87 protein-coding genes, 1 tRNA gene, 3 rRNA genes and 2 pseudogenes (1 of these 93 only partly in view) are annotated in these 115,343 nt (G+C 71.1%); 32 read left to right on the top strand and 61 right to left on the bottom strand.

The window, feature by feature from the left end:
- The first annotated feature begins 3 nt into the window (after positions 1 to 3).
- Together N8I86_RS27925 and N8I86_RS27920 are read left to right on the top strand one after the other, a co-directional pair.
- Positions 4 to 447 (top strand): MarR family winged helix-turn-helix transcriptional regulator, encoded by a 444-nt coding sequence (locus N8I86_RS27925; RefSeq protein ID WP_073897759.1) that lies wholly within the window; start codon positions 4 to 6, stop codon positions 445 to 447.
- A gap of 302 nt (positions 448 to 749) precedes the next feature.
- Positions 750 to 2,183 carry a hypothetical protein gene (locus N8I86_RS27920; RefSeq protein WP_263278964.1) on the top strand — a complete coding sequence of 478 codons (1,434 nt, stop codon included), beginning with the start codon at positions 750 to 752 and terminating at the stop codon, positions 2,181 to 2,183.
- A 168-nt stretch (positions 2,184 to 2,351) separates the two neighbouring features.
- Here N8I86_RS27920 and N8I86_RS27915 read toward each other — a convergent pair whose 3' ends face one another.
- Positions 2,352 to 2,750: a pyrophosphohydrolase domain-containing protein gene (locus N8I86_RS27915; protein ID WP_123439944.1), complete on the bottom strand. Its 399-nt coding sequence runs from the start codon at positions 2,748 to 2,750 to the stop codon at positions 2,352 to 2,354.
- Positions 2,751 to 2,868: 118 nt separating this feature from the next.
- Between N8I86_RS27915 and N8I86_RS27910 the strand changes: the two genes are divergently transcribed.
- The gene (locus N8I86_RS27910; protein WP_073897765.1) at positions 2,869 to 3,867 is read left to right on the top strand and encodes a TAXI family TRAP transporter solute-binding subunit; all 999 of its coding nucleotides are present in this window, start codon (positions 2,869 to 2,871) and stop codon (positions 3,865 to 3,867) included.
- A 104-nt stretch (positions 3,868 to 3,971) separates the two neighbouring features.
- On the opposite strand, the gene N8I86_RS27905 is transcribed toward N8I86_RS27910, so the two are convergent.
- On the bottom strand, positions 3,972 to 5,387 hold the full coding sequence (locus N8I86_RS27905; RefSeq protein WP_123439942.1) for a sensor histidine kinase: 1,416 nt from the start codon (positions 5,385 to 5,387) through the stop codon (positions 3,972 to 3,974).
- Positions 5,388 to 5,396: 9 nt separating this feature from the next.
- Positions 5,397 to 6,083 carry a response regulator transcription factor gene (locus N8I86_RS27900; protein ID WP_073897769.1) on the bottom strand — a complete coding sequence of 229 codons (687 nt, stop codon included), beginning with the start codon at positions 6,081 to 6,083 and terminating at the stop codon, positions 5,397 to 5,399.
- Between the two features lie 293 nt (positions 6,084 to 6,376).
- Between N8I86_RS27900 and N8I86_RS27895 the strand changes: the two genes are divergently transcribed.
- The 8 genes from N8I86_RS27895 (at position 6,377) to N8I86_RS27865 (ending at position 12,695) form a co-directional block, all read left to right on the top strand.
- Positions 6,377 to 7,153 carry an amino acid ABC transporter ATP-binding protein gene (locus tag N8I86_RS27895; protein WP_073897771.1) on the top strand — a complete coding sequence of 259 codons (777 nt, stop codon included), beginning with the start codon at positions 6,377 to 6,379 and terminating at the stop codon, positions 7,151 to 7,153.
- Positions 7,154 to 7,221: 68 nt separating this feature from the next.
- Complete coding sequence (locus N8I86_RS27890; protein WP_073897773.1) at positions 7,222 to 8,058, top strand: glutamate ABC transporter substrate-binding protein; 837 nt, start codon at positions 7,222 to 7,224, stop codon at positions 8,056 to 8,058.
- Positions 8,059 to 8,137: 79 nt separating this feature from the next.
- Entirely contained in the window at positions 8,138 to 8,803 is a 666-nt protein-coding gene (locus N8I86_RS27885) for an amino acid ABC transporter permease (RefSeq protein ID WP_263278963.1), read from the top strand.
- Complete coding sequence (locus N8I86_RS27880; RefSeq protein WP_073897777.1) at positions 8,800 to 9,690, top strand: amino acid ABC transporter permease; 891 nt, start codon at positions 8,800 to 8,802, stop codon at positions 9,688 to 9,690. Before N8I86_RS27885 ends, N8I86_RS27880 begins: the two co-directional genes overlap by 4 nt.
- A 177-nt stretch (positions 9,691 to 9,867) precedes the next feature.
- A complete protein-coding gene (locus N8I86_RS27875) occupies positions 9,868 to 11,475 on the top strand; it encodes an FAD-dependent monooxygenase (protein WP_263278962.1) in 1,608 nt (535 codons plus the stop codon).
- A 2-nt stretch (positions 11,476 to 11,477) separates the two neighbouring features.
- A complete protein-coding gene (locus tag N8I86_RS39440) occupies positions 11,478 to 11,639 on the top strand; it encodes a putative leader peptide (RefSeq protein ID WP_385326882.1) in 162 nt (53 codons plus the stop codon).
- A 67-nt stretch (positions 11,640 to 11,706) separates the two neighbouring features.
- Positions 11,707 to 12,240 (top strand): cupin domain-containing protein, encoded by a 534-nt coding sequence (locus N8I86_RS27870; protein WP_260148841.1) that lies wholly within the window; start codon positions 11,707 to 11,709, stop codon positions 12,238 to 12,240.
- Between the two features lie 74 nt (positions 12,241 to 12,314).
- Positions 12,315 to 12,695: a rhodanese-like domain-containing protein gene (locus N8I86_RS27865; RefSeq protein ID WP_073897925.1), complete on the top strand. Its 381-nt coding sequence runs from the start codon at positions 12,315 to 12,317 to the stop codon at positions 12,693 to 12,695.
- Positions 12,696 to 12,762: 67 nt separating this feature from the next.
- On the opposite strand, the gene N8I86_RS27860 is transcribed toward N8I86_RS27865, so the two are convergent.
- The 3 genes from N8I86_RS27860 to recA all read right to left on the bottom strand — a co-directional run bounded on the left by N8I86_RS27860 (position 12,763) and on the right by recA (position 17,537).
- The gene (locus N8I86_RS27860) at positions 12,763 to 15,291 is read right to left on the bottom strand and encodes an FtsX-like permease family protein (RefSeq protein WP_263280161.1); all 2,529 of its coding nucleotides are present in this window, start codon (positions 15,289 to 15,291) and stop codon (positions 12,763 to 12,765) included.
- Positions 15,292 to 15,569: 278 nt separating this feature from the next.
- Complete coding sequence (gene recX, locus N8I86_RS27855; RefSeq protein ID WP_263278961.1) at positions 15,570 to 16,406, bottom strand: recombination regulator RecX; 837 nt, start codon at positions 16,404 to 16,406, stop codon at positions 15,570 to 15,572.
- Positions 16,407 to 16,409: 3 nt separating this feature from the next.
- The gene (recA, locus tag N8I86_RS27850; RefSeq protein WP_263278960.1) at positions 16,410 to 17,537 is read right to left on the bottom strand and encodes a recombinase RecA; all 1,128 of its coding nucleotides are present in this window, start codon (positions 17,535 to 17,537) and stop codon (positions 16,410 to 16,412) included.
- A 324-nt stretch (positions 17,538 to 17,861) separates the two neighbouring features.
- Between recA and N8I86_RS27845 the strand changes: the two genes are divergently transcribed.
- Entirely contained in the window at positions 17,862 to 18,614 is a 753-nt protein-coding gene (locus N8I86_RS27845) for a hypothetical protein (protein WP_263278959.1), read from the top strand.
- A gap of 95 nt (positions 18,615 to 18,709) precedes the next feature.
- Here the strand turns inward: N8I86_RS27845 and N8I86_RS27840 are convergent, their stop codons facing one another.
- Both N8I86_RS27840 and N8I86_RS27835 read right to left on the bottom strand, forming a co-directional pair.
- Complete coding sequence (locus N8I86_RS27840) at positions 18,710 to 19,957, bottom strand: AI-2E family transporter (RefSeq protein WP_198960483.1); 1,248 nt, start codon at positions 19,955 to 19,957, stop codon at positions 18,710 to 18,712.
- A gap of 130 nt (positions 19,958 to 20,087) precedes the next feature.
- Positions 20,088 to 20,282, bottom strand: a complete 195-nt coding sequence (locus tag N8I86_RS27835) for a DUF3046 domain-containing protein (RefSeq protein WP_263278958.1) — start codon at positions 20,280 to 20,282, stop codon at positions 20,088 to 20,090.
- Positions 20,283 to 20,362: 80 nt separating this feature from the next.
- Here N8I86_RS27835 and N8I86_RS27830 point away from each other — a divergent pair, with 80 nt between their 5' ends.
- Positions 20,363 to 21,307 carry a hypothetical protein gene (locus N8I86_RS27830; RefSeq protein WP_185091619.1) on the top strand — a complete coding sequence of 315 codons (945 nt, stop codon included), beginning with the start codon at positions 20,363 to 20,365 and terminating at the stop codon, positions 21,305 to 21,307.
- 236 nt (positions 21,308 to 21,543) lie between these two features.
- Here the strand turns inward: N8I86_RS27830 and N8I86_RS27825 are convergent, their stop codons facing one another.
- The 3 genes from N8I86_RS27825 to N8I86_RS27815 are packed head-to-tail and all read right to left on the bottom strand — an operon-like array spanning position 21,544 to position 23,662.
- Positions 21,544 to 21,852, bottom strand: a complete 309-nt coding sequence (locus N8I86_RS27825; RefSeq protein ID WP_073897794.1) for an AzlD domain-containing protein — start codon at positions 21,850 to 21,852, stop codon at positions 21,544 to 21,546.
- Positions 21,849 to 22,712: an AzlC family ABC transporter permease gene (locus N8I86_RS27820; RefSeq protein WP_263278957.1), complete on the bottom strand. Its 864-nt coding sequence runs from the start codon at positions 22,710 to 22,712 to the stop codon at positions 21,849 to 21,851. The genes N8I86_RS27825 and N8I86_RS27820 overlap by 4 nt, the downstream gene beginning before the upstream one ends.
- Before the next feature lie 23 nt (positions 22,713 to 22,735).
- A complete protein-coding gene (locus N8I86_RS27815) occupies positions 22,736 to 23,662 on the bottom strand; it encodes an AraC family transcriptional regulator (RefSeq protein WP_317633621.1) in 927 nt (308 codons plus the stop codon).
- A gap of 109 nt (positions 23,663 to 23,771) precedes the next feature.
- Between N8I86_RS27815 and N8I86_RS27810 the strand changes: the two genes are divergently transcribed.
- The 3 genes from N8I86_RS27810 to N8I86_RS27800 all read left to right on the top strand — a co-directional run bounded on the left by N8I86_RS27810 (position 23,772) and on the right by N8I86_RS27800 (position 30,628).
- Positions 23,772 to 28,787 (top strand): ATP-dependent helicase, encoded by a 5,016-nt coding sequence (locus N8I86_RS27810; RefSeq protein ID WP_404830837.1) that lies wholly within the window; start codon positions 23,772 to 23,774, stop codon positions 28,785 to 28,787.
- Between the two features lie 59 nt (positions 28,788 to 28,846).
- A complete protein-coding gene (locus tag N8I86_RS27805; protein ID WP_073897798.1) occupies positions 28,847 to 29,692 on the top strand; it encodes an Fpg/Nei family DNA glycosylase in 846 nt (281 codons plus the stop codon).
- Between the two features lie 171 nt (positions 29,693 to 29,863).
- On the top strand, positions 29,864 to 30,628 hold the full coding sequence (locus N8I86_RS27800; RefSeq protein ID WP_263278956.1) for an SDR family NAD(P)-dependent oxidoreductase: 765 nt from the start codon (positions 29,864 to 29,866) through the stop codon (positions 30,626 to 30,628).
- Here N8I86_RS27800 and N8I86_RS27795 read toward each other — a convergent pair.
- The 10 genes from N8I86_RS27795 to N8I86_RS27750 all read right to left on the bottom strand — a co-directional run bounded on the left by N8I86_RS27795 (position 30,576) and on the right by N8I86_RS27750 (position 45,531).
- On the bottom strand, positions 30,576 to 30,860 hold the full coding sequence (locus N8I86_RS27795) for a hypothetical protein (protein WP_263278955.1): 285 nt from the start codon (positions 30,858 to 30,860) through the stop codon (positions 30,576 to 30,578). The two genes, N8I86_RS27800 and N8I86_RS27795, sit on opposite strands and share 53 nt — an antisense overlap.
- A gap of 146 nt (positions 30,861 to 31,006) precedes the next feature.
- On the bottom strand, positions 31,007 to 31,477 hold the full coding sequence (locus N8I86_RS27790; protein ID WP_263278954.1) for a Dps family protein: 471 nt from the start codon (positions 31,475 to 31,477) through the stop codon (positions 31,007 to 31,009).
- Positions 31,478 to 31,635: 158 nt separating this feature from the next.
- Positions 31,636 to 32,010 (bottom strand): helix-turn-helix domain-containing protein, encoded by a 375-nt coding sequence (locus tag N8I86_RS27785; RefSeq protein ID WP_073897804.1) that lies wholly within the window; start codon positions 32,008 to 32,010, stop codon positions 31,636 to 31,638.
- 109 nt (positions 32,011 to 32,119) lie between these two features.
- Positions 32,120 to 32,665, bottom strand: coding sequence for a CinA family protein (locus N8I86_RS27780; protein WP_263278953.1), 546 nt, complete (start codon positions 32,663 to 32,665; stop codon positions 32,120 to 32,122).
- Entirely contained in the window at positions 32,662 to 33,501 is an 840-nt protein-coding gene (pgsA, locus tag N8I86_RS27775) for a CDP-diacylglycerol--glycerol-3-phosphate 3-phosphatidyltransferase (RefSeq protein ID WP_073897808.1), read from the bottom strand. Before pgsA ends, N8I86_RS27780 begins: the two co-directional genes overlap by 4 nt.
- Entirely contained in the window at positions 33,498 to 34,970 is a 1,473-nt protein-coding gene (rimO, locus tag N8I86_RS27770) for a 30S ribosomal protein S12 methylthiotransferase RimO (RefSeq protein ID WP_073897810.1), read from the bottom strand. The genes pgsA and rimO overlap by 4 nt, the downstream gene beginning before the upstream one ends.
- A 90-nt stretch (positions 34,971 to 35,060) precedes the next feature.
- Entirely contained in the window at positions 35,061 to 35,903 is an 843-nt protein-coding gene (locus N8I86_RS27765) for a helix-turn-helix domain-containing protein (RefSeq protein ID WP_073897812.1), read from the bottom strand.
- 302 nt (positions 35,904 to 36,205) lie between these two features.
- On the bottom strand, positions 36,206 to 38,977 hold the full coding sequence (locus N8I86_RS27760) for a DNA translocase FtsK (RefSeq protein ID WP_263278952.1): 2,772 nt from the start codon (positions 38,975 to 38,977) through the stop codon (positions 36,206 to 36,208).
- 124 nt (positions 38,978 to 39,101) lie between these two features.
- Entirely contained in the window at positions 39,102 to 39,782 is a 681-nt protein-coding gene (locus N8I86_RS27755) for a response regulator (protein WP_073897814.1), read from the bottom strand.
- Positions 39,783 to 40,074: 292 nt separating this feature from the next.
- Positions 40,075 to 45,531, bottom strand: a complete 5,457-nt coding sequence (locus N8I86_RS27750) for a HAMP domain-containing protein (RefSeq protein WP_107423784.1) — start codon at positions 45,529 to 45,531, stop codon at positions 40,075 to 40,077.
- Positions 45,532 to 45,940: 409 nt separating this feature from the next.
- On the opposite strand from N8I86_RS27750, the gene N8I86_RS27745 reads away from it, so the two are divergent.
- Entirely contained in the window at positions 45,941 to 48,700 is a 2,760-nt protein-coding gene (locus N8I86_RS27745; RefSeq protein WP_263278951.1) for a SpoIIE family protein phosphatase, read from the top strand.
- A gap of 36 nt (positions 48,701 to 48,736) precedes the next feature.
- Here N8I86_RS27745 and N8I86_RS27740 read toward each other — a convergent pair.
- From N8I86_RS27740 to N8I86_RS27720, 5 genes are all read right to left on the bottom strand, one after another.
- Positions 48,737 to 48,812 (bottom strand) — tRNA-Thr (locus N8I86_RS27740).
- A gap of 82 nt (positions 48,813 to 48,894) precedes the next feature.
- Positions 48,895 to 49,557 (bottom strand): DegT/DnrJ/EryC1/StrS family aminotransferase, encoded by a 663-nt coding sequence (locus N8I86_RS27735; protein WP_073897820.1) that lies wholly within the window; start codon positions 49,555 to 49,557, stop codon positions 48,895 to 48,897.
- 114 nt (positions 49,558 to 49,671) lie between these two features.
- Positions 49,672 to 49,788 (bottom strand): 5S ribosomal RNA (rrf, locus tag N8I86_RS27730).
- 86 nt (positions 49,789 to 49,874) lie between these two features.
- Positions 49,875 to 52,991: ribosomal RNA gene (locus N8I86_RS27725) — 23S ribosomal RNA — on the bottom strand.
- Between the two features lie 305 nt (positions 52,992 to 53,296).
- Positions 53,297 to 54,821, bottom strand: a 16S ribosomal RNA gene (locus tag N8I86_RS27720).
- Together the 16S, 23S and 5S rRNA genes form the textbook arrangement of a ribosomal RNA operon.
- A gap of 59 nt (positions 54,822 to 54,880) precedes the next feature.
- Between N8I86_RS27720 and N8I86_RS27715 the strand changes: the two genes are divergently transcribed.
- Positions 54,881 to 55,162 (top strand): hypothetical protein, encoded by a 282-nt coding sequence (locus tag N8I86_RS27715; protein ID WP_263278950.1) that lies wholly within the window; start codon positions 54,881 to 54,883, stop codon positions 55,160 to 55,162.
- A 155-nt stretch (positions 55,163 to 55,317) separates the two neighbouring features.
- On the opposite strand, the gene N8I86_RS27710 is transcribed toward N8I86_RS27715, so the two are convergent.
- The 3 genes from N8I86_RS27710 to thyX form a co-directional block, all read right to left on the bottom strand.
- Positions 55,318 to 57,003 carry a ribonuclease J gene (locus N8I86_RS27710; RefSeq protein ID WP_073890187.1) on the bottom strand — a complete coding sequence of 562 codons (1,686 nt, stop codon included), beginning with the start codon at positions 57,001 to 57,003 and terminating at the stop codon, positions 55,318 to 55,320.
- A gap of 163 nt (positions 57,004 to 57,166) precedes the next feature.
- A complete protein-coding gene (gene dapA / locus N8I86_RS27705; protein WP_073890185.1) occupies positions 57,167 to 58,066 on the bottom strand; it encodes a 4-hydroxy-tetrahydrodipicolinate synthase in 900 nt (299 codons plus the stop codon).
- Between the two features lie 210 nt (positions 58,067 to 58,276).
- On the bottom strand, positions 58,277 to 59,023 hold the full coding sequence (gene thyX / locus N8I86_RS27700) for an FAD-dependent thymidylate synthase (protein WP_073890183.1): 747 nt from the start codon (positions 59,021 to 59,023) through the stop codon (positions 58,277 to 58,279).
- Positions 59,024 to 59,200: 177 nt separating this feature from the next.
- On the opposite strand from thyX, the gene N8I86_RS27695 reads away from it, so the two are divergent.
- Both N8I86_RS27695 and N8I86_RS27690 read left to right on the top strand, forming a co-directional pair.
- Complete coding sequence (locus N8I86_RS27695; protein ID WP_073890181.1) at positions 59,201 to 59,437, top strand: hypothetical protein; 237 nt, start codon at positions 59,201 to 59,203, stop codon at positions 59,435 to 59,437.
- Positions 59,438 to 59,527: 90 nt separating this feature from the next.
- Entirely contained in the window at positions 59,528 to 60,097 is a 570-nt protein-coding gene (locus N8I86_RS27690; RefSeq protein WP_073890179.1) for a hypothetical protein, read from the top strand.
- Between the two features lie 71 nt (positions 60,098 to 60,168).
- Here N8I86_RS27690 and N8I86_RS27685 read toward each other — a convergent pair whose 3' ends face one another.
- From N8I86_RS27685 to rpsO, 5 genes are all read right to left on the bottom strand, one after another.
- Positions 60,169 to 60,621: a tetratricopeptide repeat protein gene (locus N8I86_RS27685; protein WP_263278949.1), complete on the bottom strand. Its 453-nt coding sequence runs from the start codon at positions 60,619 to 60,621 to the stop codon at positions 60,169 to 60,171.
- A gap of 11 nt (positions 60,622 to 60,632) precedes the next feature.
- Positions 60,633 to 61,385 (bottom strand): 4-hydroxy-tetrahydrodipicolinate reductase, encoded by a 753-nt coding sequence (dapB, locus tag N8I86_RS27680; RefSeq protein WP_073890175.1) that lies wholly within the window; start codon positions 61,383 to 61,385, stop codon positions 60,633 to 60,635.
- 26 nt (positions 61,386 to 61,411) lie between these two features.
- Positions 61,412 to 62,791 carry a M16 family metallopeptidase gene (locus N8I86_RS27675; RefSeq protein ID WP_073890173.1) on the bottom strand — a complete coding sequence of 460 codons (1,380 nt, stop codon included), beginning with the start codon at positions 62,789 to 62,791 and terminating at the stop codon, positions 61,412 to 61,414.
- Positions 62,788 to 65,007 carry a polyribonucleotide nucleotidyltransferase gene (locus N8I86_RS27670; RefSeq protein WP_123436489.1) on the bottom strand — a complete coding sequence of 740 codons (2,220 nt, stop codon included), beginning with the start codon at positions 65,005 to 65,007 and terminating at the stop codon, positions 62,788 to 62,790. Before N8I86_RS27670 ends, N8I86_RS27675 begins: the two co-directional genes overlap by 4 nt.
- 342 nt (positions 65,008 to 65,349) lie before the next feature.
- Positions 65,350 to 65,637 carry a 30S ribosomal protein S15 gene (gene rpsO / locus N8I86_RS27665; RefSeq protein ID WP_030041128.1) on the bottom strand — a complete coding sequence of 96 codons (288 nt, stop codon included), beginning with the start codon at positions 65,635 to 65,637 and terminating at the stop codon, positions 65,350 to 65,352.
- Positions 65,638 to 65,901: 264 nt separating this feature from the next.
- Between rpsO and N8I86_RS27660 the strand changes: the two genes are divergently transcribed.
- On the top strand, positions 65,902 to 66,195 hold the full coding sequence (locus N8I86_RS27660) for a DUF397 domain-containing protein (protein WP_263278948.1): 294 nt from the start codon (positions 65,902 to 65,904) through the stop codon (positions 66,193 to 66,195).
- Positions 66,196 to 66,260: 65 nt separating this feature from the next.
- Here N8I86_RS27660 and eccD read toward each other — a convergent pair whose 3' ends face one another.
- Positions 66,261 to 67,769 carry a type VII secretion integral membrane protein EccD gene (gene eccD / locus N8I86_RS27655; RefSeq protein ID WP_073890462.1) on the bottom strand — a complete coding sequence of 503 codons (1,509 nt, stop codon included), beginning with the start codon at positions 67,767 to 67,769 and terminating at the stop codon, positions 66,261 to 66,263.
- Positions 67,770 to 68,104: 335 nt separating this feature from the next.
- Here eccD and eccCa point away from each other — a divergent pair, with 335 nt between their 5' ends.
- A complete protein-coding gene (gene eccCa / locus N8I86_RS27650; protein ID WP_263278947.1) occupies positions 68,105 to 72,079 on the top strand; it encodes a type VII secretion protein EccCa in 3,975 nt (1,324 codons plus the stop codon).
- A 268-nt stretch (positions 72,080 to 72,347) separates the two neighbouring features.
- Here the strand turns inward: eccCa and N8I86_RS27645 are convergent, their stop codons facing one another.
- The 8 genes from N8I86_RS27645 to N8I86_RS27610 form a co-directional block, all read right to left on the bottom strand.
- A complete protein-coding gene (locus tag N8I86_RS27645; RefSeq protein WP_263278946.1) occupies positions 72,348 to 74,432 on the bottom strand; it encodes a protein kinase domain-containing protein in 2,085 nt (694 codons plus the stop codon).
- 34 nt (positions 74,433 to 74,466) lie between these two features.
- The gene (locus N8I86_RS27640; protein ID WP_263278945.1) at positions 74,467 to 76,677 is read right to left on the bottom strand and encodes a serine/threonine-protein kinase; all 2,211 of its coding nucleotides are present in this window, start codon (positions 76,675 to 76,677) and stop codon (positions 74,467 to 74,469) included.
- A gap of 11 nt (positions 76,678 to 76,688) precedes the next feature.
- Positions 76,689 to 77,660, bottom strand: coding sequence for a serine/threonine protein kinase (locus N8I86_RS27635; protein WP_263278944.1), 972 nt, complete (start codon positions 77,658 to 77,660; stop codon positions 76,689 to 76,691).
- 116 nt (positions 77,661 to 77,776) lie between these two features.
- On the bottom strand, positions 77,777 to 78,076 hold the full coding sequence (locus N8I86_RS27630; RefSeq protein WP_073890159.1) for a WXG100 family type VII secretion target: 300 nt from the start codon (positions 78,074 to 78,076) through the stop codon (positions 77,777 to 77,779).
- Positions 78,077 to 78,150: 74 nt separating this feature from the next.
- A complete protein-coding gene (locus N8I86_RS27625) occupies positions 78,151 to 78,501 on the bottom strand; it encodes a WXG100 family type VII secretion target (RefSeq protein WP_073890157.1) in 351 nt (116 codons plus the stop codon).
- 131 nt (positions 78,502 to 78,632) lie between these two features.
- Positions 78,633 to 79,853: a S8 family serine peptidase gene (locus N8I86_RS27620; protein ID WP_260147726.1), complete on the bottom strand. Its 1,221-nt coding sequence runs from the start codon at positions 79,851 to 79,853 to the stop codon at positions 78,633 to 78,635.
- Between the two features lie 99 nt (positions 79,854 to 79,952).
- The gene (locus tag N8I86_RS27615; RefSeq protein WP_317633620.1) at positions 79,953 to 81,593 is read right to left on the bottom strand and encodes a serine-rich family protein; all 1,641 of its coding nucleotides are present in this window, start codon (positions 81,591 to 81,593) and stop codon (positions 79,953 to 79,955) included.
- Positions 81,594 to 81,760: 167 nt separating this feature from the next.
- Positions 81,761 to 82,186, bottom strand: a complete 426-nt coding sequence (locus N8I86_RS27610; RefSeq protein WP_073890154.1) for a hypothetical protein — start codon at positions 82,184 to 82,186, stop codon at positions 81,761 to 81,763.
- A 619-nt stretch (positions 82,187 to 82,805) separates the two neighbouring features.
- On the opposite strand from N8I86_RS27610, the gene N8I86_RS27605 reads away from it, so the two are divergent.
- Genes N8I86_RS27605 through N8I86_RS27595 form a run of 3 tightly spaced genes read left to right on the top strand, consistent with a single transcriptional unit; the run spans position 82,806 to position 86,202 of the window.
- Positions 82,806 to 83,315, top strand: a complete 510-nt coding sequence (locus tag N8I86_RS27605; protein ID WP_263278942.1) for a hypothetical protein — start codon at positions 82,806 to 82,808, stop codon at positions 83,313 to 83,315.
- Between the two features lie 59 nt (positions 83,316 to 83,374).
- Positions 83,375 to 85,642: a DUF6571 family protein gene (locus N8I86_RS27600; RefSeq protein ID WP_263278941.1), complete on the top strand. Its 2,268-nt coding sequence runs from the start codon at positions 83,375 to 83,377 to the stop codon at positions 85,640 to 85,642.
- 23 nt (positions 85,643 to 85,665) lie between these two features.
- A complete protein-coding gene (locus N8I86_RS27595; RefSeq protein WP_263278940.1) occupies positions 85,666 to 86,202 on the top strand; it encodes a hypothetical protein in 537 nt (178 codons plus the stop codon).
- A 12-nt stretch (positions 86,203 to 86,214) separates the two neighbouring features.
- Here N8I86_RS27595 and N8I86_RS27590 read toward each other — a convergent pair whose 3' ends face one another.
- The 5 genes from N8I86_RS27590 to eccB are packed head-to-tail and all read right to left on the bottom strand — an operon-like array spanning position 86,215 to position 91,877.
- Positions 86,215 to 87,306 (bottom strand): hypothetical protein, encoded by a 1,092-nt coding sequence (locus N8I86_RS27590; protein ID WP_263278939.1) that lies wholly within the window; start codon positions 87,304 to 87,306, stop codon positions 86,215 to 86,217.
- Positions 87,303 to 88,562, bottom strand: a complete 1,260-nt coding sequence (locus N8I86_RS27585) for a hypothetical protein (protein ID WP_263278938.1) — start codon at positions 88,560 to 88,562, stop codon at positions 87,303 to 87,305. Before N8I86_RS27585 ends, N8I86_RS27590 begins: the two co-directional genes overlap by 4 nt.
- Positions 88,556 to 89,047, bottom strand: coding sequence for a hypothetical protein (locus N8I86_RS27580; protein ID WP_263278937.1), 492 nt, complete (start codon positions 89,045 to 89,047; stop codon positions 88,556 to 88,558). Before N8I86_RS27580 ends, N8I86_RS27585 begins: the two co-directional genes overlap by 7 nt.
- Positions 89,035 to 90,330: a type VII secretion-associated serine protease mycosin gene (mycP, locus tag N8I86_RS27575; RefSeq protein ID WP_404830836.1), complete on the bottom strand. Its 1,296-nt coding sequence runs from the start codon at positions 90,328 to 90,330 to the stop codon at positions 89,035 to 89,037. The genes N8I86_RS27580 and mycP overlap by 13 nt, the downstream gene beginning before the upstream one ends.
- A 23-nt stretch (positions 90,331 to 90,353) precedes the next feature.
- Positions 90,354 to 91,877 carry a type VII secretion protein EccB gene (eccB, locus tag N8I86_RS27570; protein WP_263278936.1) on the bottom strand — a complete coding sequence of 508 codons (1,524 nt, stop codon included), beginning with the start codon at positions 91,875 to 91,877 and terminating at the stop codon, positions 90,354 to 90,356.
- A gap of 205 nt (positions 91,878 to 92,082) precedes the next feature.
- Between eccB and eccE the strand changes: the two genes are divergently transcribed.
- The 3 genes and pseudogenes from eccE to N8I86_RS39610 form a co-directional block, all read left to right on the top strand.
- Complete coding sequence (eccE, locus tag N8I86_RS27565) at positions 92,083 to 93,453, top strand: type VII secretion protein EccE (RefSeq protein ID WP_073890146.1); 1,371 nt, start codon at positions 92,083 to 92,085, stop codon at positions 93,451 to 93,453.
- Complete coding sequence (locus N8I86_RS27560) at positions 93,453 to 94,217, top strand: hypothetical protein (RefSeq protein WP_073890144.1); 765 nt, start codon at positions 93,453 to 93,455, stop codon at positions 94,215 to 94,217. The genes eccE and N8I86_RS27560 overlap by 1 nt, the downstream gene beginning before the upstream one ends.
- A gap of 372 nt (positions 94,218 to 94,589) precedes the next feature.
- Positions 94,590 to 94,670, top strand: a pseudogene (locus N8I86_RS39610) (SCO5717 family growth-regulating ATPase); the annotation flags it as partial.
- Positions 94,671 to 94,693: 23 nt separating this feature from the next.
- On the opposite strand, the gene N8I86_RS39605 reads toward N8I86_RS39610, so the two are convergent.
- Positions 94,694 to 95,254: a hypothetical protein gene (locus tag N8I86_RS39605; protein ID WP_450169122.1), complete on the bottom strand. Its 561-nt coding sequence runs from the start codon at positions 95,252 to 95,254 to the stop codon at positions 94,694 to 94,696.
- A gap of 549 nt (positions 95,255 to 95,803) precedes the next feature.
- Here N8I86_RS39605 and N8I86_RS27555 point away from each other — a divergent pair.
- A complete protein-coding gene (locus tag N8I86_RS27555; RefSeq protein WP_450169120.1) occupies positions 95,804 to 98,086 on the top strand; it encodes a MinD/ParA family ATP-binding protein in 2,283 nt (760 codons plus the stop codon).
- Positions 98,087 to 98,187: 101 nt separating this feature from the next.
- On the opposite strand, the gene N8I86_RS27550 is transcribed toward N8I86_RS27555, so the two are convergent.
- The 9 genes and pseudogenes from N8I86_RS27550 to rimP all read right to left on the bottom strand — a co-directional run bounded on the left by N8I86_RS27550 (position 98,188) and on the right by rimP (position 110,343).
- On the bottom strand, positions 98,188 to 99,135 hold the full coding sequence (locus tag N8I86_RS27550; RefSeq protein ID WP_073890140.1) for a bifunctional riboflavin kinase/FAD synthetase: 948 nt from the start codon (positions 99,133 to 99,135) through the stop codon (positions 98,188 to 98,190).
- A gap of 130 nt (positions 99,136 to 99,265) precedes the next feature.
- Positions 99,266 to 102,898: pseudogene (locus N8I86_RS27545) on the bottom strand (trypsin-like peptidase domain-containing protein).
- A 364-nt stretch (positions 102,899 to 103,262) separates the two neighbouring features.
- Positions 103,263 to 104,168, bottom strand: coding sequence for a tRNA pseudouridine(55) synthase TruB (gene truB / locus N8I86_RS27540; protein WP_263278935.1), 906 nt, complete (start codon positions 104,166 to 104,168; stop codon positions 103,263 to 103,265).
- Positions 104,165 to 104,632, bottom strand: coding sequence for a 30S ribosome-binding factor RbfA (gene rbfA, locus N8I86_RS27535; RefSeq protein ID WP_073890134.1), 468 nt, complete (start codon positions 104,630 to 104,632; stop codon positions 104,165 to 104,167). Before rbfA ends, truB begins: the two co-directional genes overlap by 4 nt.
- A gap of 41 nt (positions 104,633 to 104,673) precedes the next feature.
- Complete coding sequence (locus N8I86_RS27530; protein ID WP_073890132.1) at positions 104,674 to 104,967, bottom strand: DUF503 domain-containing protein; 294 nt, start codon at positions 104,965 to 104,967, stop codon at positions 104,674 to 104,676.
- Positions 104,968 to 105,158: 191 nt separating this feature from the next.
- On the bottom strand, positions 105,159 to 108,263 hold the full coding sequence (gene infB / locus N8I86_RS27525) for a translation initiation factor IF-2 (RefSeq protein ID WP_073890130.1): 3,105 nt from the start codon (positions 108,261 to 108,263) through the stop codon (positions 105,159 to 105,161).
- 147 nt (positions 108,264 to 108,410) lie between these two features.
- Positions 108,411 to 108,707 (bottom strand): YlxR family protein, encoded by a 297-nt coding sequence (locus tag N8I86_RS27520; RefSeq protein WP_093474258.1) that lies wholly within the window; start codon positions 108,705 to 108,707, stop codon positions 108,411 to 108,413.
- A 110-nt stretch (positions 108,708 to 108,817) separates the two neighbouring features.
- Entirely contained in the window at positions 108,818 to 109,831 is a 1,014-nt protein-coding gene (gene nusA, locus N8I86_RS27515) for a transcription termination factor NusA (RefSeq protein WP_073890126.1), read from the bottom strand.
- A gap of 2 nt (positions 109,832 to 109,833) precedes the next feature.
- Positions 109,834 to 110,343 (bottom strand): ribosome maturation factor RimP, encoded by a 510-nt coding sequence (gene rimP, locus N8I86_RS27510; RefSeq protein ID WP_073890125.1) that lies wholly within the window; start codon positions 110,341 to 110,343, stop codon positions 109,834 to 109,836.
- A gap of 205 nt (positions 110,344 to 110,548) precedes the next feature.
- Here rimP and N8I86_RS27505 point away from each other — a divergent pair, with 205 nt between their 5' ends.
- The 3 genes from N8I86_RS27505 (at position 110,549) to N8I86_RS27495 (ending at position 112,545) form a co-directional block, all read left to right on the top strand.
- Positions 110,549 to 111,046 carry a hypothetical protein gene (locus N8I86_RS27505; RefSeq protein WP_263278934.1) on the top strand — a complete coding sequence of 166 codons (498 nt, stop codon included), beginning with the start codon at positions 110,549 to 110,551 and terminating at the stop codon, positions 111,044 to 111,046.
- Entirely contained in the window at positions 111,043 to 111,564 is a 522-nt protein-coding gene (locus tag N8I86_RS27500; RefSeq protein WP_185091221.1) for a ferritin-like domain-containing protein, read from the top strand. The genes N8I86_RS27505 and N8I86_RS27500 overlap by 4 nt, the downstream gene beginning before the upstream one ends.
- A 63-nt stretch (positions 111,565 to 111,627) precedes the next feature.
- Entirely contained in the window at positions 111,628 to 112,545 is a 918-nt protein-coding gene (locus tag N8I86_RS27495; protein WP_073890118.1) for an aminoglycoside phosphotransferase family protein, read from the top strand.
- 79 nt (positions 112,546 to 112,624) lie between these two features.
- Here N8I86_RS27495 and N8I86_RS27490 read toward each other — a convergent pair whose 3' ends face one another.
- From N8I86_RS27490 to N8I86_RS27480, 3 genes are all read right to left on the bottom strand, one after another.
- Positions 112,625 to 114,328, bottom strand: coding sequence for a proline--tRNA ligase (locus tag N8I86_RS27490; RefSeq protein ID WP_073890117.1), 1,704 nt, complete (start codon positions 114,326 to 114,328; stop codon positions 112,625 to 112,627).
- A gap of 75 nt (positions 114,329 to 114,403) precedes the next feature.
- On the bottom strand, positions 114,404 to 114,934 hold the full coding sequence (locus N8I86_RS27485; protein WP_073890115.1) for a GNAT family N-acetyltransferase: 531 nt from the start codon (positions 114,932 to 114,934) through the stop codon (positions 114,404 to 114,406).
- 115 nt (positions 114,935 to 115,049) lie between these two features.
- A protein-coding gene (locus N8I86_RS27480; RefSeq protein WP_073890113.1) for a GNAT family N-acetyltransferase crosses the window boundary here: on the bottom strand, positions 115,050 to 115,343 show its end. The gene runs 555 nt beyond the window's last position; only the last 294 of its 849 coding nucleotides appear in the window; the start codon falls outside the window, past its right edge; the stop codon is at positions 115,050 to 115,052.

Genomic DNA, 115,343 nt, shown 5'->3' with positions numbered 1-115,343 from the left:
GCCATGAGTGACGCCCTGGACGCCGCGCTGCGGCTGGTACGGGCGCAGGCGACGCTCGTACGACGGTTCGATGCCCGGCTGAGCGGCCTGCACGGGGTCAGCCTCGCCGACTTCACCCTGCTGCTACGGCTGGGCGAGGCGCCCGGCGGCCGGATGCGCCGGGTCGATCTGGCCGAGGCGCTGGGACTGACGGCTTCCGGGGTCACCCGGGGACTGGCTCCTCTGGAGCGGATCGGCCTCGTGACCCGCGAACCGGACGCCCGGGACGCGCGGGTCGCCTACGCCTCACTGACCGGGACGGGCCGGCAACGGCTCCGGGAGATGGCGGCCACGGCCGAGGAGACCGCCGGGGAGTTGTTCGCCGGTCCGGCGTGGGGTGGGGACGACCTCGCGCTGCTGTCGGGCCTGCTGACCCGACTCGGCGGAACCGGGCTTGCCGGACGCTGAGTTCGGCCCGCCCACCCGAGCGGCCGTCCGGTCGCCGGCAAGGGAGACGGGAACGGGTCGCCCTGTCCCGCAGATGGCGACCCGCTCACGGTTTCGGTCATCTCTGACGCGAACTCGCCGTGTGGCAGGTCACGTTGCGATGTGGCCGGTTTGTGAGGGGCCGGTGAGGGCGGCCATGGCATGCTCATGGCCCATCACCGAGTTACCGATTGGTTCTACCTGTGAGTAGGCCGTTCCTCGGTGCATGTCGAGTACCTCTTCGCCACCCCCCACCTCCTCCAGGAACAACCTTGCGCAGACGCATGAGGCACAGGCGTGTCCTGTTGCCCGCCTTCGCCGTGACCACCCTCTTCCTCGCCTCCGCCTGCTCCTCGCAGGCACCGCACGCCGAGCGGTCGGCGGCCGCCGAGCACGGGCAGCGGATCGAGGCCGACACCGCCCCCGCCGACGACCACGCGGACCACTCGCTCACCGTCGCCGCCGCTCCCACCGCCACCGCGACCGCCACGGCCGGTCCGGGCACCGCCGGCCGGCAGGCGCAGGCGCACCGGACCACCCTCAAGGTCAGCTCGTACGACAGCCGCACCCGGCGCGCCGTCATCTCCGACAAGGCCAAGGGGAAGGGGAGTTCACCGAGCGCGACACCCACCCCCTCCGCCGGCTCGTCCGCCCCTGCCCGCACGGCCGCCGTCGGCGACGTCATAGCCAGCGCGCCCGCGCCGGGCGCGCCGCACGGGCTGCTCGCCAAGGTCACCGAGGTGATCGGCGAGACCGATCACGGCACGGAGGTGCAGACGGAACCCGCCACACTGAACGCGCTGCTCGGCGACGACACCGCGAAGGGCGACGTGCCGGTCGACCCGTCCGCGTTCACCGTCGACAAGCTGCTGCCCGATGTGAAGGTGTCCTGGTCCAAGACCGGTGACGTGCACGTCGGCCCCAAGGGCGCGAAGGTGCCGCTCGGCAGCCTGCGGCTCGACGTGAACGCCGGGATCCCCACCGCCAAGGACGCGCCGGTCTCCGCCACCGCCTCCCTGCACGGCTTCGTCCAGGTCGCACCGCAGGTCGACTTCGCCTACGGCGGCGCCGGGACCGACACCGCGCCCGGGTCGGCGTACCTGGGTGTGTCCGGCGACTGGACCTCCGGCTGGGCGGTCAAGGGCCGGGCCGCCGCGGCCACCGGAACACCGCTGCGCATCCCGTTCGCCAAGCTGCACGCCGACCCCGTCCTCCAAGTGGGTCCCGTCCCGGTCGTCGTCAACCTGGACCTCACCTGCTACCTGCAGATCAGCGGCGACGGGCACGTCACCGTCGACGTCGAGCAGAGCCTCAAGGGCGACTTCAAGGCGGGCGGCACCTTCGGCCCGGCTCGGGGATGGACGCCGGTCAGCTCCTCGGACATGACGAGCACCCCGGTACGCGCGTCGCTCAGCTCGGCCGGAAGCGTGAAGACGGCGCTCGGCGCCGAGGCGTCCGTCGGTCTCTACGGCACCGTCGGCGTCACCGCGGACCTGGCCCCCTACCTGCGCGGGGAAGCCGCCGGGACGGTCACCGCCGCCTCCGACGGCAGCCCGCCGAAGGCCGAGGGCACCTGGGCCGCGTACGGCGGCGTCGATCTGTCCGGCACCCTGCGTCTTCCGCTGTCCATCTTCGGCACGCCGGTCATCCAGCGGAGCATCCCGCTGGGCGCCCTGCACCGCGAGTGGAAACTGGCGGGCGGCTCGCTGGGGGCGTAGCGGTCACTCCGGCACCGTGAGCGGGGCTGTCGCGCCTGACCGGGTCCTCGCGCCTGACCGGGTTCTCGCGCCTCGGTCGGCTCCGGCACGCGAGCCCGGTCCGGGCCCGTGCGCGGCGCGTGGGCCCCGCTCCGGCGCCGTGCGCGGCGCGTGGACGTACCGGGCGGCTCAGCCCGGTATCCAGCCCTGGCCGCGCAGCACGGCCGACACGTCCGGCGCGCGGTAGTGCTCGCCCTTGAGGACCTTGCCGTCGGCCCGGCGGGCGACCTGCCCGTCCGGGCCGAGCTTGCTCATGTTGGCGCGGTGGATCTCGGCGATCACCTCGTCGAGGTCGATGCCGTGGACCAGAGCCGTGCCGTACGCGACGTAGACCACGTCCGCCAGCTCGTGGGCGAGCCGGTCCAGCGGGCCCTCGACGGCGACCTCGGCGACCTCCGCGGCTTCCTCGGCGAGCAGTTCCCCGCGGTGCGCGGCCAGTTCGGGGGCCACCTCGGCGGGCGTGCTGCGGGTGTCGAGGCCGAAGGCGCGGTGGAACTCACGGACGAGGTCGGCGGGCGAAGTGGTCATACGCCGACTCTAACGGCGGCCACTGACACAGCCGCCGGGCCGTCCCGGCTGGGCGTGTCCGGCCCCGGAGTGACCTCGGCCCTGGCCAGCCGCGCGCGTCGCCTGGCAGGATCGCCGCATGTCCAAGGTGTTCCCCCGTATCAGCAGGCGCCGGGCGCTGCAGAGCGCGACCGCCGGTGCCGTGGCCCTCGGGCTGCTGCTGTGGTGGCTGCTGCCCCTGGGCGAGAAGCCGCCGAGCGGGACGATCGTCTTCAGCACCGGGACGTCCCGGGGCGTCTACCAGGAGTACGGCGAGCGGCTGCGCAACGAGATGGCCAAGGACATGCCCGGCCTGGAGGTGAAGCTCCTCACGAGCGCGGGCTCGCAGGAGAACGTCCAGCGGGTGGCCACCGGGAAGGCGGACTTCACCATCGCGGCGGCCGACGCCGTGGAGACGTACGAGCTGCGCCACGGCGAGGGCGCCGGGCGGCTGCGCGGCGTCGCCAGGCTCTACGACGACTACGTGCAGCTCGTCGTGCGCCGCGGCTCCGCCATCAAGAGCGTCGCCGACCTGCGGCACAAGAGGGTGGCGACCGGGCTGCCCGACTCGGGCGTCCGGTTGATCGCCGACCGGGTGCTGCGGGCGTCGGGGATCGATCCGCGCAAGGACATCACGCCGGTCTCCGACGGCATCGACATCGGGCCGGGACGGCTTCAGCAGGGGAAGATCGACGCCTTCTTCTGGTCGGGCGGCCTGCCCACCAAGGGGCTTGTCGCGCTGGCGAAGAAGTCCGCGTTCTCCTTCGTGCCGATCGACGACGAGCTGATCGCGAGGCTGCACGACGAAGGCCAGGAGGCCCGCTACTACCGGGCCGCCAACATCCCCGAATCCGCTTATCCCGCCGTGCAGCAGGGTCTTCAGGTGCCGACGATCGCGGTGTCCAACGTGCTGATCACGCGCGCGGACGTCGATCCGCGGCTGACCGAGTGGGTGACCCGTACGGTGATCGACAGCCGTGACGGCATCGGCGCCCACGTCCACTCGGCGCAGCTGGTGGACCTGCGCACCGCGATCTACACCGACCCGCTGCCCCTCCAGGAGGGCGCCCGGCGCTACTACCGGTCGATGAAGCCTTAGCCATCCGGTGTACCGCTGCGGACGTCCGCCGCGGGCGTCCGCAGCGGGGCTTCGCCCACCTCGCGCCGGCGCGCACGGCCCGGCCGGCCAGGTCCTCGAACCGGTCAGACCCGCTGTCCGCTGTCCGCGTTCCGCGGTACCGAGACCGTCACCCGCAGCCCGCGCGGCTCGTGGTGGCTGTAGTCGATCGAGCCGCCGCCCGCCGCGAGCAGCGCACGCGTGATCGACAGGCCGAGGCCCGAGCCCTTGACGTTCTGGTGCCGGCCGCTGCGCCAGAAGCGGTCGCCCACGCGCTCGAGTTCCTCGCCGGTGAGTCCGGGGCCGGTGTCGGTGACGACGACCGTGGAGGTGTCGCCGTCCGCGGACACGGTCACCTCGACGGTGCCGCCCTCGGGTGTGAACTTCACGGCGTTGTCGATCACCGCGTCCAGCGCGCTGGACAGGGCGATCGGGTCGGCCCAGGCGGTGAGGGGCGGGCGGTCGCCGGTGAGCCGGACGTCCTTGGCGTAGGCGGCCGGTGACCAGGCGGCCACCCGCTCCTCGGCCAGGGCTCCGATGTCGGTCAGCCGGAGGTCCGCCTCGGCGTGCTCGGCCAGCGCCAGGTCGAGCAGGTCGTCCAGGACCTGCGCGAGGCGCTTGCCCTCGGTGCGGACCGAGGCGATCTCCTCGTTGCCCTCGGGGAGCTCCAGGGCGAGCAGTTCGATGCGCAGCAGCAGCGCCGAGAGCGGGTTGCGCAACTGGTGCGAGGCGTCGGCGACGAAGGCGCGCTGCTGCTCCAGCACGTCCTCGACGTTGTCCGCCATCTCGTTGAACGAGCGGGCCAGCCGTCGGAGTTCCGGCGGCCCGCCGCCGACCGCCACGCGGGACTTCAGGCGTCCGGTGGCGATGTCGTGGGTGGTGGCGTCCAGGATCCGCACGGGGCGCAGTACCCAGCCGGTCAGGCGCAGCGCGGCGCCGACGGCGAGCAGCATGGCCGCGATCTCACCGGCTCCGATGAACAGCCAGCCGCGCAGGATCTGCGACCGCATCTGCCCGGTCGGCGAGTCGGTCACCACCACCGCGACGACGTCCCCGTCCCGGATCACCGGGGAGGCGACGACCAGCCGGCTGCGCTGCCAGGGCCACACCTGCTTCGGGTCGTGGCTGCGGCGGCTGAGCAGCGCCTCGTCGAACGCCTCGCGCACCTCCCCCGCGGGCGGTACGAACCAGTCGCCGGGTGCGTTGGCCATCGCCGAACCGTTGCGGTAGAAAACACCCGCGCGTATGCCGTAGACGCCGTAGTAGCTCTCCATCTCGCTGCGGAGGGTCTCCCACCGCCCGTCGGTGGTGGTGCGGCGGGAACCGCTGGGCCCGTCGCTGACGAACTGGGCGAGCGCGGCGAAGCGTGCCGTGTCGTCGATCCGGTCCACGACGACCCGCTGCTGCTGGCCGGCGGCCCAGCTGACGGCCAGCGGGACGCCGAGGGCGAGCAGGACGGCCGCCAGCAGGACGATGAGCAGTGGGAGGAGGCGTGTACGCACCCGTCCTCGCTAGGCGGCCGGGGCGACGAGCCGGTAGCCGACGCCGCGCACGGTCTCGATCAGCGCGGGCATGCGCAGCTTGGCGCGCAGGGAGGCGACGTGCACCTCCAGGGTGCGGCCGGTGCCCTCCCAACTGGTGCGCCAGACCTCGCTGATGATCTGCTCCCGCCGGAAGACCACCCCGGGCCGCTGGGCGAGCAGCGCGAGGAGGTCGAACTCCTTGCGGGTCAGCTGGACGACCGAACCGTCCACGCTGACCTGGCGGGTGGGCAGTTCAATACGGACGGAACCGAGGAGCAGGGCGTTCTCGGCCGCGGCGGCCACGTCCTCGTGGACGGTGCGCCGGCTGACGGCGTGGATACGGGCGAGCAACTCGCCGGTGTCGTACGGCTTCACGACGTAGTCGTCGGCGCCCAGGTTGAGCCCGTGGATGCGGGAGCGGACGTCGGACCGCGCGGTCACCATGATCACCGGGGTGCTGGTGCGCTTGCGGATCTTGCCGCAGACCTCGTAGCCGTCCTGGTCGGGCAGGCCGAGGTCGAGCAGGACCACGCCGAAACCCGCGCCCTCGGGGACGAGCGCCTGGAGGGCCTCCTCGCCGCTGCGCGCGTGGGTGACGTCGAAGCCGTGCCGCGCGAGAACAGCCGACAGCGCCGCGGCGACGTGGTTGTCGTCCTCGACGAGGAGCAGTCTCACTCCGTCCCCCTCCGGTTCAGCGGTCGTACGGTCTCGGTTCTCCCGCGCCGTGTACTCGTCGTACGCGCGCGTGCACCATGGCAGTGACGCCGATTGGTAAGGACGGCGTCAAGAGGGTTCGGGTTGCCCGCCGCTTCCGTTATCCGGCCGATACGCACGCAGGTCACAAGTGCTACGACATGTGTCCGCTTGCTATCGGATCGTGATGCTCAGATCTCCCTCAGATGTGATGACGCAGGTCACAGCCGCTCACTACTGTCCTCGGAAACCGAGGAGGACGGAGCCCGAGAGCGATGACCAATGTATCGGTGGCCAAGGAGGACGCGGCCGCATCCGACGAACTGGTCGTCCTGAAGAGCGTCAACAAGCACTTCGGCGCGTTGCACGTGCTCCAGGACATCGACCTGACGATCGCCCGCGGCGAGGTCGTCGTGGTCATCGGGCCCTCCGGGTCCGGAAAGTCGACCCTGTGCCGCACCATCAACCGCCTGGAGACGATCGATTCGGGCGCCATCACGATCGACGGCAAGCCGCTGCCGCACGAGGGCCGCGAACTGGCCCGGCTGCGGGCGGACGTCGGCATGGTCTTCCAGTCCTTCAACCTTTTCGCGCACAAGACCGTGCTCGAGAACGTGATGCTGGGCCAGCTCAAGGTCCGCAAGACGGACAAGAAGCAGGCCGAGGAGAAGGCGCGGGCCCTGCTCGACCGGGTCGGCGTGGGCACCCAGGCCGACAAGTACCCCGCCCAGCTGTCCGGCGGCCAGCAGCAGCGTGTGGCCATCGCGCGGGCGCTGGCCATGGGCCCGAAGGTCATGCTCTTCGACGAGCCGACCTCCGCCCTCGACCCCGAGATGATCAACGAGGTCCTCGAGGTCATGCAGCAGCTCGCCCGTGAGGGGATGACCATGGTCGTCGTCACCCACGAGATGGGCTTCGCACGATCGGCTGCAAATCGTGTCGTCTTCATGGCGGACGGCCGGATCGTCGAACAGGCTGCGCCCGACCAGTTCTTCAGCAACCCGCGCAGCGACCGGGCCAAGGACTTCCTGTCCAAGATCCTGCACCACTGACGGCACACCCCGGTCGCGTCATCCGCGCCGCAGGGACCTCGTTCCTCACCACTCAAAGGATGTTCACCATGAAGCTCCGCAAGGTCACCGCCGCCTCGGCCGTCCTGCTCTCCCTGTCCGTGGCAGCCACCGCGTGCGGCGGCGACAAGAAGGACGACAACAGCTCCTCCGGCGGCGGCAAGAAGATCACCATCGGCATCAAGTTCGACCAGCCGGGCATCGGCCAGAAGACCCCGCAGGGCTACGCGGGCTTCGACGTCGACGTGGCGACCTACGTGGCCAAGAAGCTCGGTTACGGCGCGGACAAGATCGAGTGGAAGGAGTCGAAGAGCGCCGACCGCGAGACGATGCTGAAGCGCGGGGACGTCGACTTCATCGCCGCCTCCTACTCGATCACCCCGGAGCGCGAGAAGCTCGTCGACTTCGCCGGCCCCTACCTGCTGGCCCACCAGGACGTGCTGATCCGTGCCGACGACAAGACGATCAAGTCGCCGTCGGACCTGAACAGCAAGAGGCTGTGCTCGGTGACCGGCTCGACGTCGGCGCAGAACGTCAAGGACAAGCTGGCCCCGAAGGCGCAGCTGCAGGAGTACCCGACCTACTCCGCCTGCCTGACCGGCCTCCAGAACAAGGCGATCGACGCCCTGACCACGGACGACTCGATCCTCGCCGGTTACGCCTCGCAGTCGCAGTTCAAGGGCAAGTTCAAGCTCGGCGGCTTCAAGATGACCAACGAGAACTACGGCATCGGTGTCAAGAAGGGCAGCGACCTCAAGGCCAAGATCAACAAGGCCCTGGAGTCGATGGTCTCCGACGGCTCGTGGGACGCGGCCGTGAAGAAGAACTTCGGCCCGGCCAACTACAAGAACGAGCAGGCCCCGAAGATCGGCGACGTCAAGAGCTGAGGCAATGCCCCCGGCGCGCCGCCGTTCCTGACGGAGGCGGCGCGCCCGGGCATCCCTACACGCGGAAGCGCGGGAGATCGTGTTCGACTTTCTTGAAGGTTACGACGTACTGGGCGCCTTCTGGACAACAGTGCAGCTGGCGCTGCTGTCCGCCGTGGGCTCCCTCGTCTGGGGCACCTTGCTGGCCGCCATGCGGGTCGGCCCGGTGCCGCTGATGCGTGGTTTCGGCACCGCGTACGTGAACATCGTGCGGAACATCCCGCTCACGGTGATCATCCTGTTCGCCTCGCTCGGCCTCAACCAGACACTGAACATCAGCCTCGGTGCCCACGACGTCGTCGCGGTCAACTTCCGGCTGGCCGTGCTGGGCCTGATCCTCTACACGTCGGCCTTCGTCTGCGAGGCGATTCGATCCGGCATCAACACGGTGCCGGTCGGTCAGGCCGAGGCGGCCCGGGCCCTCGGCCTGAGCTTCACCCAGGTGTTGTTCGCGGTCGTACTCCCGCAGGCTTTCCGCGCGGCCGTCGGCCCCCTGACCAACGTACTGATCGCGTTGACGAAGAACACAACTGTGGCCGCGGCGATCGGTGTGGCGGAGGCGGCGTACCTGATGAAGGAGATGCTGGACAAGGAGGCGCTGCTGCTGCAGATCTCCACGGTCATCGCCTTCGGGTTCATCTGCCTCACCCTGCCGACCGGTCTGATCTTCGGCTGGGTGGGCAAGAAGGTGGCGGTGAAGCGGTGAGTTCGGTCCTGTACGACGCCCAGGGTCCCCGCGCCAAGCGGCGCAACATCCTCTACACGGTGTCTTTCATAGTCGCGGCCGCGGCCGTCGTCTGGTGGGTGTACGCGGCCCTCGACGAGAAGCACCAGCTCGACTGGGTGCTGTGGAAACCGTTCTTCAGCTCCGAGGCGTACACGGCGTACCTCTGGCCGGGCCTCCGGAACACCCTGAAGGCCGCCGCCCTGGCAATGATCATCGCCTTGCCGTTGGGTGCCGTCCTCGGCATCGCGAGGCTCTCGGACCATGTGTGGGTGCGGGTCCCGGCCACGGTCGTGGTCGAGTTCTTCCGCGCGATCCCGGTGCTGGTCCTGATGATCTTCGGGAACGAGCTGTACAGCCAGTACACGGACGTCAGTTCCGACGACCGCCCGCTGTACGCGGTCGTCACCGGCCTGGTGCTGTACAACGCGTCGGTGCTCGCCGAGATCGTCCGCGCGGGCATCCTCGCCCTGCCGAAGGGCCAGTCCGAGGCGGCCATGGCGATCGGCCTGCGCAAGAACCAGGTGATGCGGCTCATCCTGCTGCCGCAGGCGGTCACCGCGATGCTCCCGGCGATCGTCAGCCAGCTGGTCGTCATCGTGAAGGACACCGCGCTCGGCGGCGCCGTCCTCACCTACCCGGAACTGCTCGCCTCGGCGAACCCGATGACCGGCTACTACGGCGCCAACACCATCGCCTCCTTCACCGTCATCGCACTGATCTACGTGATCATCAACTTCTCGCTGACCTCCTTCGCGAGCTGGCTGGAGCGCCGGCTGCGGCGGCGCAAGAAGTCGAGCGGTGCGGTGCTCGGAGCCCAGGACGTGGCGGACATCGCGGGCACGGCCTCGACCGGAACCGCGGCCTGACACCCGTTCAGACCCGAATGCACCACCCGGAGGCAGTGGCATGATCGCCACTGCCTCCGTTCGCTTGACGCAAACTCTGCCAATGGGTTGCATACGTTCTGTGATCGTGCACCCCGCTCCACCTTCCTGTTCACTTGTGACCGTCAGGGCATCGTCACGGGCAGGGGGCGCCGCGTCATGGACCCGGTGATCATCGTCGGAGCGGGGCCCGTCGGGCTCACGCTCGCCCTCGCGCTGGCGCGTCAGGAGGTGCCGACCGTCGTCCTGGACGAGGGGCCCGGCAAGGACGAACCCCGTCCGGCGCGCACCGTCGTACTGCGTGAGGACACGGCCGCCCTGCTGGAGCGGCTGACCGGGGTGCCGTTCGGGGAGCACGGCGTGCGCTGGACCGGATGGCGGTCCCTGCGGCGCAAGCAGGTGGTGACCGAGGTGGAGTTCGGCGAGGACGACCCCGCCGCCCCGCTGCACATCGCCCAGCACGTCCTCACCCAGGCCCTGCGCGCCGCCGCCGCCGCCGAGGAACCGCTGGTCAAGGTGGCGGTGGACAGCCGCCTCGACGCCATCGAGCAGGAACGCTCCGGCGTCAGCGCGCACACCCGCGGTACCCACGGCACCTGGTGGCGCGGCAGCTACCTGGTCGGCTGCGACGGCACCCGTTCGACCGTCCGCAAACTCCAGGACATCCGCTTTCCGGGCCGTACGGCGGTGGAACGACACGCCGTCGCCACGCTGCGTGCGGAACTTCCCTGGGAGGGTCGGGCGTTGTTCCATCGGACACCGCCGTGGCGGCAGTCCGGGCCCTCGGCCGGGGAGGTGACCGCCCGCCCCGTCCCGGACGGCGCGTGGCGCCTGGACTGGCTGCTGCCGCCGGGCAAGGACCTGGTGACGCCCGAGACCCTGGTGGCCCTGGTCCGCGAGACCCTCGCGGGCTGGTCCGGCGGTGCCACGCCGGTCTACGAGCTGCTGGACACCGGGGTCCACACCGTGCACCACCGGCTGGCCCGCCGGTGGCGGGTCGGCCGGGTCTTCCTCGCCGGGGACGCGGCGCACCTGCTGGGCGCGTTCGGCACCCAGGGCCTCGACGAGGGCCTGCGCGACGCCGACAATCTGGCCTGGAAGCTGGCCGTCGCCTGGCACCGCGGCCCGCGCGAGGCCTTGCTGGACAGTTACCAGACCGAGCGGCGCGCGGCGGTGGCCGCCCGGCTGCGCGCAGCCGACCAGACGCTTCCGATACTGCGCGGCGGAGGCGGGCTGCGTCACATCGTGCCGGGGACGTCCCGGGGCCAGGACGCCCTGCTCGCCGACGGTCATCTGGGGCGCGGGCCGCTGGGTGCGCCGGGGGCGTACGCCGACTCTCCGCTCGCTCCCCGGCACTTGGAGGCGGACATCGCGGTGGACACCCCGGCCGGCGCGCAGGTCACGGACGTACGGGTGACCGCGGAGGACGGTTCCTTCGTCCAACTGCGCGACCGGCTCGGCCGGGGCGCGCTGCTCGTCGTCCTGATCGCTCCCGGGACGGGCGTGTGGGAGCGCAAGCACTGGGTCTCCGCCGGTGTCATGCCGCGGCTGGCGGCGGCCGTGACCGCTTTGCCGCACCCGGCGGAGCTGCTGGTGGCGGAGAGCTACCCGGGTGCGCCGGCGCACAGCGTGCTGCTCGTACGCCCCGACGGCCACCTGGTCACCGCGCTGAGCGGGGTCCGGCCGGCCGACCTGTACGCGGCGGCCGAGGCCGCGGTGGGCGGCGAGGTGAAGGAACCGGCGGAGGCCCCCTCCGGCGCGCGCTGACCGTGGGCGCCGTCACCCTCTGTCCACATGGTGACGGTGAGTTGACCGGGCTACGGCGGCGTGCTGTACTCCGGATCGTGACCGACACCTGTGTGCGCCTGTGGCGGAGGGTCCATATGGACCTCGTCCGCTACGCGGGCTGCGTGTGTCGTCCGTCCTGCTGAATTCGCATCCCCCTCTTCCGGGCGCCTTCGCGCGCCCGTTCCGCGAACCTTCCTCAGGACGGTGTACGTGTCTGTCTCCTCTCCTTCCGCGTCCCCTGCCGTAGGCGCCGCGCCCAGTCAGGCGGACCTCCTCGACTTCGTACGGCGCACGGCGGCCGACGCCGAGCTGATCGCCTCCCTCCCGCTCGACCCCGAGGGCCGCACCTGGGTGCGGCTGGAGGGGCCCGGTGGCAGTGAGGCCTGGCTGATCGGCTGGCCGCCCGGCACCGGCACCGGCTGGCACGACCACGCCGACTCGATCGGCGCCTTCCTCACCGCGTCGGGCGAGCTCACGGAGTACTCGCTCGCCGCCCGGCTGCCCACCGACGGCTGGAAGACCCTGGAACTCGACGAGGGCGTCGACCGCGAGCGCCGGCTGTCCGCCGGGAACGGCCGTGCCTTCGGCCACCACCATGTGCACGAGGTGCTCAACGAGTCCACGGACCGGCACGCCGTCTCGGTGCACGCCTACTACCCGCCGCTGCCGCGCATCCGCCGCTACAGCCGCACCGGCCAGGTACTGCGCCTGGAGCAGGTCGAACGCCCGGAGGACTGGCAGTGAACGACGCCACGCACGCACGACCGACGGGCACGGCCGGAACGGAAGCGGGTACGAGCGGTCAACGGCCGGTCGGCATCGACGCGTTGCTGGATCGTGTCCGCGCCGGATACCAGCGCGTCGAGGCGCGAGAGGCGCACGAGGCGGCGCGCACCGGTGACGCCTTGCTGGTCGACATCCGGTACGCGGCACTGCGTGACCGGGACGGGCTGATCCCGGGCGCGCTCGTCGTCGAACGCAACGAACTGGAGTGGCGTCTCGATCCGCAGGGCAGCCACCGCGTGCCCGAGGCCACCGGGCACGATCTGCGTGTCGTGGTGATCTGCAACGAGGGATACGCCTCCAGCCTGGCCGTGGACTCCCTCCGGCAGTTGGGCCTGCACCGGGCCACGGACCTGGTGGGCGGCTTCCAGGCGTGGCGGTCGGCAGGCCTGCCGGTGGAGCCGGCATCCCGTTGAAGGCGGCCCGAGGCATACGGAGCCCCCGTGCGCGGCACGGGGGTTCCGCATTTCTCCGGCCTCGGGCCTACTCCTGCGCGGTGGCCACCGTGACCGCCCGCACCCGCAGGGCCGCCCGTCCCGGCACCGCGCTCGCCACGAGGGCCAGGAGGCCGGCGATCCCGACGACGGTGACGTAGAGCAGGGGCGTGACCGAGGGGGCGGCCAGGCCTGTCATGCCGAGACTGAACGCGGTGAGCACCGCCAGGGCGATTCCGCTGCCGAGCGAGGTGGCGAGGAGCAGGACCGACAGCACTTCGGTGCGCAGCATGCGCAGCACCTGGCGACGGGTGGCTCCGGCGAGGCGCAGCAGGGCGAACTCGCGGACACGTTCCGCGACGGACATCGCGAGGGTGTTGACGACGGCGATGGCGGTGAAGGCGAGGACGAGCCCCATGGCCAGGTAGTTGACCTCGGCGTTCGTCTGCTGCCGTTCGGCCTGGAGGCCGTCGGCCGCGGCCGGGGAAAGAATCTGCAGCCCCGGGAACTCACGGAGGGTAGTCGCGAGTTCCCTCTGTGTACGGGTCGTGGTGACGAGGACGGAGGAGGCGAGCGGGTTGTCGACGTGGCGGGCGACGAGGTCGTGGGCGAAGGTGAGGTCGCCGAAGCCGAGACCGCGGGCGTAGACGGCGGCGACGGTGAGCGTGGCGGGCGTGCCGTCGCCGAGGGTGAGTCTCAGGGTGCTGCCCGGCTTCAGGTGGTGCTGATCGGCGGCCAGTTCGCTGACGGCGACGGTGTCGGGGGCGAGCCGGCCGAGGGAGCCGGCGGTGACGTCGGGGTCCCAGGTGCGGGTCAGGCCGGCCGGGGTGACGCCCTGTGCGGAGTACTTGTCGAGGCCGATGCGGACGGTCGTGCGGACCACCTCGGTGACGGTGTCGTGCCGCGCGCGCAGTCGCCGTGCGGCCTCGCCGGGGACGCCGGGGCCCTGTGCGGCGACGACCCAGTCGGCTCGCACGCCTTCGCGGGCCTGGGTGCGGGCGGCATCGCCGAGCGTGGACTGGACGAACAGGACGGTGCAGGTCATGCCGATGAGCAGGGTGAGGGGGGTGACGACGGAGGCCATCCGGGCGGCGTTGCCACGCAGGTTGGCGGTGGCCAGGCGGCCCCCGTGCCCGGTGAGCCGGAGCGGGCCGGCGAGCAGCAGGGCGGCGGCCCGGACCAGGAGGGGACCGAGGAGGGCGACGGAGGTGGACAGGACGACGACGGCGAGGAAGGTCACGGGCGTCGAGGCGGGTTCGGTGCGCAGGGAGGTGAGGAGGACGACGAGGACGACTCCGCCGGCGAGGAGCAGCAGTCCGGCGGCGATGCGGCCCCAGGCGGGGCGGGTGCGCTCGGCCCTGGCTTCGGCGAGGGCTTCGGCGGGGCGGATTCTGGCGACCCTGCGGGAGGCGATCCGGGCCGCGGCCCAGGCGCCGAGCAGGGTGACGGCGAGCGCGGCGAGCGGCGGGAAGACGCTGACGGTGTGTTCGAGGGTGGCGGGTACGGCTCCGAGGGCGACGAACCGGGAGTGCAGCCAGGCGCCCAGCGGGAGCCCGAGCAGTGCGCCGGTGGTGCCCGCCGCCGCGCCGACGATCAGCGCCTCCCGGCCGAGGAGCTTGCGGATCTGTCCGGGTGTGGCGGCGATGGCGCGGAGCAGGGCGAGTTCGCGCCGGCGCTGCTGGACGGTGAGGGCGAAGGTGCCGACCACCACGAGCACGGCCACGAGCAGTGAGGTGCCGCCCATGGCACCGCCCATGCTGACCAGACGGGTGCGGGCGGCCGCCGCGTCCAGGAACTCGACGGGGCCCCGGGCGTCTCCGGTGCTGACCCGGGCGGTGGTGCCGTGCAGCGTCTTGTCCACGGCCTGCCGTACGCGCTCGGGGTCCGCGCCCTTCTCCGGCAGCACGCCGAACGCGCTGACCCGGCCGGGGTGTGCGGCCAGCCGACGGGCCTCGGTGGCGGTGAAGAAGAGGGACGTCTGGTGGCGTACGGCGGTGGCCGGCGTGGCGATACCGGTGATCCGGTAGCTGCGCGGGGCCCGCGTGGACTGCACGGTGAGACGGTCGCCGGGCCGCAGATGGGCGCGGGCGGCGAGGTCGTCGTCGACGACCAGGTCACCGGCGGTCCGGGGCGCGCTGCCCTTCGTCAGCCGGTACGGCGTGAGCGCGGCGGATTCCCAGGCGTGCCCGTAGGCGGTGCGGCCGTCGGCGTGGTTCTTCGTCAACGGCTCGGCGAGGAAGGTGAGTTCGGGGACGACCCGCTCCACGCCCGGGGTGTGCGCGAGTCTGCCGCGCAGTCGCTCGGGGATCCAGGCCCGCTCGGCGATGGGCTTCGCCTTGTGTTTGACCTTGGTCTTCCCGTGCTTGTGTTTGACGGTGGTCCGGTGGACGTACTGGTCGCCGGAGACGACGACGGGAGCCGCGGCGTAGCGCTCGGTGCGGATGGTGCCGCGCAGGCCGGTGTCGAGGAGGGTGCCGCAGGCGGTGATGAGGGCTGCGGCGCACATCAGGGCGAGGAAGGCGCCGAGGAACCCCGCCTTGCGGGCACGGACGGTCTTGAGGGCATAGCGCAGCATCATCGGGCGGGCTCTCTTCTGTTCTGTTGTGCGCATCGGTTGTGTCGTACGCGGTCGGCCTCGGCGGTGCGTGCCGTGGTCGGGGCGTGCGTACAGACTCGCTCGTGCGGTGGTGTGAGAGCACTGCGGTGGCCCGGCGTCTCGGGAGGGGGGTAACCCCACCATCCTCCGTCGGGGCCGGTGATGCCGGCTGACGCGGACGCGAAGGTGTCAGGGGGTGGCCGTGCGTTCAGCGCTGGGGGGGGCGTCGGCCGGCCGGCTCCGGCGGACGCCCTATGCCGTCAGAAGTCCCCGTCTCCGAGGAAGTCCGTGTCCTCGCCCTCTTCCTCCAGGGCCTGGCGGACGACACGGAGGGCCATGCCCTCGGGGTAGCCCTTGCGGGCGAGCATGCCGGCGAGGCGGCGGAGTCGCTTGTCGCGGTCGAGGCCGCGGGTGGCGCTCAGCTTTCGGGCGACCAGTTCCCGGGCGGTCGTCTCCTCCTGCTCGGAGTCGAGCTGGGAGACGGCCTCGTCGATGAGTGCCGAGTCGACGCCCTTGGTGCGCAGTTCCCGGGCGAGTGCGCGGCGGGCGAGCCCCCGTCCGTGGTGCCGGGACTCCACCCAGGCGCCGGCGAAGGCGCCGTCGTCGATCAGGCCGACCTCTTCGAACCGCGACAGCACCTCGTCGGCCACCTCATCGGGGATCTCCCGCTTGCGCAGGGCGTCAGCGAGCTGCTTGCGGGTGCGCGGGGTCCCGGTGAGCAGGCGCAGGCAGATCGCCCGTGCCCGCTCAGCCGGGTCCCCTGAAGACTCCCCCCGCTCGGCCCTCGACGAGGAAGGGGCGCCTTCGTCCTCACCGGGCGCGTCCCCGAAGCCGCGTCGGCGCCGTCCGCGTGCCCGGCCGCCGCGCGTTCCGGCGGTGCCGCGGCCGGGCGCGCCGCCCCCGTGCGGCTCGTCGCCCGCGCCGGCCCGGTACCCGCTGCCGTCGTCCTCATGGCTGTCCTGGCCGCGGTGTCCGTCGTACGGGTGACCGTCGTCGTCCCCCGTCGGGGCGGAGTCCGGGTGGCCCCCGGTGCCCCTCCCCCGTGGGGCACCGGGGGTGGCGTACTCGTACTCGGCCCAGTCGGTTCGTCGTGTCACGGGTCAGCTCTTGGCTGCGGCGGCCTTGGGCTTGGTGGCCTTGGCGGCAGCGGGGGCGGGCACCGTCTTGGCGTCGTCGGCGGCAGCGGCGGTCCCCGCGGCGTCGGCAGCCGACTCGGCGGCGGGCTCCTCCGGCCGGACCCCCACGCCCAGCTTCTCCTTGATCTTCTTCTCGATCTCGTTGGCCAGGTCGGGGTTGTCCTTGAGGAAGTTGCGCGCGTTCTCCTTGCCCTGGCCGAGCTGGTCGCCCTCGTACGTGTACCAGGCGCCGGCCTTGCGGACGAAGCCGTGCTCCACGCCCATGTCGATCAGGCCGCCCTCGCGGCTGATGCCCTGGCCGTAGAGGATGTCGAACTCGGCCTGCTTGAAGGGCGGGGCGACCTTGTTCTTCACGACCTTGCAGCGGGTGCGGTTGCCGACCGCCTCCGTGCCGTCCTTCAAGGTCTCGATGCGGCGGATGTCGATGCGCACGGAGGCGTAGAACTTCAGCGCCCGGCCACCGGTCGTGGTCTCCGGGGAGCCGAACATCACGCCGATCTTCTCGCGGAGCTGGTTGATGAAGATGGCGGTGGTCTTGGACTGGTTGAGCGCGCTGGTGATCTTCCGCAGCGCCTGGCTCATCAGACGGGCCTGCAGACCGACGTGGCTGTCGCCCATCTCGCCCTCGATCTCCGCACGCGGGACGAGCGCGGCGACGGAGTCGATGACGATGAGGTCGAGGGCGCCGGAGCGGACCAGCATGTCCACGATCTCCAGGGCCTGCTCGCCGTTGTCCGGCTGGGAGAGGATCAGGTTGTCGATGTCGACACCGAGCTTGCGCGCGTACTCGGGGTCGAGGGCGTGCTCGGCGTCCACGAAGGCGACCTGGCCGCCGGCCTTCTGGGCGTTCGCCACGGCGTGCAGGGTCAGGGTCGTCTTACCGGAGGACTCCGGTCCGTAGATCTCCACGACACGGCCGCGCGGCAGGCCGCCGACGCCCAGGGCGACGTCGAGTGCGGTCGACCCGGTCGGGATGACCTCGATGGGCTCCTTCGACCGCTCGCCCATGCGCATGACCGCGCCCTTGCCGAATTGCCGTTCAATCTGTGCGAGCGCGGCGTCGAGCGCCTTCTCGCGGTCGGTTCCTGCCATGGGTTCCACCCGGTTTGCTTGAGTCGATCGCTTCACGTCAAAGACGCTAACGCCTGCCACTGACAATGCGCCCCGACGCCGGCCCAGCCTGTGGACAACCGCGGGACCTTTCCCGACATACCGGGTCGAAATCCCCTACCGGAAGCCTTGCCTGAGCTCCTATAAGAATGGATGTTCGATTTTGGTGTCAAGCGCGCCACGCGGCCACCGGGACTGCTCCCCCACCGCCTCCCGGGCAGCCGGGTGCCGCTACTCCCGGTGGCGTACCGAGGGTGTCTTCGACCGGACGACGACGGTGCGGACCGCCCCCGGGAGCCTTGGCCCATGAGGATTCCGAGGGTTCCGCGCACGGTGGACCGCGTATGTCACGTCACCGGATCGCTGCTGGTCCTGGCCGGTCTGGTGCACCTGGTGGTGTTCGCCGTCGACGGCGGCCCCTGGGACGGTCCCGTCTCCTGGCGCAAGCCCGTCACCTTCGGGCTCTCCTTCGGGGTGACGCTGATCGCGATCACCTGGGTCACGTCGTACCTGCGGACCGGTGAGCGGCTGCGGACGGTCCTGCTGCTCGTCCTCGCCGCGGACTGCGTGGTGGAGGTGGGCGGCATCACGCTCCAGGCCTGGCGCCGGGTGCCCTCGCACCTGAACATGGAGTCGCCCCTGAACACGGCCGTGTCCATGACGCTCGCGGTGGGCGGCGGTGTCCTGGTGGCCGTGCTCACGGTCTTCGCCGTCGCGTCCTTCCGGCACCGGCCGGCGGGCCCCGCGGGTATGCCGCTCGCGGTGCGCTCCGGGTTCGCGCTGCTGCTGGTGGCGCTGGCCTCGGGCGCGGCGATGATCGCGCGCGGTGTCGTCCTGACCCGGACCGGACACCAGGAGGCCGCCTACCACTCGACGGCTCCGCTCAAGCCGCTGCACGGCGTGAGCCTGCACGCCGTCCTCGTCCTCCCCCTGCTCGCCCGGCTGCTGGCCCGCACGCCGAGGGGCGAGCGCACGCGCGAGCGGATCGTGGCCGCCGCGACGGGCTGCTACGCGACGGCCGTCGCGGCGGCGGGCGTGTGGGCGGCTCTCACCTACTGACGCCGCCGCGCGCGCACCCGTGCGGGCATCTGCCGGGCCGCACCCCGGGAGGGGGGCCGGGCCCCCGCCGGGCCGCACCCCGGAAGAGGCGGCCGCTACGACGGCTCCTCCGTCCCGGGCCGGCCCGCCCACAGCCGGCGTACGCGCACGAGCACACCGGGGCTGCTCGACCTGCTGCCGCGGTGACCGAGGACCCGGGGGTCGTCCGTGACGTCGTACCGCTTCACGTACGCCCCGAGGAACGCCTGCAGGGTGGCCACCGCGGGGATGGCGATCAGGGCGCCGACGGCACCGAGCAGGGCGGTGCCCGCGATGACGGAGCCGAAGGCGACCGCCGGGTGGATGTCGACCGTCTTCGCGGTCAGCTTGGGCTGCAGCATGTAGTTCTCGAACTGCTGGTAGACCACGACGAAGACCAGCACCCACACCGCGTACCAGGGATTGACGGTGAACGCGATCAGCATGGGCAGCGCGCCCGCCAGGTACGTCCCGATGGTCGGGATGAACTGCGAGACCAGGCCGACCCACACGCCGAGCACGGGCGCGTACGGCACGCCCAGCGCCTCCAGCAGGATGTAGTGCGCGACCCCGGAGATGAGCGCCATGAGGCCGCGCGAGTAGAGGTAGCCGCCGGTCTTGTCGACGGCGATCTCCCAGGCGCGCAGCACCTCCGCCTGGCGTGCCGGCGGCAGGACGGAGCACAGGGCGCGGCGCAGCCGGGGCCCGTCGGCCGCGAAGTAGAACGAGAACAGCGCGACCGTCAGCAGCCGGAAGAGCCCGCCGAGCACCTGCGCGGAGACGTCGAGCACGCCCGCCGCGCTGTTCTGGGCGTACTTGCGCAGCCAGTCGGAGTGGAGCAGACCCTCCTGGACGTCCACCCGCCGGAGCTCGGTGTGGAAGGACTGGTTGATCCAGTTGATCAACGAGTCCAGGTAGTCCGGGAATCCCTCGACCATCTTGATGATCTGCCCGGCGAGCATGGAGCCGAGCAGGGTGATGAACCCGGCGGTGACGACCGCCAGCCCGAAGAAGACCAGGAAGGTGGCGAGCCCCCGGCGCATGCCGCGGGCGGCCATCCGGCTCACCGCGGGCTCTATCGCCAGGGCCAGGAAGAACGCGATCAGGATGTTGATCAGCAGCGCGGTCAACTGGTGGAAGGCCCAGCTGCCCAGCTGGAACGCCGCGATCAGCGCGAGCGCGAGCACCATGGCGCGGGGCAGCCAGCGTGGCATGCGCGCGGCCGGGGCGACGGTGCCGGCGGCCAGGGGCCGTTCGGGCGGCGTCGCGCCGGTCGGATCTGCTGGCCGGGCGGGCGGCTGGTTTTCCTCGTCAGTGGGTGCCACGCGCCCAGTCTCGCCGACTCCACCGACAACCGGCGCCCACCTGCGCCTTTCGTGACCGAGAAGTTCCGTTCGGCCGCCGCCGCCACGGCCCGGACCAGGACATTTCAGTCAGCTGTCGGCCGGGCGGCCGTCAGCGCCTCTCCCCTGGCACGTTCATGACCGTACAGACCACGCGCCATACCTCCTTGGCGTCCCAGCCGGCGTCGAGCGCCTGGTTCACGGTGCGTCCACCCAGGTCCGACATGACGTGATCGCGCGCGAACGTGTCGGCGTACCCCGGACCGAAGTGCTCCGCCATCCGCTGCCAGAAGACCGTCAACCGCATGACACCAGTATCCCGCCCCTGAGAGTGGGCCCCGCCCGGGACCGCTTGCCGAGACCGCTTTCCGCCCTACGGTCTGACGCATGGCCGAATCAGGACCTACCCGATCCCCCGCCGCACCCCTGACGCGTTCCCCGCTCTTCCGCGCCGAGCAGTTCGTGTGGCTCACCGCGCGCGTGCTGGAGCAGCGTCTCTTCGCGTACCACTTCCTGCACGGCGCCCCGGACGCGGTGGAAGCGGCGCTGGACGCCTACCGCGACGAGGACGGCGGCTACGGGCACGCGCTGGAGCCCGATCTGCGCGGACCGGTGAGCCAGCCCCTGCACACCGCCCACGCGCTGCGGGTGCTCGACGCCATCGGGCGCTGCGCCGGACAGCGGGTCGAGCGGGTGTGCCGCTATCTGACCGCCGTCTCCACACCGGACGGCGCGCTGCCGGCGGTCCGTCCCGGCCAGCGCGGGTATCCGACGGCACCGTTCGTCCCGGTCGTGGACGATCCGCCCAGCGAGCTGCTGGCCACCGGCCCCGTCGTCGGTCTGCTGCACCGCAACGAGGTGTGGCACGCCTGGCTGTTCCGGGCCACCGACTTCTGCTGGCGGGCCGTCGAGTCCCTGGAGAAGTCCCACCCCTACGAGGTGGAGGCCGCCGTGGCCTTCCTGGACTCCGCGCCCGACCGCCCACGCGCGGAGGCGGCCGCCGACCGGCTGGGCCGCCTGGTGCGGGAGCAGCGGCTCGCTGCGCTGGACCCGGACGATCTCGGCGCGTATCCGGTGGCGCCCGGCTACGCCCCGGGCGAGCACCACTTCCCGCACGACTTCGCGAGGAGCCCGGCGTCGCTCGCGCGCGCGTGGTTCACCGACGGCGAGATGGCCCGCTCGCTGGACCACCTGGCCGCCGAGCAGCAGGAGGACGGCGGCTGGCCCGTCCGCTGGCGCCAGTGGGCGGCCGCGCCCACGCTCGAGGCGCGCCCCATGGTGACGATCGAGGCGCTGCGCACGCTCAGGGCGTACGGCCGCTTCGTGGGCTGAGCGGACCCCGCGGCGGTCGGCCCGGAGCCCGTTCGTCGGCCGAGGCGGTCCGCCCGGACCCAGGGCCTGTCGTTTGGATCATGCCGGCGTCGCGGGGCGTGGTGCGTGCAGCACGCCCCGCTCGGGTCGGCAGACAAGGCACCGTGAGCCAGGCCGGCCTGATCCAAACGACAGACCCTAGCCCGTGCGCCGACTGCGTCCTGCCCCGTGCGCCGACCGCGTGACCGCGCCCCGCCTCACCCGCCGAGGGCTCGCACAGCCGCCGTCACCAGCACGGCCGCCGCCACGACCAGCAGGAACGGCGCACGCAGCACCAGTGCCACGGCGGCCGCGCCGAGACCCGCCGCCCGCGCGTCCAGGACGAGCGCGTGCCCGTCGGCGAACGTCTGCTGGGCCGTGAGCGCGGCGAGGAGGGCCACCGGCAGCAGGGCGGCGAGCCGGCGCACGAAGGGGCGTTCCATGGCGCCCGCGGGCACGAGCAGCCCCGCGAGCTTGACGGCGTAGCAGCCGAGAACGGTCACGCCGATCGCCATCCAGACGTTCACCGGTCCTCCTCCACATCGCCCCGTCCGCCGTTGCCGTGCTGTCCGTCCCGACCGTCCTGTCTTTCCGGTCGACCCGCTCCTGCGAGACCGGCGGGATCCGCGGGTCCCCCGGGTCCCCGGGACACGGCGGCCGCGGCCCGTCGCCCCGGTCCGCCGCGGCGGCCCTCGACGAACAGCGCGACCGGCGCCGCCAGCGCCGCCACCAGGACCGGCACGCCGGCCGGCAGGACGGGCAGCAGGACGAGGCCCAGCAGGACCGCGAGGCCCGCGACCGCCCGTTCGGTGGTGGTCTTGAGCATCGGCGCGAGCAGGGCCAGGAACACCGCGGGTCCGGCCGCGTCCAGGCCCCACGCGCGCGTGTCGCCGATGGCCTTGGCACCGAGAGCGCCGAGCAGCGTGGTGAGGTTCCACAGCACGTACAGGCTGAGCCCGGTGACGGTGAAGCCGATCCGGGCCGCCCGCCGGGTCGGCTGGGCGAGGGTGACCGCGGTGGTCTCGTCGATCACCCACTGGGCGGCGAACGGCCGTACCGCGCGCGGAAGGGCGAGCACCTGCGACAGGCGCAGCCCGTAGAACGCGTTGCGCACCCCCAGGAAGAAGGCGCCCGCTGCGGCCGTGAACGGGTTCCCGCCGGCGGCGAGTGCTCCGACCAGCGCGAACTGCGAGGCGCCGGTGAACACCAGGAGGCTGAGCGCGCAGGTCTGGAGGAGACCGAGTCCGCTTCCCGCCGAGGTCACCCCGAAGGCGAATCCCGACAGGCCGACGGCCACGCCGACCCCGAGCGCGTCCCGGACGACGGACGCGTCCGGTTTCTCCGTGCTGTCGGCGGTCGTGTCCGCCGGTGCTGTCTGCTGTGCCACGCCCCGCACGCTACGGGCGGACGTCAGCGCGGGTCTTGTACGTTCTTGCGCTCACGCTGGTAGGCGCCCGGGGGCACGCCGACGATCCGTGCGAAGTGCCGGTTGAGGTGGGGCTGGTCGGTGAAGCCGACGGCGACGGCGGCCTCGGCCGGGACCGTCCCCGCGTCCAGCAGGAGCCGCGCGCGGCGCACCCGCGCGTCGGTCAGCCAGGTGTGCGGTGGCATGCCGTAGGCGTCGCGGAACGCCCGCAGCAGCGCGAACGGGCTCGTGCCGAAGTCGGCGGCGAGCTGTTCCAGGGTCGGCGGCTCGGCCATCCGCTCCTCCAGCACGGCACGCGCGCGTGCGGCGATGCGGGCTCCGGAGCTCCGTGTCCGCCGCTGGGGCAGCGGGCCGCCGTTCAGCCGCAGCAGCCGCGTCACGGCGACCCGCAGCAGGGTGTCGGCTGCCAGTGCGTTGCCCTCGTCGGCGGCGCGGAGCACCTGGTGGACCAGGCGGACGGTGTACGGGTCGTCGAGGACGGGGCTGACGAAACCCGGGGTGCCCCTGAGTGTGCTGGTCTCGGCGGCTATCGCGGAGACGACCTCGGGCGACGGGTAGAGGGCGCCGTACCGCCAGCCCTCCGGGACGCCGGCCCGGCCGGTGTGCGGGGTGTCGGGGTTGACCAGCGCGAGGGCGCCGGCGCCGGCGGACACGTCGGAGCCGCCGTGGTGGAAGACCTCCACCCCGTCGGCGATGGCCGCGATCACGAAGTGCTCGTGGGTGTGGCGGACGAAGGTCTTGCTGACGTACCGGGCCCGGAGCAGATCGACACCGGGCAGCTCCTCGTACCGCCAGTGCCGCGCCCGTTCCAGCGACCGCCGCTGCGCAGCGGACCTCTCGGACCCGGGCCGCGGCGCACCGAGCCGGCCCCCGGTCGGCCGGTCCTCGCCCCGTCCAGCTGTGCCCTCCATACCCTCATTCTCCGCCCCACCGCCCCCGACCGGCCTCCGCCCCCGCCTCGGCGTACGGCATCCGCCCAGGTCAGCGCGATTGTCAGTGACCGGGTGCAGGATGGAAGGCATGGTCAGCTCCGCACACCGAGCCCTCGACGGCTTCTCGCCCGCGACCCGCGGCTGGTTCACGGGGGCGTTCTCCGCGCCCACCGCGGCCCAGGCCGGCGCGTGGCAGGCCATCGGGGCGGGCTCGGACGTGCTGGTGGTCGCCCCGACGGGGTCCGGCAAGACGCTGGCCGCGTTCCTCGCCGCGCTGGACCAGCTGGCCTCCAGTCCGCCGCCGGCCGACCCGAAGAAGCGCTGCCGGGTGCTGTACGTGTCTCCGCTGAAGGCCCTGGCGGTCGACGTCGAGCGCAACCTGCGCAGCCCGCTGACCGGCATTCGCCAGGAGTCCGTGCGCCTGGGGCGGCCCGAGCCCGAGATCAGGGTCGGCATCCGCTCCGGCGACACCCCGGCCGCGGAGCGGCGCGCCCTGTCCACGCGCCCGCCGGACATCCTCATCACCACTCCCGAGTCGCTGTTCCTGATGCTGACCTCGGCGGCGAGGGACGCGCTGACCGGCGTGGAGACGGTGATCCTGGACGAGGTGCACGCGGTCGCGGGCACCAAGCGCGGCGCGCACCTCGCGCTCTCCCTGGAGCGGCTGGACGAGCTGCTGCCGAAGCCCGCCCGCCGGATCGGCCTGTCCGCGACGGTCCGCCCGGTGGACGAGATCGCCCGGTTCCTGTCGCCGCGCCGCAGGGTGGAGATCGTCCAGCCTGAGTCGGGCAAGGAGTTCGACCTCTCCGTGGTCGTCCCGGTCGAGGACATGGGCGAGCTGGGGGGCGCCCCGGCGGCGGACGCGTCCGAGGGCGGGGAGCGGCCGTCGATCTGGCCGCACGTGGAGGAGCGGATCGCCGACCTGGTGCAGTCCCACCGCTCCACGATCGTCTTCGCCAACTCGCGGCGGCTGGCGGAGCGGCTGTGCAACCGGCTGAACGAGATCGCGTACGAGCGGGCGACCGGCGAGACCCTGGACGAGCACCACTCCCCCGCCGAGCTGATGGGCGGCTCCGGTGCCGCGGCGGGCGCGCCCCCGGTGATCGCCCGGGCGCACCACGGCTCGGTGTCCAAGGAGCAGCGTGCCCTGGTGGAGGAGGACCTGAAGGCGGGCCGGCTGCCCGCAGTGGTCGCCACGTCCAGCCTGGAGCTGGGCATCGACATGGGCGCCGTGGACCTCGTCGTCCAGGTGGAGTCCCCGCCCTCCGTCGCGTCCGGTCTGCAGCGCGTCGGCCGCGCGGGGCACCAGGTCGGCGCCGTCTCCACGGGTGTCGTCTTCCCCAAGTACCGGGGTGACCTCGTGCAGTCCGCCGTCGTCACCGAGCGGATGCGCACCGGTTCCATCGAGTCCCTGCGGGTGCCCGCGAACCCGCTGGACGTGCTCGCGCAGCAGCTGGTCGCGATGACGGCGCTGGACACCTGGCAGTTCGACGACCTGCTGGCCATGGTCCGCCGTGCGGCGCCCTTCGCCTCGCTGCCCGAGTCGGCGTTCACGGCGACCCTCGACATGCTCGCGGGCCGCTATCCGTCCGACGCGTTCGCGGAGCTGCGCCCGCGCGTGGTGTGGGACCGCGTGACCGGCGAGATCAACGGCCGTCCGGGCGCCCAGCGGCTGGCCGTCACCTCCGGCGGCACGATTCCCGACCGCGGCCTGTTCGGGGTCTTCCTCGCCGGTTCCGACCCGAAGAAGGGCGGCGGCCGGGTCGGCGAACTCGACGAGGAGATGGTCTACGAGTCCCGGGTGGGGGACGTCTTCACGCTGGGCACGAGTTCCTGGCGGATCGAGGACATCACCCGCGACCGGGTCCTGGTCTCCCCCGCGCCGGGCGTGCCGGGCCGGCTGCCGTTCTGGAAGGGCGACCAGCTCGGCCGCCCGCTGGAACTGGGCCGGGCGGTGGGCGCGTTCCTGCGCGAGGTCGGCTCGCTCTCCAAGGACGACGCCCGGCTGCGTCTGCTCACGGCGGGCCTGGACGCCTGGGCCGCGGACAACGTGCTGTCGTACCTGGACGAGCAGCGCGAGGCCTGCGGTCATGTCCCGGACGACCGGACCATCGTCGTGGAGCGTTTCCGGGACGAGCTGGGCGACTGGCGGGTGGTGGTCCACTCCCCCTTCGGTGCTCAGGTCCACGCCCCCTGGGCACTCGCCCTGGGCGCCCGTCTGTCCGAGCGGTACGGCATGGACGCCCAGGTCATGCACGCCGACGACGGAATCGTGCTGCGCCTGCCCGACGCCGACCTGATGGGCCTGGACCTGCTCGACCAGGAGCCGGTGAGGGCCGGCACCGAGTACGACGGCGAGCAGGCGCCCATCGGGGCGGCGGACGTCCTCTTCGAGAAGGGCGAGGTCGACCAGATCGTCACCGACCAGGTCGGCGGCTCGGCCCTGTTCGCCTCCCGGTTCCGCGAGTGCGCGGCGCGTGCGCTCCTGCTGCCGCGCCGCAATCCCGGCAAGCGCACCCCGCTGTGGCAGCAGCGTCAGCGGGCGGCGCAACTGCTCCAGGTGGCGAGCGAGTTCGGGTCGTTCCCGATCGTCCTGGAGGCGATCCGCGAATGCCTCCAGGACGTCTTCGACGTCCCCGGGCTCGTGGAGCTGATGGGCGACATCGAGTCCCGCAAGGTCCGGCTGGTCGAGGTCACCACCCCGGAGCCGTCCCCGTTCGCCCGTTCCCTCCTCTTCGGGTACGTCGCCCAGTTCCTGTACGAGGGCGACTCCCCGCTCGCGGAGCGCCGCGCGGCCGCGCTCTCGCTGGACTCCCGGCTGCTGGCCGAGCTGCTGGGCCAGGCCGAACTGCGCGAGCTGCTCGACGCGGAGGTACTGACCGAGCTGGAGCGCGAACTCCAGTGGCTGACGGAGGACCGCCGGGTCAAGGACGTGGAAGGGGTGGCCGACGTGCTGCGGCTGCTCGGCCCGCTGACCGACGCCGAGCTGGCCGAGCGGGGCGCGGATCCGCAGTGGGCGCGGGAGCTGGCCGGTGCCCGCCGGGCCATCAAGGTCCGTATCGCCGGCGCCGACCACTGGGCGGCGGTCGAGGACGCGGGCCGGCTGCGCGACGCGCTCGGCACGGCGCTGCCGGTCGGTGTCCCCGAGGCGTTCACCGAGCCGGTCAAGGACCCGCTGGGCGACCTCCTCGCGCGCTATGCCCGCACCCACGGCCCGTTCACCTCGGCCACCGCGGCCGCCCGCTTCGGTCTCGGTGTCGCCGTCACCGAGGGCGCTCTGCAGCGGCTCGCGGCGAGCGGCCGGGCCGTCCAGGGCGAGTTCCACCCGGCGGGCATCGGCCAGGAGTGGTGCGACGCGACCGTGCTGCGCCGTCTGCGCCGCCGTTCCCTGGCGGCGCTGCGGCACGAACTGGAGCCGGTGCCGCCGGCCGCGCTCGCCCAGTTCCTGCCGCAGTGGCAGCACATCGGCAAGGGCCACGGTGTGCGCGGTGTCGACGGACTGGTGCGCGCCATCGAGCAGTTGCAGGGCGCCTCGGTGCCCGCCTCCGCGCTGGAGAAGCTGGTCCTGCCCTCCCGGGTGGCGAACTACACCCCCGCGATGCTGGACGAGCTGACGGCCGCGGGCGAGGTGATCTGGGCCGGCGCGGGTGCCCTGCCCGGCAAGGACGGCTGGGTCTCCCTCTACCTGGCCGACGCGGCCCCGCTGCTGCTGCCGCCACCGCACCCGCTGGAGCTGACCGCGCTGCACCAGTCGGTCCTCGACGCCCTGTCCGGCGGCTACGGACTGTTCTTCCGGCAGATCGCCGACCAGGTACGCGCCACCACCCATCCCGACGCCACCGACCCCCAACTGGCCGACGCCCTGTGGGACCTGGCCTGGTCGGGACGGCTCACCAACGACACGCTGGCGCCGATGCGCTCCCTGCTGGGCTCGGGACGCACGGCCGGCTCGACGGCCCACCGAGCCAAGCGCAGCGTCCCGCGCGGCCGCTACGGCTCCCTGACCGCCGCCGCCCGTACCGCCTCCCGCACCGGCCCGCCGACCGTCGCGGGCCGCTGGTCCCTGCTCCCCGCCGCGGAACCGGACGCCACCGTGCGCGCCCATGCGCTGGCCCGGCTCCTCCTCGACCGGCACGGGGTGGTCACGCGTGGCGCGGTCGCCGCGGAGGGCGTCGAGGGCGGTTTCTCGGCGGTGTACCGCGTGCTGTCCGTCTTCGAGGAGAGCGGCCAGGCGCGGCGCGGTTACGTGGTCGAGGGTCTGGGCGCGGCCCAGTTCGCCATGGACGGAGCGGTGGACCGCCTCCGGGCCGTGTCCAACGCCCGCGAGCGGGGCGAGGCGCTGCCCGCCGGGGCCACCGCGAACGGCTTCGCCGTGCCGGGACTTCCGAACGGCTTCACCGGCCCGGGCTCCGCGGGCGGGTTCCTGGACGCGAGCGGCGCGGACACCGACGGCGCTCCGCACGGTCACCCGTCCGAGGCGGCCTTCGACGGCGCCGACGGCGGGTTCGCGCATCCCGGTCTCGACGGTGACTTCTCCTGGCCGCCGGCGGACCGGCCGACCGCCCGCGACGAGTACGTGTCGCCCCGGGACCTCCCCGACCCCTTCGCCTCCCCCGGCTACGGCGGCCCGCGAGGCGGCGGCCCAAGCGGCTACGGCTCGTCCGGGAGCCGGGCGTACGGCAACGTCCGTCCGTCCGCGCCCGACCCCCGAGCCGTGGTCCTCGCGGCGGCCGACCCGGCGAACGCCTACGGCGCGGCCCTGCCCTGGCCGGAGCCGCCGACCGGAGCCGGGCACAAGGCCGGCCGCAAGGCGGGCTCCCTGGTCGTCCTGGTGGAGGGCGAGCTGACGCTGTACATGGAGCGTGGCGGCAAGACACTGCTGGCCTGGCCCGCCGACGCGGAGACCGCGGCCGCGGACGACGCCCGCCTGCGCACGGCCGCCGAGGCCCTGGCCGTCGCCGCCCGGGCCGGCTCCCTGGGCACGGTCACGGTCGAGCGGATCAACGGCGCCCAGGCCCTGACCTCCCCGTGGGCACCCTGCTGGAGGCCGCCGGGTTCGTGGCGACCCCGCGCGGCCTGCGCCTGCGCGCGTGACCGGCCGTGACCGGCCGTGCGTGACCGGCGCCGAGCGCCCCGCCCGCCCCACCGTGGCACCCTTGACGCATGCCCGAAGGTGACACGGTCTGGCAGGCCGCGAAGCGGCTGCGCGACGCCCTGGCCGGCCAGGCGCTGACGCGTAGCGACTTCCGGGTGCCGAAGTACGCGACGGTCGATCTCACCGGCCGCAGGGTGCTCGACACGATCTCCCGTGGAAAGCACCTGCTCACCCGGTTCGAGGGCGGCCTGACCCTGCACACCCACCTGCGCATGGAGGGGGCGTGGAAGGTGTTCGGCGCGGGCGAGCGCTGGCGGGGCGGACCGGCGTACCAGATCCGGCTGATCCTCGGCACCGCGGACCGCACGGCCGTCGGTTACCGCCTGCCGGTGCTGGAGCTGCTGCGCACGACCGAGGAGGAACAGGTCGTCGGCCATCTCGGGCCCGATCTGCTGGGCCCGGACTGGGACCCCGAGCGGGCCCGGGCCAACCTCCTCGCGGACCCGGGCCGCCAGCTCGGCGAGGCTCTCCTGGACCAGCGCAATCTGGCCGGGATCGGCAACGTGTACAAGAGCGAGCTGTGCTTCCTGCTCGGCGTGACCCCGTGGCTGCCGGTCGGGGCGCTTCCGGCGGACCGCCTCGAGAAGCTGCCCGCCCTCGCCCAGCGGCTGCTGGAGACGAACCGCGAGCGCCCGGTCCGGCAGACCACGGGCCTGCACCGGTACGACCTGTTCGTCTACGGCCGCGCACCCCGTCCCTGCCTGCGCTGCCGCACCCCCGTCCGCGTGGCCGACCAGGGCGACGGATCCCAGGACCGCCCCACCTACTGGTGCCCCACCTGCCAGGCGGGTCCCGCACCCGGCCCGGGAGCGCCCCAGCGCTGGCGGGACCGCTACCCCCGCCGCACCGCCTGACCGGCCCACCCCGCCCAGCCCCGCGCCCGGACGCTCGAAACCACCGTCGACGACCCGCGATCACCCGGGCGTTCGGGCGCACCCCCGCCTGGCGCCCTTCGACACACGTGTGTTCATCCGCCGACCGCACGACAATTGACGACCCGTCAGAAATACTCGTACGGTCCCCACATGGCTCTCACGGCGTACGACCTCAGCGGGCGCACCGCGTTCGTCACCGGGGCTGCCGGCGGTATCGGCCGGGCCTCCGCCGTCCTGCTCGCGGAGGCGGGCGCGACCGTGCACTGCGCCGACCGGGAGCCGGACGGCCTGCACGGCACGGCGGCACTGATCAAGGACCGCGGCGGCACGGCCCACCCGCACGTCCTCGACGTCACCGACCGGGCCCGGCTCGCCGAGGCCGTCCGGTCCTGCGGCCGCCTCGACGTGCTGGCGGCGATCGCCGGCATCATGCACAGCAGCCCCGTCCTCGACACCCGGGACGAGGACCTCGACCGGGTACTGGAGGTCAACTTCAAGGGCGTGCTGTACGCCTGCCAGGAGGCGGCCCGCCTGATGCTCGACCGGGGCACCCGGGGAAGCATCGTCACGATGGCGTCCGGCGCCGTCGACACGGGCGGTGCGGGTCTGCTCTGCTACGGCGCGGCGAAGGCGGCCGTGGTGCAGCTGACGAAGACGCTGGCCACCGAGATGGGCCCGCACGGGATCCGGGTCAACGCGATCGCGCCGGGCTGGGTCCACACTCCCATGACGAACCGCCACGACCGCGAGGCGCAGGCGCACACCGAGACCGTGATGGCCCGCATGGCGCCGCTCGGCCGGGTCGGCGAACCGGACGACATCGCGCACGCGGTGCTTCATCTGGCCTCGGACGCGTCGGCCTTCACGACGGGTCAGATACTTCGCCCGAACGGGGGTGTGGCGATGCCCTGGTGACGTCACCCACCCACCAGGCCGCACCCCAGCGTCCCTTCGGCACGGCCCCGGAGGCACGTCCCATGGGCGCGCAGTGCACCGGGAGGACGCTCAGCCCCCAGCCGCCGGCCACGACGGCTCCTTCCAGCACGCCCGAGTCCTCCCCCAGGGCGAGCCGCAGCACGGCCCACCACCACACCGCGCCGAACCCGAGGGCGACCCCCCAGCGCACCGCCCGCACTCGCCCCACCATGCCCGCCACCACCTCCAGCCGGACGCTAGACCGCCGCCTGCCCCGGGTGGGAGGCGCATCACGGGCTCATCGGTGCACCGCCGGACCACGCACCGTCGGCACGCGGCGGCGACGCGGCACCGGGCGACGAGCCCCCGCCCGCCGGCCTACGCGTGCTCCGCCTGGAACATCCAGTGGTGCTTCTCGAGGTCCGCCGTGATCCCGATGAAGATGTCCTGCGACACCGGGTCCGCCTCGCCGGTGCCGTTGACCCGTTCCCGCATCCGGGTGATGACCGCGCCGAGCGCCGCCACCATCGTCCCGACCGCGTCCGTGTCCTTGATCCAGCCGGCCGGCGTGGTCTTGATGCCGCTGCCGGAGGCCACCGTGGCGGCCCGGCCGTCGGGCGGGACGCCCAGCGCGGAGGCACGCTCGGCCACCGTGTCGGAGTGGGCGCGCGCCGAGTCGACGACCTCGTCGAGCTGGAGGTGGATGGACCGGAAGCGCGGGCCGACGACGTTCCAGTGGATCTGCTTGGCGACGAGCGCCAGGTCCACCAGGTCGACGAGAGCGCCCTGCAGCGCCTCGGACACGGTCTTGAGGTCCGCGTCGGACAGCGGGCTCTTCACGACGTACATGCCACTTCCTCCGGTGCTCGGGCGCGCTCACGTCCCTCCACGATGACCGCAGCGCCCGGCACCGGCAACGCGAAAGCCCCGGCGGTCCTTCCAGGTTCACCTGGCGAAACCGGCCGGGGCCTCACTCGTATCGGGTTACTGGGCCGCGCACGCGAAAATCACGCGGCGACGACGTCCACCGCCTCGGCGGGCGCCTTGATGGTCACCCGTTCCGGTGGCACACCGGTCACCGACACGGTACCCAGCATCGGACGGACCGACGAGGGCACGGACTCGGTGGCCGCGGCGGACTGCGCCAGTTCGGCGAGCGCCAGCTCGTCGCTCACTTCACGCATGAGTTCCGACATCCGTACGTCCAGCGCGTCGCAGATGGCGGAGAGCAGCTCGGAGGAAGCCTCCTTCTGCCCCCGCTCCACCTCGGAGAGATAGCCGAGTGAGACTCGGGCGGACGAGGAGACTTCGCGCAGAGTACGGCCCTGGCGTTGGCGCTGCCGACGCAGCACGTCACCCAGCAGGCGACGGAGCAGAATCATCGGTGGCTCCCTCCTCGGACCGCGTAGCCGCATCCTTCACGCCCCACCGTACCGCCTTGCGCCGCGGCCGTGCGGGGAGCGATGTCGTGTTCACTCAGGGCTGCAAACATCAAAACCCCCCGTTCCGTTCCGTATCCTGTGCCCGCTCATTCCCGGTCTGTTCGCCCGCAAGCCGCTCCAGGAGCACTGCGAGTACGCTCCGTACACTCTCCATACGAATTTCCGCACGGCTGCCGTTCAACCGCAGGGCCTCGACTTTTCCGCCACCGGCGCAACCGGGACGGACGGTCAGGGGCCCGTCGACGGCCACGAAGACCGTCCCGACGGGCTGTCCGTCCTGCGGATCGGGGCCGGCGACTCCGGTCGTCGCGATGCCCCAGTCGGCCCCCAGGGCCTTGCGCACGCCTACCGCCATCTGGCCCGCGACCTGCGGGTCCACGGCTCCGCGCTGCGCCAGCAGAACGGGGTCGACGCCCAGCAGCTCGTGCTTGAGCGCGGTGGCGTAGGCGGTGACCGAGCCCCGGAAGACCTTGGACGCCCCGGGCACGCTCGTGATCTCCGCCGCTACCAGGCCACCCGTGAGCGACTCGGCGACGGCGAGGGTCTCACCCCTCACTGTCAGTAGTCGCACCACTTCGGTGGCCTGTGCCGTCACGCTTCCGTCTCCTCCAACGCCGCCGCGCGCTCGGCCATTCCCTGCCGACGCAGGACAATGGCCTGTCTTACGTAGTCGAGGCCGGTGACGACGGTGAGGACGACCGCCGCGGCCATCACCCAGAACCGGAGGGTGGCCAGCCAGCCCGTCAGCGCCAGGACGTACATCCCGACGGCCACGCCCTGGGTGAGCGTCTTGAGCTTGCCCCCGCGGCTGGCGGGAATCACGCCGTAGCGGATGACCAGGAAGCGCAGCAGGGTGATGCCGAGCTCCCGGCCGAGGATCACCGCCGTCACCCACCACGGCAGGTCGCCGAGGCCGGAGAGACAGATGAGCGCCGCCCCCATGATCGCCTTGTCGGCGATGGGGTCGGCGATCTTCCCGAAGTCGGTGACCAGGTTGTAGGTGCGCGCCAGGTGGCCGTCGAACAGGTCGGTGATCATGGCGATGGCGAAGGCCGCCCAGGCCAGCGAGCGCCAGGCCGGGTCGTAGCCGCCGTCGGCCAGCATCAGCGCCACGAAACCGGGGACCAGGAGCAGCCGGAGCATGGTCAGCAGATTGGCTACGTTCCAGACACTCGCCTGGTTGACGGCCGCCGCGGCGATCTTCGCGCCGCGCGCGGGCCGGCCGCCGCTCTCCGCGTCGGCGCCCGCGCCCCCGGCGTCCGCGGCACGGCCGTCGGGGCCGGTGACGGAAGCGGGCGCGGACCCGGGGACCGGGCCGGCGGGACCAGGGGCAGAAGGGGAGACCTCGGAGACGACGCCGTCGGCGGCGGCACCCCGCGCGCCGTGCGCGCCGGAGGAGCCGCCCGCGGCGGATGCCGGGACTCCGGTCATCTGCCCGCCTCCTCGGTACACACGGGCGAGCCGGTCAGCGGCTCGGCCACCAGGTCGACACCTTCCGTACCGACCACCTTCGCCTCGACCATACGTCCGACGCTCAGGCCTTCGCCGCTCGTGAGCAGCACCTGGCCGTCCGTCTCGGGGGCCTGGTGCTCGGCACGGCCGTACACGCCCTCCTCGGCGTCCACCGACTCGACCAGCACGTGCACCGTCTGGCCGACGCGCTCCTCGGCGCGCTGCGAGACGAGTTCCTCGGCGAGCCGGGAGATGTGCGCCAGACGCTCGGCGACGACGTCCTCGTCCAGCTTGTTCTCGTAGGTGGCGGCCTCCGTGCCCTCCTCGTCGGAGTACCCGAAGACACCGATGGCGTCCAGGCGGGCGCCGTTCAGGAAGCGCTCCAGCTCGGCGAGGTCGGACTCGCTCTCGCCGGGGAAGCCGACGATGAAGTTGGAGCGCACACCGGCCTCGGGGGCCTTGCTCCGGATGGTGTCCAGCAGCTCGAGGAAGCGGTCGGTGTCGCCGAAGCGGCGCATGGCGCGCAGCACGTCGGGAGCGGAGTGCTGGAAGGACAGGTCGAAGTACGGCACGACCTTGGGCGTCGAGGTCAGTACGTCGATCAGCCCGGGGCGCATCTCGGCCGGCTGGAGGTAGCTGACCCGCACCCGCTCGATGCCGTCGACGTCCGCCAGGTTGGGCAGCAGGGACTCCAGCAGGCGGATGTCGCCCAGGTCCTTGCCGTAGGAGGTGTTGTTCTCGGAGACCAGCATGATCTCCTTCACGCCCTGCTCGGCCAGCCAGCGGGTCTCGTTCAGCACGTCGCTGGGGCGGCGGGAGATGAACGAGCCGCGGAAGGACGGGATGGCGCAGAAGGAGCAGCGCCGGTCGCAGCCGGAGGCGAGCTTCACCGAGGCGACCGGGGAGCCGTCCAGGCGGCGGCGCAGCGGGGCGCGGGGGCCCGAGGCGGGCGCCACGCCCTCCGGGAGGTCGGTGGGGCCGTGGCCGGGCAGGGCGACGGCGGCGGCCGATTCCTGCCGCTCGGCGGGGCTGATCGGCAGCAGCTTGCGGCGGTCGCGCGGGGTGTGGGCGGCGTGGATGCCGCCGGACAGGATGGTCTGCAGGCGGTCGGAGATGTCCGCGTAGTCGTCGAAGCCGAGCACGCCGTCGGCCTCGGGCAGCGCCTGGGCCAGTTCCTTGCCGTACCGCTCGGCCATGCAGCCCACCGCCACGACGGCCTGGGTTCTGCCGTGGTCCTTGAGGTCGTTGGCCTCCAGCAGGGCGTCGACGGAGTCCTTCTTCGCGGCTTCCACGAAGCCACAGGTGTTGACCACGGCGACGTCGGCGTCCGCGGCGTCCTCGACGAGCTGCCAGCCGTCCGCCTCCAAACGGCCTGCGAGCTCCTCGGAATCCACCTCGTTACGAGCGCAGCCGAGAGTGACGAGTGCGACGGTACGGCGTTCAGGCATGGGCTCAAGACTACTTTGTCTCACGGACAGCCCACGTCGACGGGGTTGGCCGATCTCGGCCGCCCCCGTCACACCGGCTCCCCCAAGGCCTTATCCGGCCTCGGGGTCGCCCTTCGTGTATGTCAGACGCTCCACGGCGCCCGGCCGGAAGTCGTCCTCGATCTTCTTGCCGTTGACGTAGAGCTGGATGGCGCCGGCGTCACCCAGGATCAGGTTGATCTTGGTGCTGTCCTGGAAGGTCTTGGACTCGCCCTTCTTCAGCAGTCCGTCGAAGAGCATCCGGCCGTTGTGGTCCTTGGCCGAGATCCAGCTCCGCCCGTTCGGCGCGCTGACCTGGACGGTCACCTTGTCCTGGGGGGCCGCGGCGATGGCGCTGTCGGAGGGCTCGCCGCTCGGCGCGGCGGGCTTCTCCTTCTTGGGCCTGGGCTTGGCGGACTTGCTGACGGCGGGCTTGGTGCCGTCGGCGACCTGCGACTTCGCGTCGCTGCCGTCGTCGCCGCCCTTGAACGCGGTGAACCCGACGAAGCCGATCACGACGACGATCGCGGCGACCATGGCCGCGGTCCAGTTCGGTCCGCGGCGCTCGGGACGGATCCGCTCCGCCTCGAACAGGGGTGCGGCCGGGGTGGGCGCGGGACGGCCGCCGTGCTCGGCGTCGAACTGGGCGATCAACGGTTCGGGATCGAGGTGGACGGCCCTGGCCAGCGTGCGGAGGTGCCCACGGGCGTACACGTCGCCGCCGCAGGGCGCGAAGTCGTCCGCCTCGATGGCGTGCACGATGGCGATACGGACACGAGTGGCGCTGCTGACTTCGTCCACGGTGAGCCCGGCCGCGATCCGCGCCTGCTGAAGGGCACGGCCCACGGAGATCCGGGGTTCTGGGGACTCGTCGTGGAAGGGACGCTCGTCTTCAGGGGAGTTGCCGAGGGACACGGGGGCGCCTTTCGAGCGTGTAGCCACCTGTGCTGGAAGCTCAGTCTAGGGGGGGTACGAAAGGGTGGGGCAACCGGGCGGTCTGACTTTGTACGCCATCGGAATGGCCGGGCATTCCGCTGGCTGGACAGGCAGGTACCCCAGGTTGAGACCCCTACCGGTCCTTTCGCTCAACTTGACGTATGACAAAGGGAAACGGTTGCTCGCCGATCTCTAACAGGTGCATCACGGCGATGCGGCCACCCGGCGTACGAGGATCCCGCCCGTAGGCGTGACCCGTCTCGGCCGAACGGCCCTTCGCCCTAACCCTCAGACTCCCCGCGAATCAGCGCGAGCACGCCGTCCAGCTCGTCAGGCTTCACAAGAACGTCACGTGCCTTGGACCCCTCGCTGGGACCCACGATGTTGCGGGACTCCATGAGGTCCATGAGCCGCCCGGCCTTGGCGAAGCCGACGCGCAGCTTCCGCTGGAGCATGGACGTCGACCCGAACTGGGTGGAGACCACCAGCTCGGCCGCCTGGCAGAGCAGGTCGAGGTCGTCGCCGATGTCCTCGTCGATCTCCTTCTTCTGCTTGGTGCCCACGGTGACGTCGTCCCGGAAGACCGGCGCCATCTGGTCCTTGCAGTGCTGGACGACGACGGCGACCTCTTCCTCGGTCACGAAGGCGCCCTGCATACGGGTGGGCTTGTTCGCGCCCATCGGCAGGAAGAGGCCGTCACCCTTGCCGATGAGCTTCTCGGCGCCGGGCTGGTCGAGGATGACCCGGGAGTCGGCGAGCGAGGAGGTGGCGAAGGCGAGCCGGGAGGGCACGTTGGCCTTGATCAGACCGGTGACCACGTCGACCGACGGGCGCTGCGTGGCGAGCACCAGGTGGATGCCGGCCGCGCGCGCGAGCTGCGTGATGCGCACGATCGCGTCCTCGACGTCCCGCGGGGCCACCATCATCAGGTCGGCGAGCTCGTCGACGATCACCAGCAGGTACGGGTAGGGCTGCAGCTCCCGCTCGCTGCCCTCGGGCGGCTTGACCTTGCCCTCGCGGACGGCGCGGTTGAAGTCGTCGATGTGCCGGTAGCCGTACGCGGCGAGGTCGTCGTAGCGCAGGTCCATCTCGCGCACGACCCACTGCAGCGCCTCGGCGGCCCGCTTGGGATTGGTGATGATCGGCGTGATCAGGTGCGGGATGCCCTCGTACGCGGTCAGCTCGACCCGCTTGGGGTCGACGAGGATCATCCGGACGTCCTCCGGGGTCGCCCGCATCATGACCGAGGTGATCAGACAGTTGATGCAGGACGACTTTCCGGAGCCCGTCGCACCGGCGACCAGCATGTGCGGCATCTTCGCGAGCGAGTGCATCACGTACCCGCCCTCGACGTCCTTGCCGAAGGCGACCAGCATCGGGTCGTCGTCCTCGGCGGACTCCGCGAGACGCAGCACGTCGCCGAGGTTGACCATCTCCCGGTCGGTGTTCGGGATCTCGATGCCCACCGCGGACTTCCCGGGGATGGGGCTGATGATCCGTACGTCGGGGCTGGCGACGGCGTACGCGATGTTCTTGGTGAGCGCGGTGATCCGCTCGACCTTCACCGCGGGGCCGAGCTCGACCTCGTAGCGGGTGACCGTCGGGCCGCGGGTGAAGCCGGTGACGGCCGCGTCGACCTTGAACTCGGTGAAGACCTGGGTGAGCGAGGCGACGACCGCGTCGTTGGCGGCGCTGCGCGCCTTGCCCGGGCCGCCGCGCGTGAGCAGGTCAAGGGACGGCAGCGCGTAGGTGATGTCGCCGGACAGCTGGAGCTGCTCCGCGCGCGCGGGCAGGTCGCGGGGCTCCTCCGGGGCCTTCTTGGTGAGGTCGGGGACCGGCCCGGAGGCGAGCCTCTCCTGCTTGGGCCGGGCGGCGGGGACCGGCGTGGGCACGGCCGGCGCCGCCGGCTCGGACACGTCCTTCGTCGTCGGGGCGGGTGCGGGCGTCGGCACCGGTGTGGTGTCCTCGCGGTCGCCGACGCCGACGCCCTGGGTGAGGTCGGCGACGAGCGGGGAGGGCGGCATGCCGTGCAGGACGGCACCGTCGAGCGCGGCGGCGGCCGCCGCCGCGACGTCCACGGCGTCCATCTGCCGCCGCGGATCCGGCTGGGGCACCGCGGACCGCCGGGGCCGGCCGCGACGCTGCGAGAGGGCCTCCGCCTCGGCGCTGTCCGGGTCGTACACCCCGGGAGCGCTCGCACGCTTACGGGGGCGCGCGGGCAGCGCTTCGCGCCACTGCTCGTCGTAGCGCTCCTCGTCCTCCGTGAAGTCCGCGTCCTCGCGGTCGGGAAGCACCCCCAGGGTGACGCCGAGCGCGCGCAGCCGCTGCGGGATGGCGTTGACCGGGGTGGCGGTCACCACGAGCAGCCCGAAGACCGTCAGCAGCACCAGCAGGGGTACGGCGAGGACCTCGGTCATGGTGTACGTCAGCGGGGTCGCCGCCGCCCAGCCGACGAGACCACCGGCGTCCCTTATGGCCTGCATGCCGGCGCTGCGCGCGGGTGAGCCGCAGGCGATGTGGACCTGGCCGAGCACGCCGACGACGAGCGCCGACAGTCCGATCACGATCCGGCCGTTGGCCTCCGGCTGCTCGGGGTGGCGCACGAGCCGTACGGCGATCACCGCGAGCAGTATCGGCACCAGCAGGTCGAGCCGGCCGAAGGCGCCGGTGACCAGGATCTCCACCAGGTCCCCGACCGGACCCTTCAGGTCGGCCCAGGTGCCGGCGGCGACGATCAGGGCGACACCGAACAACAGCAGCGCCACACCGTCCTTGCGGTGGGCCGGGTCGAGGTTCTTCGCACCCTGCCCTATGCCGCGGAAGACGGCGCCGACGGCGTGCGCAAGACCGAGCCAGAGGGCGCGCGCGAGCCGGTACAGGCCCCCGGTGGGACTGGGGGCCGGTTTCGGCGGCGCGACCTTCCTCGGCGCCCGCTTGGCGGGCGCCTTCCTGGCCGGTGCCTTCTTCGCGGCGGCCTTCCGCGCCGGAGCCTTCGCGGGAGCGGCCGCCTTCTTCGCGGGCGGCTTCTTGGCTGCGGAGGGACGTGAGGCCATGGGTGTGAGGTTACCGGGGGAGACGACAGCGGACACGTGTGCCCACAGCTTCACCCGTTCGTGTCGCCCCTGCCGAGGCACGGAACTGACGCACGCTCATGGGCAACTGCGGTCCGTCCCTACGTCAGTTCGTGGCCGGCAGGGAGGCACCACCGGGACCCGCGCCCGGCTCCAGCGCGTCGAGGGCGCGGCGCAACCCGGTGAGTTTGCGCTCCAGATGGGCGGCGGTGGCCACCGCCGCCGCGTCCGCCGAGTCGTCGTCGAGCTGCTTGGACAGCGCCTCCGCCTGCTCCTCGACGGCCGCGAGCCGCGCGGACAGCTCGGCGAGCAGCCCGGCGGACTCCTTGCCGCCGACCGCGCCCTTGCCGCCGCCCTCCAACTGGAGCCGCAGCAGAGCCGCCTGCTCCCGCAGCTGGCAGTTCTTCATGTACAGCTCGACGAACACCGAGACCTTGGCGCGCAGCACCCACGGGTCGAACGGCTTGGAGATGTAGTCGACCGCGCCCGCCGCGTACCCGCGGAACGTGTGGTGCGGGCCGTGATTGATCGCCGTGAGAAAGATGATCGGGATGTCCCGGGTCCGCTCGCGCCGCTTGATGTGCGCGGCGGTCTCGAACCCGTCCATGCCCGGCATCTGGACGTCCAGCAGAATGACCGCGAAATCGTCCGTGAGCAGTGCTTTGAGCGCTTCCTCCCCGCTCGATGCCCGCACCAGCGTCTGATCGAGCGCAGAGAGGATGGCCTCCAGCGCCAGCAGATTCTCCGGCCGGTCATCGACCAGGAGGATCTTGGCCTTCTGCACCATGGCCCGCCCTCCTCGCCCCGGCGGTACACCGGGCGCCGCCCCAGGGGACGACTCCCTTTCGCCGCCCGTCCTTGTGCCGGTCATCGTAGCCGCACCCCGCCCGTCGCCACACCCTGTCACCGTGATGTCACTGTGCACATAGCGGAAACGCCGCAGGAGCCCGGATGGTTCCCGGAATCCGGGATTCCCACACGTTCTCCGCTCACATCATCCGACAACTCCCTGTGCACACCGAAGGTTCCCGCCGCGTTCACGTCCGGTGCGCGGCGGGCGGTCACCGCGCGCGTGCCGGTCACTGCGGACGCATCCACTGCTGCATGACCGCCAGGAGATGGTCCGGGTCGACCGGCTTGGTCACGTAGTCGGAGGCACCCGACTCGATCGCCTTCTCCCGGTCGCCCTTCATCGCCTTCGCCGTCAGCGCGATGATCGGCAGCCCGGCGAACTGCGGCATCCTGCGGATCGCCGTGGTCGTCGCGTAGCCGTCCATCTCCGGCATCATGATGTCCATCAGGACGACCGCCACGTCGTCGTGCTGCTCCAGCACCTCGATGCCCTCGCGGCCGTTCTCCGCGTACAGCACCGACAGCCCGTGCTGCTCCAGCACGCTGGTGAGCGCGAACACGTTCCGGATGTCGTCGTCGACGATCAGCACCTTCTCACCGCCGAACCGTACCGCCCGTACCGGCTGCGGAGTGCTCTCCGGCCCGGCCGTCATCCACTGCTCGGCCCGCGGCTCGCCCGACGGCAGGCTGCGGCGCCGGCGCCGGAACAACGCGGCCGGGCCATTCTGCGTCTCCCGGTACGACTTCACCTCGGCCGGCGTCTCCACCTCCGCCGCGGACAGCTCCGAGGACCGCTCCGCCTCGGAGGCCACCAGCTCGCCGGCCTCCAGCGGGGCCACGGACTGCTGGTAGCCCTGCGGCGGCAGCTCGCTCGGGTGCACCGGCAGGTACAGCGTGAACGTCGAGCCGCGGCCCGGCTCGCTCTGGGCGTGGATCTCGCCGCCCAGCAGCTGCGCGATCTCCCGCGAGATGGACAGGCCAAGACCCGTGCCGCCGTACTTGCGGCTGGTCGTGCCGTCCGCCTGCTTGAACGCCTCGAAGATCACCCGCATCTTGCTGGCCGCGATGCCGATACCCGTGTCGGTCACCGAGAACGCGATCAGCTCGCCGTCCGGATCGGTCAGCGAACCGGCCTCCAGCAACTGCTCCCGGATCCGGTGCGGCACGTTCGAACCGGCGGGCCGGATCACCAGCTCCACCGACCCGGAATCGGTGAACTTCACCGCGTTGGACAGCAGGTTGCGCAGCACCTGCAGCAACCGCTGCTCGTCGGTGTGCAGGGTCGCCGGCAGTTCCGGGGACACCCGTACGGACAGGTCCAGGCCCTTCTCCGCGGTCAGCGGCCGGAAGGTGGCCTCCACGTAGTCCACGAGCTGGACGAGCGCGATACGCGTCGGCGAGACGTCCATCTTGCCCGCCTCGACCTTCGACAGGTCGAGGATGTCGTTGATCAGCTGCAACAGGTCGGAGCCTGCGCCGTGGATGGTCTCGGCGAACTCCACCTGCTTCGGGGAGAGATTGCCCTCGGCGTTGTCCGCGAGCAGTTTGGCCAGAATCAGCAGGGAGTTGAGCGGCGTGCGCAGCTCGTGCGACATGTTCGCGAGGAACTCGCTCTTGTAGCGCATCGACACCGCGAGCTGCTCGGCACGCTCCTCCAGGACCTGCCGGGCCTCCTCGATCTCGGTGTTCTTCACCTCGATGTCGCGGTTCTGCCGGGCCAGCAGCTCGGCCTTCTCCTCCAGTTCGGCGTTGGAGGCCTGCAGTGCCTTCTGCCGGTTCTCCAGCTCGGCCGAGCGCTCCCTGAGCTGCTCGGTCAGCTCCTGCGACTGCTTCAGCAGCTGCTCGGTCTTGGTGTTGACCGAGATGGTGTTGACGCTCGTCGCGATCATCTCGGCGATCTGGTTGAGGAAGTCCTTCTGGATCTGCGTGAACGGCGTGAACGACGCCAGCTCGATCACACCGAGGACCTTGCCCTCGAACAGCACCGGCAGCACGATCACCTGCGCGGGCGGCGCCTCGCCGAGCCCCGAGGAGATCCTCAGATAGCCGCTGGGCGCGTTCTCCACGAGGATCGCGCGCTTCTCCTCGGCCGCCGTGCCCACCAGCGCCTCACCGGGCCGGAACGACGTCGGCATGGAGCCCATCGAGTAGCCGTACGAGCCCAGCATCCGCAGCTCGTAGTCGTCCTCGCCGCCGGCGACGTCCTTGCCCTCCATGAGCGGCATCGCCACGAAGAACGCGCCGTGCTGCGCCGAGACCACCGGCGTCAGCTCGCTCATGATCAGCGAGGCCACGTCCTCCAGGTCCCGGCGGCCCTGCATCAGCGCGGAAATACGGGCCAGGTTGCCCTTGAGCCAGTCCTGCTCCTTGTTGGCGATCGTGGTGTCACGCAGGTTGGCGATCATCTTGTTGATGTAGTCCTGGAGTTCCTGGATCTCGCCGGACGCGTCGACGTCGATCTTCAGGTTCAGGTCGCCACGGGTCACCGCGGTCGCCACGCGCGCGATGGCACGCACCTGCCGGGTCAGGTTCCCGGCCATCTCGTTCACCGACTCGGTCAGGTCCCGCCAGGTCCCGTCGACGTCACGCACGCGTGCCTGACCGCCGAGCTGCCCCTCGGTGCCCACCTCGCGGGCCACGCGCGTGACCTCCTCGGCGAAGCTCGACAGCTGGTCGACCATCGTGTTGATCGTCGTCTTCAGCTCGAGGATCTCGCCGCGCGCGTCGATGTCGATCTTCTTGGTCAGATCGCCCTTCGCGATCGCCGTCGTCACCATGGCGATGTTGCGCACCTGACCGGTCAGGTTGGACGCCATCTGGTTCACGGACTCCGTGAGGTCCTTCCACGTGCCGGCCACTCCCGGCACATGCGCCTGGCCGCCCAGGATGCCGTCCGTGCCCACCTCACGGGCCACCTTGGTGACCTGGTCGGCGAACGAACTCAGCGTCTTCACCATGATGTTGATGGTGTCGGCGAGCTGCGCGACCTCACCGCGCGCCTCGATCGTCACCTGGCGCGTCAGGTCACCGTTTGCGACGGCCGCGGCCACCTGGGAGATGTTCCGCACCTGCATGGTCAGGTTGTTGGCCATCAGGTTGACGTTGTTGCTGAGGTCCTTCCAGATGCCGGTGACACCCGGCACGTGCGCCTGGCCGCCCAGGATGCCCTCGGTGCCCACCTCACGGGCCACCCGGGTCACCTGCTCGGCGAAGCTGGACAGCTGGTCGACCATCGTGTTGACCGTCGTGACGAGTTCGAGGATCTCGCCCTTCGCGTCGACGGTGATCTTCTTCGACAGATCGCCCTTCGCGACCGCCGTCGTGACCTCGGCGATGTTGCGCACCTGGATCGTCAGGTTGTTCGCCATGAAGTTCACGGACTGGGTGAGGTCCTTCCAGGTGCCGGAGACACCCTGCACCTCGGCCTGCCCGCCGAGCATGCCCTCCGTGCCCACCTCGCGGGCCACCCGCGTGACCTCCTGGGCGAACGACGACAGCTGGTCGACCATCGTGTTCAGGGTGTTCTTCAGCTCCAGGATCTCCCCGCGCGCGTCCACGGTGATCTTCTGGGACAGGTCACCGCGCGCCACCGCGGTGGCGACCTGGGCGATGTTGCGCACCTGGGCGGTGAGGTTGCCGGCCATGCCGTTCACGGAGTCCGTCAGGTCCCGCCACACACCGGCGACACCGGGCACCTGCGCCTGCCCGCCGAGGCGGCCCTCCGTACCCACGTCCCGCGCGACCCGGGTCACCTGGTCGGCGAAGGCGGACAGCTGGTCGACCATCGTGTTGATGGTGTTCTTCAGTTCGAGGATCTCCCCGCGCGCGTCGACGTCGATCTTCTGCGACAGGTCACCGCGCGCCACGGCCGTCGTCACCTGGGCGATCTGCCGCACCTGCGAGGTCAGGTTCCCGGCCATGAAGTTGACGGAGTCCGTCAGCTCCTTCCAGGTGCCCGACACCCCGTCCACCCGGGCCTGACCGCCGAGCCGGCCCTCCGTGCCCACGTCCCGGGCCATCCGCGTGACCTGGTCGGCGAACGAGGACAGCTGGTCCACCATCGTGTTCACGGTGTTCTTCAGCTGGAGCATCTCACCGGACACGTCCACGGTGACCTTCTGCGACAGGTCGCCGTTGGCCACCGCCGTCGTCACCTGGGCGATGTTGCGCACCTGCCCGGTGAGGTTGCGGAACGCGGTGTTGACGGAGTCCGTCAGGTCCTTCCAGGTGCCGGCCGCGCCCGGCACCTGTGCCTGACCGCCCAGCTCACCCTCGACGCCGATCTCCCGCGCGACCCGCGTCACCTCGGCACCGAACGCCGACAGCTGGTCCACCATGCCGTTGACGGTGTTCTTCAGCTCCAGCATCTCGCCGGCCACGTCCACCGTGACCTTCTGCGACAGATCACCGCTGGCCACCGCCGTCGTCACGGCGGCGATGTCCCGCACCTGCGTGGTCAGGTTCCGGAACACCGTGTTGACGGAGTCCGTCAGGTCCTTCCAGGTGCCGGCCGCGCCCGGCACGTTCGCCTGCCCGCCGAGCCGTCCCTCGGCACCGACCTCGTTCGCCACCCGCGTGACCTCGTCCGCGAAGATCCGCAGCGTCTCGGTCATCTGGTTGATCGTCTCCGCCAGCTGCGCCACCTCACCGCGCGCCGGGACCGTCACCTTCTGCGACAGGTCACCGCTGGCGACGGCCGTGGTGACCTGCGAGATCCCGCGCACCTGCGCGGTGAGGTTGCCGGCCATCGTGTTGACGGAGTCGGTCAGCTCCTTCCACACGCCGGCCACCCCGGGCACCTGCGCCTGGCCGCCCAGGATGCCCTCCGTGCCCACCTCCCGGGCCACTCGCGTGACCTCGGAGGAGAACGAGGACAGCTGGTCCACCATCGTGTTGACGGTGTTCTTCAGCTCCAGCATCTCGCCCGCGACATGGACGGTCACCTTGCGTGACAGATCACCCTTGGCCACCGCCGTGGTCACCAGGGCGATGTCCCGCACCTGCGCGGTGAGCCGGTACGCCATCGTGTTGACGGACTCGGTCAGGTCCTTCCACGAACCCGACATGCCGCGCACCTGCGCCTGGCCGCCGAGCTTGCCCTCGGTGCCCACCTCGCTGGCCACGCGCGTGACCTCGTCCGTGAACGTCGACAACTGGTCGACCAGGTTGTTCACGGTCCGGCCGACCTTCAGGAACTCCCCGCGCAGCGGATGTCCCGTGCCGCCGTCCGGCGCCTGCGTCCGCAGCTCCATGCGCGGCGACAGATCACCGTCGGCGACCGCCGTCAGCACCCGGCCGACCTCGGACACCGGCCAGACGAGGTCGTCCACCAGCGCGTTGGAGTTGTCGATGGCGGTCGCCCAGGAGCCCTCGCAGGCCCCCGTCTCCAGCCGCTCGGTGAGCTTTCCCTCACGACCGACCACGCGCCGCACCCGGGACAGCTCACCCGTCAGGTGCAGGTTGCGGTCGGCGACCTCGTTGAACACGGCCGCGATCTCCGACATCACGCCGTCGCCGGACACCGTGAGCCGTTTGCGGAAGTTCCCGTCGCGCATCGACACGAGAGCCGCCAGCAGCCGGTTCAGGGCAGCCGTGTCCACGGCGGTGGTACCGCCGTTCCTGCCCAGGGACGGTCCGCCTTTCGCGCGCGTCTTCGTGCCCCGCGTCGCCGCGCCAGACTCCACTGTGTCCCTCCCGGAGGGGTAGACCGTTACTGCTGTGCTCGGCCGCTTCGGCCCGGCGTGCCGGGCGTCGGCACACCGGTTGCTTCCACGTACCCACTACTGCTGCGTATTTCTGCCAGACAAGATCCGGCCACACCAGGGGCTGCTGCCCGCCGTACACGAAACGCACGCAGGCCGACCGGACCTTCATCAGAAGCCTGCCCAGTGTTTCACCCCGGCCGAACCAGGCCATAACAGTTCGGCAGCTTCGCACATCGTCCGCACACCCTGGGGGGTAAACACCGGCGACCGGCATCCGCTCGGACGGCGAAGGTAAGTAACCTTGCATGCGGCTGTCCAGCCGCACCGGTCCGACCGGCCTGGGCGGTGGCACGAGCACGAGCGGGCATCGGAGGGGCGGCCGCAGACCATGACCACCGGACTGATCCCCGGGGAACAGCCCCCGGAGCAACGGCCGACGGACGAGCTGATGCCGCAGCAGCGGCGCGAGCCGGGCGGCCCCGGAGACCTGCACGTCGACAACCGGTCGAGGAGTTCTGTGATCACCGCGCGCGCGGCCGCCAGCTTCGAGCCCGTCGGACGATCGGTCGCGACCGCCCGGTCCTTCGTCCGCGACACCCTTCAGGGCTGGGGCTTCGCCGACATCGTCGACGACGCGGTGGTCCTCACCAGTGAGCTGGTGACCAACGCGGTCGTCCACGCGGGGACGCACGCGGAGGTGCTGTGCCTGCGCACCGAGGACGGTGTGCGCGTCGAGGTCTCCGACCGCTACCCGGAGCGCGAGGTCCCGATCCAGAGCGTCGCGGCCCCCATGGGCAACCCGGACCGTGAGGGCGGCCGCGGCCTCCAGCTCTGCGCGGCCCTCGCCACCCGCTGGGGCGTCGACTACACCCCCACCCACAAGAACGTCTGGTTCCAGCTCAACCTGCCCGAGCGCGCGGTCGGCACCCGCAGCGCGGGCCCCGCCCTGCCGGTCGGCCTCCTCCCCCTGGCCGACGGCCGGGTCCGCGTCGCGGTCGTCCAGGTCGACCGCAAGGGCGCGATCTCCGCCTGGAACGAGGACGCCGAGGAAGTCTTCGGCTACCCGCCCGCCGAGGTCATCGGCAGGCCCCTCACCGAACTCGCGGCCTGGCCGCACACCCCGGGCACCGGCACCGGCGTCGCCGAGGCGCTCCAGCTCTCGCGCTGGGAGGGCAGCTACGGCATTCGCGGCGCCGACGGCCGGGTGGTCCACGTGTACGCCTCCCACCTCAGAGTCCGCGACACCGGCGGCGAGCCCTCCACCGTCTGCCTCCTCGTACGCGATCACGAGCGGGCCGTCCTGCAGACGCCGACGCGTGTACCGGCCGGCGACCAGCCGCAGACGTCGGACGGGCAGAGCACCGACCCGTTCGAGGTGTTCATCGGCTCCCCCGCCCCCGACGATCTCGACGGCCTGCTGCAGCGCACGGTGGAACGCGCCCGCGACATGCTCGACGGCGACTCCGCGTTCCTGCTGCTCGCCACGGACGACGAGACGGAGCTGGAGGTCCGCGCCTCGACCGGCCTGCCCTCCGCCCGCCAGCGCTTCGCCCGCGTCCCCGTGGAGGCCGGCCCCGGCCGCTACGGCTCCGCCCGCATGCCGGCCGTCCACGACGACCTCAACGCGGTCCCCGGCGCCGTGCCGCTGCTCTCGGGCACCGGGATGCGCTCGGTCGTCACGGTCCCGCTCAAGGTCGAGGGCCGCCTCACCGGCTCCCTCGGCGTCGCCGCCGAGGCACCGGGCCGGTACTCCAACGAGGAGGCGCTGCGCCTGCAGTTCGCGGCCGACCGGATCGCCCTGGCCGTCGAGTCGGCGCGGCTCGGCGAGCTGGAACGGCTGCGCCGCGGCTCCCTGAGCTTCCTCGTCGAGGCCTCCGACCTGCTCGCCGGCACCCTGGACCGGGACCAGACGCTGGCCCTCATGGCCCAGATGACCGTCCCTACGCTGGCCACCTGGTGCGCGGTGTACACCATCGCCGACCAGGCCTCCGAGCCGTACCTGTCCTACGTCCTGCACGAGGACGAGGAACTCATCGACGGCATCAAGTCGTTGCTGTCGAAGATCTCCCCGCCGGACCCGGTGCCCACGCCCGGCGCCCGGGTCTGGACGGCGCCCGCCGAGGTCGCCCACCAGGCGGCCCTGCGCACGTCGATGCGCAGCCTCGGCCTCTCCGGCGGCCCCACCCGCCAGGTCGCCTCGGGCATCGGCCCGACCCTGGCGACGGCCGGCGCGGTCGGCGGCGAGACGGTCGTCCTGCCGCTGGTGGCCCGCAACCGCGTCATCGGCATGCTGACCCTCGGCAAGCCCACCGACGAGCACTTCCGCCAGGAGATCCTGGAGCTCGCCGAGGACCTGAGCCGCCGGGCCGCCCTCGCCCTGGACAACGCCCGTCTCTACTCGGAGCGTACGGCCATCAGCCAGGCCCTCCAGCGCAGCCTGCTCCCGCCCGGCACCCCGCACATCGACGGTGTCGAGGTCGAGGTCATCTACCGCGCGGCCGGCGAGGGCAACGAGGTCGGCGGCGACTTCTACGACGTCTTCCCCATCGGCGAGGGCGCGTACGGCTTCGCCATCGGCGACGTCTGCGGTACGGGACCCAACGCGGCGGCGGTCACCGGTCTCGCCCGGCACGCGCTGCGCCTGCTGGCCCGGGAGGGCCTCAGCGGCCCGGCCGTCCTGGAGCGCCTGAACTCCGCGATCCTCGACGAGGGCGACCGCAGCCGCTTCCTGACCCTCCTCTACGGCGAGCTGCGCCCGCAGGAGGACGGCAGCGCCGAGATGAAGGTCGTCTGCGCCGGCCACCCGCTTCCACTGCGGCTGCGCCAGGACGGCACGGTGGCCGCCGCGGCCGAACCGCAGCCGCTGCTGGGTGTCATCGAGGATCTGGAGCTCTACGAGGAGACCGTCACCCTCGACCCGGGTGACGTGCTGCTCTGCGTCACGGACGGCGTCACCGAGCGCCGTGAGGGGACGCGGATGCTGGGCGACGACGGTCTCGCCGACGTGCTCACCACTTGCACGGGACTGACGGCCGGTGCGGTCGCGGCGCGCATCATGCGCGCGGTGGAGCGCTTCGCGTCGGACGCACCGTCCGACGACATGGCGATTCTGGCCATGCGGGTGCCGGGAATCCACCAGGAGGCATAAGAAAAAGCCCCGCCCGAAAGGGCGGGGCTTTTCTGCTGGAGCCCCCAAACGGAATCGAACCGTTGACCTTCTCCTTACCATGGAGACGCTCTACCGACTGAGCTATAGGGGCCTGGCCTTTGAGGTTTCCCTCGCGGCGACGAAGGAACTGTACCCCGAACCGGCCCCGGTTCCCAAATTCGTTCGGTGACCGTTCAGAAGGCGGGCTGGAGCAGTCCGCCGAGTGCGTTGCAGGCGGAGACGATGCGCTGCATCTCCCGCTTGGTGAGGGAGGCGTCCACGGGCAGCGCGAGGGTTTCGTCGGCGGCCAGCTCGGTCTGCGGCAGCGAGACGTACCGACGGAACTCCGGCAGCCGGTGCACGGGCGTCTTCACCGGTACTCGGCACTCGACACCCTTGGCGCGCACGGCCCGGGCGAAGGCGTCCCGGTCCGGCCGGCCGTTGCCGGGCACCCGCACCACGTACTGCTGGTAGGTGTGTCCGTCACCGCCGTCCGGGGTCCGTACGCCCTTGAGTTTGGCGTCGAGGTAGGCGGCCCGCTCCCTGCGCTGCGCTATCTCGTCGTACGGCGCCTCGGACTCGCCCTGCTCCAGGATCAGCAACCCGTGCCGCTGCCCGAGCGCGTGCAACTGCCCGATGTCCGCGTGCCGTCCGAAGCGGTGCACGACAACGACCGCGGCCGTACGCGCGCTTGTGGCGGCCTCGACCGCGTGCGGGTCGAGGCAGTAGGTCTGCGGGTCTATGTCGGCGAACACCGGCAGCGCGCCCGCCAGGGTCACGGCCTCGGCGACCTCGACGTTCCCGAAGGCCGGTACGACGACCTCGTCACCGACTCCGACGCCGGCGGCCCTGAGCATTGCTGCAGTTCCCATGTCTGGGATGCTCGGTGCGCAACGTGAACGACACGTTACGCGAAACAGAAAAAGGCCGGACCCTGAACCGAAGTTCAGGATCCGACCTTTTCAAAATTTGTTCGGCGGCGTCCTACTCTCCCACAGGGTCCCCCCTGCAGTACCATCGGCGCTGTGAGGCTTAGCTTCCGGGTTCGGAATGTAACCGGGCGTTTCCCTCACGCTATGACCACCGAAACACTATGAAACTCTCAACCGAAACGCCACCACACGGCGGCGACCTGGTCGTGGTTTCAGAACCAACACAGTGAACGCGAGCATCAATGGACAAGCCCTCGGCCTATTAGTACCAGTCAACTCCACCGGTTACCCGGCTTCCATATCTGGCCTATCAACCCAGTCGTCTACTGGGAGCCTTACCCTCTCAAGGAGGTGGGAATACTCATCTCGAAGCAGGCTTCCCGCTTAGATGCTTTCAGCGGTTATCCCTCCCGAACGTAGCCAACCAGCCATGCCCTTGGCAGAACAACTGGCACACCAGAGGTTCGTCCGTCCCGGTCCTCTCGTACTAGGGACAGCCCTTCTCAATATTCCTACGCGCACAGCGGATAGGGACCGAACTGTCTCACGACGTTCTAAACCCAGCTCGCGTACCGCTTTAATGGGCGAACAGCCCAACCCTTGGGACCGACTCCAGCCCCAGGATGCGACGAGCCGACATCGAGGTGCCAAACCATCCCGTCGATATGGACTCTTGGGGAAGATCAGCCTGTTATCCCCGGGGTACCTTTTATCCGTTGAGCGACGGCGCTTCCACAAGCCACCGCCGGATCACTAGTCCCGACTTTCGTCCCTGCTCGACCCGTCGGTCTCACAGTCAAGCTCCCTTGTGCACTTACACTCAACACCTGATTACCAACCAGGCTGAGGGAACCTTTGGGCGCCTCCGTTACCCTTTGGGAGGCAACCGCCCCAGTTAAACTACCCATCAGACACTGTCCCTGATCCGGATCACGGACCCAGGTTAGACATCCAGCACGACCAGACTGGTATTTCAACGACGACTCCACAACCACTGGCGTGGCTGCTTCAAAGTCTCCCAGCTATCCTACACAAGCCGAACCGAACACCAATATCAAACTGTAGTAAAGGTCCCGGGGTCTTTCCGTCCTGCTGCGCGAAACGAGCATCTTTACTCGTAGTGCAATTTCACCGGGCCTATGGTTGAGACAGTCGAGAAGTCGTTACGCCATTCGTGCAGGTCGGAACTTACCCGACAAGGAATTTCGCTACCTTAGGATGGTTATAGTTACCACCGCCGTTTACTGGCGCTTAAGTTCTCAGCTTCGCCCCACCGAAATGGAGCTAACCGGTCCCCTTAACGTTCCAGCACCGGGCAGGCGTCAGTCCGTATACATCGCCTTACGGCTTCGCACGGACCTGTGTTTTTAGTAAACAGTCGCTTCTCGCTGGTCTCTGCGGCCACCCCCAGCTCACCGAGTAAATCGGATCACCGAGTGTGGCCCCCCTTCTCCCGAAGTTACGGGGGCATTTTGCCGAGTTCCTTAACCATAGTTCACCCGAACGCCTCGGTATTCTCTACCTGACCACCTGAGTCGGTTTAGGGTACGGGCCGCCATGAAACTCGCTAGAGGCTTTTCTCGACAGCATAGGATCATCCACTTCACCACAATCGGCTCGGCATCAGGTCTCAGACTATGTGCAAGGCGGATTTACCTACCTTGCGTCCTACACCCTTACCCCGGGACAACCACCGCCCGGGATGGACTACCTTCCTGCGTCACCCCATCACTCACCTACTAACCGCTTGGTTCGGCGGCTCCACCACTCCCCTCAACTCCGAAGAGATCAGGGCGGCTTCACGGCCTTAGCATCACGATGCTCGATGTTTGACGCTTCACAGCGGGTACCGGAATATCAACCGGTTATCCATCGACTACGCCTGTCGGCCTCGCCTTAGGTCCCGACTTACCCTGGGCAGATCAGCTTGACCCAGGAACCCTTAGTCAATCGGCGCAAACGTTTCTCACGTTTGTATCGCTACTCATGCCTGCATTCTCACTCGTCAACCGTCCACAACTACCTTCCGGTGCTGCTTCACCCGGCAGACGACGCTCCCCTACCCATCCATACACCCGTTGGGGCTATCCGTATGAATGACACGACTTCGGCGGTACGCTTGAGCCCCGCTACATTGTCGGCGCGGAATCACTAGACCAGTGAGCTATTACGCACTCTTTCAAGGGTGGCTGCTTCTAAGCCAACCTCCTGGTTGTCTGTGCGACTCCACATCCTTTCCCACTTAGCGTACGCTTAGGGGCCTTAGTCGATGCTCTGGGCTGTTTCCCTCTCGACCATGGAGCTTATCCCCCACAGTCTCACTGCCGCGCTCTCACTTACCGGCATTCGGAGTTTGGCTAAGGTCAGTAACCCGGTAGGGCCCATCGCCTATCCAGTGCTCTACCTCCGGCAAGAAACACACGACGCTGCACCTAAATGCATTTCGGGGAGAACCAGCTATCACGGAGTTTGATTGGCCTTTCACCCCTAACCACAGGTCATCCCCCAGGTTTTCAACCCTGGTGGGTTCGGTCCTCCACGAAGTCTTACCTCCGCTTCAACCTGCCCATGGCTAGATCACTCCGCTTCGGGTCTTGAGCGTGCTACTGAAACGCCCTATTCGGACTCGCTTTCGCTACGGCTTCCCCACCCGGGTTAACCTCGCAACACACCGCAAACTCGCAGGCTCATTCTTCAAAAGGCACGCAGTCACGAGGATCCGAAGATCCCGACGCTCCCACGGCTTGTAGGCACACGGTTTCAGGTACTATTTCACTCCGCTCCCGCGGTACTTTTCACCATTCCCTCACGGTACTATCCGCTATCGGTCACCAGGGAATATTTAGGCTTAGCGGGTGGTCCCGCCAGATTCACACGGGATTTCTCGGGCCCCGTGCTACTTGGGTGTCTCTCAAACGAGCCGCTGACGTTTCGACTACGGGGGTCTTACCCTCTACGCCGGACCTTTCGCATGTCCTTCGCCTACATCAACGGTTTCTGACTCGTCCTACGGCCGGCAGACCGCAGAAGAGAGATCCCACAACCCCGCATGCGCAACCCCTGCCGGGTCTCACACGCATACGGTTTGGCCTCATCCGGTTTCGCTCGCCACTACTCCCGGAATCACGGTTGTTTTCTCTTCCTGAGGGTACTGAGATGTTTCACTTCCCCTCGTTCCCTCCACACTGCCTATGTGTTCAGCAGCGGGTGACAGCCCATGACGACTGCCGGGTTTCCCCATTCGGAAACCCCCGGATCAAAGCCTGGTTGACGACTCCCCGGGGACTATCGTGGCCTCCCACGTCCTTCATCGGTTCCTGGTGCCAAGGCATCCACCGTGCGCCCTTAAAAACTTGGCCACAGATGCTCGCGTTCACTGTGCAGTTCTCAAACAACGACCAGCCACCCATCACCCCACTGGAAACCAGTGAGTTTACTGGGGCCGGCGACTGAAGGAAGATCATTCCCTCAGACACCCAACAGCGTGCCCGACCGGATCCCGTCCGAAGATCATGCTTTCCACGCTCTTGCGAGCAGTACTTGCAGCCTCCGACCCGTGACATCCGGCCGAATAATCAACGTTCCACCCATGAGCAACCAGCATCGAACATTCGCCGATGTACTGGCCTCTGACCAACCGAAGCTGGTGAGAAGTGCTCCTTAGAAAGGAGGTGATCCAGCCGCACCTTCCGGTACGGCTACCTTGTTACGACTTCGTCCCAATCGCTAGTCCCACCTTCGACAGCTCCCTCCCACAAGGGGTTGGGCCACCGGCTTCGGGTGTTACCAACTTTCGTGACGTGACGGGCGGTGTGTACAAGGCCCGGGAACGTATTCACCGCAGCAATGCTGATCTGCGATTACTAGCAACTCCGACTTCATGGGGTCGAGTTGCAGACCCCAATCCGAACTGAGACCGGCTTTTTGAGATTCGCTCCACCTCACGGTATCGCAGCTCATTGTACCGGCCATTGTAGCACGTGTGCAGCCCAAGACATAAGGGGCATGATGACTTGACGTCGTCCCCACCTTCCCCGAGTTGACCCCGGCGGTCTCCTGTGAGTCCCCATCACCCCGAAGGGCATGCTGGCAACACAGGACAAGGGTTGCGCTCGTTGCGGGACTTAACCCAACATCTCACGACACGAGCTGACGACAGCCATGCACCACCTGTACACCGACCACAAGGGGGCGCCTGTCTCCAGACGTTTCCGGTGTATGTCAAGCCTTGGTAAGGTTCTTCGCGTTGCGTCGAATTAAGCCACATGCTCCGCTGCTTGTGCGGGCCCCCGTCAATTCCTTTGAGTTTTAGCCTTGCGGCCGTACTCCCCAGGCGGGGAACTTAATGCGTTAGCTGCGGCACCGACGACGTGGAATGTCGCCAACACCTAGTTCCCACCGTTTACGGCGTGGACTACCAGGGTATCTAATCCTGTTCGCTCCCCACGCTTTCGCTCCTCAGCGTCAGTAATGGCCCAGAGATCCGCCTTCGCCACCGGTGTTCCTCCTGATATCTGCGCATTTCACCGCTACACCAGGAATTCCGATCTCCCCTACCACACTCTAGCCTGCCCGTATCGAATGCAGACCCGGGGTTAAGCCCCGGGCTTTCACACCCGACGTGACAAGCCGCCTACGAGCTCTTTACGCCCAATAATTCCGGACAACGCTTGCGCCCTACGTATTACCGCGGCTGCTGGCACGTAGTTAGCCGGCGCTTCTTCTGCAGGTACCGTCACTTTCGCTTCTTCCCTGCTGAAAGAGGTTTACAACCCGAAGGCCGTCATCCCTCACGCGGCGTCGCTGCATCAGGCTTTCGCCCATTGTGCAATATTCCCCACTGCTGCCTCCCGTAGGAGTCTGGGCCGTGTCTCAGTCCCAGTGTGGCCGGTCGCCCTCTCAGGCCGGCTACCCGTCGTCGCCTTGGTGAGCCATTACCTCACCAACAAGCTGATAGGCCGCGGGCTCATCCTTCACCGCCGGAGCTTTCGACCCCCGCAGATGCCTGCAGGAGTGATATCCGGTATTAGACCCCGTTTCCAGGGCTTGTCCCAGAGTGAAGGGCAGATTGCCCACGTGTTACTCACCCGTTCGCCACTAATCCCCACCGAAGTGGTTCATCGTTCGACTTGCATGTGTTAAGCACGCCGCCAGCGTTCGTCCTGAGCCAGGATCAAACTCTCCGTGAATGTTTTCCCGTAATCGGGATGAACACGCACGAGAGCGGAACCACCGGAGGAATAGTCCGATGGTTCACAGCGTCCTCGCTGTGTTTTTTCAAAGGAACCTCGTCCCGATCGTGACGACCGGAGACGGGGTATCAACTAATCTGGCGTTGATTTTTGGCACGCTGTTGAGTTCTCAAGGAACGGTCGCTTCCTTTGTACTCACCCTCTCGGGCTTTCCTCCGGGCTTCCCTTCGGTGTTTCCGACTCTATCAGATCTTTCCGATCCGATTTCCTCGGCGCTTTCCAGGTTCTCGCTTTCGCGTTTCCCTTTCCGGCGGTTCCGACTTTATCAGAAGTTCTGAGCCGGATTTCCCACCCCCTCCGGGCACCTGTGTCCAGCGCATGAAGTGCTGGGGTTCCCGGTCGGGCAGAGCCGTAAACGTACTGGAGCGGGGCGCCCCGATGCAAATCGAGGGGCCCCGCTCCGGGTTCACGCGGACGAGCGGTCGTAGGACCGTCAGACCTCGACCACCACCGGCAGGATCATCGGCCTGCGGCGATAGGTGTCCGAGACCCACTTGCCGAGGGTGCGGCGGATGAGCTGCTGGAGCTGGTGGGGCTCCACGACACCGTCCTGCGCCGAGCGTTCCAGGACCTCGGTGATCTTCGGCAGGACGTCGGCGAAGGCCGCGTCCTCGATGCCGGAGCCGCGGGCCTGCACGTGCGGGCCACCGGTGATCTTGCCGGTCGAGGAGTCGACGACCACGAAGACCGAGATGATGCCCTCGTCCCCGAGGATCTTGCGGTCCTTGAGGGCCGGCTCACCGACGTCACCGACGGAGAGGCCGTCCACGTAGACGTAACCGGCCTGGACCTTCCCGGAGATCTTGGCCTTGCCTTCGATCAGGTCCACCGCCACGCCGTCCTCGGCGATGACGATCCGGTCGTGCGGGACACCCGTGAGCGCGCCCAGCTCCGCGTTGGCGCGCAGGTGGCGCCATTCGCCGTGGACGGGCATCAGGTTCTTCGGGCGGCAGATGTTGTAGAAGTACAGCAGCTCGCCCGCGGACGCGTGGCCGGAGACGTGCACCTTGGCGTTGCCCTTGTGGACGACGTTGGCGCCCCAGCGGGTCAGGCCGTTGATCACCCGGTAGACCGCGTTCTCGTTACCGGGGATCAGCGAGGACGCCAGGATGACCGTGTCGCCGTCGACGATGCGGATCTGGTGGTCCCGGTTGGCCATGCGGGACAGGGCCGCCATCGGCTCGCCCTGGGAGCCCGTGCAGACCAGCACCACCTGGTGGTCGGGCAGGTCGTCGAGCGTCTTGACGTCGACCACCAGACCCGGCGGGACCTTCAGGTAGCCGAGGTCCCGGGCGATGCCCATGTTGCGGACCATGGAGCGGCCGACGAAGGCGACCCGGCGGCCGTACTCGTGGGCGGCGTCCAGGATCTGCTGGATGCGGTGGACGTGGCTGGCGAAGCTCGCCACGATGATCCGCTTGCGGGCGCCGGCGAAGACCTGCCGCAGGACGTTGGAGATGTCGCGCTCGGGCGGGACGAAGCCCGGCACCTCGGCGTTCGTCGAGTCGGCGAGCAGGAGGTCGATGCCCTCCTCGCTCAGCCGTGCGAAGGCGTGGAGGTCGGTGAGCCGGTTGTCCAGCGGGAGCTGGTCCATCTTGAAGTCGCCGGTGTGGACCACCATGCCGGCCGGCGTGCGGATGGCGACCGCGAGCGCGTCCGGGATGGAGTGGTTGACGGCGACGAACTCGCAGTCGAAGGGGCCGATGCGTTCCCGGTTCCCCTCCGCCACCTCTAGCGTGTACGGGCGGATCCGGTGCTCCTGGAGCTTGGCCTCGATCAGGGCGAGGGTCAGCTTGGAGCCGATCAGCGGGATGTCCGGCTTCTCGCGGAGCAGGAAGGGGACGCCGCCGATGTGGTCCTCGTGGCCGTGCGTGAGCACGATGCCCTCGATGTCGTCGAGGCGGTCCCGGATGGACGAGAAGTCCGGCAGAATCAGGTCGATTCCGGGCTGCTCCTCCTCGGGGAAGAGCACTCCGCAGTCGACGATCAGCAGACGGCCCCCGTACTCGAAGACCGTCATGTTTCGGCCGATCTCACCGAGACCGCCGAGCGGGGTGACCCGGAGGCCGCCCTCGGGGAGCGGCGGCGGGGAACCGAGTTCGGGATGCGGATGACTCAAAAGACTCTCCTCACCACGCGCGCCACGTACCGGTACGGCACGTGGCGCGCATGACGTTCGTGCAGAAGCAGTTGTCGTTGTGGGGTGCGGGCACCGTGTCCCGCGTATGCAGTTGTTCTTCAGTTGTGAAGCCTGTGGGGCCCGCGCGGTGCGAAGTCTGTTGTCAGAGCTGTACCCCGCCGGCGGCAAGATCGATCTTGAGCTGTGCGATCTCCTCGGGCGAGCACTCGACCATGGGCGCCCGCAGGGGTCCGGCCGGCAGGCCCTGGAGGGCGAGCGCGGCCTTCGTCGTCATGACGCCCTGCGTGCGGAACATGCCGGTGTAGACCGGGAGGAGCTTCTGGTGGATCTCGGTGGCCTTGACGACGTCGCCCGAGGTGTAGGCCTCTACGAGGGCGCGCAGGTCAGGGGTGACGACGTGGCCGACGACGGAGACGAAGCCGACCGCGCCCACGGAGAGCAGCGGCAGGTTCAGCATGTCGTCGCCGGAGTACCAGGCGAGGCCGGACTGCGCGATGGCCCAGCCGGCGCGGCCGAGGTCGCCCTTGGCGTCCTTGTTGGCGACGATCCGGGGGTGCTCGGCGAGGCGGACCAGCGTCTCGGTGTTGATCGGGACGCCGCTGCGGCCCGGGATGTCGTACAGCATCACCGGCAGGCCGGTGGCGTCGGCGACGGTGGTGAAGTGCCGGTACAGGCCCTCCTGCGGGGGCTTGTTGTAGTACGGCGTGACGACCAGGAGGCCGTGGGCTCCGATGCGCTCCGCCTCGCGGGCCAGCTCGATGCTGTGGCGGGTGTCGTTGGTGCCGACACCGGCCACCACGTGGGCGCGGTCGCCGACGGCTTCCAGGACGGCTCGTACGAGGTCCGCTTTCTCCGCGTCGCTGGTGGTGGGGGACTCGCCGGTGGTGCCGTTGATGATCAGGCCGTCGTTGCCTGCGTCCACCAGGTGGGCGGCGAGCCGCTGCGCGCCGTCGAGGTCGAGTGCGCCGTCCGCCGTGAAGGGCGTGACCATGGCGGTGAGGACCCGCCCGAAGGGGGTCTGCGGAGTGGAGGTCGGAGCCATGGGTTACACGCTACTCGGTGCTCAACGCGTGGTCTGCCCTCGGGGTGCCGGGAAAGTCAGGACAAATAAGGAGCCCGGCACTGCCTGCTCGGGGGTTCAAGCAGTGCCGGGTCCGTTTGATCAGGCTAGATGAACTTCTCTAAATGCCGCAATACGGACACCTCGCGAGGCTGATCCGTACATCCGTTTCGGGTGCGGAACAGGGCTTCGTTACGGGGCCACACGCCCGTTCGCATTGAAGGCTGCGTAGGTCAGCGGCATGAGCTTCGCCCACTCCGCCTCCATCCTCTCGCCGACCATCTCGATCTCCCGCTGCGGGAAGGACGGCACCTTGGCCAGCTCGTGCTGGGTGCGCAGGCCGAGGAAGTGCATCAGCGAGCGGGCGTTGCAGGTGGCGTACATCGACGAGAAGAGGCCGACGGGGAGCGCCGCGCGGGCGACCTCGCGGGCGACGCCCTCGGCGAGCATCTTCTGGTAGGCCGCGTACGCCTGCTCGTAGGAGTCGCGCAGGGTGCCGCTGACCGCCTCGTACTGGGCGGGGGTGCCCTCGACGAAGACGTACTTGCCCGGGCGGCCCTCCTGGACGAGCTTGCGGGAGGCGTCGGGGACGTAGAAGACGGGCTCCAGCTCGCGGTAGCGGCCGGACTCCTCGTTGTACGACCAGCCGACCCGGTGCCGCATGAACTCGCGGAAGACGAAGATCGGGGCGCTGATGAAGAAGGTCATCGAGTTGTGCTCGAACGGGCTGCCGTGCCGGTCGCGCATCAGGTAGTTGATCAGGCCCTTGGAGCGCTCGGGGTCCTTCTTCAGCTCGTCCAGGGACTGCTCGCCGGCGGTGGAGACGCGGGCGGCGAAGAGGACGTCGGCGTCCGACGCGCTGGACTTCACCAGCTCGACGGTGACGTCACTGCGGAACGTGAGCGACTCGGTGGTCACGGGGGTTGGGGTCCTTCCCATCACTTCTGTGGTTCGCGCCCACCTTACGGGGCACCCGCGGGGGCCTGGTGCAGTACCTCGCCCCAGAAGTCACAGCGGCTATTTTTTCGGACATGGGCACCTTTTGTGTCCTTCGAGCGTCTGTATCGGCGAGGACCGCACGTTCGATGCGAAAACCCGAAAGGAGAGGGAACCACCATGTTCCGTCGGCGTGAGCCCGTGCCCTTCGCCTTCCTGGCCGAGGCCGACAGGTTCCGCAGCAATGTCACTCCCCCGCCCCGTGGACGGGCTTCCCTGGGTGAGGTGGCCGGGCGCTGGCTGCTGGGCCTCACCCTGGTCGCCGGGCTGATCGGCGCGCTGGTGCTCGCCATGCCCGCGCTCTCGACGCCGGTCGGCAAGCCGGCTCAGCAGTCCCAGGCGTCACAGGGGCACTGACTCTTCCGGACGCTCAAGGCTGGTGAGCGGGAACCTGGCCGGATAGCCTCACCGGGCACAGCCCACGCGAGGAGCGAGTGAGGACCAGCCGTGCCCCTGCCCTTTCTGACGGCCGACCGCAGCTTCGAGACGGCATCCGAGAGCGCGCTGCCCTACGACGACAGGGAGCGCTGGCGGCGCCCCTACCGGCCCGGCCCGTGGCGTGTGGGCGCGGCCGCGCTGGGGTTGCTTCTCGCCTCGTTCGTGCTGTTCGCGGCCGTGCTCATCGCCCTGACGCATTCGTTCTCCTCCGACGGCTCCTCGTCCTCGGCGGCGGTCCTCGTCACGGGTCTGGCCGTCATCGCCGGCTCCCTGCGGCTGCTGCGCATGGGAGTGTGGGTCAGCGGGCACGGGCTGCGCCAGGTCGGCTTCCTGACGACGCGGACGGTGCCGTGGGCGCGGGTCGTCTCGGTGCGTACGGTGCAGCAGCCGGTGCGCTGGCTGGGGCTGCCGCGGACGGTGCAGGGGCAGGCGCTGGCGCTCGTCCGCAAGGACCGCCGGTCCGACGACACGGCGCCCCTGACGACCACGCACACCCTGGACTTCCTGGGCCGCCCGACGGCCTTCGACCGGGCCGCGGACACGGTGGAGGCGTGGGCGGCGGAGTACCGGCGCGGCTGAATCGTTTTCCCAGGTCTGGGAGCGCCGTCGGCTCCTCCGCGGAAGGCGGCTGCCGGGGTCGACGGTCGCGGTTACACCTGCGGGGTCCTGCCCGCGTGGAGGGCGATCGCCCGTTGCATCGCCTTGCGGGCGCGGGGGGTGTCGCGGGCGTCGTGGTAGGCGACGGCGAGCCGGAACCAGGAGCGCCAGTCGTCGGGGGCCGCCTCGGTCTCGGCCTTGCGCCGGGCGAAGACCTCGTCGGCCGAATCGCGGTCGATACGGCCGCTCGCGGTGCGCTTCAGTTCGTCGACGGGCAGGCCGCCCTCGGCCTCGAGTGCGGCGGCGAGCTGGTTGGCCCGGCGGACGAACTGGGTGTTCTTCCAGAGGAACCACAGGCCGATGAACGGCAGGATCAGCACGGCCACCCCGAAGGTGACGGTGAGGAGCGTGCCGTACTGGATGAGCATCACGCCGCGGCTGCCGACCAGGACGAAGTAGAAGACGAGGACGGCGGCCGTGACGAGGTAGGTGATCTTCGCGCGCATGGGGGTGGGTGTCAGCTCAGGTCCAGGAAGTTCTCCAGGCCGAAGGTCAGGCCCGGAGTGGTCACCACACGGCGTGCGCCGAGCAGGATGCCCGGCATGAAGCTGCTGTGGTGCAGGGAGTCGTGGCGGACGGTGAGGGTCTCGCCCTCGCCGCCGAGCAGCACCTCCTGGTGGGCCAGCAGGCCGCGCAGGCGGACCGCGTGCACCGGGACGCCGTCGACGGAGGCGCCGCGGGCGCCGTCCAGCGCGGTGACCGTGGCGTCCGGCGCCGGGGCGGTGCCGGCCGCCCGGCGCGCCTCGGCGATGAGCTGCGCGGTGCGCGTGGCGGTGCCGGAGGGGGCGTCCACCTTGTTCGGGTGGTGCAGTTCGACGACCTCGACCGACTCGAAGTACGGCGCGGCGATCTGCGCGAACTTCATCGTCAGGACGGCGCCGATGGAGAAGTTGGGCGCGATGAGCACACCGGTCTGCGGGGACTGGGCGAGCCAGCCCTTCAGCTGCGTGAGGCGGTCCTCGGTCCAGCCCGTCGTACCGACGACCGCGTGGATGCCGTGGCGCACGCAGAAGTCGAGGTTGCCCATGACGGAGGCGGGGGTGGTGAGTTCGACGGCGACCTGGGCGCCGGCCTCCGCCAGCGTCTCCAGCTTGTCGCCCCGTCCGAGGGCGCCGACCAGTTCCAGGTCCTCGGCGGCCTCGATCGCCTTGACCGCCTCGGATCCGATCCGGCCCCTGGCACCGAGGACCGCCACGCGCAGCTTGCTCATGTTCCTGCTTCCTTACCGGTGGTGATTCAGGCGACCGCGTCGTGCAGCCGGGAGGCCTGCTTGTCCTTCAGCGGGCCGATGACGGACAGCGACGGACGCTGTCCCAGGATGTCGCGGGCGACCGACCGGACCTCGTCCGGGGTGACCGCGGCTATCCGGCCCAGCATGTCGTCGACGGACATCTGCTCGCCCCAGCACAGCTCGCTCTTGCCGATACGGTTCATCAGCGCGCCGGTGTCCTCCAGGCCCAGGACCGTGGAACCCCGGAGCTGACCGATGGCGCGGCCGATCTCGTCGTCGGTGAGGCCGTTCTGCGCGACGTGGTCGAGTTCGTCCCGGCAGATCTTCAGCACGTCGTGGACCTGGCTCGGCCGGCAGCCGGCGTACACGCCGAACAGGCCGCAGTCGGCGAAGCCCGAGGTGTACGAGTACACGCTGTAGGCGAGGCCGCGCTTCTCCCGGACCTCCTGGAACAGGCGGGAGGACATGCCGCCGCCGAGGGCGGTGTTCAGCACGCCCATGGCCCAGCGGCGGTCGTCGGTGCGGGCGAGACCCGGCATGCCGAGGACGACGTGCGCCTGCTCGGTCTTGCGGCCGAGCAGTTCGACCTTTCCGGTGGCGCGGATGGTCCGGCGGCCGTCGCGGGGGGCGATCGGCTGGGCGTCCGGGTTCTTCAGGGCGCCCGACTTCTCGAACGCGGCGCGGACCTGCCGGACGACCTTGCCGTGGTCGATGTTGCCGGCGCAGGCGACCACGAGGTGGGTCGGGTCGTAGTGCTTCTTGTAGAAGCGGCGGATGCGGTCCGCGGTGAGGGCGTTGACCGTGTCGACCGTGCCGAGGACCGGGCGGCCGAGGGCGTTGTCGCCGAACATGGTGTGCGCGAACAGGTCGTGCACGCAGTCGCCCGGGTCGTCCTCGGTCATCGCGATCTCTTCGAGGATCGCGCCCCGCTCGACGTTGACGTCCTCCTCGAGGATGAGCGAGTCCGTCAGCATGTCGCAGACGACGTCTATGGCGAGCGGCAGGTCGGTGTCGAGCACGCGCGCGTAGTAGCACGTGTACTCCTTCGCCGTGAACGCGTTCATCTCGCCGCCGACCGCGTCGAGTGCGGCGGAGATGTCCAGCGCGCTGCGCTTGGAGGTGCCCTTGAAGAGCAGGTGCTCCAGGTAGTGCGTGGCGCCGTTCAGGGCCGGGGTCTCGTCCCGGGAGCCGACGTGCGCCCAGATGCCGAAGGTCGCCGAGCGGACCGAGGGCAGGGTCTCGGTGACGATGCGCAGGCCGCCCGGGAGGGTGGTCTTGCGGACCGTGCCGATGCCGCCCGTGCCCTTGACGAGGGTTTGGGTACGGGCGACGGCCCGCGCCTCCGAAGAGGTGCGGGCCGTCGTCCTGGAGCTACGGGACGTCACTGTTCGGCGTCGTCCTTCGCGGTGTCGTCGCCTTCCTCGCCCTCGATCACGGGGATGAGGGAGAGCTTGCCGCGGGAGTCGATCTCGGCGATCTCGACCTGGACCTTCTGGCCCACACCGAGGACGTCCTCGACGTTCTCCACGCGCTTGCCGCCGGCGAGCTTGCGGATCTGCGAGATGTGCAGCAGACCGTCCTTGCCGGGCAGCAGGGAGACGAACGCGCCGAAGGTGGTCGTCTTCACGACGGTACCCAGGTAGCGCTCGCCGACCTCGGGCATCGTCGGGTTGGCGATGCCGTTGATCGTGGCGCGGGCGGCCTCGGCGGCCGGGCCGTCGGCGGCACCGATGTAGATCGTGCCGTCGTCCTCGATCGTGATCTCGGCGCCGGTGTCCTCCTGGATCTGGTTGATCATCTTGCCCTTGGGGCCGATGACCTCACCGATCTTGTCCACCGGGATCTTGACGGTGATGATCCGCGGGGCGTTCGGGGACATCTCGTCCGGCGTGTCGATCGCTTCCATCATCACGTCGAGGATGTGGAGGCGGGCGTCACGGGCCTGCTTCAGGGCGGCGGCCAGGACGGAGGCCGGGATGCCGTCCAGCTTGGTGTCGAGCTGGAGGGCGGTCACGAACTCCTTGGTGCCGGCGACCTTGAAGTCCATGTCGCCGAAGGCGTCCTCCGCACCGAGGATGTCGGTGAGGGTGACGTAGTGCGTCTCGCCCTCGATCTCCTGGGAGATGAGGCCCATGGCGATACCGGCGACGGGGGCCTTGAGCGGCACACCGGCGTTCAGCAGCGACATGGTGGACGCGCACACCGAGCCCATGGACGTCGAGCCGTTGGAGCTCAGCGCCTCGGAGACCTGGCGGATCGCGTACGGGAACTCCTCGCGCGTCGGCAGGACCGGCACGAGGGCGCGCTCGGCGAGGGCGCCGTGGCCGATCTCGCGGCGCTTCGGGGAGCCGACGCGGCCGGTCTCGCCGGTGGAGTACGGCGGGAAGTTGTAGTTGTGCATGTAGCGCTTGCGGGTCACCGGGGAGAGGGTGTCCAGCTGCTGCTCCATGCGGAGCATGTTGAGGGTGGTGACGCCCAGGATCTGGGTCTCGCCACGCTCGAACACCGCGGAGCCGTGCACGCGCGGGATGGCCTCGACCTCGGCGGCCAGGGTGCGGATGTCGGTGACACCGCGGCCGTCGATGCGCTTCTTCTCCTTGATCACGCGCTCACGGACCAGCTGCTTGGTGAGCGAGCGATACGCGGCGGAGATCTCCTTCTCGCGGCCCTCGAACTCCGGCAGGAGCTTCTCGGCGGCGAGCGCCTTGACGCGGTCCAGCTCGGCCTCGCGCTCCTGCTTGCCGGCGATGGTCAGCGCGGAGGCGAGCTCCGGGCGGACGGCGGCGGTGAGCGCCTCCAGGACGTCGTCCTGGTAGTCGAGGAAGATCGGGAACTCACCGGTCGGCTTCGCGGCCTTGGCGGCGAGGTCGGCCTGGGCGCGGCAGAGCACCTTGATGAAGGGCTTCGCGGCTTCCAGACCGGCGGCGACGACCTCCTCGGTCGGCGCCTCGGCGCCGCCCTTGACCAGCTGGATGGTCTTGTCGGTGGCCTCGGCCTCGACCATCATGATCGCGACGTCGCCGTCCTCCAGGACGCGGCCGGCGACCACCATGTCGAAGACCGCGTCCTCGAGCTCGGTGTGCGTCGGGAACGCGACCCACTGGCCGCTGATCAGCGCGACGCGGACGCCGCCGATCGGGCCGGAGAAGGGCAGGCCGGCCAGCTGCGTGGACGCGGACGCGGCGTTGATCGCGACGACGTCGTACAGGTGGTCGGGGTTGAGCGCCATGATCGTGGCGACGACCTGGATCTCGTTGCGCAGGCCCTTCTTGAAGGACGGGCGCAGCGGGCGGTCGATCAGGCGGCAGGTGAGGATCGCGTCCTCGCTCGGCCGGCCCTCACGGCGGAAGAAGCTGCCGGGGATCTTGCCGGCGGCGTACATCCGCTCCTCGACGTCCACCGTGAGGGGGAAGAAGTCGAGCTGGTCCTTGGGGTTCTTGGAGGCGGTGGTGGCCGACAGCACCATGGTGTCGTCGTCCAGGTACGCCACGGCGGAGCCGGCGGCCTGCTTGGCCAGGCGGCCCGTCTCGAAGCGGATGGTGCGGGTGCCGAAGGCGCCATTGTCGATGACGGCCTCGGCGTAGTGGGTCTCGTTCTCCACTAGCGTTTTCTCCTCGTCTTCGTCCCGTCTCTGCCCGTGTGGCAGGGGGACGGTTGCGGAGAAGCGCGCCGGGCTGTGCGGGCCGGTCTTCGATCGAAGCACCCGGGGCTCGCTTCCCCCCGGGGGCCACTACCGAGGACCGGCGGCGGCGAGGTGCGCATCTCCTTGTTCATTGTCGTGCTGTGTCGTCCGTAATGCGTTGTGCTACCACACTACAAAGCGTGAGTGACACTCCGCACGTTTCCCTCGGTACGACGGAGGTCCCGTACGCGTGAACAGGCCCCGCGTACGGCAAAGGGAGCGGTCCCCGAGCTTCCCGGGAACCGCTCCCTCCACGGCGTACTACTTGGCGCCCGCCGCACCACGGCGGATGCCGAGGCGGTCGACCAGCGCACGGAAGCGCTGGATGTCCTTCTTCGCCAGGTACTGCAGCAGCCGGCGGCGCTGACCGACGAGGATCAGCAGGCCACGGCGGGAGTGGTGGTCGTGCTTGTGGGTCTTCAGGTGCTCCGTCAGGTCGGAGATCCGACGGGAGAGCATGGCGACCTGGACCTCGGGGGAGCCGGTGTCACCCTCCTTGGTACCGAACTCGGAGATGATCTGCTTCTTCGTGGCGGCGTCGAGCGACACGCGTACTCCTCATGATGTGAATGGCCACCGAGTGCCCCCGGTCTACGTCTCGAGGGAGCTTCCGTTACTCGGAAGGCGGGGATCCGCTGGGCGCGGCCTCCAGAACCTGGACGGTTCCGGGGGTGCGTACACGAACGGCCGTCACTCAGGGTACCAGGGGACGGCGGCCTGCTTTCACCCCGTCCCGGAACCGCTCTGGTGGCGTACCGGCCGCCACTAGGGTGAGCGCCGGTACGTACGCACCCGGAAGGGGATCGCTGCAGGATGACGGAGACGGAAGCGGAGATCAGGGCGCGCAAGGAGCGGGAGCGCGACGAGCTCTACGCGCTCGACATCTCGGACGTCGAGTGGCAGGGCGCGCCGGGCACCGAGGAGCACGAGGAGCGGGTCGAGATCGCCTACCTGCCCGGTGGTGCGGTGGCGATGCGCTCCTCCCTCGACCCCGGGACCGTGCTGCGGTACACCGAGGCGGAGTGGCGGGCGTTCGTCCTGGGCGCGCGGGACGGGGAGTTCGACCTGGAGCCGACGGAGCGCAACGGGGGCCTCGCGGCGCAGTGACGTGAACGGGGAGGGGGCGGCACGCGTGCGTGCCGCCCCTCTCCCCGTTCCGCTCCGCGCGGGCGTCAGCTGGTCATCGCCCGTGCCCGGGCGTACACGTCGAAGACGGCGAGGGCGAGCGGGATCAGCGTGAGCAGGACGAAGCTCTCGGCGATCTCCAGGAAGCGGCCCCAGAAGGGGGTGACACCGCGGCGCGGGGTGACGAGGCCGATCGCGGTGACCAGGACCGTGGCCGCGCCGACCGCCGCGGCGAGCCAGACGCTGCGGATGTCGAGGTCGGTGGCGTGGCCCTGGAGGGCGTCGATCAGGTAGCCGCGGGGCGGGTTCAGGGCGAGCCCGAGACCGAGGAAGACGATCGCGGCGAAACCCGCGGCGAGGGTCGCGCCGACCTGGGCGGTGTAGCGGAACAGGTGTGCGCGCATCAGCATCGCGACGCCCGTGGCCAGGGCGAGGAGCTGGGCCCAGGCGTCGCTGGAGAAGCCGAGGACGATCGACGCCCCCACGGCGACGAGGGCGCAGCCGCCGACCAGGCCGACGAGGAGTTCGTGGCCGCGCCGGGCCTGTGCGGCCACCCGCTCGGCGTCCACCGGCTCCTGCGCGGCGGGCTCGCCGCTGTCGTAGCCGGCGCGCGAGGGGTTCGGCGGTTCGAAGCCGATGGGCAGCCGCGCGAACCGCATGGACAGGCCAGGCAGGAAGGCCAGCGCCACGACCGACAGCGGGGCGCAGATCGCGGCCGTCTCGATGGGCCGCAGGTCGGTGAGGATCGCGATGAAGCTGGTGATCAGGCCGATGGCGCCGGCGAAGACGAACGCCACGAAGGGTCCGTCGCCGCCCGGTGAGACCAGGGTGAGCACCAGGGCGGCGACCAGGACCGCCGTGCAGGCGAGCAGGAACTGCAGTCGTCCGATGCCCTCGCCGGCGGAGAGCGGCAGCAGCCCCGAGCCGGCCACGCCGACGTTGGGCAGGGCGCCGAGCCCCAGGGCGACCGCGGAGCCCCGGTCGTCGTACACACGTGCGCGTACGCAGGCCATGGTGACCAGCAGGATGCCGGTGACGCCCGCGATGATGCCCTGGAGGCTGTACATGTCGTGGTGGACCTGCGAGCTCCAGGCGACGAACGCGAGGAGCACGGGCAGGACGCCGCCCGCGACGAGCCCGGCGGCGCGGGTGAGGTCGCCGCCCCACAGGGTGCGGTCGCGGGTGACGGCGGCGGCCACCGCCTCGGAGACGTCGTCGAGGACGGCGGGGGGCAGCGACTCGGCGAACGGGCGCAGGGTCAGCAGCTCGCCGTCGAGGATGCGCTGGGCCGTGAACGAGCGGGCGCCGTCGAGGACGGTGCCGTCCCGGCGGACGAGGTGGTAGCCGACCGGGGCGCCCTCGGCGGGGCTCTGCTGCGACAGGCGCAGGATCTCCGGATACAGGTCGGCGACCGGCACGTCGTCGGGCAGGGCCACGTCGATGCGGCTGTCGGGCGCCACGATGGTGACCCGGCAGAAGCCGAACCCCATGCCCGCCCCGGAAGGGGCTCCGGAGCCCGGTCCACCGGTCGCGCCGGCCGGCGCGGAGGCCGTCATGCTCACCTGCTGTTCCCCCTCGTCGGTGTGGGGCGGCTCCCGGTGCCGCCGCGCACCCTTCCGCCCGTAAAGATCCTGTGCAGGTTGTGCGGCGCCCCGCGCTCCGCCGGCCGACCGGGCGGCCGCATCCGGGGTTCGCGGGGTGGCACCTGCTGCGAACCGTTGCCAAATGCCCGGGTTTTCCCAGAACGATTCGCAACTGCTCACGCGTCTCACGGCACCCTACCGCCCGGCGTTGCCGGTGGTTGTCAGTAGGATCGCGCTTCGCGGTCCACGTCCGCCTGACACGGGGCGGCGGACGAAACATCTCGGTCCGGCAAGGGAATTGGTGCGTAGTGAGCCACATCGTCGTCAAGCGCCCGCCACGGGCACTGCCGAAGGAAGTGCCCACGGACGAGGTGATCCTGCAGGCTCCGCCGGAACTTCCGCGCGGACAGCAGGAAGGCGCGCTGATGCAGCTCCTGCCCATGCTCGGCATGGGTGGATCCGTGGTGTTCTTCTTCAACCCCCAGGCCCAGCCCTTCATGAAGATCATGGGCATGGTGATGGTGGCCTCGACGATCGCGATGGGCATCTCGATGCTCATCCGCTACCGCCGCGGCAACCAGGGGCAGATGGCCGACATGCGCCGTGACTACCTGCGTTACCTGTCGCAGACCCGGCGCGCCGCCCTGGACACCGCGAAGTCCCAGCGCGACGCCCAGTACTACCTGCACCCTTCGCCGGAGCAACTGTGGGCGCTGGTCGCCGAGGGCAGCCGGGTGTGGGAACGGCGCACCGGCGACGAGGACTTCGGGCAGGTCCGGGTGGGCCTCGGCCCGCAGGCCCTGGCCACCGCCCTGATCCCGCCGCAGACCGCGCCGGTCGACGAGTTGGAGCCGCTGACCGCCGGCGCCATGCAGCGTTTCGTGGCCACCCACAGCACCCTCGACGACCTGCCGATGGCGGTCTCGCTGCGCGCCTTCTACCACGTGACGATCAGCGGTGAGCCGGCCACCGTGCGGGGCACCGCCCGTGCCGTCGCCGGTTCCCTCGCCTCCCTGCACTCCCCCGAGGACCTGGTGCTCGCCGTCGTCACCGGACGCGAGTCGGCTTCCGAGTGGGAGTGGGCCAAGTGGCTGCCGCACGTGCAGGCCCCGGGCCTCGCCGACGGCGCCGGCAGCGTGCGCCTGATCACCACGGACCCCGTCGGCCTGGAGGACCGCCTCGCCTCCCGCCTGGAGGGCCGCCCGCGTTTCCACCCCGGGGGTCCCCCGGTCCCCGAGCAGCCGCATCTGGTGGTGGTGCTCGACGGCATCTCCCTGCCGCCGTCGTCGCTGCTGGCCAACCCCGAGGGCCTGCAGGGTGTGACCGTCCTGGAGGTCGTGCCCGGTGACCTCACCACCGGCCGCGGCGACCTCTCCGTCGTCGTGACACCCGCCGAGCTGCGCCTGGAGTCGGGGCACGGCATGGTCTACGAGGGGACGCCGGACGTCCTGTCGTACGAGGCCGCGGAGGCCCTCGCGCGTCAACTGGCGCCGCTGCGCGTGGCGTCGGGCGGCGACGACGACGAACCGCTGCTCGCCAACCTGGAGTTCACGGATCTGCTGAACCTGGGCGACGCGGCCTCCGTCGACACCAAGCGGACGTGGCGGCCGCGTTCGCAGTCGGAGCGGCTGCGCGTGCCGATCGGTCTCGGCGAGGACGGCCGGCCCGTGATGCTCGACCTCAAGGAGGCGGCCCAGGAGGGCATGGGCCCGCACGGCCTGTGTGTCGGCGCGACCGGTTCCGGCAAGTCGGAGCTGCTGCGCACGCTGGTCCTCGGCCTCGCCGTGACCCATTCCTCCGAGACGCTGAACTTCGTCCTCGCCGACTTCAAGGGCGGTGCCACGTTCGCCGGCATGGCCCAGATGCCGCACGTCGCGGCCGTGATCACCAACCTCGCGGACGACCTCACCCTGGTCGACCGCATGGGCGACTCGATCCGCGGCGAGCTCAACCGCCGCCAGGAGATGCTCCGCGACGCGGGCAACTACGCGAACATCCACGACTACGAGAAGGCGCGCGCGGCGGGTGCCCCGCTGCAGCCGATCCCGTCCCTGGTCCTGGTCATCGACGAGTTCAGCGAACTGCTCACCGCGAAGCCGGACTTCATCGAGATGTTCGTGCAGATCGGCCGCATCGGCCGGTCGCTGGGCGTGCACCTGCTGCTGGCCTCGCAGCGCCTGGAGGAGGGCCGGCTGCGGGGTCTGGAGACGTATCTGTCCTACCGCATCGGTCTGCGGACGTTCTCGGCGGCGGAGTCGCGTGCCGCGCTCGGCGTCCCGGACGCCTACGAGCTGCCGAACGTCCCGGGTTCCGGCTTCCTGAAGTTCGGCACGGACGAAATGGTCCGGTTCAAGGCGGCGTACGTCTCCGGCGTGTACCGCACGAGTTCGCAGGCGGCCGCGGCGTTCGGCGGTCCGCTGCCCGTCGACCGCCGGCCGGTGCTGTTCACGGCGGCCGACGTACCGGTGCGGTACGTGTCGATCCCCCAGCAGCGCCGGGAGGAGCCCGACGAGCGGCAGGACGACGCGCTCGCCGACACCGTGCTCGACGTGATCGTGCGGCGGCTGGAGGCGCAGGGCCCGGCCGCCCACCAGGTGTGGCTGCCCCCGCTGGACAGCCCGCCGTCGCTCGACGGGCTGCTGCCCGGGCTGGCGCCGGTCGCCGGCCGCGGCATGACGCAGCCGGGCTACGAGGGCGCGGGCCGGCTGGTCGTCCCGGCCGGTCTCGTCGACAAGCCGTACGAGCAGCGGCGCGACCCGCTGTGGGTCGACTTCGGCGGCGCGGCCGGCCACATGCAGATCATCGGCGGTCCGCAGTCCGGGAAGTCGACGCTGCTGCGCTCGCTGATCGCGTCGTTCGCGCTCACCCACACCCCGCACGAGGTGCAGTTCTACGGGCTGGACTTCGGCGGTGGCGGTCTGGCCGCGGTGGCCGGCCTGCCGCACGTGGGTGGTGTCGCCTCGCGTCTGGACCCGGAGAAGGTCCGGCGTACGACGGCGGAGGTGTACGGCGTCATGACCCGCCGCGAGGAGTACTTCCGCTCCGCGGGCATCTCCTCCATCGCGGAGTTCCGCTCCCGTCGCGCGCGGGGCGACATCTCGGTGGCCGACCAGCCCTGGGGCGACGTCTTCCTGGTCATCGACGGTTGGGGCAACTTCCGCACCGACTACGAGGCGTTGGAGCCACTGGTCCTGGACATCGCGGCGCGCGGCCTCGGTTACGGCATCCACGTGATCCTGACGGCGTCGCGTGCCATGGAGGTCCGCGCGAACCTCAAGGACCACCTGATGAACCGCCTGGAGCTGCGGCTGGGCGACCCCATGGACTCCGAGATCGACCGCAAGGTCGCGGCGAACGTGCCGACCGGTGTCCCGGGACGCGGCCAGACCCCGCAGAAGCAGCACTTCATGGCGGCGGTCCCGCGCATCGACGGCCTCTCCTCCGACACGGACCTCGCGGAGGCGACGACCGCTCTCGCGGCGGAGGTCGCCCGCCACTGGCAGGAGCCGGGCGCACCGGAGGTACGCCTGCTGCCGCGCGAGTTCCCGGCGGCGCAGCTGCCCCCGGGCGACCGCTTCCCGAACCGGGGCGTCTCCTTCGCCCTCGACGAGGACAACCTCGAGCCGGTGTTCGTGGACTTCGAGCAGGACCCGTTCTTCCTGGTGTTCGGTGAGAGCGAGTCCGGCAAGTCGAACCTGCTGCGGCTGCTCATCAAGCGGCTCACCGAGCGGTACGACGGCAACTCCTGCAAGCTGTTCGTCGTCGACAACCGCCGCTCGCTGCTGGGCGTGACCCCGCCGTCCCATCTGGCGGAGTACATCCCGATGTCGAACCAGATGCAGCACCACATGGACGCGCTGGCGGACCTGATGCAGCGCCGCACGCCGACGGCGGACGTGACGCCGGAGCAGTTGCGCGACCGCAGCTGGTGGCGGGGCCCCACGGTGTACGTCGTCATCGACGACTACGACCTCGTGTCCACGTCGAGCGGCAACCCGCTGGCGGCGCTGACGGAACTGCTGCCGTTCGCCCGCGACGTCGGTGTCCGCTTCATCATCGCCCGCTCCACGGCGGGCGCCGGCCGCGCCGGCTACGAGGCCTTCATGCAGCGCATCAAGGAACTCGGCGCGCAGGGCGTGGTCCTCGCGGGCGACCCGGCCGAGGGCGACCTGCTGGGCGGCGTCCGCCCCCGCCCGATGCCGGCGGGCCGGGGCGTGTTCGTGTCCCGGAAGCGGGGGAAGCCGATGGTGCAGGTGGGGGCCGTGCCGGACGGGACGAACTGACCGTCGGCACGACTCCGCGCGGTGGACGGGTACGCCCCGGCCTGGTCCGCGTCGCTGGGCTCCTGGCCGCCGGTCTGGTGATGACGAACTGCTCGTCGGGAGACTCAGCGGCGAAGCGCGAAGCGGGGCAAGGACGGTCACGTCGTCTTCGGAACGGTCCGCGAGGAGCACGGGACGGCGGGTGCGGCGGCCATGGAGAAGGTCATCACCGAGTTCACCGACTCGGTGTCCGCGTCGGAGCAGTGCGCCTGAGCCCTGGTCTCCCGGCTCAGAAGACCGGCAGCGCGCAGAGCAGGGCGTCGTTCCTGACGAACGCCCTGTTGCCGCCGACCGCGATCCCATGGTGTTCGGCGTCGGGCAGTCGGTAGGTGAAGCCTCCGTCGCCGGTCTCCACGTCGACGGCGTTCACGTCGGTCTTGTAGGCGTGGTCGATCATCCACACCCCGGTGCCCTGGAGGAGAATCCTGCTGTCGCCACTGGCGTCGCTGCGGGCGGTCCACTTCTTGCCGCCGTCGCCGGTGTCGCGGCGTTCGGGGAACATGCCGGCGAGCGCGTAGACGGAGTCGCCCGAGACGGTGGGCGGGCCCCACTCCGCGGGCGCCCGGTACATGTCCCTGGTCTCCTTGGACCAGATCCTCGTGCCGTCGGTGATCCGGCGTGCGGCCAGTGTCCTGCCGTTGACGTACACGACTCCGTCCCGGGCGACCGGGCTGAGCGCCGCGTCCTTCGCCTGGTCGAGGTGTCTCCACGCCTCGCTGCCGTCGCGTGTCGCCACCACGAGCAGGTGACCGTCGACCGTCGCCAGCACCAGACGGCCGCTGTCGACGGCGGCCCGCACCGAGATCCTGCCGCGGAACTCCGGCGGGATCCGTGCCGTCCACCGGATCCGGGCGTCGGCGCGGCCCACACTGCGCAGCCGGTGGTCCTTGGTCATGACGTAGACGGCCTCGTCGTCCGCGGCCAGCAGGGCCGCCGCGTCGGCGTCCGCGGTCCACTTGGCCCGCCCCGTGGAAGGGACGAACGTACGCACCGTGCCGTCGGTGTCCAGGGCCACGACCAGGCGGTCGGAGAGGGACAGGTAGTGGCCCGGCAGCAGATCCTGTACCTGCCACCGCTTCTTGCCGTCGACGACGTTGAACGCGCCGACTCCGCCGTACACGCCGATCACGACGACGTCCCGCACCGGCAGCGGGTCGCGGGAGTCGGGGTCCGCCCCCACGTCGGCGCGCCACAGCGCTTTCGGTGACCCGCCGACGACGAAGTCACCGTCGTCCGCGGACAGCAGGCGGGCCTCGGGCGTCCGCACGGCCGGCGGGATCCGGAACGGGTCGGCCGCGCGGTCCGCCCGCTCCTGCCGGAGCAGCCACCACGCGGTCGTACCGCCGCCCGCCGCGAGCACCGTGCCACCGGTGGCGAGGCCGGTGAGCAGGCGCCGTCTCGTCACGGTCGTCACCGTGCCCGTCGCGGGGGGTGCGGTGAGCCGGCGTACCTGCCGCTCGCGTTCCCTGATCGCGTCCGCGACCGGGCCGCGCCGCCACACCCGGTCGCTGTTCCGCGGCGGGGCGAACGCCGTGACGATCCGGGCCGGCCCGGGCCTCGCGGCGGCGTCCTTGGCCAGCAAGGGGGCGACGAGCGCGTGCAGTTGGGGGGACAGGCCGTTCCAGCGCGGCTCGCCGTGGACCACCTCGTACTGCACGGCGGCCACGTGCCCCGCCTCGAACGCCCGCCCGCCGGTGGCGGCGTGGACGAGGACGGCGCCCAGGGAGAACACGTCCGCGGCGGGCGTCACGCGCTGCCCCAGGACCTGCTCGGGGGCGCCGTACCCCGGCGTGACCGGGATCTGCCCGGTGGTGGTGAGCGTCAGGCCGTGTTCCGGGCGGGCGATGCCGAAGTCGATGACCCGGGGCCCGGTCGACGTCAGCACGATGTTCTGGGGCTTGAGGTCACGGTGTACGAAACCCGCGGCGTGGACGTCCGCGAGGGTCCGGGCGATCGACGCCGCCAGGGCGCGCACGCCCGTCTCGTCGAGCGGCCCGTGCGTGTCGACCGCCTCGTCCAGGGTCGGGCCGGCGAGGAACTCGGTGGCGATCCAGGGGCGCCCGCCCTCGGTCTGCGCGCCAAGCACGGCGGCCACGCCCGGGCTGCGTACCGCCTGTGAGGCGAGCGCCTCACGCACGAATCGTTGCGCGAGATGGCCGTCGTGGGCGAGTTCCGGGCGGAGCACCTTGATCGCGGCGACGGTTCCCGTGCCGTCCTCGCCCACGTACACCTTGCCCATGCCGCCCTCGCCCAGGACGCCGAGGAGGCGGTAGGGCCCGAGCCTGACGGGGTCGCCGACTCCCAGGGGTCTCATCGCCGACCGCCTTCTCGTCTCGTCATCGGAACGTTCACTTGAGGGGGAAGGCCGCGAGGAACCTGCCGCCGAGCGCGAGGGTCACCCGGGCCTTCTCCTGGGCGAGGAAGCGGTCACCGGTGGTCCGGTAGGAGGCCGTGGGCGTGCGCGTCGCGAGGTCGACGGCCCAGAGGGCCGAGGCGCGCCTGCTGTACGCGTGGTCGGTGCCGATCACCGGCGACGCGGACAGGTCGGCGTCCGCTCCCCCGCCGCCCCTCTCCTCCCACAGCGGCCGTCCGTCGCCCGGCTCGAAGGCGACGAGGCCGAGGCCCTTCTCGACGGCGTAGACGACACCGCCCTTGACCGTCGGCGGGCCGTACGTGCGGCCGGGCCGCCGCACCTGTGAGTCCCACACCCGGGTGCCGTCGCTCAACCGCAGCGCCTGCAGGCGTCCGGTGCCGACGTAGAGGTGCTGGGCGTCCGTGGCCATCGGCAGCTGGACCCGCCGGGGTACGACGCCGTCGAGTGGCCGCTCCCAGCGCACACTTCCGGTCCGGGTGTCGCGTACGACGGCGCGGACCTTGCCGTCGTCGGTCTCCTGCAGTGCCACGAGGCTGTCGCCGACGACGTGCGCCGCGAGGAAGTGGAGGCGGTCGGTACGGTCCGGCCGCGGGGGCAGCGGCTTGGTCCACAGCTTCCTCCCGGTGCCGATGTCGACGGCGAAGACCGACCAGGACTGGGAGGCCAGGAAGTAGTCGTCGTACTTCCCCGCGCCCGCCGCCGCGTACACGACCCCGTCGGCCGTGCACAGCACCTGGTTCTGCGTGATCACACCGTTGAAGTCCGTCAGCCGTGCGAAGGGATCGGTCGCCTTGCCCGAGTCGAGGTCGACGGAGGCGAGGAGGAGCGGGAATCCGCCGGGCTTTCCGGCGTTGCCGTCGGATCCCGGTGGCGCGACCATCCGCACGAGCCGGTCGCCGTCGGTAGCCACCTGCCAGTGGATCTCCATCCGGTCGGACGTCCATCGCACGGTCCCGGAGGCGGCGTCGATGCCGCCCAGCCCCTTGCCGGCCACCACGGAGACCAGGTTTCCCACGGCGAGCGGCTGTGCGGGCGGGACGGTTCCGTACGGCGGATCGGCGACCTGCAGCTGCCAGAGCGAGTCGAGCTTCTTCTTCGGCAGCCGGCTGTTGCTGGGACCCGGCGCGGGTGGTTCCGGCTCCGGTGCGGTACGCCGGTTCCACGCCCAGGCTCCCGCCCCGACGGCCGCCGCGCCGACCGCCAGTCCGCCTCCTGCCAGCAGCAGCCGGCGACGGGCCGGCCGGGCGGCCGGTACGGCCTTTGCTTCCGGGTCCGGTTGACGTGGTGCGGCAAGCCGCTGAGGGGTGATCTGCCAGACCTCGGTGGCACGGCGGGCGATCTCCTGGAGCACCGGGTCCGGCAGGTGCTCGGCGAACTCGCCGTTGCCGTCGTGCAGTTCGGCGGCGAGCTCCGAGGTGGAGGGCCGCCGGAACGGGTTCTTGTCCAGGCAGCGGCCGAGCAGCGGCACCAGCGCGTCGGGGACGCCGTTCAGGTCGGGCTCGCCGTACCGGACGCGGTAGAGCAGGTCGGCGGGCTGACCCTGCCCGAACGGAGCGCGCCCGGTGGCGGCGAAGACGAGCACTCCGGCGAGCGCGAACACATCGCTGGGCCATGTGGGGTCCTCGCCGCTCGCCTGCTCCGGCGACATGAACGCCGGGGTGCCGACGGCGGCGCCGACCGAGGTGAGACGGTCGTCGCCGACCGCACGGGCGATGCCGAAGTCGATGACCTTCGGGCCGTAGGCCGTGACCAGGATGTTGGACGGCTTGAGATCGCGGTGGACGACCTCCGATCCGTGCAGTCGGCCCAGCGCCCCGCACAGGGCGGCTCCGAGGGCGCGCACGGTCGTCTCGGGCAGCGGCCCGGCCGTCCGGACCGCCTCGTCGAGGGGCGGGCCCAGCACGTATTCGGTGGCGATCCAGGGTGTTGCGGCCCGGGTGTCCGCGTCCACGACCCCGGCCCCGTGCTGCCCGCCGATGACACGGGCGGCGTCGGCCTCCAACCGGAACCTGCTGCGGGCGGCGGGGTCCGAGGCGATGCCGGCGTGCATCGTCTTGACCGCGACGGTCCGTCCGCCCCGGGAGCGTGCCAGATAGACGGTGCCCATGCCGCCGCTGCCGAGGCGGACGACCGGGCGGTACGGCCCGAACGCGTGCGGGTCGTCGTGAGTGAGCGGAGTGGGCATACGTGGGGTCGTCAGTCCTGGCGGGAGGCGGGCGGGGCGGCACGCGGGATGTCGGCTGCGAGTACGGCGGCGGACTGATGGGCGAGGGCGGCGATCACGCGTCCCGGCAGCCAGCCCGCACCGAACGATGCGGCGACTGCGGTCGCGAACCCCGCGTCGGGAGCCTCGGTCGCCGCCCCGAGTGGTGCGGAGGGGGCATCAGCCGACTCGGGCGTGCAGACGTCGAGCAGTTCCACCAGCTGGGGCCGGTTCCCGGGGTCGCGCGAGAGGCAGCGACCGATGATCGTCCGCAGCGCGGGCGGCAGTTCGGTGCTCTCGGGCGTCGTGTGGCCGGTGGCGGCGTACGCGAGGGTGGCGCCGAGTGCGTAGACGTCTCCCAGCGGACGGGGTCGGCCGCCGGCCGCCTGTTCGGGCGGGAGGCTGCCCGGTTCCAGTCCGGGCAGACCGGAGCGCGGGGTGCCTTCCGGAGCGGCTGCCCGGGCCGCGCCGAAGCAGGTGAGGCGGGGTCCGTCGGCGGCGACCAGTACGGCCGCGGGAGAGACCCCGGCGTGCGCCAGGCCCTGCCCGTGCGCGATGGCCAGCGCCTCCGCCAGAGCCGCCCCCAGCGCCCTGACGGTCCGCTCGGGAAGGGGCCCGCCGTGTACGGCGAGAACGGTGGGCAGGGGGAGCGCGGGGAGATACGGGCGCGCGTGCCAGGCAGGTTCCCCGGGGCCGGCGCACGCGGTGGCGGGTGCCATGAACCGGCCGAGGAGGTACCGGGAGGTCTCGGCCTCGGCCAGGAAGCGCTGGTGATCGGCGCCGGGGAGGGGGGCACCGAGGAGGACCGTGTGCTCGCCGTCGTCGCTGCGGGCGATGTACCGCCGCTCGGGTACCGGGACGCCGCTGTGGGTGTCGTCCAGTCCGGTGAGCAGGACGTAGGGGCCGACCCGGCGTGCGGCAGGGCCCTGCTGCGCCTCGCGGACGGCCGCGCCTGTCGGGTGCACGTGTTTCCCAGTCCTCGTCGTCGCGGGAGCGGCCACTTCCGCCGGGCCCTGGGCCGACGACAGGGTGGGCGCCTCCCGCGCGCGCCCACCCTGGAGTTGTTGCTACGAGCCGCGGCCTACCGGAAGTAGCTGGCGGCCTTCTTGTCGCCTTCCATGTACGTACCGCCGGACTGGGCGACGACGTGCCCGATGCCGGTCAGCGCCTGGTGGATGTCGTTCGCCTCCTTGTCCCAGCGGCCCAGCTTCTCGTTGAAGGTGTCCTGGGCCTGGCCCTCCCAGTACTGCAGGCTGCTCACGACCAGCCTGCGCAGCTCCTGCAGATCCTGCTCGAGCTGGCTCGCCTCGTTACCGATCTTGGTCGCGGCGACGTCGAGCCCGTCATAAGTGACTGACAGACCGTCAGCGTTGTTGGCCATGCGTCTCTACCTCGTCTCACTGCTGTGTGTCTGTGGATGCCGGCTGCCCGGCGGAATGCGGTGTCTCGCTCGACTCAGTAGGAGTTGAGGGCAGACGTGGGGACGGTGGGCGCGCCGTCCTGCAGGTCGATCTTGGCGACCGCCGCGCGCACCTCGTCCTCCTTGCTGTCCTTGATGTTGCGGGTCGCGGTCATCGCCTCGATGACGTCACCGAGGATGTTGCCGATGTTGCGCAGCGACTCGTTGATCTCGTACTGCTTGCGGTCGAACGCGGCGCGGCCGATACCGTGCCACTGGCCCTCGAGGCCGTCGATGACGCCCTGCAGCCCGTGCACCCGCTTCTGGATGCCCTCGTACTTCTCGACCATCTGCTTCTCGAGATGGACTACTTGTGCGTCTTCGAGCTTCTGCTTGTTGCCGGCCATGTCAGCCCGCCCTTTCTCTGTGTGTCTCTTGCGTCCAACTGTCTCGGCTCACCGCTGCTCAGTGCGCTGCGGCGATGAGCGCGTACTGCACGCCCGCTCCGAGAACGCGGGGCTACAGACGGCTGACGACGTCACCTGGCACGTCGTGCCCGCATGACGGCCACACCCGCACCGCCGATCACGATGACCGCGGCGGCGGCGCCGAGCGCGATCCACAGGGTGTTGCTGTCGTTCGACGACTCCGCACTCGATCCTGCCGCCGAAGTCGCCCCGCCAGAAGCCTTTTCGGGGGCTTGTGACGCGGTTGATGCACTGGCGGAAGGGGTGGGTGAGGGCTTTGTGCCGGATTTGGCGAGGAGGTCTCCGCCGTTGTCCTTCGCGAGGGGGTCGACGTTTGCCGGGCCGGGGTTGTAGTGCGGGTTTTTAAGGACCAGGCGGGGGCGGATCATCCCGTAACCGATGTACTTGCTCGGCCCCTTCTCCGGGTTCCTACGACCGGCAGTGTCGATCATCGATCGCACCACCTGGTTCACATTCCAGTCGGGATGAGCCGACCAGATGAGGGCCGCAGCGGCTGAAGTGAGCGCGGCTGCCGGGCTCGTGCCATGACGGTTGTCACAGTAGGAACGGAAGGTGGCGTCACACCAACCGGGATAACCCTCACCGGGAGCCGCGAGGTCGACATAGCTTCCGTAGGACGAGAACTTCGACACGGAGAAGGACCTGTTGACGGAGGCGACTCCGATAACGTACGGAAACGCGGCTGGGTAGTCGATGACGCCGCTCTCCCCTGGACCCGCGTTGTTTCCCACTGCAGCAATGACCAATTTACCCTTGGACGCCGCATACTTGATCGCCGCTTCATCCTTGTCAGTGGTCATGCCACCGAAAGAGATGTTGATGATTTTGGCGTCCGTGTCAGCAGCTGCCCTGACGGCTTGGTCGGGCTCAGGGGTCTTCTCCTTCTCCGCCTCCCCCTTGAGGCCTTCGAGTTCAACGCGGTAGGGAACGATCTTCGCTCCGGGTGCCAGGCCCTTCAGGCCTCCGCCGGCCCCCGTACCGGCGATCAACTCGGCCATGCTGGTGCCGTGGCTGCCGTAGTCGTCCGTGGCCTTGTAGGCAACGGCCTTGGGGACTTCGTCCGCCAGGACCTGTCCCTTCAGCGACGGCGTGTTGGGGTTCACGCCGGTGTCGATGACCGCGACCTTGACGCCCTTCCCCGTGCTCACCTTCCACATGGTCTCGGCTTCCATCTCGCCGAGGTACCACTGCTTCGACTGTTCGTCGTACGCGGCGGCATGCGGGGCGAGGCCCACGGTGACGGCGGCCAGGGCGCCGACGACCGCGGTCACAGCGCGTACTCGTCCACGACCGCGCGTTCCGTGGAACGTGGCCCGCCCGGCTCGTCGGCTGGTCCCTGACTTCATCGTTTTCGCTGTCCTCGCTCGCGCTCAGTCGACCACCGGCGGTACATCACGCCGGGGCTTGTTGGGCAGATGTGTCTCTTCGTCCTCGACCAGGTAGTCGGGACGCGCAGTTCCCTCCGCGTCCTTCTCCTCCCTGGGCTTGCCGTCACGGCCGGGCCCGCGCACGAGGCCGGAACCCCCACGCGTCATGCCGTTGCGCTCGGCTCCGGCCGAGGAGTTGCGCCCGGTCGGCCTGCCGGTGACGGACTCGGACGTTCCCGTACGGCCGTGCGAACCGGTGGTGTTCGAGGCGGGTCGCCCCGCGGCCTCCGACGCTCCGAAGACGCCCCGCTGCCCGACTCGCCCGTTCACCGAGCGCGAGTTGGCGGCCTGCTCACCGCCGACGACCGTGCCGCGAGGGATCCTGGCCCCGCTCTTGGACGACGCACCGCCCGTGTTCGTGGGCCGGCCGCCGACGACTCCGTTGGACCGGCCCGCCCCGGTGGACGGCCCGCCGCCCGTGCGCGACGCCCCCGTGCCACCGGCTCGCGGTGTACCGCCGGAGATGCCCCGGCCCATGGGCGTGGACTTCGACCCGGACGTGGCGCCCCTGGCGGTGGACTGGCCGGTCGACGTGGCGCGACCCATCTGGTTCGCGGGCCCCTGGCCCGTGGCGCGGCCGGAACCGGGGTTGCCCAGGTTGGACGTACCCGCGCGGCCCTGCGCGGACGGCGGGGTGCGGTATCCACCCGTGCCGTTGAGAGGCCGCCCCGTGGTACGGCCGCCGGGAAGCGGGGTCCCGACAGGGCCCGGGAACACGTTGGGCTGGCCGCCGCTCGTGGGCGGCGTGCCCGTGACCGGAGGGGTGTGGGTGGGACCGGGTGCGGTCGTCGTGGGCGGAGGCAGCGTGCCGGTGCTGTCGATGTGCGTGCCGACCGGCTCGTCGACGCGCGGCGGCACATGGCCGGGCACCTGGTGCGTGGGAGCCGGCGTGCTGCCGCCGGTGTCGTGCACGCTGCCGTGACTCGTCGGCGCGATCGTCGTGTGATGCGTCCCGACCGAACCGGAGGACGCCCCTGCGGAGTCGTCCGCGACGGACCGACCGGAAGCGGCACCAGGGTCGTGCGCATACGTGGCCGGCCTGGGTACGCCCATCTCCGGTACGTCCTTGAACGTGGGCGCCTTGGAGTCCAGGACCTGCAACTGCTCCTTGGACACCGCGTAGTACGACGCCAACCGGTTCATCTGGTTGATCGCCTCTTGACGGTCCTTCTCCACCTTTACGGCAGCGGTGTAATCCTCTTTGTTCGCTGCCTTCTCGGCCTCGGTGAAGTGTTCGGGGCGCTTCCGGCTCGACTGCGTGTCACGCGCCGGCATGGCCTTACGAACGGATGCCAGTCCGACAGCGGCCGCAGTGATCTGGTCGCCCGCGCCTCCCGCGAAGCTACTCAGGTCGTATGTGCTCGACACGAGACCGGTCCCCCAGGTCCGGAAGTCATCGCCCGCTTTTCCGACCCAAGGGACCGTCTCGAACTGCCCCTTGAGCTCGTCGGCCGCCACCTTGATGGCGTCGCGTGCGTCCCAGAGTGCGCGACCGGAGGACTCCAGATCCTCCGGATTCGTCTTGTCGACCAGATCGAGCATCGCGTTCAGGTCGTAGTCGTCGAACTCCGTACGCCTGACCATGGCCTCCTTGTACGGAGTGCCCTGCGCCGCGCCGCGAATGGCGCCGTCTATGAAATCCCCGAGGAAGCCGCCTCGATGCGGATGCTCGGAGGTGCCCCGAGCGAGATCCGTGAAGGTGTTCTGAGATGAGACCCTGTCCAGGTCGTCCTTGTGGCCGTCAGCCATCGTCACTTCACCCCCGTGGTTTCGTTCGCACGCTTGGCCTTCGCGCCCTCGATCTGGCGGATCTCCGCCTGAATCGCATAGAACCGCCGCCGCTGGTCCTCTTCAAGGTCATCGAACGTCCCCTTGGCCCCGAGGACCGCGATGCCCAGCGCCTCGATCTGCAGGTGCAGCGTCTTGGAGAGGTTGGTGAGCCTCTCGTGCACCGCGTTGAACGTCTTGTGCAGGGCGTCGGCCTCGTGGAAGGTCCCGCCCGTGCTGCTGAGAGCACCCTGCCTGATCGACTGATCGTGAAGCCGCGTCGGAGCGCCCGGCGACTTCTCGAGATTCTGCAGGACCCCGTCGACCCGCTTGACGAACTTCTTCAGCGCGTCACCGCTGGCCTCCAGGTTCGCCGCCGACACGCCCCCGACCATGTCTTCCGGAAGCACGACGCTCCTCCCCGTTTTCCCCGTACACCCATCGGCCCGACCAGGTCGAGGGGCGTTACTCGCTCGCCGTACGATCGCAAAGCGAGCCGCGCCTGACAACGCGTTTACCACTCTAGTCAACCTGCCCAACCGGTCCAACCAAGCATGTGTGTTAACTCGGTTACGAGACCGGCTCCGGTGCCATGGTTTGCCCGACTTGCCGGTTCGCAGCGAACACACACATGTGACGGCCCGCCAAGAGGCCCTGCTGCAACGGTCCTTCTGCAAGGCGGCTCGTCGAGTGCCGGATCACGAGGTCTCGGATCTCCATGGAATCTCCACACCTGGTCGGTGGTCCACTCTTGGCAACACCCGTGCGGGCTCCACGAGTTGTTCTTCACCCGAACGAGGACCCCACCCGCCTACGTGAGTTCAGTCGGACGCTGGCCCAGAGTGACCACGCAGCGGCACTCCCCTGTCGGGAACCTTCACACTCAACAATTGACCCACATCGGACATGGTCCTCATTTCCCCGGGATCGGGTTGCTAGCTTGATTGACAACCATCATCGAAGCGTCAGAACAGCACGCGCGTGAACGTGAGGGCCTGTCGGCCGCACGCGAGGGGGAAGATTTCACCCATGGCCTGGGACGAGTGGGAAGAGCTCAAAGCCAAGCACGAACCGACGAGCATGCAGCTGAACAGCGTGCCGGACGGGGGCGGCACCTACGGACCGTACGTGGTGCCCAGCAAAACGGGTGACCTCAAGGTCGGCCATGGCGATCTGGTGAAAATCGGCAAGAGTGCGCACGAACTGTACAACCAGTTGTGGGACAAGGCGCGCGTCAGTATCTCCAGCAGCGACTCGGCAGCCGGCAACCTGACGAACCAGGGCTTCGACCTGGGCAGCGGCCTGCAGCACGTATCCAACCGCTGGGACGAACAGCTGAAGTCCCTCATGGACGCCTGTGCCCAGATCTCGAACCACATGCAGACCACCAAGAAGGTGCATGCGGGCGACGAGCACTACATCCAGCGGCAGATGAGCAGCATTGATGCGCTGGACGCCGGCTTCGACGAGCGGGTCGGCGAGCCTGGCGCGAAGAACAACTACGGCAAGCAGGACAAGGGAGAAAAGCCCGGCGGCTGACGGCGCTGACCGCGCACTCGCCCCACCCCTCCCGACTCCCCCGCTAAGGACTTGCACCTGTGGATCTCGACACCTTGCGCTTCGCCAGCTTCTCGTCCATCGACGAGGCGATCACTGACTGGGCGACGCTGATCAGGAACCTCGAAGACCTGAAGAAGCAGGCCGAAGAGGGTCTGCATCACGCGGCCAACACCGCCAACTGGGCCGGCATCAACGCTCAGGTCACCAAGGAGTTCATCGGCAAAACGGCCGGCGAGTTCACCGACGCCCACACGCAGGCCAAGACGGTCCACAGCATCCTCAGCGACACCGTCGGAGAGCTGAAGCAGTATCACAAGGACCTCAACGCAGCCATCGAACGCGGTCTCAAGAAAAATCTGACCGTGATGGACACCGGTAAGGGCTCGTTCACGGTCACCATGAACATTCACCCTGACCGAGCCGCCAAAGGCACGACGGTCCCTGAGCACGATGAGAATGACGTCGAAGCTCTGCGTAACGAAGTGCAAGACATCCTGCGGAAGGCCACTGACAGCGACACATCGGCCCAGAAGGTGTTGAAGGCGATCGTCGACCAGACGGCCATGGGGTTCTCCGACGCCAGTTACAAGGACCGGGACGCCGCGCAGGCGGCTTTGGACGAGGCCGACAAGCTGGCCGAACTCGCGAAAGACCCTGAGGACCTCACGCCTGAGGAGTTCGACCGCCTGAACTCCGGCCTGAAGAAGTACCACGACGATCCGCTGTTCGCTGAGCGCTTCGCCACTGCCCTGGGTCCCAAGAAGACTCTGGAGTTCTGGGCCGGAGTGGCGGATTCGCAGGTGAACCCCGATCTCACTCGGGAGCGTCGTGAGCAGCTCGGCGACCTGCAGAAGAACCTGAGCATGACGTTGGCCACGGCGAGCCACAGCGACTCGGTCAAGATGACGACGTGGAAGCACGACATGATCGAGATGGGCCCCAAGCAGGTCGGCATCCGAGGGAACGTGCTGGGATTCCAGATCATGAGTAACCTCATGCGCGCGGGCGATTACGACGACTCCTTCATGACCGACTACGGCAAACGTCTGATGCAGACGGAGCGGAAGTTCACCGGCGACGGGATCCACACCGCCTGGCAGCAGATGGGATTCGACCCCTATCTCAACCGTATGGGCGGTGACACGGGTTGGGATCCACTCGGTGGGTATCTGAAGGGGCTTTCGAACAGTCCGGACGCGGCTACCGAGTTCTTCAACGACGACTTCATCCCCAAGGACGGCGACCACAAGCACGCGGTCTCCAACTTCAAGTACTTGTTCGAAGACCGCCACTGGCCTCAGGCGATCAAGAACGACTTCAGCGGCGACGGAAGCGACGACGGACGGAACAACCTGGCCTCAGCCCTGGAGGCGGCTACGACCGGGCATCCCGCGGGCGAGATCCCCACGCTCGACACTCCGACACACAACGCCGAGCAGGCCAAACTGTTCAACGCCATCGTTTCCTCTGTGGGAGACGACACGGAACGACTCACGGGCCGCGACTACATGTCCGACAGCATGGGGCAGATCGCTTCCGAGTACCTTCCGGACATCAATCGGGCGACGACCGACGTGAGCAGGGACTCGGACGACTGGGCTCAGATCGAGAAGCTCTATCCGGTCGCGGGTGCCGACTCGGGAGTCCAACATCGGGACGTGAGCAAGTTCCTCTTCGCCATCGGTCAGAACCCAGCAGGGTACGCCGCCGTCGAAGTCGGCCAAGAAGCCTACATGTCCAAACTGATGGCTTACCACCTCGATCCGGACCTCCCGGCGGACCAGCGGTTCTCTCAAGATCAGGAGACCACGGTCAGGTACATCTCCCAGCACTCCGGTGAGGTCTCCGGCGTCCTCGGCCTCGGTCGGCAGGAGGAGATCGCGAAGCCGGCCGGCGAGAAGGACGACGCGTACGACTACAGCGTGTCCCAGCGAAAGAACTGGATCTCGGGCGGAGTCGGCACGGTCGTCGGAGTCGGGACATCCTTCGTAGCGACCCCCTGGGTGGGCGCGGCCGCCGGAGGTGCGGCGGGTACCGTTACCAGCGTAGTGCTGGAGCGCGTTTTCAAGGATGCAGAAGGGCATGCCCTTGAAGACGCCTCGGACGCGATGGGGAACCGTTGGCAGGCGGGCCTGACGAGGAACAACGAGTACGTCTCTCTGGGGGCCGAGACCGCCGCCGAGAAGTACCACTTGGCGAACTCGGACGACATTGGAACCTGGTCACGAGAGGGATCCCGTCAGGGTTACATCAACGCTCGCGCCATCCTGCAGGGACAGGCGCCCGGCAGCACCACGACTTCCTGAACCCCCACTAGTTGCGAGAACCCATGAAACCGACCTCTTTCACCCGCCGCAGCCGTCACGCGGGGGCCGCTGTTGCAGTTTCCGTTCTGCTTCTCGCAGTTACCGGTTGTAGCGAGAACGGTCGGGAACGCGCGTACACCACGCCCCGTTCGCTGTGCGGCACCACCGTCGACTCGGAAGAACTGTCGAAATTCCTCCCACCGGGCGAGAAGGTCGCGACGAAGAAGACGGTCGACTCCTCGACCGCTACTCGGTGCGCTGTTTCCGTGGACGGCAAACGGATCGTCTACACCGCGCAGGAGTGGTGGAACGACATGACGGTGTTCGAGTTCGCCCAGGGGATGACTCTCGACGAATTGGACCACCAGACCGACGACGGGCATTTCGCCTATTCGGGGAACCAGGCCTTCGGCAAGACACAGGATTGCCGCAACGACAAGGATCAGGTCCTGTACACGGCCATTCAGGCCACCGGTTCCAAGCACGAGGACGCGGCGGCCATGAAGAAGCTGATCACCGCCTACACCAGGGCCGTGGAACGGTCGGGTGCCTGCCGGTAGCGGTCCCGCTCGTCAGGGTGTCACCGACGCGCCGCAGCCCCGTCCGCGTGCCGAGTGTGCCGCGAAGGCCCGCAGTGCCTTCCTCGCGTACGCGCGCTCGGCCTCCGGCACCCGCGTCTCGGCCCCCGAGCCGTCGCGGCGGACCACGAACACCGCCCGCTCGGCACCGTCCGCCGGGCACGGCGCGGATCCCCAGTAGGAGCCGTCCTGACGTAGCCGGCCCTTGGGTGCGTCGGCCGGGGTGGGGTCGGAGGCGTAGTGCTCCTCCGCGTAGCCGGCCTTGAGGCGCTGTGCGTACGGCCCGAAGTAGGCCTGCAGGGAGTAGCGGTGGTGGCCCAGGCCGTCGTCCCCCAGGATGCAGGACTCCCAGGGGGCTCCGGCGCGTGCCGTCTCGCGGGCCGTGGTCACACCGGCGGCGCGGGGGATGCCGGCGCAGGTGCCGGTCGCCGTGGACAAGGGCTCGAACTCCTCCTGCGAGACCGGGAGTCCGACCGTGGGGAGCGGGGTCCGGCCCGGGCGGGTCACGCAGCCGTACGCGTCGGCCGCCTTCTTCGCCGTGCCCGTGGCGATACGCAGGTGGGCCGGGCGGTTGGCGGGGTCGTCCAGTGTTCCGCCGAGGTCCGTCTCCACCGTCACCGTCAGGCCCTCGACCGGTTTGCCCGCCGGCCCCGGCCTGCTGCCCTTGGCACACCGCAGGGTGAGCGTGGTCGTCGCTCTGCCGTCGTCGGAGTCCGCGGCGAGGAGGCCGGACCAGCCGCGCCCGACCGGCACCGGCAGCGTGTCGCCGGTGGAGCCACCGGCGAGGGGAACGGAGAGCCAGCCGTTCGCGCCGATGCGCCCGGTGTCGACGATGGCCACCTTCGCGCCGCCGCCGTCGGCCTCGGCATCCACCTGGCAGGTGTCGATCCCGTCGCCGGACCTGCTGTTCACCTCGAGGTGACCGCTCCCCAGCACCGCGCGCACGTCGGCCAGGGGGAGCATCCCCCCGCAGGCGCGCGCCACCGCGCGGTCGTTCTCCCCGTACAGCCAGAGACCGCCGCCGAGTGCGAGCAGCGCCGCCACCGACCCGAGTGCCGTGTTGCGGATGATCCGTCTGCGTCTCACGTCCACTGCTCCACCTCGCCCAGCACTTCGGTGTCGTGGCAGTGCTGCGCCTTCGGCCATCCCTCGGGCGCGGACAGGTAGGCCTTCATCAACTGGCGTACGTGTGTGGACATCTGTGTGCGCTGGGTTCGGCTGAGGCGGGAGGCCCCGTCCATCGCTTCGTCCAGGTTCGGGCGCATCGAGACGCGGTGGTACGTCGGCCCGGCCGCGCACTCCGACCGGGCCCACAGGGCGAGCGTGGCGTCCGTGTCGGTGAGGGTGTCCGGCCGGTCGTCGAAACCGGGGTACTCGCCGTCGCGCTCGTAGTCGCGGTACGCGCTGCGGCCCAGGTCGCCCGCCCAGCTGGTGGCGTCGGCGGTGACCGGCTCCAGCGGGGCGGGCTGCGGGTCGGTGTAGGCGCTCCTGTCGTCGTTCCAGCGCTCGGCCCGGCAGACGCTCAGCAGGCGGGACCGCTGGAGGTCGCCGGTCGCGGTCCAGGTGCCCCGCAGAGGTGCCGATCCTGCGCGCCTCCTCGCCGTCATCCACCGGCATTTCCCGATGCCCCGGCCCGGCTCCTCGACGCGTACCGAGCCGTAGTCGCCCGAGTCGACCGGGCCCCCGTCGGCGTCGTGCTCCTCGTACGTGTCGATGACCCGGGTAGGGGGCCGAAGCGCGGCCGCCGAGCCGCAGTGTTCCCGCTCCGCGATGCCGGCCGCGACCTCGACAGCGATGCGGAACCGGGTGCGGACGGACGCCTTGTCCATTCCCACGGAGACATACATCTGCGTCGACGGGCGCGCCCGACCGGTCAGGCCTGCGGGGCACTCGGCGACGACCCAGAGCCGGCCCTCGTCGTCGCTGTCGCGGCCGGTCACGCCGGGGGCCTCGTGTCCCGGTGCGAGGAGGTCCTCGGTCTTCAGCTCGTACGGGAGGTGGTTGACGAGTGTCGCCGCCTCTACGTGCACACCCCCGTGGCCCTGCCAGTCCAGGGTGCAGTTCAGCAGGGAGCGGCTCTCCTCGCCGGGCTGCAGCAGGGTGCCGTACTGGTCCAGCTTCCCCCGCACCGCATCCGGAACCCGTCCGGCCAGTTCACCGTACGGCAGCAGGCCACCGCACGCACGCCTCAACTGGGCCCGGTTGGCCGTGAGATGGCCACCCTCGTCCGGCCAGGCCAACGTCAAACCGCTCGCGGCCACCGCGAGAGCCACGGCCCCCGCCAAGGGCAGGCGCAGTCTTCTCGGGATGCGTGCCGTCGCCTTCCTGACGGTGGTCAGCACGCGCCCTCCCGGACCGTCGCAGTGAAGGAGCCGCCGACGGCCGTGTCGCCGGCCGCCGTGTCACCGACGGCCGGGGTGACGGCCACGCCGGTCTCGGGGGCGTCGCCGCCCTCGTCGTGGACCACCTTGTCCTCGGTCAGCGACGCGTAGTCGTCGAAGTGGAGGGGGCTGCCCGCCTCGTTCGTCCGGAACCGGTGGCCGTCCGGTTCGTCCGTGGCCCGGTGGACGGCGTTCGTCAGCTCGCTGTCGTTCCACGAGGCATCGTCGGAGACGCCGAAGCCCTGGACGGCCGTGTGGACGCCGAGGTCGGCCAGGGTCACGAAGACTACGCGGGCGACGACGAAGGCGGCGTCGGGTATCTCCGGGGCCGACGGGGTGATGCCCGCGCGCCGGCCGCGCATCCGGTCGGCCCTCACGCAGGCCATGGCGAGGAGCACGGCGGGCAGGACGAGGCCCTGGACGTTCAGCTGGGTCAGCGCGTCCACGTACCGGCCTCCGGCCGCCGGCCGCGCCTGCGCCGCGCGTCCCGGACGGCCACGGCCGTGCCGCCCAGTCCCGCCACCAGGACCAGGCCGCCCACGACGGCGTACGTCGCGAGCCTGGTGTTCCGCTCCTCCGCGGTCTCGCCGAAGTGCAGCGGAGTGACCGACGGGGCCTCGCCCCTGGCGACGCCGTCCTCGGGTGCCGGGGACTCGACGGGGTGCGCCGGATCCACGGCCGTCAGTGCCCGCACCGGATCGACCACACCCCAGCCGACCCGCATGTCCTTGCCGGGGATGGAGCGTTCCGCTGTCTGCTCGATCTGGGCGACGACCTGCCGGGTCGTCCAGTGCGGGTACTTGGACTTCAACAGGGCGGCCACGCCCGCCACGTACGGGGCGGAGAAGCTCGTGCCGTTGTCCGAGCAGTGGCCGTTGCCGGGCACCGTGGAGATCATGTCGACGCCGGGAGCGGCGACGCCCACGAAGTCACCGGACTGCGAGAAGGGCGCGCGCTCGTTGTTGCGGTCCGACGCCGCCACGGCGAGGACGCCCGGATAGGACGCCGGGTAGGTGACCTTGACGTTGCCGCCGAGACCGTCGTTGCCGGCCGAGGCCACGATCACGACCTTCTGGCCGATCGCGAAGTCGACCGCGTCCTTGAGGACCGAGTCCTTGGGGTCGAGCGCGTTGGCGGTGTCCTGGGAGATGTTGATGACGTCCGCACCCGCCCGGACCGCGTCCCTGATCGCTGTGGCCAGCGTGTTCGCGGTGCCGTCGCCCTCGGCGTCGTTCTGCTTGATCGGGATGATCGTGGCGTCCGGGGCGAGGCCCACGAAGCCGGTGCCCTTCGCCGGGCGGGCCGCGATGATGCCCGCCACGCGGGTGCCGTGCCCCACGGTGTCCGTGGTGCCGGTCTTGTTGCCGCGTTCTATCTTCTCGCCCTTGGAGTTCTTCGCGGGCAGCAGGTTCAGGCCCTTGGAGACGTCGACGGCCTTGGTGAGCTGCGGGTTCTTGATGTCCACCCCGGTGTCGATCACGGCGACCTGGACGTTCTTGCCCGTGGACTGCGCCCACAGCTCGTCCAGGTTGACGCGCTGCAGCGCCCAGGGGCGGCCCGTGTAGGGCTTGGACGGGAACGTGCACTGGCCGTCGTCCGCCCTGGCCGGGGCCGCGGGGAGGGCGACCACCGTGGTCGCCGCGGTGAGGACGACGGCGCCGGCCACGGCGAGGATCCGGCCGGCGAGTCCCGGCGTCCCGGCCGCGGGCGTGTGTGCCTTCAGCAGCATGTGTGCCTCTCCTCCGCCCGTCGCTAGGAGCCCTGCGGCTGCCGTGCCGCCGACTCCGACAGGCGCGGGCCCGTGGGCAGGAACCTCGACCACTCCACGGGCACGGGCGTGGGCTTCACCTTCTCGTAGCCGAGGTGGGTCTGGGCGATCCGCGCCTCGCTCAGCTCCTCCTTGCGCTTCTTGGCGGAGGTGCCGATGCCCTGGTCGTCGGCGGCGCTGTCGCTGTTGGACTGCAGGGCGTAGCGCAGGCCCGTGTCGGTGACCAGGAAGACGCCGCCGGCGCCGGTCTCGGTGCCCTGGAACTGCCGGTAGAGCTGGCCGGAGCCGGGGGTGACGTACGCGCTGGAGGAGCCGGTGGGCAGCTGGGCGGGGAAGTCGGTGCCCACCCAGGTGGACAGCGTCTTGGTGCCCTTGGCGTCGACCGAACGCAGCACGTTGCAGACGGTGTTGCGGCCGCTGGTGGTGCTGGAGCCGTCGTTCACCGTCTTCGGCTTGTACGTCGGCCAGTCCTTGTCCTCCTGGAACGTGGTGCTGTCGCCGACGGCGCCGGGGCTGACCTTCTGCGCCTCACCGGCCTGGCCGACGCCGACCAGCTGGCCGCTGCCCAGCAGCAGCGTGGCCGTGAACTCGGAGATGCGGGCCACCTTGCCCGGCAGCACGACGTAGTACTGGAGCGTCTGCCCGTCGTAGGCCTTCACGATCTCGCCGACCTTGTCGTACTCGCCCAGCAGGCTGCCGCTGCCGGCCTTCGCGCCGGGCGTGCCGTCGATCCTGGGGATGGAGACGGGGGTGCCCTGGCGCAGGGTGTCGAGCCAGTCCTGGGAGACGCGCTGCGGGGAACGGCCCTGGGTGTCGAGGGCCTTGAGCAGTTCCTTGTCGGTGGGGTCGGCGATCCTGTACGCCGTGCCGCGCGCGTCGACGACGTACTGGCTCTTCCCGTCGGGGCCGACGACGTACATCAGGTCGCCGCGGGTGAGTCTGTCGCGGCCCTCGGTCCTGGCCCATTCCTTCTGCGCGAGGACGAACGCCGCCTTCTGGATGGCCCGTCCGCCGTCGCCGGGGCGCTCGCAGACCGCCCACCGCTTGGCGGCCTCCGCCTCGTCGGAGGAGGGCAGGCGGTCGGGGGCGTAGGGGATGCCGATGGTGGCGCCGTGCGGGGGCTTGCCGCTGTCGAGGACCTTCTCGTCGACGGTGATGACGTCGGCCTTGTCGGGATCCAGGAGGAGTTTCGCCGAGGCCATGTTGAGGACGGGGTGCAGCTGTGTCTGCTTGCCGGTCTTCAGCACGACGTACCGGGTGGTGGACTTGCTGGCGACGATGACGTGTTCCTCGGGTGTGTCCCAGCCCTTGGGCGCCGTCGGGCTGAACATGCCGACGGCGCCGAACACCGCGAGGACCACGGCGCCGACGACGAGACCGGGCACGAGCGCGCCCAGCGGTTTCGGGGCGCCCTCCTCGGTGCCCGAGGGGGAGGGCTGGAGGAATGACGCGAGCGTGCGGCGCTTCGCGAAGGTGTAGGCGTTGAGTTCGTCCCGCCGTGATGCCATCTGTGTCCGCTCTCTCCCCGTTGCGGAGCCGTGGGGGACCTGTGAAGATCCGTCCCCCGCCCTCGTTGCCTCTGGTGCCTCGACTGTCAGACCCGGCCCCTACTATGCCTGTTGCGCGGACGTGCTTGTGGCACGGGTAGGGTGCTCAGGGCTTGAAGGGACCGGAGCACAAGGGTTTTCGGGAGAGTTCGGGGGTTTTGGAGTGATGGCTTCCGCAACGCGGACCCGGTCGCGATCGCAATCGGGGTCACGCTCGGGTGGCACGCGCCGGCAGGGTGGCCGCCGCTCTTCCTCCGCCCAGCCGGACACCCGGCCCAACTCCGCGCCCTACCAGGGCACTTTCACTCCGCACCTGGAGTCCCGTTCGGGGCGCGGCGGTTCGTTCGCGCTGCAGCGGCTGGTGCTGCTGGAGATCGCGGCCGCACTCGTGGTGTGCGGATGGCTCGTGAACATGGTCGCGATGGTCGCCGCCGCCGTGGTCGCCGCGCTGCTCGTGGTGCTCGCGGTCGTACGGCGCCGGGGGCGCTCCCTGCCGGAGTGGCTCGGCACCCTGCTGGCGCTGCGCGCGCGCAGGCGGCGGGCCGCGAGCACACCGCTGCCGCCCGGCACCGACTCCGGGCTCGCGCCCGCCGTGGAGTGCGACCCGACCCTGCGCACCTACAGCTACAGCCGCGGCGAGGACCGCGACCAGCGGCCGGTGGGCATGGTGGGCGACGGCGGCTTCCTGACGGCGGTGCTCCAGGTGGAGTCGGACGCGGACGCGCTGCGCGCGGAGCGCAGCCGCAGACCGCTGCCGCTGGCCCTCGTCCGGGACGTCCTCGAAGTCGACGGGATCCGGTTGGAGTCGGCGCAGATCGTCGTGCACACGCAGCCCGCGCCCGCGCTGCACCTCCCCCAGCAGTCGGTGGTGGTCAGCAACTACGCGCCGCTGCAGGCCCAGACCGGCTCCCCCGCGGTCCGCATCACGTGGATAGCGCTGAAGCTCGACCCCGAGCTGTGCCCGGAGGCGGTGGCCGCGCGCGGCGGCGGCCTGACGGGCGCGCAGAAGTGCCTGGCGCGTTCGGCCGAGCACCTGTCGAGCCGGCTGACCGGCGCCGGGTTCCGGGCGAACGTGCTCACCGAGGAGGAGTTGACGGCGGCCATCGCCACCTCCGCCTGCGCCAACCCGATGGTGACCGCTCAGGCGGCCCAGGTCGGCCGGGGCGAGACGGCGCAGCGGCGCACCGAGGAGTCCAGCCGCAGCTGGCGCTGCGACAACCGCAGGCACACCACCTACTGGGTGCGCCGCTGGCCCCAACTGGGCGGCCCCGGTGGCTCGCTGGCGCAGCTGGTGGCCCAGTTGACCGCGGTGCCCGCGCTGGCCACGACGTTCAGCATGACGCTGGCCAAGGGCGCGCAGCAGGACGTGACCGTCACCGGTCATCTGCGGATCACCGGCCGCAGCAACCAGGAGCTGACCGACGCGCGGCGCGAGCTGGAGCGTACGGCGCGGCAGGCCAGGACCGGGCTCGCCCGGCTGGACCGTGAACAACTCCCCGGCGTACTGGCGACCCTGCCGCTCGGAGGTGCCCGCTGATGGCCATGACGACCTCTCCCACCCCGGCGGGCACGACCCCGTCGGGACCGGGCCTCGGTGAGCGGCTGCGCACCGGCTTCGGACTGCTGGGCCCCCGCCACCCCCGGCACGCCCTGCCCGTCGAGCAGGCCGACGCGCTGTCCCTGCCCATCGGCGACGACGGTGTGGTGGTCGGCGAGAACGCCGAGGGCCAGCCGGCCGTGCTCGGTGTGAACCGTCCGACGCCGTACGACATCGTGCTCATCGGCGGCCTGTGGACCGCTCAGGTCATGGCGCTGCGCGCGGCGGCGACCGGCGCGCGGGTGGCCGTGGAGACGGGGCGGGCGCAGGCCTGGATGCCGATGGTGCACGCCATGGGCGGCGGCCAGAACGGCCTCGCGGTGTACGACGTCGGCCGCGTGCCCCCGCAGGGCGCCTCGGCCGGTACGCCCGTGCTCGTGGTCCGGGACTGCGGCATGCGGCCGCCGCGCGGCCGTGTGGTGTCCGCGCCGTGGCAGTCCGTGCTGACGCTGCTGCCGTATCTGAGCCCGGTGGCGCCGCGGTTGATGCGCCAGGCGCGGCTGGTGGGCGTGCAGCGGGTGTCGCCGGACGAGGCGGCGGAGATCGGCCGCGTGATGGGGCTGCCGCGGCGGGAGCTGGAGACGCTGCCCACGCTGCCGGACGGTGTGACGCTGTGGTGCACGGAGCGGGACCGGCAGTACGTGGTGACCCGGGCGACGGACGCGGAGACCGGACTGCTGGGCGTGGCACGCCGGATGGACTGACCGCCGCCCAACTTGGTCCGTTTTCATCGGCATTGCCGAGCTATCGCGTGGTTCGCACGGATCGCGTGGTCAAGAGGCCCTGCCGGGGGGCGTCTTCGTCACGTTTCGGTGTACGTACGCGTGTCTCGCGTCGGCCTCCGGCCCGATGTGACGCGTCGGACGGCCACGAAGGGGTGGCGGGGCCTGCCTGCCCCACGGTTTTGGTGATTAGGCTGGGGCAGGGCACGTCGCGCGCTCCAGCGAGCCGGGGGTCGCGCGCTCCGCGGCGGCCGGGGTCCAGTGGCCCCGGCGGGAAGCCCGGCGAATCGTACGACAGGAACGGTCGGCCCCCCAGGCATGGCATGAGGGTGCTCGACCACACCAGGAGGAACTGTGAACAGCGATCGGGACGGGATCCGCGGGGGCTGGGCGACACCCGACGACGACCAGACCGACGCGGAGTCCGGCATCGAGATGACGGGCGAGTTCACGATCGACTACGCGCCGCCCGCCTGGTACACGCAGAACGCGTCGGGTACGTCCGGCACGTCGCCGTCGGCGCCGGTGCCGCCTCCCGCGGGCACTCCCACCCCGCCTCCCGCGGCCGCCACCCCGGCCGCGCCTCCGCCGCCGGTCGGTCCGCCGGTGGGGATTCCGGACCTGCCGCCCGGCAGCGGCTTCCAGCCGGCCTGGGGCTCCGTGCCGGCCCCGGCCACACCGCAGGGCCCTGCCACACCCCCGCCGGGGGCCGCACCTGCCTCGCCGCAGCCGCCGGCCGTCCCGTCGGAGGCCCCGGCCGCTCCGGCCGTCTCGTCCTTGGCCTCGGGCGAGGAGGACGGCGACAATGGCGACCTCGTCAGCGGCGCGACCATGCGGATCTCCGCCTCCGCCCTGAAGCGGGAGATCGCGGAGCGGGCAGCGGCGGAGGAGACTGCCGCCGCGCGGCCCGCCGAGCCCACCCCGGGTGCCCGGGCTTCGGGGGTGAGCACAGCTGATGCCGAGACCCCCGAGACGGATGCCACGTCGGACGCCACGGACGAGCGCTCCGATGCGGTCACGGCCCACGAAGGCACGCAGGACGACACGGACGACGGTGAGGTGCACGGCGGCGCGGACGCGACGGCCGAGGACGCCCAGGCCGAATCCGGAAAGGACGAGGAGGAGTTCGGGCTCGCCCCGGCCCAGGTCCTGACCGACCCCGGGTCCGCCTCCGCGACCGACGACCCGGCCGCCTCTCCGGCGGCAGCGGCAGCGCCAGATGCGGACGGCGCCCGGACCGACGGGGTGTCACCGGACGCCCCGGCCCCGGCCGACCAGACCCGGCCGACGGCCCCGGAGAGCGACGGCACCCCGGAGGCCGGGACGCCCGACGAGGACACCGACCCGACCCCGCCCGGCCCGGCACCGGTGACGGCTGCCGACGCGGCCCCGGCCGACCCCTCCCCGGCCGCGGGCGCCGACGCGGCCCAGGCCGCCCCGGCCGCCACCGAGGACCCCGCAGCGACTCCGCACACCCCCGCGGCCACGAGCCCCACCGCGGCCGCCCCGACCCCCGCGGCACCGGAGCCGCAGGCCGCCTGGACTCCCCGCCCGCGCCGCAGGACGGCATGCCTCCGCTGCCGCCCTCGTACCAGCCCGCCGCCCCGGCCCCGGCGGCTCAGTGGCCCGCGCAGCCCGCGCCGCAGCAGCCCGGCCCGGTGCCCGGCCCGCACCCCGCGGCCGCGCAGGGTCCCGTCGGCGCGCCCGGCCAGCAAGCGCCGTTCCAGCCGCAGCCCCCGCAGCCCGCGCCCGCCGCCTGGAACCAGCAGCAGCCAGGGCCGGCGCACCAGCCCGGCGCGCCCGTCCCGCCGACGGCGGCACAGGCCGGACCCCAGCCGGCCCCGACGGGCCCCACCCCGCCCGGCGGCTACGGCTTCCCGCAGCCCGACGCCCAGCCCGCACCGGGTGGTTACGGCTTCCCGCAGCCCCCGGCACCGCAGCCGGCGGCCACCGCGCCCCGGTACCCCCGAGCCGCAGCCCGCACCGGGTGGGTACGGCTTCCCGCAGGCCCAGCCGCCGCAGGGCACCCCCACGGGCCCACTCCGGCGGCCGGTCACGGCTTCCCGCAACCCGGCGGTTACGGCTTCCCCCAGCCCCCGGCACCCCAGCAGTCCGCGCACCAGCAGTCCGCTCCCCAGCCGCCGGCACCGCAGCCCGGCGCCGCCGACCCGCAGGCGCAGCCCGGCGGTTACGGCTTCCCGCAGCACCCGGGGCAGCCCCAGAACCCGGAGCCCGCCCAGGCGCAGCCGCAGCCTCCGCACGCCCCGGTCGACCCGCGTACCGGCGCCGCGTGGCCGCAGCCCTTGCAGCACGACCAGCGGCAGCCCACCAACCCCGGTGCCGCACCGCTGGGTTACACCGCCGCCGTGGAGCTGTCCGCGGACCGGCTGCTCAACAACAAGCGGCAGAAGGCGAGGAGCGGCCGGCCCGCGGCGGCTTCCTCCCGGTTCAAGCTGGGCGGCAAGAAGGAGGAGGCCGAGCGGCAGCGCAAGCTGGAGCTGATCCGCACGCCGGTGCTCTCCTGCTACCGGATAGCGGTCATCAGCCTCAAGGGCGGCGTCGGCAAGACGACGACCACCACCGCGCTGGGCGCCACCCTCGCCACCGAGCGGCAGGACAAGATCCTCGCCATCGACGCGAACCCGGACGCCGGCACGCTCGGGCGGCGGGTGCGCCGGGAGACCGGGGCCACCATCCGTGACCTCGTCCAGGCGATCCCCTACCTGAACTCGTACATGGACATCCGCCGGTTCACCTCGCAGGCGCCCTCCGGTCTGGAGATCATCGCCAACGACGTGGACCCGGCCGTCTCGACCACGTTCAACGACGAGGACTACCGGCGCGCGATCGACGTGCTGGGCCGGCAGTACCCGGTGATCCTCACCGACTCGGGCACGGGCCTGCTGTACAGCGCCATGCGCGGGGTGCTCGACCTCGCCGACCAGCTGATCATCATCTCCACCCCGTCCGTCGACGGGGCGAGCAGCGCCAGTACGACGCTGGACTGGCTGTCCGCGCACGGGTACGCGGACCTGGTCTCCCGGTCCCTCACCGTGATCTCCGGGGTCCGCGAGACGGGCAAGATGATCAAGGTCGAGGACATCGTGTCGCACTTCGAGACGCGGACCCGCGCGGTCGTGGTGGTGCCGTTCGACGAGCACCTGTCCGCCGGTGCCGAGGTCGACCTCGACATGATGCGGCCGCGGACGCGGGAGGCGTACTTCAACCTCGCGGCGCTGGTCGCCGAGGACTTCGTACGGCATCAGCAGGCGCACGGGCTGTGGACCAGCGACGGCAACCCGCCGCCGGTGGCGGCGCCGCCCATGCCGGGCCAGCCGATGCCGGGCCAGCCGTACGCGCAGGGGCAACAGCCGTACCCCCCGCAGGGGCAGCAGCCCTACCCCCCGCAGGCGGAGCAGCCGTATCCCCAGCAGCAGGGCCAGCCGCAGCCGGGCCAGCAGCCGTACCCGGCGCAGCCCGGTCAGCCGCAGCCGGGGCAGCAGCCGTACCCGGCGCAGCCCGGTCAGCCGCAGCCGGGGCAGCAGCCGTACCCGCCGCAGCAGGGCCAGCCCTACCCGCAGCCGTACCCGCAGGCCGCGCCCGGGCAGCCGTACCCGCAGCCCGCCCCGGGCCAGCCGTACCCGCAGGCCCCGCAGGCCCCGCAGGCCCCGCAGGCCCCGCAGGCCCCGCAGGCCCCGCAGGGTCCGTACCCGCCGGTGCAGGGCGAGCAGCCGCAGGGGCAGCCGTACCCGCCGCAGCCCGGCCACCCGCAGCAGCAGGCGGCGCAGCCCGGGGCACAGCCTCCCCAGGCCCAGGCGCCCCAGGCGCAGCAGCCGCCGCAGCAGCAGTAGGACGCACGACGAGAGGGCGGCCGGTGCTGAGCACCGGCCGCCCTCTCGTGTCGTGTCCGTGTCCCCCGGTCGGCGGGCCGCCGGCGGGACGCGCGGCGCGCCTACTCCTCCGCCGCCACGATCTCCCGGCACCGCTTCACATCCGCGGCCATCTGCTCCAGCAGGGCCTCCAGGGACGCGAACTTCGCCTGGCCGCGCACATAGGCGAGGAAGTCGACGCCGACGTGCAGGCCGTACAGGTCGAGGCCGACGCGGTCGATCGCGTACGCCTCCACCGTGCGCTCGGTGCCGTCGAACTGCGGGTTGGTGCCCACGGAGATCGCGGCCGGCATGGCCTCGCCCTCGACGTGCAGATAACCGGCGTAGACGCCGTCCGCGGGGATCGCGGTGTGCGGCAGGGTCTCGACGTTGGCGGTCGGGAAGCCCAGCTCACGGCCGCGCTGGGCGCCGCGGACGACCACGCCCTCCACGCGGTGCGGGCGGCCCAGGATCTCGCGGGCGCCCTCGACGTCGCCCTCGGCGACCAGGCGGCGGGTCAGGGTGGAGGAGAACGGCTGGCCGCCGCCGGCCTCGCCGCTGACGTACAGGTCGACGACCTCGACCTCGAAGTCGTAGATCTTGCCCTGCTCGACGAGGAAGTCGACGTTGCCGGCCGCCTTGTGGCCGAAGCGGAAGTTCGGGCCCTCCACGACCGCCTTCGCGTGCAGCTTGTCCACCAGGACCTTCACGACGAACTCGGCCGGCGACAGCTTCGAGAACTCGGTGGTGAAGGGCAGGATCAGCACCGCGTCCACACCGAGGTCCGCCATCAGTTCGGCGCGGCGGTGGTGCGCGGCGAGCAGCGGCGGGTGGCTGCCGGGCCGGACGACCTCGCTGGGGTGCGGGTCGAAGGTGACCACGACCGCCGGGACGCCCAGCTCGCGGGCCCGGTCGACGGCGTGCTTGATGATCAGCTGGTGGCCGCGGTGGACGCCGTCGTAGGAACCGATGGTGACGACGCTGCGCCCCCAGTCCTGGGGGATGTCCTCCAAGCCACGCCAGCGCTGCACTGTGACCGCTCCTCGAACCCTTGTCCGTGTGTACCTTGACCTCTTGTGCAGGTCTAAGGGTGCCATGCCGAGCGCTCCGGGCCCGCATCGGCCGGTGGGCTGTGACGGGGCGCACGTCCACGGCGGCGGTTCAGGCGGGTACGCGTACGCCCGCCAGGTTTTCGAGCATGCGCCGGGTGCTCGGGCCGACCACGGCGGCCCAGTCGTCCGGGGCGTCCGCCAGCCAGCGCGCCATCAGCGCGGCGAATCCGGGCACGTGCCGGCCGAGGTCGACCAGGCCCCGGTCGAAATGGGTGGCGCCTTCGGGGGTGCGCACGAGGAGCAGTCCGGTGCGGTGGACGAGTCCGCGGGCCTCCTCCTCGTGGCCGTCGACGTGCTCGGCCACCGCGTGCAGGACGGCGTCCAGGACCGACGGCTCCCGCTCGTGGGCGAACAGGAACTCCAGCAGTTCGCGGCGCAGCGGACGGCAGGCCGGGGTGCCGACGGCGGCGAGGACGGTGGCGAGGGCCGCCCTGACCTGTTCGGGGCCGCCGTCCAGCAGGCCGGTGACGAGGGGCAGCAGGACCGGACGGGCGGTGGGTCCGTGGGCCAGACGGCGGTCGACGTAGGCGGCGAAGGGCCCGGCGGTGTCCGGTCGCAGCCGTACCGCCTCCCGGACCAGGGCGGCCGTACGGCGGGCCAGGGCGGGGGTGGAGACGTCGGCGAGGGCACGCAGTGCCTCTCCGGCGTCGGGGCCGCGCAGCCGGGCCCCGAAGGCCTCCAGGACCGGCTCGGGATGGGTGGCCAGCGCGGGCACCAGGGCGCTCGGCGGGACCCGGGGGTCGCCCTCGGCGAAGTGCCGCAGGGCCGCCGTCAGATGCCGGTCGCGGGTGTGCGGGTCGCGGACCAGGAGGGCGAGGGCACCGCCGTGCAGGGTGCAGTCGGCGGGCCGGGCCAGCAGGGCGAGCGCGGCGTAGCGCAGCAGCTCGCGGTCCGCCCCGGAGCCGACGTGCGGGGCCGCGCGCAGCCCGAACGCGACCGCGGCGACCCGGCGGGCCGGGCGCTCGTCGTGCGCCCAGCGGTCCACGGCCCGGCACAGGGCGGAGGGCTCGTCCTCGGCGAGGGTGGCGAGCAGTTCGTCGGCGCGCCGGTGCGCGCACGACACCAGGACCTCGGTGAGCTCGTCCAGGGCGGCGTGCCGGTGGGTGTGCAGCAGCGCCTGCGCGGCGGTGGCCACGGTCGCGTCGGGCGTCGCGGGCAGCGGCCGCTCGTCGTCGAACCAGTGCGTCAACTGCCTTTGTACGACGGCGGGACGGTCGGCGAGCAGCCGGGACACGGCGTCCAGGTAGCGGGCGCCGGGCGCGGGCGGCGCCTGGTCCGCCAGCACCAGGCGGCGCAGCAGCTGGAGCCGCTCGGTGTCGGGGACCGGTACGGCGGCCCAGAAGTCGGGACCGAACTCGGCCGGAACGGGGCGCTGTTCGCGGCGCATGGCGACGACACGGTCCGCGAGCGCGCGCAGCACCCCGGTGTACGGCGTCGCGTCGGGCACCTGGAGCAGGGTCTGCGCCAGCAGCCGTGCGGCCCACCAGGACTGCGGGTCCCGGTCCAGGGCGTCGGCCAGCTCCGTCATTCGGTGGGCGAGTTGCCCGGTGCCGTGCTGCTGGGCGAGGAGCAGCAGGGCCTGCACGACCGGGCCGACGCGATGACGCGGTACGGGGACGGTGCCGTCCTCCTCCGCGGGGCGTGGCCGGTGGACGAGGGCGTGCAGGGCCTCGTCGAGGTCGAGGTGCGTGCCCTGGATCCAGTCGGCCAGTTCCTCGTGGGCGAAGCGGTATCCGCCGCCGGCCGGGACGAGGAGGCCCTCGGTGAGGACGGCGGAGGCCCAGCCGGTGCCGCCGCCGAGCCGGGCGGGCGCGGGACCCCAGGGAAACACGGCCTCGAAGGAGGCGCGGTCCAGTTCGCCCTGCCCGGGGCCGAGGCTGCGCCGGGCGGCCTCGTGCACCTGTCCGGCGACCCGCGCGGCGAGCCGTCGTACGGCCGTGCCGCGCAGGCCGCTCTCGGCGGCGAGGCGGACCGCGACGCGCAGGCACATGAGGTCGAGGTGGGCGGCGAACACCTCGTGCCGTGCGGCCGGGACGGCGGCGGCCGGGGCGTCCGGGACGGCGGCGCGGACCTCGGACAGCAGGCGCAGGGTGAGCGGGTGCCGGGCGTCGCGCTCGCCGAGCACGCCGTCGGGGATGCCGTAGCGGGCGCGGGCCAGGCGGGCCTCGGCGTCGGTGAGTTCGCCGAGCCGTACGCAGGGCGGAAGCGGCGCGTACGGCTCGGCGGTGTCGCGGGCCTCGTCCGGAGCGGGTTCGGGGGCTGCCGGGCCGGCCGGTGCCCGCGGCGGGCTCACCTGGCCGGCGGGGCCGCTCGGCGGGCCGGGGTGGCGGTGCGGGGCGTGCAGCAGGTCGGCGGGGAATCCGGTGCCGGCGTGCTCCCAGTGCTCCTCCCGGCAGGCGACGACCAGGCGTGCCCCGGTCTCCCGCAGCCAGTCGGCGGTCCTCCCGGTCCACTGCGGCAGCCGGTGGGCGAGGACGGGGGGCATCTCCTCGGGGCCGTCGAGGAGGAGCAGCAGGGGGCGGCCGGCGCGGGCGGCGCAGCGGGCCAGCTGTTCGGGGGTGAGGTCGCCGAGGTCGTCGGGGCGGGCGGAGCGGGAGGCGGCGACGATGCGGGCGGCGCGCTCCAGCGTGCGGCGGGCCGCGTCGGCCACGGAGTCGTCGGTGGCCTCCAGGTCGGCGCCGCGCAGCCACAGCGTGGGTGCGGGCCGCTCCCCCGGCCCGCCGGGCGGCGAGGGCGGCGAGTTCCGTCGTACGGCCGCTGCCCGGTGCGCCGACGAGTCCGAGCACGCTCCGGTCGCCGTCGGTGAAGGCGGTCAACTCGGCCGTGACACCGGCTCGTTCGACGGGTGGCACCACGCCGGCCGCGGCGCGGTGGGGGCCGTCCTGGGCCACCGAGGTGGCGGTCAGCTCCAGCATCCCGGCCGGGTTCAGATCGCTGCCGTAGGCCGGGACGGTGGCCGCGTTGCGGGCGAGGAGCTCGGCCAGCGGGCCGTCGGCGGGCCGCAGGGGCACCGCGAAGCCCGCGTCGGTCCGGGCGCTCTGCAGGGCGGTGCCGAGGACGCCCAGGACCGCGCCGGTGCGGGCGTCGAGCACGGGTCCCCGGCCGCCCCGCCGCCGAGCCGGAGCGCGTCCCGCCCGGCCGTGCCGATGGCCAGCTCCAGGGCGTCCTCGAGGAGGTGGAAGCGGTCGGTGGCGGTATACGTGACCTGCGTGGCGGCCAGCACCCGGGCCTCGCGCCAGCAGCCCGCGGGAAGGCGCACGTAGGTGCCGGCGTCGATGCGCTCGCGCACGGTCAGGGGCAGCGGGGGCACACCCAGGCCCTCGGTGCGCACCAGGGCCAGGTCCAGGTGGGGCAGCGGGACGACGGCGTCGGCGTCGACCACGCAGGTGCGGTCGCCCGCCGCGTGGAGCACGAGCCGGGGCAGCCCGTCGACGGCCTCGTGACTGGTGAGCAGGGTGCCTTCGTGGTCGGCGAGGAAGCCGAGGCCGCGTGGCCGGCCGGCGAGGTCGCGGATCCGGACGAGGACGGTGTCGTCGGGGCAGGCCGTGTCGCGTGGGCCGGCCTCCGCCGACCACCCGGTGTCCCCCGCCGCGTCCGTCCGCGGCTCCTCCGCCGTCGTCCGCCGCGTACCGTCCGCCGCCGTCCGGCGCCCGCCTCCGGTGCGCGGGCCCCGTCCCGTCATGGCCGTACCTCCCCGCCCGTACACGTGCCCTGTTCACGACGGTAGGCGCGCGGTGATCGGCGGGACAGATCGCGCGGGGAACGCGCCCCCTTCCGCTCCCCCCGTTCACTCCGAGCGCCTGCCCGGACGGGTGAATGGGAGCGGACCGCTGGATATCTAAGGGAGGGGGGAACGAGGGGGGACCGTGGAGCGGCGGAGGGGCTACCCCCGTGGCCGGCCGCCGCTCCACGGGCGACCGCACGGGGCGGTGCCCGTGGTGGGCGGCGCGGGGGCGGCGCGGACCGGAGGGGGCCCGCCGCGGACGGCCGGCAGCCGGGACGGCCGGCCGGAGGGGCGGCTGGGCCGTCGGCCGGAGAAGCGGCCGTCAGCCGAAGACGGCCAGGCTCTTCGCCTTGCCCTTGTGCTCCTCGACGAGGGCGAGCAGCCGGCCCTCGGGGCCGAACACGGCGACGGGGCCGCCGCCCGCGTACTCCTCGGGCAGTTCCAGCCGGACACCGTTCAGCAGCAGCCGGGCCCGCTTGGCGTCGACCTCCCAGCGCGGGAAGGCGGCGGAGGCGGCGTCGGCGATCGGCATGACGGTCAGCTCCTGCTGGAGCCGGTCCAGCGTCTTCGCCGCGTCGATCTTGTACGGTCCGACGCGCGTCCGGCGCAGCGCGGTGAGGTGGCCGCCGACGCCCAGGTCCGCGCCGAGGTCACGGGCGAGGGCGCGGATGTAGGTGCCGGAGGAGCAGACCACGGACACGACCAGGTCCAGGACCTGGGTGCCGTCCTCGGCGACGGCGTCCCGGACGTCGTACACCGCGAAGGAGGAGACGGTCACCGGCCGGGCCGGAATGTCGAAGTCCTCGCCGTCGCGGGCCCGCTTGTAGGACCGCACCCCGTTGATCTTGATGGCGCTGACCTTGGACGGCACCTGCATGATGGCGCCGGTCAGCTTGGCGATACCGCTGTCGATGGCGTCCCGGGTCACCCGGGACGCGTCGGCGGCGGAGGTGATCTCGCCCTCGGCGTCGTCGGTGACGGTGTTCTGGCCCAGGCGGATGGTGCCCAGGTACTCCTTCTCGGTCAGCGCGAGGTGGCCGAGGAGCTTGGTGGCGCGTTCGACACCGAGGACCAGGACGCCGGTCGCCATCGGGTCGAGGGTGCCGGCGTGGCCGACGCGGCGGGTCCTGGCGATCCCGCGCATCTTGGCGACCACGTCGTGCGAAGTGAAGCCCGACGGCTTGTCGACGATGACGAGGCCGTCGGGCGTGGTGTGCTTCTGGGTCATTCCGCGGCGTCGCCGTCCGTCTCGGTCGGGTCGGCCGTCTCGTCGGCCGGCTTGCGGTACGGGTCGGCACCGCCCGCGTACGCCGCGCCCGCGGAGGCCTCGCGGACCTTCTCGTCGGACTGCCGCGCCTTGTCGAGGAGGTCCTCGATGGTCCGGGCGGTGTCCGGCAGGGCGTCGGCGACGAAGGCGAGCGTCGGGGTGAACTTCACCCCGGCGGCGCGGCCGACCTCGGAGCGCAGGATGCCCTTGGCGCTCTCCAGGCCCGCGGCAGCGGCCTTCCGCTCCTCTTCGTCCCCGTAGACCGTGTAGAAGACGGTCGCCTCCCGGAGGTCACCCGTGACCCGGGTGTCCGTGATGGTGACGTGCGAGCCGAGCCGCGGGTCCTTGATCCCGCGCTGCAGCTTCTGGGCCACCACCTCCCGGATGAGGTCCGCCAGCCTTTTCGCCCGCGCGTTGTCGGCCACTGGTCCGTCTCCCGTTCTTTCTCTTGCTCGTGATTCTGTGGTCAGTCGTCGTCGCCGTGGAAGCGCCGTCGTACGGACAGCAGCTCCACCTCGGGGCGGGCGGCGACCAGCCGCTCACACCGGTCCAGCACGTCGGTGAGGTGCGCCGCGTCGCCGGAGACCACGGCGAGGCCGATGATCGTCCGCCGGTGAAGGTCCGCGTGATCCACCTCGGCCGCACTCACCGCGTACTTCCGCTGGAGTTCGGCGACGATCGGGCGGACGACGGAGCGCTTCTCCTTCAGCGAGTGCACGTCGCCGAGGAGGAGGTCGAAGGACAGGGTCCCCACGTACATGTGTGACCGGTTAACCCGCCGGTACGGGATCGATGGCCCCGGGACCGTGTGGCCGGGGACATCAAGAACCGTACAACGAAGCGGCCCGCGCGATCGACGGATATTACGCTCCGTGGACCGCGCGTACGGGCCGCAAACGGCGCACCGGCCGACGGGACCGAGGTCCCGTCGGCCGGCACGCACCGCAGGCGTTACGCCCGCGGCTTCTCCCGCATCTCGTACGTCGCGATGACGTCGTCGACCTTGATGTCGTTGAAGTTTCCGAGGTTGATACCACCCTCGTAGCCTTCGCGGATCTCGGTGACGTCGTCCTTGAAGCGACGCAGACCCTCGATGTTGAGGTTCTCGGCGATGACCTTGCCGTCGCGGACGAGGCGCGCCTTGGTGTTGCGCTTGACCTCGCCGGAGCGGATGAGGACACCGGCGATGTTGCCCAGCTTGGACGACTTGAAGACCTCGCGGATCTCCGCCGTACCGAGCTCGACCTCTTCGTACTCCGGCTTGAGCATGCCCTTGAGGGCCGCCTCGATCTCCTCGATCGCCTGGTAGATGACCGAGTAGTACCGGACGTCCACACCCTCGCGCTCGGCCATCTGCGCCGCGCGGCCGGCCGCGCGGACGTTGAAGCCGATCACGATGGCGTCGGAGCCCATCGCCAGGTCGATGTCGGACTCCGTGACCGCACCGACACCACGGTGCAGGACGCGGATGTCGACCTCTTCGCCGACGTCCAGCTGGAGCAGCGAGGACTCGAGGGCCTCGACCGAACCGGAAGCGTCACCCTTGATGATCAGGTTCAGCTGCTGGATCTCGCCGGCCTTGAGCACCTTGTCCAGGTCCTCCAGCGACACGCGGCGCGTGCGCTTGGCGAACGCGGCGTTGCGCTCACGGGCGGCACGCTTCTCGGCGATCTGACGGGCCGTACGGTCCTCGTCCACCACCAGGAAGTTGTCACCCGCACCCGGGACGTTGGTCAGGCCCAGGACCTGGACCGGCGTCGACGGGCCGGCCTCGGCGACGTTGTTGCCGTTGTCGTCGAGCATGGCGCGCACACGGCCGTAGGCGTCGCCCACGACCATCGTGTCGCCGACCCGCAGGGTGCCTCGCTGCACGAGGACCGTCGCCACGGCACCGCGGCCGCGGTCGAGACGGGACTCGATGGAGATGCCCTGCGCGTCCTGGGCCGGGTTGGCCCGCAGGTCGAGCGAGGCGTCGGCCGTGAGGACCACGGCCTCCAGCAGCGAGTCGATGTGCAGACCCTGCTTGGCGGAGATGTCGACGAACATGGTGTCGCCGCCGTACTCCTCGGCCACCAGGCCGTACTCGGTCAGCTGACCGCGCACCTTGGTCGGGTCGGCACCCTCGACGTCGATCTTGTTGACCGCGACCACGATCGGCACGTCGGCCGCCTTGGCGTGGTTCAGCGCCTCGACCGTCTGCGGCATGACGCCGTCGTTGGCCGCGACGACCAGGATCGCGATGTCGGTCGACTTCGCACCACGGGCACGCATGGCGGTGAACGCCTCGTGACCCGGGGTGTCGATGAAGGTGATCTTGCGCTCTTCGTCGTTGACCTCGGTGGAGACCTGGTAGGCACCGATGTGCTGGGTGATGCCGCCGGCCTCGCCCGCGATGACGTTCGTCTTGCGGATGGCGTCGAGCAGTCGGGTCTTACCGTGGTCGACGTGACCCATGACGGTGACGACCGGCGGGCGGACCACCAGGTCCTCCTCGTCGCCCTCGTCCTCGCCGAACTCGATGTCGAAGGACTCGAGCAGCTCGCGGTCCTCCTCCTCGGGGCTGACGATCTGAACCGTGTAGTTCATCTCGTCGGCGAGGAGCTGCAGCGTCTCGTCGGAGACCGACTGCGTGGCCGTGACCATCTCGCCGAGGTTCATCATGACCGCGACGAGCGACGCCGGGTTGGCGTTGATCTTCTCCGCGAAGTCCGTGAGCGACGCGCCGCGGGAGAGGCGGATGGCCTCGCCGTTGCCGCGCGGCAGCATCACGCCGCCGACGCTCGGGGCCTGCATGGCCTCGTACTCCTGGCGCCTCTGCCGCTTCGACTTGCGACCACGACGCGCGGGACCACCGGGACGACCGAAGGCGCCCTGCGTGCCACCGCGGCCACCGGGACCACCCGGACGGCCACCGAAGCCGGGACGACCGCCGCCGCCACCACCGGGACCACCCGGACGGCCGGCGAAGCCGCCGCCACCGCCACCGGGACCACCGGGACGGCCGGCGAAGCCGCCGCCACCGCCACCGGGACGGCCGGCGAAGCCGCCGCCACCCGGACGACCGCCGCCGCCACCACCGGGACGACCGCCGCCACCGGGACCACGGCCACCGGGGCCACCGCCACCGGGACGCGGGCCGGCAGCCGGACGCTGCGGCATCATGCCGGGGTTCGGACGCGGACCGGCCGGGCCGGGACGCGGGCCGCCCTGCGGACGGGGCATGCCGGACGGCGACGGACGGGAACCGCCCGGAGCCTGCGGACGCGGACCGCCGCCCTGCTGGCCGGGAGCCTGCGGACGGGGACCGGCGCCGGGGGCACCGGGGCCGCCCGGACGCGGGCCGCCCTGCGGACGGGGCGCCTGCGGGCGCGCCATGCCGGCGTTGCCACCGGACGTGAAGGGGTTGTTGCCCGGACGCGGGCCGGCCGGACGGGCGCCGGAGCGCGCCTGGCCACCACCGCGCGGACCACCCTGGCCCGGACGGGCCGCCTGGCCCTGCCCCTGGCCGGGAGCCGGACGGCCACCGGGCTTCGGGGCACCCGGACGGGCGCCGGGACGCGGACCCTGCGCGGCCGGAGCCTGCGGGGTCTGCGCGGCCGGAGCCTGCGCGGCGGGAGCCTGCGGCGCCGGAGCGGCCGGCGGAGCGGTGAACTCCGGGGCGGCCGGGGCCGGACGCGGCGCGGGCTTCGGACCCGGGACCGGACGCGGGCCCGAGGCGGCCGGCGCGGGCGCCGACGGAGCCGCGGGCGCGGCCGGCTGCTGGGCAGCGGGGGCCGTCGGGGGCTTGGGAGCCGCCGGCCGCGGCGCAGCCGGACGGGCCGCCTGCGCCGGGGAGGGCGCGGCGGGCTTGGGGGAAGCCTTGCGGGGGGCGGGCTTGCCGGCGGACTTGCCGTTGCCACCGCCCTGGAAGGCGTCGGTCAGCTTGCGTACAACCGGCGCTTCGATGGTCGAAGACGCCGAACGGACGAATTCACCGAGTTCCTGGAGCTTGGCCATGACGACCTTGCTCTCGACACCGAACTCCTTGGCGAGTTCGTAGACCCGGACCTTAGCCACTTCGCTCCTTTGAGGTCCGGGTTGAAGCCGGACCGTCGCTAGTTCATGGGCGTACTCATCGCGTACTCATCGAGTGCTCATCGCAATCTCGACCTGCTTTCGACTCGCGAGGTACCAGGCCGCACGGGGGGTTCCGTACGACACGTCTTACGTCGTCGCCTGTTCGGCAACTGTTGTCCGCTCGACGTATTGGCGCAACGCCTTTGTGTCGAGCGCTCCCGGGACGCGCAGTGCCCGCGGGAACGCCCGGCGGCGTACCGCCTGGTCGAGACAGACCAGGGCGGGGTGTACGTACGCACCCCGGCCGGGCAGCGTACCGCGAGGATCGGGGACGCACGCGTCCTCGATCTTCACGATCCGCAGGAGATCGTTCTTGGCCGCCCGCTCCCGGCACCCCACACAGGTGCGTTCAGGGCATGCTCGGTCGTGCGTCCGGCCAGACACAGCTAAGTCTACCTCCCCGTACCGACCTCACCCCTTTGGGGCAGAGATCGAACGGATGTTGTCGTAATCGAAGCGGCCCGCGGCCGGGATCTATTCCCGGCCGCCGCCGCTCACTGCTCCCGGCTCCGGGCCGGGCCCTGGTCCCCGACCTGCTCGGTGTCGGGACGGATGTCGATCCGCCAGCCGGTGAGGCGGGCGGCGAGGCGGGCGTTCTGCCCCTCCTTGCCGATCGCCAGGGACAGCTGGTAGTCCGGCACCGTCACCCGGGCGGACCGGGCGGCGAGGTCGACGACCTCCACCTTGCTCACCCGAGCGGGTGACAGGGCGTTCGCGACCATCTCCGCCGGGTCGTCCGACCAGTCGACGATGTCGATCTTCTCGCCGTTCAGCTCGCCCATCACGTTGCGCACCCGGCCGCCCATGGGGCCGATGCAGGCGCCCTTGGCGTTCAGGCCCGAACGGGTGGACCGGACGGCGATCTTCGTGCGGTGACCGGCCTCACGGGCGATCGCGGCGATCTCCACGGAGCCATCGGCGATCTCCGGCACCTCCAGGGCGAAGAGCTTCTTCACCAGGGCGGGGTGGGTGCGGGAGAGCGTCACGGAGGGACCGCGGACGCCCTTGGCGACCCGGACGACGTAGCTGCGCAGGCGCATGCCGTGCGGGTAGGTCTCGCCGGGCACCTGCTCCTGCACCGGCAGGATGGCCTCCAACTTGCCGATGTCGACGAGCACGTTCTTCGGGTCGCGGCCCTGCTGGACCACACCGGTGACGATGTCGCCCTCGCGGCCCGCGTACTCGCCGAGCGTGGCGTCGTCCTCGGCGTCGCGCAGCCGCTGGAGGATCACCTGCTTGGCGGTGGTGGCGGCGATCCGGCCGAAACCGGACGGGGTGTCGTCGAACTCGCGGGGCTCCTGGCCCTCCTCGAGGTCCTCCGGGTCCTCCTTCGCCCACACGGTCACATGCCCGGTCTCCCGGTTGAGCTCCACGCGCGCGTGTCGGCGGCTTCCCTCGGTGCGGTGGTAGGCGATGAGGAGGGCCGACTCGATCGCCTCGACCAGCAGGTCGAAGGAGATCTCCTTCTCCCGAACCAAGCCCCGCAGGGCGCTCATGTCGATGTCCACGGCTACGCCTCCTCCTCTTCCTTCATGTCCTTCTTGTCCTTGCGGTTGAACTCGACCTGCACACGCGCCTTGGCGATCTCCGGGAAACCGAGTCTGCGGGAGGTCGCCTTGCGGCCCTTGACCCCGGGGACCTCGACGTCGAGACCGTCCTCGTCGACCTCCAGGATCCTGGCGACCAGCTCGCCGCCCTCGGTCAGCTGGAACTTCACGAGCCGGTCGGTGGCGCGCACGTAGTGCCGCCGCTCGGTGAGGGGGCGCTCGGCGCCCGGGGTCCCGACCTCCAGGTCGTACGCGTCGTCACCCATCGCGTTGGTCTCGTCGAGCTTCGCCGAGAGCGCGCGGCTCACATCGGCGATGGCGTCCAGATCGGCACCGGCGTCGGAGTCGACGACCACCCGCAGCACCCGCTTGCGTCCGACGGAGTCGACAGCGATCTCTTCGAGATCCAGCCCCTGCGAGGTGACGAGCGGTTCCAGCAGCTCTCGCAGCCTCTCGCTCTGGGTGGTGCTCATCCGGGTGACTCCTCGGCCGCGTGTGCTGTTGTGGGATGGGTCGCGTGTCTGGTCAAAGGGTATCCGGTCGCAGGGAGTGTTGCCGTCCACCTGTGTACGGGCGGTGCCGGTGAGTGGTGCGTGAGGGGTGCGCGGGTACGGTGATCACGGGCGCGCCGCCCGAAGCCGTTCTTCCTTTCGTACGAGTTCCCCGAGGACGTCTGCTGTGCCGTACCCTCCGCCGCCGCGCACCCCCTCGGGGCCGCGCAGAAGATCCCTCCTCGCCACGGCCGCCGGTGCCGCCCTGCTGACGGGCTGCTCGACCGGTCCGGACTCAGGCGACGGCCCGTCGGTCACCGCCCGCGCACGCGCCCTCGCGGCCCGCCAGAGCCGGGAGCTGCTGACCCACTACGACGCCGTACTGGCCGCCCATCCGGGACTGGCGGACCGGCTGCGCCCGCTGCGCGCCCAGGTCGCGGCGCACGTCGAGGCGTTCACGGACGGTACGGCGCCCACGCCGGCGAAGTCCTCGGCCGCCCCTCCCACCGTCCCGGCCGACGAGAAGGACGCCCTGTCCGGGCTGGCCGCCGCCGAGCGCGCCCTGGCCGACAAGCGCGCCGGGCAGCTGCTGGACGTACCGGGAGAGCCGGCGCGGCTGCTGGCCTCGGTCGCCGCGGCCGGGGCCGCGCACGCGTACCTGCTGACGCAGAAGGGGGCGAAGTGAGCGGGAAGCACCGCGGCACCGAGCGGGACCGGACCGCCGACAAGGCCGAAGTGGCCGCGCTGCAGGCGGCGTTGGCGGCCGAACACGCGGCGGTGTACGGGTACGGCGTGGTCGGCGGCCGGATCGGCGAGCACGGGCGCACCGAGGCACGGGCCGCCTACGACGCCCACCGGGCGCGCCGGGACGCCCTGGTGCGCGAGGTGCGCGACCTGGGCGGCGAGCCGGTCGCCGCGAGCGCCGCCTACGCGCTGCCGTTCCCGGTGCCGGACGCCGCGGCCGCGGCACGGCTGGCGGCCCGGCTGGAGGAGCGGCTGGCCGGGGTCTACTCGGACCTGGTGCGGGCCGCGACCGGCTCCCGGCGCGGCTCGGCGGCCGGGTCGCTGCGCGAGGCAGCGGTGCGGGCGGTGCGCTGGAGCGGGGAGAGCGTAGCCTTCCCAGGGCTCGCCGAGCGGTCCTCGGCGGAGCAGCCCGGTGCCGCCGGCGCGAACCCGTCGGCCTCCGCCTCGGCGTCCCGGTAGGCGCCCGCGCGGCGGAGCCGGGCCGCACCCGAACAGGCCGAACAGGAAGGGAACGACTCGCGCATGGCTATCGAAGCGCCGCGGCGACTGGTGCGGGCGCTCGGTGAGAGCGCACCGGCCGGGGACGACTGGCTGGCGCGGCTGCCCGGGGCGGCCGAGCGGGCCGTCGCCCGGCGCGGGTCGACCGTCGAGCGGGTCCAGGTACCGGGCGGCCGCAGCAGCCTGGTCCTGCTGGTCCGGCGGGCCGACGGCACCCCGGCGGTCCTGAAGCTGGCCCCGCCGCGGGCCCGGCCCGGGAGCGAGCGGGCGGCGCTCGCGCACTGGGGCGGCCTGGGCGCCGTACAGCTGCTGGAACCGGACGCGGCGGACCCGGCGGACACCGAGGAGGGTGTGCTGCTGCTGGAGCGGCTGCACCCCGATGTGTCGGTGCGCTCGCTGCCGGAGGCGAAGGCACTGCTGGAGGCGGCGGGGACGCTGCGCCGGCTGTGGGTGGAGCCCCCGTCCGGCCATGCCTTCGAGACCGTCGCCGAGCGCACCGGGCGGCAGGCGACGGCCATGCGCGCCGGCGCCGACAGCGCCCCCGACACGGCACCGCTGGTCGACGCGGCCCTCGCGGCCCGCGAGGAGCTGCTGAGCGCGCCGCCCGACCACCGGCTGCTGCACGGCACGTTCCGGCAGAGCAAGGTGCTGGCCGGGGAGCGGATGCCCTGGCTCGCGGTGGGCCCCGACCCGGTCGTCGGCGAGAGCGCCTTCGATCTGGCACGGCTGGTCCGCGACCGGGTCGAGGACCTGATCGCCGCGCCGTCCGGTCCGGCGATCACGCGGCGCCGCATCAAGCGGCTGGCGGAGTCCCTGGAGGTGGACCAGGACCGGCTGCGGGGCTGGACGCTGTTCCGGGCGGTGGAGTCGGGTGTCCGGGCCCTGCGGGTGGGCCGCCCGAAGGACGGCGAACTGCTGCTGGAGTTCGCCGGCTGGCTGTGAGCCCCGCCCGACCCCCGCGCGCACGGACGCGGAAGGCGCCCCCCGGGAGATCCCGGGGGGCGCCTTCACGGGTGCGCCGTTACGCGGTCAGGCGGGCGATGGCGTCCTCGACGGACAGCTCCTCGCGCTCACCCGTCCTGCGGTCCTTCAGCTCCAGCACGCCCTCGCCGGAGCGGCGGCCGGCCACCAGGATCTGCGGGACGCCCATCAGCTCCGCGTCGGTGAACTTCACCCCCGGGGAGACCCCGGCCCGGTCGTCCACCAGGACACGGACGCCCGCGGCGGCCAGCTTCTCGGCGACGTCGAGCGCCAGCTCGGTCTGCAGGGCCTTGCCCGCGGCGACGACGTGCACGTCCGCCGGGGCGACCTCCTTGGGCCAGCACAGACCCTGCTCGTCGGCGGTCTGCTCGGCGAGCGCGGCGACGGCGCGGGAGACGCCGATGCCGTACGAGCCCATGGTCACGCGGACCGGCTTGCCGTTCTGGCCGAGGACGTCGAGCTTGAGGGCGTCGGCGTACTTGCGGCCCAGCTGGAAGATGTGGCCGATCTCGATGGCGCGGTCCAGCTTCAGGCCGGTGCCGCACTTGGGGCAGGGGTCGCCCTCCTGCACCACGACGACGTCCACGTAGGCGTCGACCTCGAAGTCACGGCCGGCGACGACGTTCTTCGCGTGGGTCTGGTCCTTGTTGGCACCGGTGATCCAGGAGGTGCCGGGCGCCACCCGGGGGTCGGCGATGTACGTGACCTTCTCGCCCAGGCCCTGCGGGCCGACGTAACCGCGGACCAGGTCGGGACGGCCGGCGAAGTCCGCCTCGGTGACCATCTCGACGGCCGCCGGGGCGAAGTGCGCCTCGACCTTGCCGAGGTCCACCTCGCGGTCCCCGGGCACGCCGACCGCGACGATCTCGCCGTCCACCTTGACCAGGAGGTTCTTCAGCGTGGCGGAGGCCGGGACGCCGAGGGAGGCGGCCAGCGTCTCGATGGTCGGGGTGTCCGGGGTGGGGATCTCCTCCAGCGCGGGCACGGCCGAGCCGTCCACCGTCCTGAGCTCGTACGAGACCGCCTCGGTGTTCGCCGCGAAGTCGCAGTTCGGGCAGTCGGCGAAGGTGTCCTCGCCGGCCTCGGCCGGGGCCAGGAACTCCTCGGACTTGGAGCCGCCCATCGCGCCGGCCGTGGCGGCGACGATCCGGTAGTCGAGGCCGAGGCGCTCGAAGGTGCGCCGGTAGGCCTCGCGGTGCAGGGCGTAGGACCTGCCCAGACCCTCGTCGTCGAGGTCGAAGGAGTACGAGTCCTTCATGAGGAACTCGCGGCCGCGCAGGATGCCGGCGCGGGGCCGGGCCTCGTCGCGGAACTTGGACTGGATCTGGTAGAGGATCACCGGCAGGTCCTTGTAGGACGTGCACTGGTCCTTGACCAGCAGGGTGAAGATCTCCTCGTGGGTAGGGCCGAGGAGGTAGTCGCCACCCTTGCGGTCCTGCAGGCGGAACAGCTCCTGGCCGTACTCGTCCCAGCGGCCGGTGGCCTCGTAGGGCTCGCGCGGCAGCAGGGCGGGCAGCGAGACCTCCTGGGCGCCGATGGCGTCCATCTCCTCGCGGACGATCCGCTCCACGTTGGCGAGGACCTTCTTGCCGAGGGGCAGCCAGCTCCAGATGCCGGCGGCCGTGCGGCGGACGTATCCGGCGCGGACGAGCAGCTTGTGGCTGAGGACCTCGGCGTCCGCCGGGTCGTCGCGCAGCGTCTTCGCCATCAACTGGGACATGCGCTGGACCGGTGCGTTGGCCATGGTTCTCGTACTCCTGCCAGGTTTTAGGTGATGGCACAGGAGGTTAGCCGGGCTTGCCGCGCGGGCGGAAATCGGTTAACGCCTGCGCAGGGGCAGCGGGGCGCCCATCACCGCGTACGGCCTCGGCGCGCTCGGGAAATGGACCTGGCGGGCGAGGTCGACGTAACCGAGGGAGTGGTAGAGGCCGCGGGCGGGGCTGTCGATGTCGATCGCGGAGAGGATCGAGCGGGGCTCGGCGGCGCTGTCCGTGATGGTGGTGATCAGGCGCCGGCCGATACCGCGGTTCTGGTGGTCGGGGTGCACGTGCAGCTCGGTGATCACGAAGGAGTCGTCGAGCCAGCCGTCGTTGTCCCGGGCCCGGAGGTACGGCTCCACGACCGTGGACCACCAGTGGGTACGGGAGTTGGGCATGCCGTACACGAAGCCGACGAGGAGACCGCCCACGCTCGCGCCGAGGGCCCGCGCGCCCCGGTACTGCATGTGGCGCTGGACGATCTGACGGCGTACGGCGACTTCCTCCGGGCCGAGCCCGAAGGCGACGGCTTGGACGGTCAGGGCCTCGTCGATGCGGGCTGCGAGGTCCAGGGGGCCGATCACGAGGTCCATGCGGGGAGCGTACAGGGCCGTTCGGGTCGGCGGCCGGGCACGAGGCGTTCTCCGCCGCCCGCAGTCACGCGGCGGGCCGGGCCCGCGGGAACGGTTCCGCGACGCTCGGCCGGGCTCAGAACAGCACGCTCATGAAGGCGCCGACCTCCTGGAAGCCGACCCTGAGGTACGTCCTTCGCGCCGAGGTGTTGAAGTCGTTCACGTACAGGCTCACCACCGGGGCGACGTCCGCGAGGGCGTAGCGCAGGACCGCGGCCATGCCCGGCGCCGCCAGGCCCCTCCCCCGGTACTCGGGGGCCACCCACACCCCCTGGATCTGGCACGCCTGGGAGGTCGCCGCGCCGATCTCGGCCTTGAAGACGACCTTGCCGTCGTCGTCGACACGGGCGAAGGAACGGCCGGAGCCGAC

The sequence above is a fragment of the Streptomyces albidicamelliae genome (assembly GCF_025642175.1).
Taxonomy (GTDB): Bacteria; Actinomycetota; Actinomycetes; order Streptomycetales; family Streptomycetaceae; genus Streptomyces; species Streptomyces albidocamelliae.
The sequence above is the reverse complement of the archived record's forward strand: the minus strand, read 5'-3'. Positions and strand labels throughout refer to the sequence as shown.

What these genes read in the sequence shown, in the direction of transcription:
- truB (WP_263278935.1), bottom strand. Translation starts at nt 104,168, where the DNA reads ATGACCCAGAAGCACACCACGCCCGACGGCCTCGTCATCGTCGACAAG.
- N8I86_RS27800 (WP_263278956.1), top strand. Translation starts at nt 29,864, where the DNA reads ATGGCTCTCACGGCGTACGACCTCAGCGGGCGCACCGCGTTCGTCACC.
- N8I86_RS27915 (WP_123439944.1), bottom strand. Translation starts at nt 2,750, where the DNA reads ATGACCACTTCGCCCGCCGACCTCGTCCGTGAGTTCCACCGCGCCTTC.
- N8I86_RS27895 (WP_073897771.1), top strand. Translation starts at nt 6,377, where the DNA reads ATGACCAATGTATCGGTGGCCAAGGAGGACGCGGCCGCATCCGACGAA.
- N8I86_RS27685 (WP_263278949.1), bottom strand. Translation starts at nt 60,621, where the DNA reads ATGCGCGCGAAGATCACCTACCTCGTCACGGCCGCCGTCCTCGTCTTC.
- mycP (WP_404830836.1), bottom strand. Translation starts at nt 90,330, where the DNA reads ATGCTGCTGAAGGCACACACGCCCGCGGCCGGGACGCCGGGACTCGCC.
- N8I86_RS27530 (WP_073890132.1), bottom strand. Translation starts at nt 104,967, where the DNA reads ATGTACGTGGGGACCCTGTCCTTCGACCTCCTCCTCGGCGACGTGCAC.
- rimP (WP_073890125.1), bottom strand. Translation starts at nt 110,343, where the DNA reads ATGAGCACCACCCAGAGCGAGAGGCTGCGAGAGCTGCTGGAACCGCTC.
- N8I86_RS27925 (WP_073897759.1), top strand. Translation starts at nt 4, where the DNA reads ATGAGTGACGCCCTGGACGCCGCGCTGCGGCTGGTACGGGCGCAGGCG.
- rimO (WP_073897810.1), bottom strand. Translation starts at nt 34,970, where the DNA reads ATGCCTGAACGCCGTACCGTCGCACTCGTCACTCTCGGCTGCGCTCGT.
- N8I86_RS27745 (WP_263278951.1), top strand. Translation starts at nt 45,941, where the DNA reads ATGACCACCGGACTGATCCCCGGGGAACAGCCCCCGGAGCAACGGCCG.
- N8I86_RS27795 (WP_263278955.1), bottom strand. Translation starts at nt 30,860, where the DNA reads ATGGTGGGGCGAGTGCGGGCGGTGCGCTGGGGGGTCGCCCTCGGGTTC.
- N8I86_RS27640 (WP_263278945.1), bottom strand. Translation starts at nt 76,677, where the DNA reads ATGCCCACTCCGCTCACTCACGACGACCCGCACGCGTTCGGGCCGTAC.
- dapB (WP_073890175.1), bottom strand. Translation starts at nt 61,385, where the DNA reads ATGAGCAAGCTGCGCGTGGCGGTCCTCGGTGCCAGGGGCCGGATCGGA.
- eccD (WP_073890462.1), bottom strand. Translation starts at nt 67,769, where the DNA reads ATGACGGCCTCCGCGCCGGCCGGCGCGACCGGTGGACCGGGCTCCGGA.
- N8I86_RS27630 (WP_073890159.1), bottom strand. Translation starts at nt 78,076, where the DNA reads ATGGCCAACAACGCTGACGGTCTGTCAGTCACTTATGACGGGCTCGAC.
- N8I86_RS27805 (WP_073897798.1), top strand. Translation starts at nt 28,847, where the DNA reads ATGCCCGAAGGTGACACGGTCTGGCAGGCCGCGAAGCGGCTGCGCGAC.
- N8I86_RS27810 (WP_404830837.1), top strand. Translation starts at nt 23,772, where the DNA reads ATGGTCAGCTCCGCACACCGAGCCCTCGACGGCTTCTCGCCCGCGACC.
- dapA (WP_073890185.1), bottom strand. Translation starts at nt 58,066, where the DNA reads ATGGCTCCGACCTCCACTCCGCAGACCCCCTTCGGGCGGGTCCTCACC.
- N8I86_RS27605 (WP_263278942.1), top strand. Translation starts at nt 82,806, where the DNA reads ATGGCCTGGGACGAGTGGGAAGAGCTCAAAGCCAAGCACGAACCGACG.
- N8I86_RS27715 (WP_263278950.1), top strand. Translation starts at nt 54,881, where the DNA reads ATGGTTCACAGCGTCCTCGCTGTGTTTTTTCAAAGGAACCTCGTCCCG.
- N8I86_RS27615 (WP_317633620.1), bottom strand. Translation starts at nt 81,593, where the DNA reads ATGGTCAGGCGTACGGAGTTCGACGACTACGACCTGAACGCGATGCTC.
- N8I86_RS27830 (WP_185091619.1), top strand. Translation starts at nt 20,363, where the DNA reads ATGGCCGAATCAGGACCTACCCGATCCCCCGCCGCACCCCTGACGCGT.
- eccB (WP_263278936.1), bottom strand. Translation starts at nt 91,877, where the DNA reads ATGGCATCACGGCGGGACGAACTCAACGCCTACACCTTCGCGAAGCGC.
- N8I86_RS27595 (WP_263278940.1), top strand. Translation starts at nt 85,666, where the DNA reads ATGAAACCGACCTCTTTCACCCGCCGCAGCCGTCACGCGGGGGCCGCT.
- N8I86_RS27560 (WP_073890144.1), top strand. Translation starts at nt 93,453, where the DNA reads ATGGCCATGACGACCTCTCCCACCCCGGCGGGCACGACCCCGTCGGGA.
- N8I86_RS27920 (WP_263278964.1), top strand. Translation starts at nt 750, where the DNA reads ATGAGGCACAGGCGTGTCCTGTTGCCCGCCTTCGCCGTGACCACCCTC.
- N8I86_RS27835 (WP_263278958.1), bottom strand. Translation starts at nt 20,282, where the DNA reads ATGCGGTTGACGGTCTTCTGGCAGCGGATGGCGGAGCACTTCGGTCCG.
- N8I86_RS27790 (WP_263278954.1), bottom strand. Translation starts at nt 31,477, where the DNA reads ATGTACGTCGTGAAGAGCCCGCTGTCCGACGCGGACCTCAAGACCGTG.
- N8I86_RS27760 (WP_263278952.1), bottom strand. Translation starts at nt 38,977, where the DNA reads ATGGCCTCACGTCCCTCCGCAGCCAAGAAGCCGCCCGCGAAGAAGGCG.
- N8I86_RS27785 (WP_073897804.1), bottom strand. Translation starts at nt 32,010, where the DNA reads ATGATTCTGCTCCGTCGCCTGCTGGGTGACGTGCTGCGTCGGCAGCGC.
- recA (WP_263278960.1), bottom strand. Translation starts at nt 17,537, where the DNA reads ATGGCAGGAACCGACCGCGAGAAGGCGCTCGACGCCGCGCTCGCACAG.
- N8I86_RS27555 (WP_450169120.1), top strand. Translation starts at nt 95,804, where the DNA reads ATGCCTCCGCTGCCGCCCTCGTACCAGCCCGCCGCCCCGGCCCCGGCG.
- N8I86_RS27910 (WP_073897765.1), top strand. Translation starts at nt 2,869, where the DNA reads ATGTCCAAGGTGTTCCCCCGTATCAGCAGGCGCCGGGCGCTGCAGAGC.
- N8I86_RS27490 (WP_073890117.1), bottom strand. Translation starts at nt 114,328, where the DNA reads ATGGCCAACGCACCGGTCCAGCGCATGTCCCAGTTGATGGCGAAGACG.
- N8I86_RS27695 (WP_073890181.1), top strand. Translation starts at nt 59,201, where the DNA reads ATGTTCCGTCGGCGTGAGCCCGTGCCCTTCGCCTTCCTGGCCGAGGCC.
- N8I86_RS27755 (WP_073897814.1), bottom strand. Translation starts at nt 39,782, where the DNA reads ATGGTGCAGAAGGCCAAGATCCTCCTGGTCGATGACCGGCCGGAGAAT.
- pgsA (WP_073897808.1), bottom strand. Translation starts at nt 33,501, where the DNA reads ATGACCGGAGTCCCGGCATCCGCCGCGGGCGGCTCCTCCGGCGCGCAC.
- N8I86_RS27625 (WP_073890157.1), bottom strand. Translation starts at nt 78,501, where the DNA reads ATGGCCGGCAACAAGCAGAAGCTCGAAGACGCACAAGTAGTCCATCTC.
- N8I86_RS27875 (WP_263278962.1), top strand. Translation starts at nt 9,868, where the DNA reads ATGGACCCGGTGATCATCGTCGGAGCGGGGCCCGTCGGGCTCACGCTC.
- N8I86_RS27660 (WP_263278948.1), top strand. Translation starts at nt 65,902, where the DNA reads ATGACGGAGACGGAAGCGGAGATCAGGGCGCGCAAGGAGCGGGAGCGC.
- N8I86_RS27845 (WP_263278959.1), top strand. Translation starts at nt 17,862, where the DNA reads ATGAGGATTCCGAGGGTTCCGCGCACGGTGGACCGCGTATGTCACGTC.
- thyX (WP_073890183.1), bottom strand. Translation starts at nt 59,023, where the DNA reads ATGGGAAGGACCCCAACCCCCGTGACCACCGAGTCGCTCACGTTCCGC.
- N8I86_RS27815 (WP_317633621.1), bottom strand. Translation starts at nt 23,662, where the DNA reads ATGGAGGGCACAGCTGGACGGGGCGAGGACCGGCCGACCGGGGGCCGG.
- N8I86_RS27645 (WP_263278946.1), bottom strand. Translation starts at nt 74,432, where the DNA reads ATGAGACCCCTGGGAGTCGGCGACCCCGTCAGGCTCGGGCCCTACCGC.
- N8I86_RS27485 (WP_073890115.1), bottom strand. Translation starts at nt 114,934, where the DNA reads ATGGACCTCGTGATCGGCCCCCTGGACCTCGCAGCCCGCATCGACGAG.
- N8I86_RS27735 (WP_073897820.1), bottom strand. Translation starts at nt 49,557, where the DNA reads ATGCTCAGGGCCGCCGGCGTCGGAGTCGGTGACGAGGTCGTCGTACCG.
- eccE (WP_073890146.1), top strand. Translation starts at nt 92,083, where the DNA reads ATGGCTTCCGCAACGCGGACCCGGTCGCGATCGCAATCGGGGTCACGC.
- N8I86_RS27495 (WP_073890118.1), top strand. Translation starts at nt 111,628, where the DNA reads ATGGCTATCGAAGCGCCGCGGCGACTGGTGCGGGCGCTCGGTGAGAGC.
- N8I86_RS27860 (WP_263280161.1), bottom strand. Translation starts at nt 15,291, where the DNA reads ATGATGCTGCGCTATGCCCTCAAGACCGTCCGTGCCCGCAAGGCGGGG.
- N8I86_RS27890 (WP_073897773.1), top strand. Translation starts at nt 7,222, where the DNA reads ATGAAGCTCCGCAAGGTCACCGCCGCCTCGGCCGTCCTGCTCTCCCTG.